General features: G+C 42.2%; 70 protein-coding genes, 1 tRNA gene and 1 pseudogene (1 of these 72 running past the window's edge). 40 read left to right on the top strand and 32 right to left on the bottom strand.

The annotated features are described in order from the left end of the window. On the top strand, positions 1 to 765 hold the full coding sequence (locus FET73_RS13480) for an IS3 family transposase (protein ID WP_425481545.1): 765 nt from the start codon (positions 1 to 3) through the stop codon (positions 763 to 765). A 25-nt stretch (positions 766 to 790) separates the two neighbouring features. On the opposite strand, the gene FET73_RS15310 is transcribed toward FET73_RS13480, so the two are convergent. Beyond that, complete coding sequence (locus FET73_RS15310) at positions 791 to 1,060, bottom strand: DDE-type integrase/transposase/recombinase (protein ID WP_425481543.1); 270 nt, start codon at positions 1,058 to 1,060, stop codon at positions 791 to 793. Positions 1,061 to 1,271: 211 nt separating this feature from the next. Between FET73_RS15310 and FET73_RS13470 the strand changes: the two genes are divergently transcribed. Continuing rightward, entirely contained in the window at positions 1,272 to 1,772 is a 501-nt protein-coding gene (locus FET73_RS13470) for a GNAT family N-acetyltransferase (RefSeq protein WP_154224495.1), read from the top strand. Positions 1,773 to 1,834: 62 nt separating this feature from the next. Here FET73_RS13470 and FET73_RS13465 read toward each other — a convergent pair whose 3' ends face one another. From FET73_RS13465 to FET73_RS13435, 7 genes are all read right to left on the bottom strand, one after another. Beyond that, positions 1,835 to 2,674: a polysaccharide deacetylase family protein gene (locus FET73_RS13465; protein ID WP_154224494.1), complete on the bottom strand. Its 840-nt coding sequence runs from the start codon at positions 2,672 to 2,674 to the stop codon at positions 1,835 to 1,837. 5 nt (positions 2,675 to 2,679) lie between these two features. Beyond that, positions 2,680 to 3,849 carry a glycine C-acetyltransferase gene (gene kbl, locus FET73_RS13460; protein ID WP_154224493.1) on the bottom strand — a complete coding sequence of 390 codons (1,170 nt, stop codon included), beginning with the start codon at positions 3,847 to 3,849 and terminating at the stop codon, positions 2,680 to 2,682. A 24-nt stretch (positions 3,850 to 3,873) separates the two neighbouring features. Next, positions 3,874 to 4,899, bottom strand: coding sequence for an L-threonine 3-dehydrogenase (gene tdh, locus FET73_RS13455; RefSeq protein ID WP_154224492.1), 1,026 nt, complete (start codon positions 4,897 to 4,899; stop codon positions 3,874 to 3,876). Positions 4,900 to 4,906: 7 nt separating this feature from the next. Further along, entirely contained in the window at positions 4,907 to 6,565 is a 1,659-nt protein-coding gene (locus FET73_RS13450) for an AMP-binding protein (RefSeq protein ID WP_154224491.1), read from the bottom strand. A gap of 229 nt (positions 6,566 to 6,794) precedes the next feature. Further along, positions 6,795 to 9,794: an efflux RND transporter permease subunit gene (locus tag FET73_RS13445; RefSeq protein ID WP_154224490.1), complete on the bottom strand. Its 3,000-nt coding sequence runs from the start codon at positions 9,792 to 9,794 to the stop codon at positions 6,795 to 6,797. After that, positions 9,791 to 10,864 carry an efflux RND transporter periplasmic adaptor subunit gene (locus tag FET73_RS13440; RefSeq protein WP_154224489.1) on the bottom strand — a complete coding sequence of 358 codons (1,074 nt, stop codon included), beginning with the start codon at positions 10,862 to 10,864 and terminating at the stop codon, positions 9,791 to 9,793. The genes FET73_RS13445 and FET73_RS13440 overlap by 4 nt, the downstream gene beginning before the upstream one ends. Further along, positions 10,861 to 11,439, bottom strand: coding sequence for a TetR/AcrR family transcriptional regulator (locus FET73_RS13435; RefSeq protein WP_154224488.1), 579 nt, complete (start codon positions 11,437 to 11,439; stop codon positions 10,861 to 10,863). Before FET73_RS13435 ends, FET73_RS13440 begins: the two co-directional genes overlap by 4 nt. A 206-nt stretch (positions 11,440 to 11,645) precedes the next feature. On the opposite strand from FET73_RS13435, the gene FET73_RS13430 reads away from it, so the two are divergent. Together FET73_RS13430 and FET73_RS13425 are read left to right on the top strand one after the other, a co-directional pair. Further along, entirely contained in the window at positions 11,646 to 12,323 is a 678-nt protein-coding gene (locus tag FET73_RS13430; RefSeq protein WP_154224487.1) for a hypothetical protein, read from the top strand. Positions 12,324 to 12,459: 136 nt separating this feature from the next. Continuing rightward, the gene (locus FET73_RS13425; protein WP_154224486.1) at positions 12,460 to 15,723 is read left to right on the top strand and encodes a S41 family peptidase; all 3,264 of its coding nucleotides are present in this window, start codon (positions 12,460 to 12,462) and stop codon (positions 15,721 to 15,723) included. Between the two features lie 67 nt (positions 15,724 to 15,790). Here FET73_RS13425 and FET73_RS13420 read toward each other — a convergent pair whose 3' ends face one another. After that, the gene (locus tag FET73_RS13420) at positions 15,791 to 17,098 is read right to left on the bottom strand and encodes a DUF2254 domain-containing protein (protein ID WP_154224485.1); all 1,308 of its coding nucleotides are present in this window, start codon (positions 17,096 to 17,098) and stop codon (positions 15,791 to 15,793) included. A 144-nt stretch (positions 17,099 to 17,242) separates the two neighbouring features. Here FET73_RS13420 and FET73_RS13415 point away from each other — a divergent pair, with 144 nt between their 5' ends. After that, on the top strand, positions 17,243 to 17,731 hold the full coding sequence (locus FET73_RS13415; protein WP_154224484.1) for a DUF4112 domain-containing protein: 489 nt from the start codon (positions 17,243 to 17,245) through the stop codon (positions 17,729 to 17,731). A 9-nt stretch (positions 17,732 to 17,740) separates the two neighbouring features. On the opposite strand, the gene FET73_RS13410 is transcribed toward FET73_RS13415, so the two are convergent. After that, positions 17,741 to 19,099, bottom strand: coding sequence for a mechanosensitive ion channel family protein (locus FET73_RS13410; RefSeq protein ID WP_154224483.1), 1,359 nt, complete (start codon positions 19,097 to 19,099; stop codon positions 17,741 to 17,743). A 30-nt stretch (positions 19,100 to 19,129) separates the two neighbouring features. Beyond that, complete coding sequence (locus FET73_RS13405) at positions 19,130 to 19,573, bottom strand: hemerythrin domain-containing protein (protein ID WP_154224482.1); 444 nt, start codon at positions 19,571 to 19,573, stop codon at positions 19,130 to 19,132. A gap of 283 nt (positions 19,574 to 19,856) precedes the next feature. Between FET73_RS13405 and FET73_RS13400 the strand changes: the two genes are divergently transcribed. Beyond that, the gene (locus FET73_RS13400; RefSeq protein WP_154224481.1) at positions 19,857 to 21,398 is read left to right on the top strand and encodes a hypothetical protein; all 1,542 of its coding nucleotides are present in this window, start codon (positions 19,857 to 19,859) and stop codon (positions 21,396 to 21,398) included. 112 nt (positions 21,399 to 21,510) lie between these two features. Here FET73_RS13400 and FET73_RS13395 read toward each other — a convergent pair whose 3' ends face one another. From FET73_RS13395 to FET73_RS13360, 8 genes are all read right to left on the bottom strand, one after another. Further along, positions 21,511 to 21,936, bottom strand: a complete 426-nt coding sequence (locus FET73_RS13395) for a hypothetical protein (RefSeq protein WP_154224480.1) — start codon at positions 21,934 to 21,936, stop codon at positions 21,511 to 21,513. A gap of 2 nt (positions 21,937 to 21,938) precedes the next feature. After that, positions 21,939 to 22,394, bottom strand: coding sequence for a YcxB family protein (locus FET73_RS13390; protein ID WP_154224479.1), 456 nt, complete (start codon positions 22,392 to 22,394; stop codon positions 21,939 to 21,941). Between the two features lie 76 nt (positions 22,395 to 22,470). Beyond that, positions 22,471 to 23,775: an amidohydrolase family protein gene (locus FET73_RS13385; RefSeq protein WP_218944346.1), complete on the bottom strand. Its 1,305-nt coding sequence runs from the start codon at positions 23,773 to 23,775 to the stop codon at positions 22,471 to 22,473. A 1-nt stretch (position 23,776) separates the two neighbouring features. Then, on the bottom strand, positions 23,777 to 26,785 hold the full coding sequence (locus tag FET73_RS13380; protein WP_179952291.1) for an amidohydrolase family protein: 3,009 nt from the start codon (positions 26,783 to 26,785) through the stop codon (positions 23,777 to 23,779). 180 nt (positions 26,786 to 26,965) lie between these two features. Then, on the bottom strand, positions 26,966 to 28,366 hold the full coding sequence (gene asnS, locus FET73_RS13375; RefSeq protein WP_154224477.1) for an asparagine--tRNA ligase: 1,401 nt from the start codon (positions 28,364 to 28,366) through the stop codon (positions 26,966 to 26,968). A gap of 89 nt (positions 28,367 to 28,455) precedes the next feature. Then, on the bottom strand, positions 28,456 to 29,955 hold the full coding sequence (locus FET73_RS13370) for an aminotransferase class III-fold pyridoxal phosphate-dependent enzyme (protein WP_154224476.1): 1,500 nt from the start codon (positions 29,953 to 29,955) through the stop codon (positions 28,456 to 28,458). A gap of 139 nt (positions 29,956 to 30,094) precedes the next feature. Beyond that, the gene (gene gorA / locus FET73_RS13365) at positions 30,095 to 31,435 is read right to left on the bottom strand and encodes a glutathione-disulfide reductase (protein WP_154224475.1); all 1,341 of its coding nucleotides are present in this window, start codon (positions 31,433 to 31,435) and stop codon (positions 30,095 to 30,097) included. A 78-nt stretch (positions 31,436 to 31,513) separates the two neighbouring features. Beyond that, the gene (locus tag FET73_RS13360; protein ID WP_154224474.1) at positions 31,514 to 32,938 is read right to left on the bottom strand and encodes a pectate lyase precursor; all 1,425 of its coding nucleotides are present in this window, start codon (positions 32,936 to 32,938) and stop codon (positions 31,514 to 31,516) included. Positions 32,939 to 33,187: 249 nt separating this feature from the next. On the opposite strand from FET73_RS13360, the gene FET73_RS13355 reads away from it, so the two are divergent. From FET73_RS13355 to FET73_RS13345, 3 genes are all read left to right on the top strand, one after another. Further along, entirely contained in the window at positions 33,188 to 33,895 is a 708-nt protein-coding gene (locus FET73_RS13355; RefSeq protein ID WP_154224473.1) for a Crp/Fnr family transcriptional regulator, read from the top strand. 184 nt (positions 33,896 to 34,079) lie between these two features. Then, positions 34,080 to 35,255 carry an efflux RND transporter periplasmic adaptor subunit gene (locus FET73_RS13350; protein ID WP_154224472.1) on the top strand — a complete coding sequence of 392 codons (1,176 nt, stop codon included), beginning with the start codon at positions 34,080 to 34,082 and terminating at the stop codon, positions 35,253 to 35,255. A gap of 73 nt (positions 35,256 to 35,328) precedes the next feature. After that, entirely contained in the window at positions 35,329 to 38,523 is a 3,195-nt protein-coding gene (locus FET73_RS13345; RefSeq protein WP_154224471.1) for an efflux RND transporter permease subunit, read from the top strand. An 81-nt stretch (positions 38,524 to 38,604) separates the two neighbouring features. Here the strand turns inward: FET73_RS13345 and FET73_RS13340 are convergent, their stop codons facing one another. Continuing rightward, complete coding sequence (locus FET73_RS13340) at positions 38,605 to 39,804, bottom strand: DesA family fatty acid desaturase (RefSeq protein ID WP_218944345.1); 1,200 nt, start codon at positions 39,802 to 39,804, stop codon at positions 38,605 to 38,607. A 45-nt stretch (positions 39,805 to 39,849) separates the two neighbouring features. On the opposite strand from FET73_RS13340, the gene FET73_RS13335 reads away from it, so the two are divergent. The 6 genes and pseudogenes from FET73_RS13335 to FET73_RS13310 all read left to right on the top strand — a co-directional run bounded on the left by FET73_RS13335 (position 39,850) and on the right by FET73_RS13310 (position 46,813). Next, positions 39,850 to 40,611 carry an ATP-binding cassette domain-containing protein gene (locus FET73_RS13335; RefSeq protein WP_154224469.1) on the top strand — a complete coding sequence of 254 codons (762 nt, stop codon included), beginning with the start codon at positions 39,850 to 39,852 and terminating at the stop codon, positions 40,609 to 40,611. Next, positions 40,608 to 42,551: a hypothetical protein gene (locus FET73_RS13330; protein WP_154224468.1), complete on the top strand. Its 1,944-nt coding sequence runs from the start codon at positions 40,608 to 40,610 to the stop codon at positions 42,549 to 42,551. Before FET73_RS13335 ends, FET73_RS13330 begins: the two co-directional genes overlap by 4 nt. 4 nt (positions 42,552 to 42,555) lie before the next feature. Then, complete coding sequence (pdxH, locus tag FET73_RS13325; RefSeq protein WP_154224467.1) at positions 42,556 to 43,194, top strand: pyridoxamine 5'-phosphate oxidase; 639 nt, start codon at positions 42,556 to 42,558, stop codon at positions 43,192 to 43,194. Between the two features lie 373 nt (positions 43,195 to 43,567). Continuing rightward, a pseudogene (locus FET73_RS13320) lies at positions 43,568 to 45,442 on the top strand (acetyl/propionyl/methylcrotonyl-CoA carboxylase subunit alpha); the annotation flags it as partial. Positions 45,443 to 45,483: 41 nt separating this feature from the next. Continuing rightward, positions 45,484 to 46,371, top strand: coding sequence for a hydroxymethylglutaryl-CoA lyase (locus tag FET73_RS13315; protein ID WP_484502576.1), 888 nt, complete (start codon positions 45,484 to 45,486; stop codon positions 46,369 to 46,371). 1 nt (position 46,372) lies between these two features. Further along, positions 46,373 to 46,813, top strand: coding sequence for a hypothetical protein (locus tag FET73_RS13310; protein WP_154224464.1), 441 nt, complete (start codon positions 46,373 to 46,375; stop codon positions 46,811 to 46,813). 361 nt (positions 46,814 to 47,174) lie between these two features. On the opposite strand, the gene FET73_RS13305 is transcribed toward FET73_RS13310, so the two are convergent. Then, the gene (locus FET73_RS13305; protein ID WP_154224463.1) at positions 47,175 to 48,110 is read right to left on the bottom strand and encodes a transposase; all 936 of its coding nucleotides are present in this window, start codon (positions 48,108 to 48,110) and stop codon (positions 47,175 to 47,177) included. A gap of 107 nt (positions 48,111 to 48,217) precedes the next feature. On the opposite strand from FET73_RS13305, the gene FET73_RS13300 reads away from it, so the two are divergent. The 3 genes from FET73_RS13300 (at position 48,218) to FET73_RS13290 (ending at position 51,426) form a co-directional block, all read left to right on the top strand. Beyond that, positions 48,218 to 48,520 carry a 2Fe-2S iron-sulfur cluster-binding protein gene (locus FET73_RS13300; RefSeq protein WP_179952289.1) on the top strand — a complete coding sequence of 101 codons (303 nt, stop codon included), beginning with the start codon at positions 48,218 to 48,220 and terminating at the stop codon, positions 48,518 to 48,520. 65 nt (positions 48,521 to 48,585) lie between these two features. Further along, complete coding sequence (locus FET73_RS13295; RefSeq protein WP_154224461.1) at positions 48,586 to 49,686, top strand: fatty acid desaturase family protein; 1,101 nt, start codon at positions 48,586 to 48,588, stop codon at positions 49,684 to 49,686. A 192-nt stretch (positions 49,687 to 49,878) separates the two neighbouring features. Next, a complete protein-coding gene (locus FET73_RS13290) occupies positions 49,879 to 51,426 on the top strand; it encodes an AbgT family transporter (protein WP_154224460.1) in 1,548 nt (515 codons plus the stop codon). 53 nt (positions 51,427 to 51,479) lie between these two features. On the opposite strand, the gene FET73_RS13285 is transcribed toward FET73_RS13290, so the two are convergent. After that, complete coding sequence (locus FET73_RS13285; protein WP_154224459.1) at positions 51,480 to 53,027, bottom strand: serine hydrolase domain-containing protein; 1,548 nt, start codon at positions 53,025 to 53,027, stop codon at positions 51,480 to 51,482. A 202-nt stretch (positions 53,028 to 53,229) separates the two neighbouring features. Here FET73_RS13285 and FET73_RS13280 point away from each other — a divergent pair, with 202 nt between their 5' ends. Both FET73_RS13280 and FET73_RS13275 read left to right on the top strand, forming a co-directional pair. Then, entirely contained in the window at positions 53,230 to 53,682 is a 453-nt protein-coding gene (locus tag FET73_RS13280; RefSeq protein ID WP_246172755.1) for a LemA family protein, read from the top strand. A 77-nt stretch (positions 53,683 to 53,759) separates the two neighbouring features. Continuing rightward, positions 53,760 to 55,991, top strand: coding sequence for an AsmA family protein (locus FET73_RS13275; protein ID WP_154224457.1), 2,232 nt, complete (start codon positions 53,760 to 53,762; stop codon positions 55,989 to 55,991). Between the two features lie 65 nt (positions 55,992 to 56,056). Here FET73_RS13275 and FET73_RS13270 read toward each other — a convergent pair whose 3' ends face one another. Then, entirely contained in the window at positions 56,057 to 59,323 is a 3,267-nt protein-coding gene (locus tag FET73_RS13270; RefSeq protein WP_154224456.1) for a WD40/YVTN/BNR-like repeat-containing protein, read from the bottom strand. A 154-nt stretch (positions 59,324 to 59,477) separates the two neighbouring features. On the opposite strand from FET73_RS13270, the gene FET73_RS13265 reads away from it, so the two are divergent. Together FET73_RS13265 and rimK are read left to right on the top strand one after the other, a co-directional pair. Next, complete coding sequence (locus tag FET73_RS13265) at positions 59,478 to 59,915, top strand: ATP-dependent zinc protease family protein (RefSeq protein WP_154224455.1); 438 nt, start codon at positions 59,478 to 59,480, stop codon at positions 59,913 to 59,915. Next, positions 59,915 to 60,820: a 30S ribosomal protein S6--L-glutamate ligase gene (rimK, locus tag FET73_RS13260; protein WP_154224454.1), complete on the top strand. Its 906-nt coding sequence runs from the start codon at positions 59,915 to 59,917 to the stop codon at positions 60,818 to 60,820. The genes FET73_RS13265 and rimK overlap by 1 nt, the downstream gene beginning before the upstream one ends. A 68-nt stretch (positions 60,821 to 60,888) precedes the next feature. Here the strand turns inward: rimK and FET73_RS13255 are convergent, their stop codons facing one another. From FET73_RS13255 to FET73_RS13235, 5 genes are all read right to left on the bottom strand, one after another. Then, complete coding sequence (locus tag FET73_RS13255) at positions 60,889 to 64,281, bottom strand: S8 family serine peptidase (RefSeq protein WP_179952288.1); 3,393 nt, start codon at positions 64,279 to 64,281, stop codon at positions 60,889 to 60,891. Positions 64,282 to 64,550: 269 nt separating this feature from the next. Next, entirely contained in the window at positions 64,551 to 64,802 is a 252-nt protein-coding gene (locus FET73_RS13250) for a hypothetical protein (protein WP_154224452.1), read from the bottom strand. A 573-nt stretch (positions 64,803 to 65,375) separates the two neighbouring features. Further along, the gene (locus FET73_RS13245; protein WP_154224451.1) at positions 65,376 to 66,170 is read right to left on the bottom strand and encodes a hypothetical protein; all 795 of its coding nucleotides are present in this window, start codon (positions 66,168 to 66,170) and stop codon (positions 65,376 to 65,378) included. Then, positions 66,167 to 66,784 carry a sigma-70 family RNA polymerase sigma factor gene (locus FET73_RS13240; protein ID WP_154224450.1) on the bottom strand — a complete coding sequence of 206 codons (618 nt, stop codon included), beginning with the start codon at positions 66,782 to 66,784 and terminating at the stop codon, positions 66,167 to 66,169. Before FET73_RS13240 ends, FET73_RS13245 begins: the two co-directional genes overlap by 4 nt. 68 nt (positions 66,785 to 66,852) lie before the next feature. Further along, positions 66,853 to 68,700: a vWA domain-containing protein gene (locus tag FET73_RS13235; RefSeq protein ID WP_218944344.1), complete on the bottom strand. Its 1,848-nt coding sequence runs from the start codon at positions 68,698 to 68,700 to the stop codon at positions 66,853 to 66,855. A 151-nt stretch (positions 68,701 to 68,851) separates the two neighbouring features. Here FET73_RS13235 and FET73_RS13230 point away from each other — a divergent pair, with 151 nt between their 5' ends. After that, positions 68,852 to 69,733 carry a DMT family transporter gene (locus FET73_RS13230; protein ID WP_154224449.1) on the top strand — a complete coding sequence of 294 codons (882 nt, stop codon included), beginning with the start codon at positions 68,852 to 68,854 and terminating at the stop codon, positions 69,731 to 69,733. Between the two features lie 63 nt (positions 69,734 to 69,796). On the opposite strand, the gene FET73_RS13225 is transcribed toward FET73_RS13230, so the two are convergent. Continuing rightward, entirely contained in the window at positions 69,797 to 70,426 is a 630-nt protein-coding gene (locus FET73_RS13225; RefSeq protein ID WP_154224448.1) for a class I SAM-dependent DNA methyltransferase, read from the bottom strand. Between the two features lie 39 nt (positions 70,427 to 70,465). On the opposite strand from FET73_RS13225, the gene FET73_RS13220 reads away from it, so the two are divergent. The 4 genes from FET73_RS13220 (at position 70,466) to FET73_RS13205 (ending at position 74,778) form a co-directional block, all read left to right on the top strand. After that, complete coding sequence (locus FET73_RS13220) at positions 70,466 to 73,390, top strand: MSCRAMM family protein (protein ID WP_154224447.1); 2,925 nt, start codon at positions 70,466 to 70,468, stop codon at positions 73,388 to 73,390. Positions 73,391 to 73,417: 27 nt separating this feature from the next. Then, entirely contained in the window at positions 73,418 to 73,639 is a 222-nt protein-coding gene (locus FET73_RS13215; RefSeq protein WP_343032291.1) for a DUF3820 family protein, read from the top strand. Between the two features lie 75 nt (positions 73,640 to 73,714). Then, complete coding sequence (gene fabR, locus FET73_RS13210) at positions 73,715 to 74,347, top strand: HTH-type transcriptional repressor FabR (protein WP_154224445.1); 633 nt, start codon at positions 73,715 to 73,717, stop codon at positions 74,345 to 74,347. Next, positions 74,347 to 74,778: an RDD family protein gene (locus FET73_RS13205; RefSeq protein WP_154224444.1), complete on the top strand. Its 432-nt coding sequence runs from the start codon at positions 74,347 to 74,349 to the stop codon at positions 74,776 to 74,778. Before fabR ends, FET73_RS13205 begins: the two co-directional genes overlap by 1 nt. Positions 74,779 to 74,810: 32 nt before the next feature. Here FET73_RS13205 and FET73_RS13200 read toward each other — a convergent pair whose 3' ends face one another. From FET73_RS13200 to FET73_RS13190, 3 genes are all read right to left on the bottom strand, one after another. Then, a complete protein-coding gene (locus tag FET73_RS13200; RefSeq protein WP_154224443.1) occupies positions 74,811 to 78,017 on the bottom strand; it encodes a CHAT domain-containing protein in 3,207 nt (1,068 codons plus the stop codon). 19 nt (positions 78,018 to 78,036) lie between these two features. After that, the gene (locus FET73_RS13195; protein WP_154224442.1) at positions 78,037 to 78,411 is read right to left on the bottom strand and encodes a hypothetical protein; all 375 of its coding nucleotides are present in this window, start codon (positions 78,409 to 78,411) and stop codon (positions 78,037 to 78,039) included. 100 nt (positions 78,412 to 78,511) lie between these two features. After that, complete coding sequence (locus tag FET73_RS13190) at positions 78,512 to 79,360, bottom strand: PPK2 family polyphosphate kinase (RefSeq protein WP_154224441.1); 849 nt, start codon at positions 79,358 to 79,360, stop codon at positions 78,512 to 78,514. Between the two features lie 203 nt (positions 79,361 to 79,563). Between FET73_RS13190 and FET73_RS13185 the strand changes: the two genes are divergently transcribed. The 13 genes from FET73_RS13185 to nuoG form a co-directional block, all read left to right on the top strand. Next, on the top strand, positions 79,564 to 80,028 hold the full coding sequence (locus FET73_RS13185; protein ID WP_154224440.1) for a low molecular weight protein-tyrosine-phosphatase: 465 nt from the start codon (positions 79,564 to 79,566) through the stop codon (positions 80,026 to 80,028). 32 nt (positions 80,029 to 80,060) lie between these two features. Next, the gene (gene tgt, locus FET73_RS13180) at positions 80,061 to 81,185 is read left to right on the top strand and encodes a tRNA guanosine(34) transglycosylase Tgt (protein WP_154224439.1); all 1,125 of its coding nucleotides are present in this window, start codon (positions 80,061 to 80,063) and stop codon (positions 81,183 to 81,185) included. A gap of 209 nt (positions 81,186 to 81,394) precedes the next feature. Next, positions 81,395 to 84,034 carry a DNA gyrase subunit A gene (gene gyrA / locus FET73_RS13175; protein WP_154224438.1) on the top strand — a complete coding sequence of 880 codons (2,640 nt, stop codon included), beginning with the start codon at positions 81,395 to 81,397 and terminating at the stop codon, positions 84,032 to 84,034. Next, positions 84,027 to 84,797, top strand: a complete 771-nt coding sequence (tpiA, locus tag FET73_RS13170) for a triose-phosphate isomerase (protein WP_154224437.1) — start codon at positions 84,027 to 84,029, stop codon at positions 84,795 to 84,797. The genes gyrA and tpiA overlap by 8 nt, the downstream gene beginning before the upstream one ends. 5 nt (positions 84,798 to 84,802) lie before the next feature. Next, on the top strand, positions 84,803 to 85,321 hold the full coding sequence (secG, locus tag FET73_RS13165; protein ID WP_154224436.1) for a preprotein translocase subunit SecG: 519 nt from the start codon (positions 84,803 to 84,805) through the stop codon (positions 85,319 to 85,321). A 133-nt stretch (positions 85,322 to 85,454) separates the two neighbouring features. Continuing rightward, positions 85,455 to 85,541, top strand: a tRNA-Leu gene (locus FET73_RS13160). A gap of 35 nt (positions 85,542 to 85,576) precedes the next feature. Continuing rightward, the gene (locus tag FET73_RS13155; RefSeq protein ID WP_154224435.1) at positions 85,577 to 85,933 is read left to right on the top strand and encodes an NADH-quinone oxidoreductase subunit A; all 357 of its coding nucleotides are present in this window, start codon (positions 85,577 to 85,579) and stop codon (positions 85,931 to 85,933) included. Next, positions 85,924 to 86,436: a NuoB/complex I 20 kDa subunit family protein gene (locus FET73_RS13150; RefSeq protein ID WP_154224434.1), complete on the top strand. Its 513-nt coding sequence runs from the start codon at positions 85,924 to 85,926 to the stop codon at positions 86,434 to 86,436. The genes FET73_RS13155 and FET73_RS13150 overlap by 10 nt, the downstream gene beginning before the upstream one ends. Then, positions 86,433 to 87,146 (top strand): NADH-quinone oxidoreductase subunit C, encoded by a 714-nt coding sequence (locus FET73_RS13145; protein WP_154224433.1) that lies wholly within the window; start codon positions 86,433 to 86,435, stop codon positions 87,144 to 87,146. The genes FET73_RS13150 and FET73_RS13145 overlap by 4 nt, the downstream gene beginning before the upstream one ends. A gap of 1 nt (position 87,147) precedes the next feature. After that, a complete protein-coding gene (locus FET73_RS13140; RefSeq protein ID WP_154224432.1) occupies positions 87,148 to 88,401 on the top strand; it encodes an NADH-quinone oxidoreductase subunit D in 1,254 nt (417 codons plus the stop codon). After that, positions 88,401 to 88,928: an NADH-quinone oxidoreductase subunit NuoE gene (gene nuoE / locus FET73_RS13135; RefSeq protein ID WP_154224431.1), complete on the top strand. Its 528-nt coding sequence runs from the start codon at positions 88,401 to 88,403 to the stop codon at positions 88,926 to 88,928. Before FET73_RS13140 ends, nuoE begins: the two co-directional genes overlap by 1 nt. Continuing rightward, the gene (nuoF, locus tag FET73_RS13130) at positions 88,925 to 90,205 is read left to right on the top strand and encodes an NADH-quinone oxidoreductase subunit NuoF (RefSeq protein ID WP_154224430.1); all 1,281 of its coding nucleotides are present in this window, start codon (positions 88,925 to 88,927) and stop codon (positions 90,203 to 90,205) included. Before nuoE ends, nuoF begins: the two co-directional genes overlap by 4 nt. Continuing rightward, positions 90,202 to 90,630 carry the start of an NADH-quinone oxidoreductase subunit NuoG gene (gene nuoG / locus FET73_RS13125; protein WP_154224429.1) on the top strand. Its footprint extends 1,902 nt past the window's final position, so only the first 429 of its 2,331 coding nucleotides appear in the window; its start codon is at positions 90,202 to 90,204; the stop codon falls past the right edge of the window. Before nuoF ends, nuoG begins: the two co-directional genes overlap by 4 nt.

Here is a 90,630-nt window from a genome sequence, read left to right as displayed (position 1 = left end):
ATCAAAGAAAAGCCCATTTCAGAAGAAAAACAAAAAATGCTCAAAATAGTCAAGCAAACTGCCATTGAAACCAACCATAGCTATGGTAAGCGCAGGATGAAAAAACAATTAAACAATGAAGGATTTCATGTTGGAAAATACAAAGCAGCCAGTCTCATGAAAGCGGCTAAGGTTGTTGCCATCAGGCCCAAGAAAAAGCACCATTATCCTGACAGCGGTATCAGCAATACAAAAATTGGGAACGTCTTGAATCGACAATTTAATCAGCCACAGGCAAACACCCATTGGGTCACAGACATCACTTACATACGGAACCACCAATGCTGGAGTTACTTGGCTGCAGTACTTGATTTAGGAGCCAAAGAAATTGTTGGCTGGGCACTGTCAAAAACACCAGATGCACAGCTTGCCACCTTGGCATTGAAAAATGCCATCAAGCGNAAGCAACCAATAACAAGCAACCTACTTGTTCATTCAGATCAAGGCACACAATACACGTCAAACATGTTTGATGTGTATTGCAATCAACTCAAGATAACCAGAAGTATGAGTCGCAGAGGTAACTGTTGGGACAATGCCGTTATGGAACGGTTTTTTAGAAACCTGAAAACCGAAAGGCTAAACTCATTGAGCTTCATTAATCATGAAGCGGTGATTGCTGAAGTTGAAAGTTATATCTACTTTTATAACTACAAAAGATTAAACTTAGCAATTGGATACATAACACCAAACAAAAAGTACAACGAATTAAGAAAAGCAGCCTAAAAATGTGTCCGGAAAAACTTGACCATTACAGTAATGCAGCTTTAACAAGTTTCTTATCGTTTTTATTGCTCATTGGCCAACCAATAACCTTACGAGAAAATAAATCCATTACTGTTGCCAAGTAAAGCCAGCCTTTGCGTGTAGGAATGAAAGTTGTATCACATACCCACTTTGTATTACGGTTATCAGCTGAAAAGTCTTGAGACAATAAATTAGGAGCAAACTTGGTTCTTATTTTGCCTGACTGAACCTGTTTGAACCTAACAACCTGAGGTATACCCGATAAAACGGACACTCAACTAAGGGACTATAATGTTCCATGAGGTGTACCATGAGTAATTTTTCAATAAGGTATAAAAAGTTTGCAGGTGATAATTGTTAAGGTTTTTGGCTGGAAAAATTTAGCGCAATTAGGTCATATAGTCTTGTGTTAAATGTGGCGTTCGTCCGCTTCATTATTGTTGGTGTGTTTAAATTAACGCGTTTTTGTGTTAATATAAATTGTTATGACAAAAGAGATAGAGTGCCGAGCTGCGAGCTCAAAAGATGCTAAAGACATGATTACCGTACAATTTAAAGCGGTTCAATCCATATCAAAAAAGAACTATGCCAAACAGGTTTTATCCGCATGGTCTCCTAAACCCAACAGTGAAAGAATTCAGTGGTTAGCTGCATTTATCAAAAATGACAACGTCCGCTGTTATGTCGCCACGAATAAAAAAAGTAAGGTTCTGGGAGTGGCTGTTTACTTGATTGCTGAAAAATGCGTTAAGTCATTGTATGTTGACCCTAAACATTCGGGTAATGGCATAGGCACCAGATTACTCAATCGAATTGAACGTTTTGCTGACCGAAAATCAGCTGACAAACTTCACCTCAAAGCTTCTACCAATTCCATTTCATTTTATAAGAACAAGGGTTACAAGAAAATCAAGGAATCCAGACAGCTGTTAAGTAACGGCAGTTCAATGGACGCTGTGTTTATGGAAAAATCAATCAATCAGTAACGTCATATTGGTTAGGCGATTTTTATCAATTATTGGGCTTATTAACTGTGTTTAAAAAGCTGTTAACTAATTAATTCAAGCAACTGCTTCGGGCTTTTCCAATTGAAGCCGCAGACGTATCTGGGGATGTCGTAGGAATTGCAGGTTTTTGTGACGTGTTGGGCGCCGCAGGTGTAGGCGGCTTGGATGCCGGCTTGTTGGGCTTGGTTGGGCATGAATTCATTGAGCAAGAATTCATTGGTATGTCCCCAAGGGTAGGCGAACTGTGTGCTTTGACTCGGTGTAATTTGATTTTCTATCCAGTGTTTGGCTTGGATAATTTGTTTTTCAGCAGCCGCTTGGTCAGTGATACTTGTAAAATTAGCCTGAGTATCAGGATAAATGTCAGGATGGCGGTGATCCCAACCGTGGTTTTCTATGTCCATCAGGTTACTTTGTGCAGCTTCATGCCACCAGTCGTGGTTCATCAAGTTTTGGCTGTTGAGTGATTTTTCATCCATCACCTTTCGGGCTTCAGGGCAGGCAATGACAAAACTGGTGAGGTTGGCTTGGGGTTGGTTTTCTTGTCCCACATCTTCTACAAAGCTTTTCAGGATATTGTAAAAACTGCGTTGCGGACCGAAATCAAAGTAATTGCCATTTTTAAAGTCAAGGTCTAAACCGTCATCACAACTGAGGCCAATCAGCTTGTCGCCTAATGATTCAGACATGGCTTCTAGGTCACGTTCACCATTCAGCCATTCAGCAATCCAGCGCAATGGAATGATGGTGTAGCCGGCATGATGTAATGTGTAGAGGTCGGATTCAAAGGCAATGTGATCATTGAGCTGATACACATTGCCTGAGATGTTACTGGCGTGGTAGGCCAGAATCGGCACGCGTAAATTATCTTGTGCCGACATGTGCTTTAATCCAAGAATTCAGCTTTGACTTGTTTGAACGCGGCCAGAGCCAAGTCCAAATCATTTTTAGAATGCGCTGCTGAAATTTGTAGGCGGATTCTGGCTTTGCCTTTGGGTACAACTGGGAAGGAGAAGCCAATGCAATATATGCCCAACTCCAATAATCGGTCGGCCATTTGAGAGGCCAAACGTGCATCACCCAACATGATCGGTGTGATGGGGTGGGTTTCTCCAGAAACGGTGTAGCCCATTTTGACAATTTCTTGGCGGAAATATTTTGTGTTTTCTTCCAGCTTGTCACGCAACTCAGTGGAGTCAGAGATTAAGTCAAAGACTTTGATACTGGCAGCAACCAATGGTGGTGGTAAGGTGTTAGAGAACAAGTAGGGGCGTGAACGCTGGCGCAGTAATTCGATGATTTCCTTGCGGCCTGTGGTGAATCCACCAGATCCACCGCCTAAGGCTTTGCCTAAGGTTGAGGTGTAGATGTCCACTTTGTCTAAAACGCCTTCTAACTCTGCCGAGCCGCGACCGGTTTTGCCAATGAAGCCTGTGGCATGGGAATCATCAACCACGACCAAGGCGTTGTATTGTGCCGCCAAATCGGTGATTTCTTTTAACTTGGCAATGGTGCCATCCATGCTGAACACGCCGTCGGTGACGATCAAGCGTTGCTTGCAGTCTTGGGTGTCTTTGAGGATTTGTTCCAATTCAGCCATGTTGCTGTTTTTGTAACGGTGTCTTTGTGCTTTGCACAATCGCACACCGTCGATGATAGAGGCGTGGTTTAACTCGTCACTGATGATGGCATCGTCTTTGTCTAATATGGTTTCAAACAGGCCAGCATTGGCATCAAAACATGAGGTGTATAAAATGGTGTCTTCAGTGCCAAAAAAACTGCTGATGCGGCTTTCTAATTCTTTGTGTAAATCTTGCGTGCCGCAGATGAAGCGCACTGAAGCCATGCCGAAACCGTGTGTGTCCAATGCTTTTTTAGCGGCTTTGATGATTTCAGGGTGGTCGGCCAAGCCGAGGTAGTTATTGGCACAGAAGTTAATCACTTTTTGTCCGCCAGGCAGTTCAATGTGGGCTGACTGTGGGCTGGTGATGATGCGTTCTGCTTTGTAAAGGCCATCGTCTTTGATGCCTTGAATGATGTCTTGGTAATGTTTCATGTTTTTGTTCTACACTTTTGAGTGTTATTTGTCCCAACTACAAACCACTTTACCACATTGGCCAGCGGCCATCAGGTCAAAGCCGTCTTGGAAGTCATCGATGTGAATTTCATGGGTCAGGGCTTTTTCTAATGGGAAACCGGTGCGCAACATTTGCGTCATTTTGTACCAAGTTTCATACATTTTTCTGCCTGTAACCCCTTTGATGGACAAACCTTTGAAGATGATGTTGTCCCAATTGATTTGTGTTTGGTCCGGTAGCATGCCGAGTAGGGTGATCTTACCGCCGTAGTACATGTTATTGAGCATGTCGTTGAATGCCATGGGGTTACCAGACATTTCCATGCCCAAGTCAAAACCAGTGATGTTCATTTCTTTCATCACATCACTGATTTTTTCTTTGGTGACATTGACAGTGCGGGTGGCGCCCATGTTTTTGGCCAATTCCAATCGATAGTCATTGACGTCAGTGACAACAACTTGCCTGGCGCCCACGTGTTTACAGATGCCGGCTGCAATGATGCCAATCGGTCCTGCACCGGTGATCAATACGTCTTCACCGAGCATGTCAAATTCCAAAGCACAATGTGCGGCATTACCGAATGGGTCGAAGAATGCGGCCAATTTTGAAGGAATTTCATCAGGTACGGGCCACAGGTTTTGTACTGGCATGGTGATGTATTCAGCGAATGCGCCGTTTCTATTCACACCTATGCCTTTTGTATTGGGGCATAAATGTTGTGTGCCTGCGCGACAGTTTCTACAGACGCCACAGACTATATGACCTTCTGCACTGACGCGTTGACCGACTTCGTAGCCTTTGACTTCACTGCCCATCTCGATGATGTGGCCGACAAATTCATGACCAATAGTCAATCCGGGCGTGATGGCCTTTTGTGCCCATTCATCCCATTTATAGATATGTAAATCGGTACCGCAGATGGCGGTTTTTTCTACTTTGATGAGGACGTCGTTGTGACCCATGGCGGGCATTTCGACATCGTCCATCCATATGCCTTCTTTGGCATATTTTTTGACCAATGCTTTCATGATTTGATTATTCTCTTAAATCTTTACGAAGTATTTTTCCGACATTGGACTTAGGTAAATCGTCCCTGAATTCAATGATTTTAGGGACTTTGTAGCCTGTTAAGTTATCACGGCAATGCGCTTTAACTGCCGCTTCATCTAAATCACACTCGGTGACTTTGACCACGAACAATTTGACGATTTCGCCAGACTTTTCATCTTTGAGGCCAACAGCTGCACATTCAACTATGTGAGGGTGCAAACAGGCGGCGTCTTCAATTTCATTGGGATATACATTAAAACCTGAGACCAATATCATGTCTTTTTTGCGGTCGACAATTTTAAAGTATCCTTTCTCATCCATACAAGCAACATCGCCAGTTTTTAACCAACCATCGACAATGGTTTTGGAGGTTTCATCTGGGCGTTTCAAATAACCGAGCATGACTTGTGGGCCTTTGATACACAATTCACCGGGTTCGCCGACGCCCAATGGATTACCGTCGTCATCTTGAATTTGACAATCAGTGGAAGGTAAGGGCAGGCCAATGGTGCCATTATATTCTTTCAATGGGATGGGGTTGATACAGGCAGCCGGAGAAGTTTCAGTCAAACCATAAGCCTCTGCCAAGGTGGAACCAGTCACTTCTTTCCAGCGGAGCGCGGTGTCTTTTTGTACCGCCATGCCACCACCTAAAGTGAATTTGAATTTTGAGAAATCTAAATCTTTAAAGCCTTCAGTTATTAACAAACCATTGAATAAGGTGTTCACACCTGTCATGACTGTGAATTGGTGTTTTGATAATTCTTTTACAAAACCTTTCATGTCACGAGGATTGGTAATCAAGATATTGTGTGCGCCGTATGTAGAAAATGTCAGACAGTTCGCTGTCAGTGCGAAAATATGATAAAGCGGTAATGCCGTTATCACCACTTCTTGCGCATCGTTAATCTCAGACTTTATCCAGTGCTCTACTTGTGCCACGTTGGCGACTAAGTTTCTGTTGGTTAACATGGCACCTTTTGAGACGCCTGTTGTGCCACCGGTATATTGTAGAAAGGCGATGTCATCTAAACTGCGCTCTACGTCCGTGTGCTTTAGCATCTTGCCTTGATTTAAGGCTTGTTTGAACGTGATGGTTCCCGCGATTGAAAATGCAGGTACCATTTTTTTAACGTGTTTGATAACAAAATTCATTAAACCGCCTTTGATGCCACCGATCATTTCGCCAATGGTGGCTGTGATGACAGTTTCCACACCAGTTTCTTCAATCACTTCTGCTAAGGTGCATGCGGTGTTTTCTATCACCACAATGGCTTTGGCCTCAGAGTCATTCAATTGATGCTTCAATTCACGTGGTGTATAAAGGGGATTGACATTGGTGACCACCATGCCCGCACGCAATACACCAAGTACTGCAATGGGGTATTGGAGTACGTTTGGCATCATCAAAGCAATGGAGTCGCCAGTTTTGAATTTGGATTGTAAAAAAGCGGCAAATTGAGCGCTTAATTGATCTAATTCACCATAGGTAATCGATTTACCAAAATTTTCAAAGGAAGGTTGGTCTTTGTATTTATCACAAGCGGTGAGCAACATGTCCGCAACAGAGTTGTATTTCAGGGTGCCAACTTCTGCTGGTACACCTGCTGCGTATTGATCAATCCAAGGTTTATTTTGTGACATTGTGGTCCTCTTTTTATGGTTATATGGCGGAGTACCAGATATTGCCCGTGTTTTTGTGGTGTAAATCGAGTCCCCGAATCAAATTAGAGCATGGCAAAAAAGCACCATACTGCGGCACATCCATCTTAATTCGCAGCAGTTGATTTATCAAGCAGCAATTTACACTGAACCCACGTTACTTTGTCTAAAAGTGAACGTTGATTCAATGTGTTGCTGATTTATGTAAAGTTTAAGATTTGATTAACTTTTGATACATGGCAGGTACTACCAACAAAGACAGGCCAGTCGAAACAATCAAACCTGAAATGATGCTCCAAGCCAGTGGTGGCCAGAGTGTAGATTGGGTCATCACCAGCGGTAACAAGCCTGCTATGGTGGTCAAAGTGGTGAGTACAATCGGACGTGTTCTTCTTGCTACAGCCTCACTGATTGCTTCGGACATGGGCATGTTTTGGTTGCGGTTCTTTTGGATCAAATCAAGCAACACAATGGCATTATTCACCACAATCCCTACCAAGGCCAAAACACCTAAGGTGGCAGTAAATCCGAAAGGTGTATTAGTCAACAGCAGACCAAAAGGCACACCAGCAAAAGCCAATGGCACGGTGATTAAAATGATGAGTAATTTACGGAAAGAGTTGAACTCAATCAACAAAAACACCAAAAGCATCATAACGCCAATAGGCAGCGCACGGCCCAATGAAGCATTGGCTTCACCTGATTCTTTGGCCGCACCAGCAACGATGACTTCAGTACCGGGTGGCAGCTTCATCGCATTCAACTTGGGTTCAAATTTTTGTAGCACGTCTGCATAGGTATAACCTGCTTGGGTTTCGCTGTATATCGAAGCGGTCCTTTGTAAGTTCAGGTGTTGAATGGCAGCAGGTAAGTAGCTGAGTTTTTGATCAGTTAAGGCGTCCAGCGACAATGTGTGTTCACCTGTGTTGAAGCGGATGTCTGAAAGCTCATTGACTGGAAATTCAACATTTTGACTGGATTGAATATACACATCGATGGGGTCTTCGTGGGCTCGGAACTGACCTATCAATTGTCCTGATGTTCTCAGGGCCAAGCCACTGGCCAATTCACTGCGTGTGATATCGTTTTGATTCAACAATTCATCTTTTGGAGACAGGGTTAATTTTGCCATGCCCAGGCCCAAAGTGTTTCTTATGGTGCGGGTGCCTTCGGTTTCACTCAATAACAGTTGAATTTCGCGTACAGCAGCGGCCAGATTTTTTCTTTCGTGTGCAATAACCTTGAGCTCTATCGGGGCATCAGCCGGTGGGCCTTGTCCGAGGCGTTTAGCGACAATTTCAGCTTCAGGGTATTCAGGCGAAATAACCTGTGTCATCCAATTGATGAGTTGTTGACTGTTATCGACGTCATCCATCATGGCGACGATTCGCGCGATGTGTGGCGACCGGGGTTTTTCCGCTAAATTATAATAAAAAACCGGCCCAGAATTGCCAGTGAAGGTGACCAGATCTTCGACGTGATTTTGTTGGCTGACTTTTTGTGCAATTTCATTGGTGATGCGGCTGTTTTTTATGATGTGGCTGCTTTCCGGGTATTTCAAATCAATGATGACTTGGTTGCGGTCGGTGTCTGGGAAAAAGTCTTTTTGTACATGACCAAACAGATAAAAAGACAAACCCATAAATACCAAAGCGGCAGCTAAAATAACCGCGGGTTTTTCAGTCGCCAGTTTGCCTAACCGACTGCCCAAGTTTTGTAAGGCTGAGTTTTGGTTTTCTTTGTGTGCTTTTAAAAAAATGTGACTGAATGCCGGTGTCACCATAATGGCATATAAATAACTTACTGTTATGGAGAGGATGATCATGGCGGGAATGGCACGTGTGAAGTCAGCAGAGTTACCTTGAGACAACAGCATCGGCATGAACGCGGCAACGGTTGTTCCTGTTGCTGAACCTAATGAAAGTGCCAGTTGTTTCACTGAGGTTACAGAAGCATCAGATCCGCGCATGCCATGATCAATGTGGTACTGGATGTTTTCTACCATCACAATTGCATTATCAACCAACATACCCAAGCCAATCACCATACCAGCAATCGCCATTTGATGGAGTACACCACCACCTAAATTAAAGACGGCCAATGAGGAAAAAGTCACCAGTGGGATTACGGTTGCGACAACCAATCCGGGCCTCAAACCCAAGAAAAATGCCAAAATAACGGTTACCAGAATCATTCCAGTTAATAATGAACCACCCAGTTCGTCTATGCGGTGCTTAACCCGTTCCGGTTGGAAAAACACTTCTTCGATGGTTAAGTCGGGGTATTGAGATCGAGTTTTATCCATGAAATCACGTAACTCATGGCCAAAATTCACCACATTCAGTTGGTTTACAGGTATGTAAATCGACAAGGCAATCGCACGTTGTTGGTTATGCCAAAACCCAGAACCCGATACATTTTCACCTTTTAAGCGTACATTGGCCAAAACAGACAGAGGCAGCTGTGAGCCGTTGTTTAATAGAATGCTGGTGTTGTTCAACTCTTCTAATGAATGGTACTCGGTGTGTGCATCTACATTGATGCGTTGGCCAGCGACATGCAAGTCATGTATGGGTAAGACTTGGGTTTTTTCACGGATTTGTTTGGCCAATGATTCGTGGCTGATGATGCCATTTTTAATGAATTCATCTTTGACTACAATGCTGATTTGTTGCTCTGGCATGCCATAAATGGACACTTTGCCAATGTCTTTGAGCTTAAATAAGTGGTTTTTGATGTCTTTGGCATCTTGACGCAAATCCATGATGTCTTGCTTGCCAGAAATGCTATACACCGCAACGGCTGTATCTAGCAACCTGTCTTCTAAAACTGGGGGTACCACGCCTTCTGGGAATTTTAATGCGGCTTTATCTATGGCTCGCCGTACTTTGTCCCATACCACATCGGTGTCGGTGACGTATTCATGCATTTGTACAATCACTTGGGTAAAGCCAGTGCGGACCATAGAGCGAAGTTCTTCTATTTCTTCAATTTGAGAGAGTTCTTCCTCAAGAGGTTTGAGCACTTGTTTTTCAATCCGATTGACGTCAGCTCCTGGGTATTGGGTCAATACAAAGCCATGTCTATAAGGGAAAAACGGGTCTTCTTGGCGGTCCATGTTGTACCAAGAGAACAAGCCGAATAGGGCGAGCAGAATAGAAGTAGTTAAAATCAGGCGTTTCTGATTGACCAAAAGTCTCACCACACTCATAAGCTTTGCTCACCTAAATTGTTGTTGATGGTTTGACCTACCGATAAATGTGACTGGCCTTCAGTCACCACGTCAATTTGATCTAAGTTGCCGAAATTGGTGTCTAAATCAAGCAACAACATGTTTCCTTGCAGGCCTAAAATGTGAACATATAACTGGCGTACCTTACTTTTGTCTAAAACCATGACATAAGGTTTGTTGATGCCATCATCTATCACTGCTGAAATGGGCAATGCATAATGGAAACCCATTTGTTCAGGGATGATTATGCTGATTTGTTCTCCAGATTTAATGCCCAAATCAAGTGGCACGCCAATCACCACTTTAAACAGTTGAGATTTGGGGTTGGCGGCATGGCTGATTTCTTTTACAGAAACTTGAAAGGCTTGTCCTTGGTAGTTGGCGTTCAAAATTTGGCCTGTTTTCAAATGATTTTGTAATTGGCTTGTCAGGTAAACAGGTGCTTCTAACGAATCTATACCACCTAGCAGGAGTATCGGTTCTCCACTGGCGATGTTTTCACCGGCTTCTTTGTAAATTTCAGCAACAGTGCCTTTGAATGGTGCGCTGAGTAACAATTCATCAAACATTGATTGTGCTTCAGATTGTTGTGCTTTTAGGCTGTCTTTTTTAGCCAATAAATTGTTGTTCTGATTTATCAAACGATCCAAATCGTTTTGACTCACGGCGTTACTTTTTTTGAGGTCGGTGAGGCGACTCAGTTCAGCTTGGTTTTGGTTGATTGTGGCTTCAAGGGCCTTGATTTCGGCATCGAACTGTTGAATTTTTGGTCCCAGTGAAGGGTTGTCGATGCTGAATAAAGGGTCATTTATTTCAACCACATCTCCTATGTTGATGTGTTTTTTTTCAATTGTACCTGACACTTGAAATGACAAAAAGGCATTGTCTGTCGGCTCAACAAATGCTGTGATTTTGTGCTGTTTAATTTGTTGTTTAGGCTTGAATGTTTCACTGCGAAAATTGGTTTCTTTCATCACAGTATTTTCAGCTTGCCCTGTGTCACAGCCATATAAAAATAAACTGAACGCAATTATTATGATTTTTTTCATGGTTTAACACCTTGTATTGTCAGGTCTATCAATTCATTGATAAATGTATCCGGGTGGTCGTACAGGTTTGCATCCCATTGAGCATAATGGCACGAGGCAATAAAATATTGATTGATGGTTGTTAAAAAGCTCATCACCAATACAGCAGGGTTAAATCCCTTTCTCATCAAGCCATTTTCTTGAGCTGCTTTGATTAATTCCGTACCACGTTCTATCAAAGGTTTGTCCTTCTCACCACATGATTCATCGCCTTCTAAATGCGCATAAGCAAAAAATTTAGCCACTTGAGGGTGTTCTTGTATAAAGTAAAAGTATGACTTCATTGATTTTTTAATTAATTCAATCGGGTCTTTTTCTTCTTCAAATAAAGTTAACTGTGCATCCGCATATTGTGAAAAATAGCTGTCTTTTACTTCATTCCACAGTTCTTCTTTGTTATTAAAGTGGTGGAAAATGAGGCTTTTTGTTACACCTGCTTGTTTTGCAATCATGTTAATGGACACATGGCTGAATCCAAATTCTGAAAACAGTTCCAGCGCTTCATTGAGGATTTTTTGTTTTTTGTCAGTAGTCATGACTCGTAATTTATCACTGACTGACCGGTCGGTCAACCTTGCATGTATAAAATTTAAGTAATAAGTTTTAATTTAAAGTAAGTTTAATAAAAAAGAAGGTAATTTAACTGGTGTCAGAAATAAATAATTTCAAAACATGACTTTGTTCATTTGTTATTCATAAAAAAATAAGTAGCATGTATATTCTTTAATTCACACATATTGAAATGAAAAAATTATTTATATTGTTGTTAATGGTTTTTAATGGTTCGGTGCTAGCTGGCACGCCGGGCATTAAATTTGGATTGCATTTTGATGAAAAGGGCAGAATTATCAGGCCAGATGAAGTTTTTTTGGGGCGTGGGTTAAGTGATGAAAAAGCGGGATTTAAAGATCAGGCAATGAAAAACTTCAAAGAGTCTGCGACATATGGTAATGCCTATGCCAAATATTTTTTAGGCCTGTTGTATTTACAGAAAAAAGATTACCTTAATGGCCATGCATGGCTGAGTTTACTTGATGGGGAGTTCAAAGGGGCGGATAAAGTGAATAGCTTGTTACCCAGAGTCAAGGCTAATTTAGATGAAAAACAGTTACAGTTGGCTGAAGAAAAACTGGCTGAATTAAGAGAGACTTATGGTGAATATGCAGCATTAATGAAGCGAGAAAAGTGGAGAAAAAGTCACAAATACACAGGAACTCACATCAAGGGCCATATTCCGAATAATTTGCGTATTGAAGTCGGTAATGGGGTTTCTGTTACAGGACATAACATCAGAAAGCAGATAGAAACTTTTGTTTATGAATATGAGTACCAATTCCGTATAGGGGAAGTGAAGCTAAAAGAAACAGAGTTTATTGATGACGCCAAAGAGATAGAAAAAGAACTTAATCAAAACCAATAATTCTTCTCTGATATTTCAGTGTCAACCACAGTGTTGACACTGAAATTCATACAATTATTCATCTGGTGACTTTTGGCCTAATTTAACTGCCTCTTGAAAATGGTATCATATTTGCAATTTTAGCAAGGGACACCAAATGAAGAAAAAATCATTGTTCACCAATACCATTAAAAAGAAAAGCCTGCTCGGTCTCGGATTGGCCTGCTTTTTATCATTCAATGCAGTGGCAAAAGATGAAAGTGGCACACGCTTAATGCGGTATGCTGACATCCATAAAGACAAAGTGACATTCATCTATTCAGGTGATGTTTATATCGCCGATATCAAGTCAGGCGACTCCAAGCGTTTGACTTCAAACGAAGGTTTTGAAGCTTTTCCTAAATTTTCAAGAGATGGTAAAAAAATTGCCTTTTCAGCCGAGTACACAGGCTCAAGACAAGTGTATGTCATGAATACGGATGGCAGTGACCTCAAACAATTGACATGGTATAACGATGTCGGTGCCATGCCACCACGTGGCGGTTACGATTACCGCATTCTGGATTGGTCAGCAGATGATAAAAATGTTTTGGTACGTGCCAACAGGCTGCCATGGGGCATTCGCATGGGACAGCCATATTTTGTTCCTGTCGATGGTGGTATGGAAAAACCATTGGCTGTGCCAGAGGCAGGTGGTGGTATGTTGTCACCAGATGGTAAGCACATGGTTTTTACACCTAAAGACCGAGAATTCAGAACTTGGAAACGATACCGTGGTGGACGAGCACAAGATGTTTGGACCTATGATTTAGAGAACAATACCAGTGAACAGTTAACTGATCATGACGCCACTGACCACCAACCTGTTTGGGTTGGAGATGACATCTTTTTTATCAGTGACCGTGATTACCATTTGAACCTGTATAAATATGTTAAAGGTGGTGAACCACAAAAAGTCACCAACCACGATTCATATGACGCCTTATGGGCATCTGCGGGACCTGAAGCCATCGTTTATGAAAACGGCGGTTATTTGTGGCGTTATGATGCGGGCAGTAATGAAACCAAACAACTGAACATTCACATCACTGCCAATCAAGAAAATCAAATGCCAGTGCGCAAAAATGTCAAAGACTACATAGAAACCATGTCTCTGGCACCTGATGGGAAGCGCGTTGTTGTTGCTGCCCGTGGTGAACTGTTTTCTGTGCCAGCTAAAAACGGTGAAATTAAAAACATCAGCCAAACAGCTGCCAGCCGTGAAATGGAAGTGACTTATTCACCTGATGGTAAACACATTGCTTATTTAAGTGATGCCACGGGTGAGTATGAAATTTATTTACGTGATGTCAAAAGCAACAAAGAAACCCAGTTAAGCAATGATGGTACTGTTTGGCGTTTTGGACCGATGTGGTCTCCAGACAGTCAAAAACTGGTTTATTCTGATAAAGACCATAAACTTTGGGTTCTAGATGTTAAGTCAGGCAAACGCACTTTGGCCGACCAATCTGACATGAATGACATCCAAGATTACAGCTGGTCGCCTGACAGCAACTGGCTGGTTTATACCAAAGGTGAGTTGAATGGTTTCTCATCGATGTATGTTTACAATTTGAAGAAAGGTAAGGCAACCTTAATAAGCAGCAAAGAATTCAGCGACTTCTCACCTATATTTGGTGCCAATGGCGACTATTTATTCTTTTTGTCTAACCGGGATTTTAATTTGTCATTCAGCAGTTATGAATTCAATCACGTTTATAACAATGCGACAAAAGTTTATGCTGCACAGTTGAATGATGGCGCGCCAGAACTGTTTCCTTATACAGAAGATGGCCAAAATGTAACAGCGGACGCTGATGACAAAAAAGAGGATGATAAAGACACGGGTGTCAAAGCCGTTGAGATTGATTTTAAAGATTTCAACAACCGTGTGACCGCATTAACGCCACAGTCAGGTAATTACAATAGCCTGCAAGCCAATGGCAAGGCGGTTTTTGTGATTTCTCAATCACAACAAGGCAGTGATTTGAAAATCATTGACCTCAAGTCTGGCGATGTGAAAAATGTGGCTGGCAGTGTGCGCAATTATCAATTGTCTGCCAAAGGTGATCAAATCTTGATTCACACAGGCAATGATTTTGCTATTGTTCAGGCGGCAGCGGATCAAAAAGCCGACAATAAATTAGATCTGACGCATTTGACCATGAAGATTGATCCTAAAGTTGAATGGATGCAAATGTACACTGATGCTTGGCGTATTGCGCGTGATTGGTTTTATGACCCTAATATGCACGGTATGGATTGGGATGCCATCAAGGAAAAATACCAGCCGATGGCAGAAGCGGCCACCCACAGAACCGACTTGGATTATGTGTTGAGTGAAATTGCGGGTGAAATGAACGCCGGACATATATATGTCAATTCTGGTGATCAACCAACGGTCGAAAGACAGGCCAATGGATTACTCGGCGCCACTTTCAAAAAACACAAAAGTGGTTACTTTGAGATCACTGATATTTTAGATGGTGAAAATTGGGATGGTAACAGGCGCTCGCCTTTGACAGAACCCGGTGTCAATGCCCATGTGGGTGATTACATCATCGCGATCAATGGCAACAGCACCAAAGGTGTGGCCAATATTTATCAAATGTTAGAGCATACTGTGGGACGTACTGTTGATTTAACCATCAACAACAAGCCACAAAAGTCAGGTGCTCGCGTGGCCCATGCAAAACCGATTGCATCTGAAGCTCAGTTGCGCTATTTAACTTGGGTTAATGAACGCAGAGCCATGGTCGATAAATTATCTGCTGGTCGCATTGGATATGTGCATTTACCCAATACGGCAGTTGAAGGGAATAGGGAGCTGTTCAAACAAATGTTGCCTCAAATTGGTAAAGATGCCTTGATCATTGATGACCGTTACAACGGTGGTGGGTTTATTCCAGATCGTATGATTGAGTTGTTGTCACGCGAAACATTGAGTTACTGGAAACGCCGCAGTGACAAGGTTTCAAGCATGACCACACCGATGATTGCTCATGACGGACCTAAAGTGATGTTGGCCAATGGCATGTCGAGTTCAGGTGGTGATGCCTTGCCATACTACTTTAAGAAAACAGGATTGGGTAAAGTCATCGGCACCCGCACTTGGGGTGGTTTGATTGGTATCAGCGGCAACCCAGGTTTGGTTGATGGTGGTTCTTTGTTGGTATCTACGTTCCGCTTCATGGATACTGAAGGTGATTGGGCGGTAGAGAACGAGGGTGTGACACCAGATATTGAGGTCATTGACCGACCCGAGTTGGTTGCAGCAGGTCGCGATCCTTCTATTGAACGTGCGGTTGAGGAATTGCTGAAAGAACTGAAAACCAATCCCAGAAAAACCATCAAGGCACCGGATGCGCCCACTGAGTTTTAACAAAAAATATATGGAATAAAATAAAGCCTCGAATGTTCGGGGCTTTTTTTTGGTTGATTGGTTTGCGTTACTGTTTTGGGTCCAGCTGTTGTTCTAACTGAAGAATGAGTTCCAAATCTGATGGGTTGGAGAGCGCTTGTTGTGAGTCATGGATGATCAGTTTGGCTTGTGCCCTTAAGCTGGAATGATAGCTGATGTCTTGACTGGGAACAGAAAGCAAATAGCGTATGGATTTTAATAGTTTTGTGACCAAAATAACATCATGTGAACAATATGCCCGCAGTGGCGCAAAAATCAGATAGACCAAATCGTCAAAAGTGATGTTATTCACCTGAACTTTAATGACGTCATTTTTAGAGAAAAATGAGGCATCGGGCTTTTTCATGCGAATGCTGAGTAGCTGCGTGATGTAATCAATGCATGTAACGGCTGTTCCCGGGTCATTAATGCCTGGTGACATTGCTTTGACCGCAATTTCAGTTATCAATTTAAAGGTCAGAACATAGTTATTATCCAAAGGTTCCGTATCATCAATGATGATTTGATTTAGGATGGCTTTGGCTTGTTCGTCTGATAACTTTTTCTTTGATTTGAATACGGGCAAGTTTGACAATAAAAAGGTATTCTTGTTGGGTGGTATATAAATTTGAGTATCATACTGCTCACACAATTCGCACAACCCATCTTGATCATAAGTTTGTATGAAGCCCGTTTTATCAGCACAGTAGGGCGTCCATTGGTCATCAACCTTTAAATCGCCATAAGCTTTGCAGTTTTGGCTTAAAGCCAATGATTCATCAGTTAATTGTTTAAGCCTTAATTCGGCCCTACAAAACATGGATTTTAGTATGTTAGCTACCTGTATTGATTGTGATATGGAGTGCACAAAGAAAATAAAGGCGGCCAAAGAAGTGGCCATAATGAAAATACTTAACAACACGGAAAAGCCGGGCAGTTGATAATCCAAGTCTTTAGGTTCTATTGAAATTAAAACAATCAAACAATAAAAAATACCCATCAAATAAATACCTAAGATGAATTGATGCTTTTTATTTGAAATCAAACCGGGCAATAACCTGGGTGAAAAGTTGCTGGCCGCTTGATTGAGTAATATCATGACCATAGAAAAACTGAATACCATGATAGAAATCAAGCCCGCCACAAAAGTGGTCAATATGGTTCGAGCGGTTTCTAAATCACTGATAACCAAAGCAGGCACATACTTTTGTAAATAACTTGAAATATCGTGCTGCTCTAAATAAATCATAAACAAGCCAAATAATACGCCCCATGTGGCCATCAAAGCTGGAAAAAATGCCAATTTATTTTTCAACTTTAAGAACAAAAAATATATGGGGTCAATTATTTTTTTCATTAAAAGATGTTCACTGATGTTTTACGTATTGGTTTATAGTTTACCAAGCTTTTAATCAAGCAACAGGTTATTTGTTTTTATAGGTGGTGCTCAGGTTAATGGTGTTTTTATAATCAAAACAAACAAAGGAATTAACTGAAATATATGAAAATGAAAAAGGCCACAGCAACAGAAGCGTTGCGTGGAGAAGCGTTAAAGAAAAAATTGAACCGCATGGCTTGGGTCTCTGACAGTTTATTTACTTTGCCAGGTAACATCAAAGTTGGAGTAGACAGCTTGGTGGGTTTAATTCCTGTGGTAGGAGATGCACTTTCTGCATTGTATTCAATTTACATGATAAAAATTGGCTTCAGTGCCAAAGTGCCTAAGATACTGATGTTGTATATGTTTTTTAATGTTGTTTGTGATGCGGTCTTGGGGTCTATTCCAGTTATTGGTGATGTTTTTGATGTTTTCTTTAAAGCCAATGAACGCAACGCAGCAATACTTAATCGTTACGCTGATGCACCCATAGAAACAAAAAAATCAGCCAATAGGTGGCTCATTCTTTTGCTGTGTATTTTGACTGTGGTTATGGTCATGGCCTTTGTTTTGGTTGGTTATTTGGTCAAACTGGTCATCGGTCTATTTTAGTGAGCATATTCAGCTCAATAAATTTTTACTGTCATCTGGTAACGGATTCTCTTCTAATTGTTGTTTTATTTCTGCGTCATCACTGGAATAATCTTGTTCAGATTGATTGGTTAACGGTTCTTCGACCTGAGATTTGGTGGGTGTTTTATTGCTGCTTTGTGCGGGTTCAGTGATTACATGTATGCCATCTGGGAACACCACTTCTCGAGCTTCATCTGGCATTGAAACACCAGCAGAATCAAAGGCTCTTTTAGTCAACCTGATGACAGAAGATTTAACTTTTGATGGGTTGTACTGTTTGTTATTTACCCAGAAATAAACTTTCAAGTTGACCGTGGCGGCGCCTAAATTTTCAACCAAAACGTAAAATTCTGGATTGTTTAATACGGCCTCATGTGACTCTAGAATATCTAGTATGATGTCTTGTGCTTCAGTGATGTTGTCGTCATAACCAATACCAACGACAAAATCTTTTCTCGAATTAGGGTTGGCGGTTAAATTGGTGATGCTGCTTTTATATATGGTGGAATTGGGAATGTGTACATGGTTTCCTTCCATGGTCATCATGACGGTTCCACGGGTTGTGACAGTTTGAACCATGCCTTTAATGTCGTCTATTACAATCACATCACCTATATTGAACGGCCTTTGTATGCTGATCAAAATACTTGCCAGAAAGTTTTCAGCAATGTCTCTGAAGGCAATACCTATAACCAAACCAACCAAGCCTGTACCACCGATAATGGTCACTGCTAATTGCGTTAACCCAGTCAGCTTTAAAGTAAGATAGGTGCCAATAAGGATAGCGGGAATAGCAAAAGCTTTGGCTGTAAAATTCAGGATAAAAGGACTTTTAATTTTTCTTTTTAACGCGCTACGTGCCAACTTTGAAACTAATTTTGCTGCCAACCAAGTGAAGAACAAAATCACAAGAGCCGAAGCCAAAGCGGGAAGGGCAGAGGCCAAACCATTGAACATTTGTTGTGTTTCTTTAGCGGCAGGTTCTAAATTCCAGGATGAGTCATTAATCACTTCAACTTTATTGATAACTGCAATGACACCATCTGTTTTGTTGGTTAAAGACTCTACCCATTGGCGGTGTGTTTCTTTGTTGGTGGTGCCATTGAGTACTACGATACCATGGTTGACCTCAACTTCAGCATTTTGTATCCATTCACTGGCCGTTATGATGTTCTCAAGGCGTTGTTGAATGGCTTGGTCTTCAACAGGTTGTTTAACTGCAATCACTTGTTGAGTTATGCTGGTGTCGTCTTCGGACTGAGTTAATTCAATGTCTTGGGCAACTGCAACTGTTGATGAGAAACTAAACAACAATAGATAAATAGTAGCGTACTTTATTTGAGTCATGTTATCACCAAGGTAAATTGTTGCGTTTATTTATAGTTTTTCTCTAAACCTTTGAATAGATTGCAAGTACTGTTGCCCCAATTCTTCAGCTTTGTCATCTGAAATATTTTTCTGCGCAATGGGAAAGTAATCTTTCTCTTCTTCTGCCAAATGGTGTTTGATTTTGTCTTGTAAGTTTTTGGCGTACTTTAACCAAGCTGATGAGCTTTGGTCTGTTTCAACAAGTTGAGCAATCATTTCATCAATTTCATGGTGCTCGGCAATGCCATGCCTGGCATCTTCTTGGGTGCTGTCTTTGTAGATTAAAGAGACATAAAAAAAACGTTCTTCAGCATTCGCGTGTGCTTCTAATTCGGTTTTTAATTGTGAAAATATATTGGATCTGAAGTCACTGTCACCACTGGTATCGGTTAATTTATCCAGCAATTCCAATTGGATTTTGTGGTCTTCTTTAATCGCTTCATATATGTTCATTTATATCCTCATGTAAATTAATTGAATAAAAGACATGGAGATGAAACATTGAATTTCAATATAAATATTTTATATCATGGGTTTACGGTTGTGATTAACTGAGGAATAAAATGTAAAAGCGTTTTTTATTTTCTAGAAAAATAGCCACCCATTTCATAAAGGTTTTTTTGTTACCTTTGAACTGCCCCATCCTGTAATTTATTGTCATATTTTATTATTATAGTCATTGAATAATAAATATCATTTAAATTAAAGTACTCATTTTTAAAATGTCAGAATGTGTATGAAAATACTTGTTGGTCTATTGGTGCTGCTTATCTTTTATTCGCACTCAGCTGAGAAGGTTGAATTTTTTTCTGGAGTTAAACTGGAAAAGCCCGATGGTTTTACAGTATCTGAAGATTATGATGGTTTTATTCAAATGGAAACGCAGTCATCAATCATAATCATGTCTTTCCCACTGCCTGAATCGCCGGCAGAACGTCAAAAAGCATTGGATCAAACTAAAAATGAAAATTTGCTTGAAGGGTTGGTAAAACAAGGGATTACGTCCATCCAAAGTGAAACAGTGGCTGTAGCTGGTGACGATCAAGCTTTGTTGGTAACAGGAACACAGACTGTTTTGAAAAAGAAATTAAATCGCATCGTCTTGGTGCTTCATTTTGAAGACAAAACCATTTTAATTCATGCCACTTATCCAAGCGATGATTCAATACTTCACAAAGCCATGATGGACTCAATTAAATCTACCGAACCACTGTCTGACACTGACAATCCAAACTCTTTAACTCATGCATTTACTTTTGATACAGTGGCTGGTTTACAGGTTGTTAAAGGCAGCCTTGATATGCCTAATACAGTCACGATGAGTGTGGACGGTAAGCCCACCGATCCCAAAAATGGCAAGCCTTATGTTTCAATTGTGGCTTCTTTGGGGCCAGTAACAGCAGCTGATAAAGTTGAATATGCGACCATGCTGTTCAAACGGTTGAATTATTTGAATGAGATTGAGCTTCAAGAAATTAAAGAAAAAGCCACAGCTGAACTACCAAGTGTCGAGATTGTTGCTCACGCAACTGATTCAGAGTCTGGTAAGTCATTGTTGGTTTACCAGATGGTAAAATTTCGGAGTAATGGACATTATTTTAGAATAGTTGGGATGGTTGAACGCGATAAAGCCAGCACGTACCTTAATAAAATTAAGCAAATTGCATATGGCGTCAAGGAATCAGATGAATATGCTTCAAATGACAGTGAATTTGAAGCGGCTTTAAGTGATTCAACCCAAACTTATAAGTTTAAACAATTTATCAAAGAGCGTAAAACTGCTGTCAGCATAAAAGAAATCAATGATTTTATGCAAAGTAAATCAAAATCTTCTCGCCATTTACCTGGCGGTCTGGCTAAACATACTTGGGAGTTTGACCACGCTTCTTCTCAACAAAGTATCCAAGCTTGGTTTGATAAAAACAAAATGCTTAAGTCTTACCACATTGGTGATAAAAGTCACTCTATAGAAGGTTGTTATGAAGTTTCAAACTCAAAAAATAAGCTGGCAATTGATATCAAGCAGGATGGAGAGGCCTCCTTTATGAGAGTCAGCACCAAGGATAAGTCTACAAGTCGATCAATAAAAACTGGGCGCTTTACTTCAGTTGATAACGAATTTAAATTGAGTATCATCAAATTTTCGGCAGGCCATAGAGACATCACATTTTCATGGTTAGACACTGATATGTTGTACTTAAAAGGCGCAGTACTTATAAAAGGAGACCCTGAAGTTTGCAGTAAAATGTATGATAAAGTGTATATGTTTGGATCTTAAGTTTTTAATAAAGGCCGCTGATTAGAGTGGTAGATCTTGAGTGTTTTTATAAAGCTTAAGCTTTAAACAAAACCCTGAGTTAAAAAGCTATGTGTATTCTTGAAGGTGAATTTTATGTTCTATTTCTTGAGAAATAACTGGCAAAAAAGCCAAAAGTGGCTCCGTTCATACACAGCAGTAAACCTGCAAATAAAGCCCTGAAATTCAAACTGCCGCTATACAAAGTAAGCCAAATAATCAGCATGATTACAAAGCCAGACAAGCTTGCAATCATTGGATGATTGATTTTGTATTGATTCAATATCAGCAATGTGGGCCAGCCTATAACAAGTATTAGTATGGTGCCAAAGAAAAAAGCCATGCCAGCACTGAGTAAATAGCTAAAAATGACAGTCGGGTCAATAACAAAAACTGATTCTCCCATGATTAATCCCCAAACCATCATCCAAAAGGGAAAGAGTAGAGCGCCTAAAAATGACGCCATGATACATGACATAAAAGCATGTTGATTAAAGCTTTTTTTATGTGCTTTGTTCATTTTTAATTTTTTACGGAGTTGCTCAGGATGTTGCGTTTCAACCCATGTGGAATGTGATTGTTATTTATTAAAGACATTAGTTGAGAAAATTGTGGCTTGTTGAAATATTTTTTAGGTAGCAGCTGATGACTGGGTGATGTTTCATCATCATTGATAAATTCAAGAAGAATTAGTTTTCTAAGCTCGCAGTAGCTGATGATTCTGGACCATGGTAAAAAGTATGATTGTTCATTGTGGCTGCGTTTAACTCCTTTTTCTGTAATATGAAAAGTATATTCTGGTTTAAGCCTAGTTACAGAAGCCTTGATAGTTAACCCTATAATAATTAATGGTGACGCTATTTTAAGAAAAATATATGTAGGATACTCTGTCTTTTTAATATCTTGGACTATGTAATTGAATTTATATCTAACTGCTGATAAATAATCTGAGGGGCTGTATTTGATTTTTATTTCCATGTTACTCCGAGTATAGTATATTCAATAAAAAGCCACTCAAATTTGAGTGGCTTTGTTTTTTCAATCAACAATCAGATTATTCTGCGTATTTTTTCGCAAAACGGTCGTTGAGTTCTTGTTGGCGGGTGTGCAATTCAATCTTTCTGCCATCAATATAAGCCTCAGTCAGGATATTACCACGCATGTCTAAGGCATCACCTTCACTGATGAACAGTGTGGCACTTTTACCGACTTCTAATGAGCCATAATCTTTGTCTATGCCTAAGATTTTAGCTGGGTTTAATGTGATCATTGAAAGTGCTGTTTCTTTGTCATTGCCATAGGCTACTGTTGTACCCGCAGTGAACGCCAGGTTACGTGAACTCATGGAACCAGGATAAGACAAGGCCACATTTATACCAGCTTGCGCCAATTCTGTAGGCAGGGCATAAGCGGCATCAACTGAACGTTCGTTAGACGATGGTAAGCCGTGAACAGATTCAATGATAACGGGTACGTTATTGTCTTTGATAAAGCCTTTTACTGTTGCGGCAGCTTGTCCTGTAACCAATACCAGCTCTACATCCAAACCTTTGAAGTAATTAACAGATTCAATGATGGCTTTGGGGTTGTTACTGTGTACAAAGACTTTTTTGTCACCTGAATAGACAGATTGAACTGACGCTAATTTCAAATTATCGCTGTTGTTTGAATTTTTAGCATCTTCAAACAAAGCTTTAATGGCGCTGATTTTTTTGTCGTAATTTTTGTCTTGTTTCAATTGAACGGTATAAGTTGCCCAATCAAATTGTTTGCGCCAGTTAGCCGGCCAGTTCACATGCAAACCATCATCAACTTTGACCGCTGCATCTTCCCAGTTCCATGCATCTAATTGCACTACTGAAGATGTGCCGCTGACCAAGCCGCCACTGGGTGTGGTTTGTGCCAATAACACGCCATTGAAGCGCAACGGTGGAATGCGTTCTGAATCGGTGTTATAGGCGATTAATGAACGCACATTAGGATTCATTTGGCCCGTTTCATTGAAGTCGCGTGTGGCTTTAAATGAATCAACCTCTGTAAGCCCTAGGTTGCTGTTACTTAATATGAACCCAGGATAAATGTGTTTGCCTTTTAGGTTAACTTCATTTCCGGTGGCTGCCATTTTAAAGTGTCCAACGCGGGTGATTTTTCCCTCATTAAAAGCCAGCTGGGCATTTTCTAACACTTTGCCATTGCCTACATGAATGGTGGCATTGGTGAAGACCACTTCTTGGCTTTGTTCAGCAGCGGGTGTGGGTGTCAATGCTTGAACACTCATGGCACATGTTAAAAGGCTGGTTGCCATTAATCCAGATACCATCATTTTATTTTTGATCAATTTTCTCATGTTGTTATTCATGTTATTCTCCTAAAAACTGATGACGTTCATTGTGTTCCAAGCCTGTGAGCGTGTCACAATGCATCAGTTGTTTTGGCATCGACTTAAAAGGTTTTTTCGGGCCTTTGTCATTTTTGCTTAATTTCACCAAAGCCATTTTTTCTTTGTCTATTTCAGCTTCAATGTCAGCTTGCTTGTCGCGATCATAATAAATGACACCATCTATCATGGTTTTTTCGGCGCGTGCATAAATAGACAATGGGTTGTCAGACCACAGCACCAAGTCAGCATCTTTACCAGTTTTCACTGATCCCATGCGGTCATTTAAATGTAATAACTTAGCAGGGTTCAATGTCACCAATTTCCAAGCGTCTTCTTCGCTCATGCCACCGTATTTCACAGATTTGGCAGCTTCTTGGTTCAGTCGACGTGACATTTCAGCAGAATCAGAGTTGATTGCTGTAACCACACCCGCATTGTGCATGATGTTGGCGTTATAAGGTATAGCGTAGTTCACTTCCCATTTATAAGCCCACCAGTCAGAAAAGGTTGAGCCACCAACACCATGTGCTTTCATTTTGTCAGCGACTTTGTAGCCTTCTAAGATGTGGGTAAAGGTGTTGATGTTGAAATCAAAGTCTTCTGCAACATGCATCAGCATATTGATTTCAGATTGAACATATGAATGACATGAGACAAAACGGTCTTTATTCATGATTTCAACCAAAGTTTCTAAAGCCAAATCTTTGCGCGGTGCAGTGGTTTTTTTCTTCTTGCTGCTGCTTAAACTGTTGTAATCTTTCCAAGCTTGCTCATAGGCTTTGGCTTGGGTAAATTGATCACGGTACACTTGCTCAACACCCATGCGAGTGAGAGGATAGCGGATGGATTCATTGCTGCTTGAGCGTTTCACATTTTCACCGAGGGCGAATTTGATGTAGCCATCGGCACCATCAATCAACATCTCATCAGCATCAACACCCCATTTCAATTTAATCAAGGCAGATTGGCCACCAATTGGATTGGCAGAACCATGTAATAATTGGGCTGCGGTTACACCACCTGCCAAATTACGGTAAATATTGATGTCATGTGAATCAACGGCATCTTCCATGCGAACCATGGCTGAATTCACAGCAATGTCATTCACAGACAACAAAGCAATGTGCGTATGTTCATCTACGATACCTGATGTTAAATGCTTACCTGTACCGTCAATGGTTTTAACACCTTTTCCAGCTTTTAAGCCTTTTCCAAGACTTTGGATTTTACCATTCTTAACCAACACATCGGTATTTTCTAAAATTCCGTCAGCTTCATTGGTCCATACTGTGGCATTGGTGATCAATATATTGTTGTTTTTGTCAACTTGTGCCAAACCATAAGCAGAAAAAGGTCTTGGGATACTTGGAATCGCTTTTGTTTCGGCAGCCTTGCTTTCTTCGGCTTGATCATCAGCGCTTGATGCGGTCAATGACCAGTTGCCTTTCAAAGCATCAATTTGCTTGTTGTTGATGACACCAAAGAGCTTGTGTTCATCGGCGGCTTCTTTACTGTCTTCATCAGCTGGCAAGGTTACATTGATGGTGATGAAGTCATTGTCTTGCGTGACTTTGTATTTGGTTTTGTTGTCTTTGTCTGCTGCGGCTAAACTGATTTTTCCGCCTTTGTTGCTGACTTTAACGTCATGGACTTGCTCATCAATTGTTAATTGATATGCGCCATTATTGATGCGTGGCATACCTGCTACTTGATTGGCGTCACCTGCAACCCATGTTTCAGCGACTTCACTGCCTTTCATGAATAAACCGTCGGTGGTCACCACAAAGTTGGCAAAGCTGCCTTTTTTCAATTGACCCAAGCGACCGTCACCAATTAATTTGGCAGGTGTGCTGGTGATTGAAGCCAAAGCGATTTGTTTGTCCAAGCCGTGTTTCACTGCATTTTTCAGGTCTTTCAAAAAGCTTTTTTCTTTTTTAGGTGCTGGAATGAGTGCAAAGTTAACACCTTCGCGAGCCAAGATGGCTGGATTGAAAGGTGTCAATTGCCATTTTTTAAGGTCTTCATAATCGACATTCCATAAATCCAGTTCGTCGTTCACAGCAGGTGCTTTTTCTTGAACCAAGGGTACAATCAAAGGTTGTCCAGTTTCAGAAACTGCGACCACATCTTGGTATGAGTCACCGGCCGTTTTGACGATAAAGTTGACATCAAATTCTGTGCCAATTTTTTTTGACAAAACTGTTTGTTGCCAGTTGTCTGCGTTGATGATGCGCGGCAGTTTGCTGTTGTCGTTGATGGCTTGTAAATCCAAGTCAATCATTTCATTTTGCTGTTTATACCAGTCGGCATCCATCAGGGTCTGACGAATCAAAGCCACGGCACCCATCAATGAAACGGGGAAGTCTTGTTTGGAAGAACCTTTATCAAAACTCATGTGTTGTGCAACTTCACGGCGGATGATGGCTTGATGGGCGCTGTCTTCATTCAAATGGACTAACGCTGAAGTGCCACGCATGATGCCGTCAGGTTGGTAAGTTAATGCATTGGTAAAGCCATTGCTTCGCAGTGTTTTGTTGCTTTTGGCATCGGCCGTAAATACATCGGCAGCGCTGAATGAGGCTTTGATCGCTTCATTGGCGTTATAGGCACCTTTTTTTGTGCTTTGAATGGTTTCTTTTTTACCCCATCTGAATGGTGGTTTTTTGTCCATTTCGGGCATGCCCACATGGCTGTCTAACAAAATAAACCCAGGGTATAGGTGCATGCCAGTGTAATCTTTGACTTGGGCATTTTGTGGGTATTTGTTGTCATCACTGACAGATAAAATGCGGTCACCTTGTATCACCAATGTGGCATCTTCTAATACTGTGGTGCTGTTGACATGGATGGTGGCATGGGTTAATGCCATCACCGGAGAACGTTCATCGGCTATGCCGTTGATAGTGGCTGTGGGTAGGGCGTTGGCTTGACTCGGCTGCGATGCAAATATGGCGGCGGTCAACAAGGCCAACTGACTGACTTTGTGCATGGAATATCCTCTTATTTTGGACATTACATTGTAAAGCTTGCCAATGGTTAAATGGCATAGGTCAAAGGTCATGTAAAGGCTGTCGAATTTAGTTATATCAATGCCTTATGGATGTTTTTAGAGTAGATTTGTGAAGTAGCCAATCCAAAGAGGGTCTTTGGATTGGCCTGTTTTTTCTATTTAAAATTTGGCAGAGCCCGGTGTTCTTGGGAAGGCAATCACGTCACGGACATTAGACAGTCCAGTCACGTAACTGACCAATCGCTCAAAACCTGCACCAAAACCGGCATGTGGCACGGTGCCATAACGCCTGAGGTCGGTGTACCATTTGTATTCTTCTTGATTCAAGCCATGGTGATCCATGCGTTTCAACAAATAATCCAAACGCTCTTCACGTTGCGCACCCCCCATGATTTCACCAATGCCTGGAACCAATACATCCATGGCGGCTACGGTTTTACCGTCATCGTTCATGCGCATATAGAAAGGCTTGATTTCTTCAGGGTAGTTCATCACAACGATGGGCTTCTTAAAGTGTTTTTCTGTCAAGAAACGTTCGTGTTCAGTTTGTAAATCGAGGCCCCATTTGACTTCGTAGTCGAATTTCTCACCGCAGTTCTTCAGAATCTCCAAAGCATCCGCATAGTCAACGCGTTCGAAAGTGTCATCTTGTAATGTTTCTAAACGCTTGATTGCTTGTTTGTCTACAAAGCTGTTGAAAAAACCCATGTCATCCATGTTGTTTTCCAGTACTTTTTTGGTGATGAATTTCAGGAAGTCTTCACCCAATTGAGCCGCGTCATTTAAGTCAGCAAACGCCACTTCAGGTTCAATCATCCAGAACTCAGCCAAATGTCTTTGGGTGTGTGAGTTTTCTGCACGGAATGTTGGGCCAAAAGTATAAACTTTGCTTAAAGCACAGGCATAGGTCTCAGCATTCAACTGACCTGATACCGTCAAGTACGCTTCTTTGCCGAAAAAGTCTTTGCTGTAATCGATGTTGCCTTTGTCGTCTTTAGGCAAGTTCATCATGTCTAATGTAGAAACGCGGAACAAATCACCAGCACCTTCACAATCACTGGCTGTGATGATCGGCGTGTGCAACCAAAAATAGCCGTTTTCATTGAAGTATTGATGTACCGCTTGAGCCATGGTATTGCGCACGCGCATCATGGCACTGAACGTATTGGTACGAGGGCGCAAATGGGCCTGCTCACGTAAAAATTCCATGGTGTGACGTTTCGGTTGAACAGGGTAGGTGTCTGGATTTTCAACCCAACCAACCACTTCAACATGGCTCGCTTGGATTTCAAAGCTTTGGCCTTTGCCGCCAGATTCTACCAGTGTACCGTTGATGATCACAGAACAGCCGGTAAACAACTTCAATACTTCTTCATCATAGTTAGGCAATTCGTTATTAGCAACCACTTGGATGCCATCGAAACATGAGCCGTCATGAACGACCAAAAATGAAAAGCCGCCTTTAGAGTCGCGGGTTGTTCGGATCCATCCTTTGATGGTCACTTCGCTGTTGACAGCATGATCGCCTGCCAATGCGCTTTTGATTGAAACCTGTGTCATTTGGGTATCTTTTATCTATAGTCTTTTATAAAAAAGGCCACTGTCTTTATGTTAAGTCAGTGGCCAATGGTTTTATTTCAGTGTATTGATTAACTGGCTTTGTCTATTGCATTGGCTTTCGGGCCATTCAATAGGGCGTTTTCAACGCCGGCAACCACCAAGTCAACTTCGGCTTCAGTGATGTCAAAACGTGGTGTAAAACGCAGTGAGTTTTCACCGCCATGGATCACACCGATGCCGTTGTAACGCAAAAATTCTTCTGTGCTGCCGGTGCCATAAGCCTTGAATTGTGGGTCTAACTCACAAGAGAATAACAAGCCAGTACCTTGAACATTGGTAATTTCACCGTTCAGTTTATTTTGCAATTCTTTCAGTTTTTCAACAAACATCACACCTTTGTCGCGGATGTTTTGGCGAGATTCAGCTGACAGCTCAGTCAATACAGTACAAGCCACATCCATCGCTTTTGGGTTGGCGGTCATGGTGTTGCCATAAATACCAACCACGTACATTTCAGCGGCTTTTTTACCCATAGCCAATACTGACAAAGGATAATGACCGGCATTCAATGCTTTAGAATAAGTTTCCATGTCAGGTGCTGGTAAGTTTTCAAAACCAGGGTAGTCACAAATTGACAAACAACCTTGAGCTCGCAAACCTGCTTGAATTGAATCGACCAAGAACAATGTGCCATTGGCTTCTGTTAATTCACGTGCAGCGGCATAGAATTCTGGAGAAATGCCCATGCCTGGGTTACCTTCGCCCATAACGGGCTCCATGAAAAACGACTCAATGAATTCATTATTTGCAGCCGCATCATCATATGCTTTTCGCAAAGCGTCTATGTCATTGATGGGAACTGTGATTAAGTTGTTGCGACCTTGGAATGAAGCCAAGTTCTTTTTGTATGATTTCAATGACGAATCAGAATACTGTGCAGGTCGATCGGTACGACCGTGGAATGCACCTTCTAAGGCCATGATTTTAACTGTTTTACCGTAGTTTTCGCCGCCCATGCCAGTTTGTTGTTTGGCGTTTACGTCTGAGATACGTGAAGCCACAGTCACGGCTTCTGAACCTGAGTTCATGCAGATGAATTTCTCAAAAGGACAGGCATCACGACCGACACCAATCTCTTTCTTCAAAATATCAGCCAATTTCTTTTGGTAAAAGCTAGGCGTCATGATATTAGCCATAACATGTGGACGCGCCATGGTTTCTAATACATGATCGGCGGCATGTCCCGCACCCAACATACCGTAACCGCCATTGTCATGTAAAACAGCGCCTTTTAAAGTCACAATCCAAGACCCTTTACCTGACAGTGCAACGTAAGGATTTACAGCATCAGCAGCATAAAAGTTAACGAAATCTTGGTGCATGAAAGCCATTTGGTCAACTTCATTCATGTCAATCACTTCAGGGTATGCTGTTTTGACTTTTTCAAATTCACTCACTGCATTATCAATGGCAACAGTTAAGTCAGGATCACTTTCAATGAATTTTTGAACAATGGCATCACTCAAGCCTACAGTTAATACATCGCCTGCGGCTTGTTTTAATGTTTGTAACTTTTCAAAAGTTGTCATATATATCTCGTTAAATAATCAGCCGAGCATTTTACCATAACCAAGACAAAAACCGCCACCCGTTCAGCGTTTCTCTGAAAGCTGTTTTTGTTCAATGGTTTAGGCAGGGTATTTGAAGTTGTGCTACCTTAATAAACGACTAAAGCGTTACAAATTCTTCTGCTGAAGTGGGGTGGATGCCGATGGTGCTGTTGAGTTGGGTTTTAGTGAGGCCTTGTTTGAGGGCCACGGCAAAGCCTTGAATCATTTCGCCACCATCTGCGCCCACCACGTGCATGCCCAATACTTGGTCAGTGTCTTCGTTGACTATAATTTTCATGAAGGTTTTTTCTTTCACTTCACTCATGGCATATTTCATTGCCCTGAATGTGCTGGTGTGGGTTGAAATGTTGGGGTGTGATTTGCGGGCTTGGGCTTCAGTTAAGCCACAGCTGCCTATTTCAGGCTGAGAAAATACCGTGGTCGGGATGAAGTCGTATTCTGGAAATTGATTACCGTTTTTGTACAGCCGATCAACCAAATAATGGCCTTCACGTATCGCCACGGGGGTCAAGTTGTCTCTGTTACACACGTCGCCAACTGCAAATACATGGGGCAAGGAGGTGGCTTGGGTTTTGTCAACGGTGATTTGATCATTGTTTTGGGTGTCGATGCCCACTTGGGATAAATTTAATTGGGCTGTATTGGCTGCCCTTCCAGTAGCAAAAAACACCAAGTCTGAAGCAATGGTCTGGTGTTTGCTGTCGTGACTGGTGTGACATATGAAGCCGGTTGACATTTTTTCTACTGCGGTGATTTCTGTTTCTGTAAGTACATTAATACCCGCATCTATAAATGACTGTTGCGCAAAGGCAGCCACTTCCTTATCAAAGCCTCGGAGGATTTGTTTGCCTCGATAAACCAAGTTAACTTTCACGCCTAAAGCATTGAAAATACATGCAAATTCTACTGCAATATATCCACCACCATTTATGGTTATGCTTTCTGGTAAGGCGGGTAAGTCCAAAGCTTCATTGGACGTGATGACATGTTCTTTGCCTGGCATATCAGGTACGGTGGGTGTGCCACCAGTGGCAATCAAAATGTGTTTTGCTGTGTATGATTGGCCAGCTATGTCTACAGTGTGTGCATCTACAAATGAACCGAAGCCATTAATCAATTCAACGCCCGAGTTGGACAACAGTTTCAAATAAATGCCGTTGAGTCGGTTGATTTCCTCGTTTTTGTTTTCCAACAGTGTTGACCAATTGAATTGACTTTGGATATCCCAACCGAAAGTTTTGGCGGCTTTGAACATTTTGCTGTATTGAGAGGCGTAAACAAATAATTTTTTAGGTACACAGCCGCGTATCACACAGGTACCTCCGACTTTGTCAGACTCGCAGATGGCGACTTTTTTACCGTATCCAGCGGCTATCCTTGCTGCCCTGACGCCACCTGATCCTGCGCCGATGACCAATAAATCATAATCGTATGCCATGTTTTTACCTTTGTTTTGTCTGTTGAATTAGAATTTAAAAGACCTGTTTTTCATAAAAGTCTTTCTTAATCTTTCATTCTACTCAAAACCATTGGTAAATATTACATCATTTCCCATGGTTGATGCCAATCCATTGATAAAATCTTCGATCGCCGTGTAGCCAGATGGCATGATGGTGTTGTGGTCGTTGCCATTATTTGGGTTCAGCCCACGGCTGTTTTCCCATGCATTGGGCATGCCATCTCCATCAGAATCCAATGGTGGATTGGTTGGCGTGAGGCCTGACATCAGGTCACTCGGTCGGAAATTGCGCCAAGAACCATTCCTTTGTGTCAATTCCAGTAACGACTGCTTGGCAACCACGTCATGGGGATAGGCGCCGATGGTTGGTGTTAGTTTGGCTTCTAACGCAGTACTTGGTGATGTACCACTTGCTTGATAGTCGTTGTGAACGGTGTAGTCAAAGAGGCCAGACTGGTTAAATTGCGAACTGACAATGCCACAACAAACAAAGGTGTATTCATTCATGAAAGGCGCGTCATTCCATGGGTTTTCGACCACGCCTACATAAGAACCGGGGTCTTGAACATAATTGTCTTGCAGCCAATATTCGGTCGGCACTGGTGGGTTGTTGTTTTCAGGGTCAAACCAAAACGGTGACAATGAAGCGCTTGGGCCGTCAATGTAAGCATTACCAAGGATATTGAACTGACCAGCTGATACATTGTGGTGTACAAAACCTTCACGGCCGTTGTAAGTGAGGTTGTTTTTGACTTCAGCAGGACCTACAGACAAAGCGGGCGTTCTGTTGCGTGAATGTGTGAAAATGTTATTGAGGATTGATATGTAACCGCCGGTTCTGGAGTTACCGTTACAGCTGTTGTCATCGAGACAAGGCCGGTGGTTTATGACGCCTTTGTTGTGTGTCCATCCGTTGTTGGTGTCGTAGATAGGGAAAGATAAATGTGACCATTGTATGGTGACATGTGAAGCACCATTCCAAAGGTCAATGGTTTCATCTGCACCATGTGAAGCATCGATGTGGTCAAAAATAAAATGGTTGGCATCAGAAAATTGAATGGCGTCATGTTGGCTTGAAGGCCATTCATTGTCAGGATCATGAGGGCGGACTCGAATGTGTCGCATGATGATGTTACTGATGCCTTCATCATAACTGGTGTACATATGCCCAGTGATAGTAATACCCGCACCGGGGGCGGTTTGTCCTGCGATGGTGAGGTCGCCATGTGGAATGTGTATGTCACCATCAATAATGCCTGAGACATCGAAAACAACAATCCGCGAGCCAGCAGTATTGATGGCTGCTTGTAAGCTGCCTGGGCCTGAGTCATTGAGGTTGGTGACTTTGATGACTGTGCCGTTTCGGCCGCCTGTGGCAAAAGCACCAAATCCTTCAGCTTCAGGAAATGCTTTGAGTTGCGCCTTACTTGATGTAGTTAATGCCAGTAATATGATGACAATTGTTTTTTTATAGCTAAACATGGCTCGCTCTTATTTGTGGTATTGAATGGTGGGCGACTTTATTGTTATTTACAGGGTAAGGTAATTAAGGTTTTGTTTTCGTTAAATCCAAGCAGTTTGGTGTTGTTGATGCAATAAATAGCGGACTTTTGATGCTAAGAATAAAACTTTGCTTTTAGTCAAGGTGTGAATTAAAAGCCAATACCTTACTTTTTTCAGAGAATGTAATCAGGTTACAATAAGCGGTTAATTCAATCTTTTATGTGAAATATGTTAGACAAAACCCTCAATCGTGACGTTGTTCTTGCCATGCGTGAATGTGTGATGTTTTCAGGTATGGATGATGCACAGTTTGACGCCTTATTGCGATTTTCCAAATTGATAACCAAGCCCGCGGAGTGCATGTTGTTCCAACAAGACATGCCATTGACACATATTTATTTTGTCTATCAAGGTGCAGTTAAGCTCAGTCGAAGTACCATCAAAGGGGATGAGAAAATCATTGAAGTGATTTTACCTGGTAGGACATTTGCTGAGGGCGTTTTGTTTAAAGGTGCCCCCAAATATCCTGTAACTGCCACGACATTAAAAAGCAGTACGGTGATTGCTGTTGATGGGAAGCAATTGTTGAATTTACTCAAAAGTTCAAATGAATTATGTATCAAAATGTTGGCTCATGTATCGTTTAGGTTGCATTGGATGATCAATGAATTAGACAAGCAAACATTGCATAATGCCTCTTTCAGAATTGTGGATTATTTTTTGGCGCAAATCACTTTGACTGATGCTTCGAGGCATGAGATAGAGTTACAGGTACCAAAAAGAGACATTGCTTCACGCTTGTCAATCAAGCCAGAAACATTTTCTAGGGCCTTGAAATCATTAGAAAAAAAGGGGTTGATCACGGTTCAAGAAAAAACCATTGTTATCAATGATATTGAGTTAATTAAAGAAAAAATGGCGTTAGAAGAACTGTAAGAATCAAGAAAGAAACCAATTTTAAATCCCTGACTTTCAGCCCATGTATCATGGGCTTTTTTGTGCTCAAATAATTAAGGAGCGCTGGGGAGCACTGAACAGATGAATGAAATATTTGAAATTTTGTAACCAATTTCACATCAAGTCGTTTATCAAACAAATAATCACAGAATTGGGAAACACCATGAATAAAATCGTCAAAATTATCGCACCTGTTTTGGTCTTGGGTGGCAGTGTCATGATAGTGAACACATTGGCGGCATCTAAACCAGAGCCGGAAAAAACAGAAACCAAAGCACGTCCTGTGTCTTTGTATGTTGATGAAGTGAAAGCCAAGGAAGTACTTTTGAATGTGTCGTCTCAAGGTGAAGTGAAGTCGACTAACCACATAGAATTGGTTGCTGAAGTTTCTGGTCGAATCTTATCAGTATCAAATAAGTTTTCATCAGGTGCTGAATTTCAGGCGGGTGAAACTTTGGTGAAAATTGATGACACCGAATACCAGTTAGCCGTAACACATGCAGAATCCAGGGTTGCTGAAGCCAAAGTGGGTGTGGCGCGAGAATTGGCCAATGCAAAAATCAAGAAAGACCAATGGAAATACAAAAACCCTGGTGTAGAGCCTTCAGAGTTTGCCTTAAATATCCCACAAGTAGCCGATGCAAAGAGTAAATTAAAAGCGGCTGAGGCCGAATTGGCAGAAGCAAAGCGTGATGTGCAGCGTACCAACATCACAGTACCCTTCCGCGGTAGAGTTATGGATGAAAGCATAGGTGTAGGTCAGTACATTTCTACAGGGAAAATTTTAGGTAATGTGTTTGCTGTTGATCAAGTAGAAATTCGAATGGCTTTGACAGACAGTCAATTAGCCGAACTGAACTTACCTATGGGCTATATGGCTGTTAATGATCAAGGTCCAGCAGTGACATTAAAAGCCAATGTAGGTCAAAATGAGCATGAGTGGAAAGGTCGAATTGTCAGAACACAAGCTTCTGTTGATAAAGACACGCGTTTGATTTATGCCACTGCAGTAGTGAATGACCCTTATGGTTCAGGTGCTGATAATGGTACGCCCTTAGCAGTTGGTATGTTTGTTTCCGCAGAAATTGAAAGTGCCAACAGTCAACATGCTTTGGTATTACCCAGAGATGCTTTGCGTAACAAAGACAAAGTGTTTGTTATCAATGACGAAAATCGTTTAGAAATCAGAACAGTATCTGTGTTATCTACCAATCAGCATCATGTGATGTTGCTTGATGGTGTCAAAGCCGGTGAATGGGCCGTTACTTCTTCAGCCCCTGGTGTTGCTGATGGTGTAGAGGTTCAAGCCATCAAGAGACAATTGGTAACTCAATTATAAAAAATACACTGAGGGCTGCTTCGATCTGACAGCAGCCCTTTCAAACAAATCCCTAAAAGGTAGAAGGTGAATTATGAATGGTTTAATTGCATGGTGGGCCAGGAACAGTGTGGCCGCGAATTTGATGATGTTGGGTATATTTATTGCCGGCATGATTGGGTTTGGCAAGATGGAACGAGAAATGGACCCTCAAGTGAGGTTCCCCGGTTTAGAAATCAATGTCTCATGGCCAGGTGCGTCACCTGAAGAGGTAGAGCAGCAAATTGTGGCTCGAATAGAAGAGTCTGTTCGTGATTTGGATTCTATAGAGTGGGTGCGATCTTCATCACGTGAAGGATACGGTGGTGTGTATATTTTGGCTGAACAGGATGTTGACTTCACTCAGTTTATGAATGACGTCAAAATTCGCGTTGATTCTATTTCAACTTTGCCACGTGATATTGAGCCGCCACAGGTTCAACAATGGGTCAATCGAGATGAGTTCATTCGTGTGGCTGTCAGCGGTGATTTGGGTGAACGTGAATTAAAGCGTTTGGCCGAAACCTTAAGGCGTGAAGCAGCACAATTACCTGCGGTTTCTATTGTTCAATTGTTTGGAACACGTAACGAAGAAGTTTCAATTGAAGTCGGTGAAGCTGCATTGAAACGATACAACTTGAGCTTTTCAGATGTGGCAACGGCCATCCGCAATGCCTCATTGAACCAATCAGCCGGTGCGGTGCGAACTGAAGTGGGTACCTATCAATTAAAAGTGCGCTCACAAGCAGACAGTCAAGCCGCATTTGAAGACATCATTGTCAGACAGACCGCAGACGGTGGAACCATCCGTGTAGGAGATGTGGCAACGGTTATTGATGGTTTTGAAGACAATCCTATATTAGCCACATTAAATGGTACACCAGCCGTTTTGATTCAAGTGATGACGACAGAATTCATGGACATTGTCAAAGCATCAGATTCAGTTCGTCAGTGGATTGATAAACGCCAAGACACTTTACCAGCGGGCGCCTCATTAACTTTATGGACTGATCAGGCTGAAGATTTTAAAGGTCGCATGCAAACCATAGGTTCATCCGCCTTTATGGGCTTGGTATTGGTGTTGTTTATTTTGATGCTGACCTTGAGACCCAAAGTTGCGATTTGGGTTGCTGTGGGTATTGCCACAGCCTATGCGGGAGCATTTGTGTTGTTACCCTCTGTCGGGGTGTCACTTAACATGTTATCCACTTTCGCCTTCTTGTTGGTTTTGGGTATTGTTGTGGATGACGCTATTGTCGTAGGAGAGGGCATACACAGTGAGTCAGGCAGGCTACATGATACCAAGAAACAAAGCGGTACAGAAGTTGTGGCCATTGATGACATCCCAGGTGTTCAACCGGCTGACTCGCCAGGCCTTAAAGCCGCAGTATCTGGTGCACAATTGGTAGCTAAGCCTGTTGTGTTCGGTGTGATTACAACCATTATGGCCTTCATGCCTTGGTTGTTCTTGGGTGGTTCTACCAGTGAATTTACCCGTCATATTACATGGGTAGTGATTTTGGCTTTGGCTTTTTCATTGATAGAATCATTGTTAATCTTGCCATCACATTTAGCCAATATGAAGCCAAGGAAAAAAGATGGTCGGTTTGGTCGTTTTCAAAAGAAGATTGCCAATGGCATCAGTTCATTTGCGCAAAATAAATACCGCAAGCTGGGTCAATGGAGTGTGAACAACAGATACCTAACAGCCAGTTTGTTTGTGGGTGTTTTGGTGATTGGTTTTGGTATCTTTGGTGCGGGCTTGGTTAAGAAAAGCTTTATGCCTGATATAGAGTCTGATGAAATCATTGTTAATGTTACTTTGCCTGAAGGTGCGCCATACAGTCGGGCTTTAGAAATATTGGCTCAACTTCAAACAGCTGAACAGGCTTTGGTTGACGAAGTGAAGGAAAAGAACGTGGGTTCTGGAGAGTTGATAGAAAATTGGTACACGCGATCTCGCCGTGATTCAGTACTGGCCATTGTTAAATTGGCACCACCTGAAGTGCGAGATATGTCAGCTAAAGACGCTTCTATCCGATTGCGTGAGCTGATGGGAGATGTGCCTGATGCCAAAGAAGTGTCGGTTCAGTACAAGCAAGGCGGTGGTGATCCAGGTTATGAACTGTCAATCCGTCACCCTGATTTAGATGTGTTGAGGTTGGCTACCAAAGAATTGGAAGACCAGCTGAGAACCTATGAAAATTTATATGATGTCAGAAATAACTTAGAAGGCGCATCAGAAGAAATTCGAATCACTTTAAAACCAGGTGTTGAAAAGTTAGGTTTGAGTTTGGCCGAGGTAAACAGACAAGTCAGACAAGCCTACTTTGGAGAGGAAGTGCAACGCTTACCTCGCAATGGGCAAGATGTTCGAGTTAAAGTTCGTTATCCAGTTGAGTCTAGGCGTTCTATCGAAAGTTTAAAGAACTTTTATGTCAGAACCGCAGATGGCCGTGAAATGCCTCTGATGTCTGTAGCCGAATTAGAGTATGCGCCAGGTATTAAGTCAATTCAACGCTGGAATGGTAACCGTGCGGCACGCATCAGTGCCGATTTGAAAGATGATGTTTCAGGTGATATTTCAGAGGACTTAGAAGAAAACTTTTTCCCTGCTTGGGAAGCAAAGTACCCAGGTATTATGAGAGGTTCGATTGGACAAGCTGAAGGTCAGAAGCGATTTCTTAAGGAGGTGATGGGCTTATATTTCATGGCATTTTTTGGTATGTATGCCTTGTTGGCCGTGGCGTTCAAGAGCTATTCTCAGCCGATTTTGATATTAATAGCCATTCCATTTGCCTTTGTGGGTGCGATTGTTGGACACGCAGCGCTTGACATGACCATGGCGATATTCAGTTACTTTGGAATAGCCGCGGCCGCAGGTGTGGTGGTTAATGACAATCTGGTCTTGATGGATTACTGTAACCGTTTGCGGGCCAAAGGTGTGGCGGCCAAAGATGCGATTGTTGAGGCAGGTGTTGCTCGATTTAGGCCCATCTTGTTAACTTCTGTAACAACCATTGTTGGTTTGATTCCCATGATGATGGAGCGTTCTATTCAGGCGGCTTTCTTGAAACCCATCGTTGTTTCATTGGCCTTTGGTGTCTTTATGGCGTTCTTTGTGACTTTGTTTATGGTACCTGCTTTATATAGCATTGGTTTGGATATTAAGAAAGTCTTTACCCGTAAATCAAAGCGCAAAATAATTGAGAATAAGTCAAATCAACAAGTCGTTGAGCAATCCAGTTAATGGCAACGATTTAAAATTTTAATTTTGGAAGAAAAAACCGAAGTCAAATGGCTTCGGTTTTTTTGTGTGATTGATATTAATTTAGCTAATATAGGGGTTGAGTTTGTATTGCTTCAATGAGGCGGCAAAATCTTGCAGCATTTTGTTACCACTGGTTTCTGCTTTATGACACCATGCTTTAAACGCTTCAATCATTTCTTCCATGCTCATGCTGTTATTGTCCCAAATGGCTTGTAATTCAGCTTTGTAAACCATTAAGGACTGCATGGTGTGGTTGGCTTCAAAATTCGCTTGGAGTTTGTTTTTCCATTTGCTTTTAACGAATTGAGGGTCAAGAGACAATTGTTGTGTGTATTTTTTGATGTCTTTTTTAACGGCTTTGTCAGGTGATTCAAACTCGGAATTTAAGTTGGGGTTGATGACATCTTTGATGTATAACTGCATCACATTGAACTTATGGGTCAAAATGGCCTTGACTGTTTCATTTGAAAATTCCACTTGTGTTTCATCAATGTGTAATTCAGGCACCACTTTTTTGATCTCACACAAACCCAACTTATTCAAGCCTTTGATGACATACCAGCCCAAGTCATATTCTCCTTTTTTGTGGGCGAATTTACTGGATGAGGGGAACGCATGGTGGTTATTGTGTAACTCTTCACCCATGATAAAAAAGGCAAAGCGAGAGATGTTTCTTGAAGAGTCATCAGTTCGGTAATTGCGGTAGCCAAAATAATGACCAACACCATTGATCACGCCGGCTGCAAAAAATGGAATCCAAATAATTTGTATCGCAAATACAGCTGCGCCTATGATGCCGAATAAGGCAATATCAACAGCCGCCAATAAGAAAATGCCTAAGAAATGGAACTTGGTATAAATGTTTCTTTCTATCCAGTCATCAGGTGTGCCTTTGCCATATTTGTCCAAGGTTTCTTGGTTTTTACGTTCTTCTGTATATAAGGTTACACCATGGAACAGGACTTTCTTAATGCCATGAATCTGTGGGCTGTGTGGATCATCTTCGGTTTCGCAATGGGCATGGTGCTTGCGGTGAATGGCGACCCAATCTTTGGTTAACATGCCCGTAGTAAACCACATCCAGAATCGGTAAAAGTGTTGAATGGCGGGGTGTAATTTGATGCCTCGGTGGGTTTGTTCTCTGTGGAGAAACAAGCTGACGCCAGATAAAGTGATTTGAACACTGATAAAAACTGTTAAGACGATTTGCCAAGCTGAAAAATCAAGCAAACCGGTTTCTAAAAAGTTTAAAAATTCCATCATGATTGTGATTAAATACAAAAGAACTCACTATAATGAAAAGTTGTGTCAAAAACCAGAGATAAACACGTGTTAGCTGAAAAGAATCCAATAATATATATCGAAGCAAAAAAGCTGACATTAAAAAAACACAATCAGACCATTCTTGACCAATTAGATATTTCAATTCATGATCAAGCGATTACCGTTTTACTGGGCGCCAATGGGGCAGGAAAATCAACGCTTTTACAAGCGTTATCAGGTGTTTTTGCACCTTACTCTGGTCAGTTGAGTTGGCCAAAGTCTGGAAAGCCTCCTGAAAGTCAAAGGATTGCCTATGTATCAGAACCTGCTGTTTTTTATTCGCATTTAACCACAGAAGAGCAGTTGTTATTTCATGCAGGCAGTCATCATTTGCTTCCAAGGAATGCCGAACAGGCGTTAGCCCAATGGCATTTGTCAGCCGTGGCTAAGAAAAAAACAGGTCAGTTATCTTTAGGGTATAGACAGCGTTTGGCTTTGGCACAAGCTTTCATGTTGCGGCCTCGATTGTTGCTCTTGGATGAGCCGATGAATGGCATGGATCCTGATTTGATGTCTTTATTCAAACAAGAGGTAACCAAAATCAAACCGCATTGCTGTGTGGTGATGGCATCTCACTTGTTGCACTTGATGGATGACTGGGTAGACCATGTGGTGGTCATGGCTCAAGGCAAGGTGCTCAGCCAGCAACATGTTGTGAAAGACAAGAGCTTATATCAAGTGTACCAAGAAACCATGGCGTTACAACACAATGATGTTAATCGGCAGAACGAGGTGGCGTCATGAAGCGTTTGTCATGGTTAAAGAAAGAGCGTTTGATGTTGTGGCGAACGGCATCTATTTGGTTGGTTTTGGCGCTGTTGATGTTCAGTTGCTCTTGGTTATTTTGGTTGATGGTAGATCGTTACACTCAGCTACAATCGGCTTTTATAGCAATGGCACAGCCACCTTCAGTGACTGATCATTTATTGGTGCCTTTTTTCAAAACCATGGCCCAAGTTTCGATGTTGCTGGTTGCTGTCATCAGCGGCATGGCAATTGCTCAAGAGCGCAGTCAGGGCACGTGGATTCAGGTGTTCAAACAACCCAACCGCATGGTGGTTAATAAATGGTTGGCGTCATGGTCCGTGAGTGGTTTTTTGTTGCTGACGTTGTTATTGGCCTGGTTGTGTTTGGATGGAGCCAGTCAATTACATCAACCAGTAATAGGGTTGGCTTTATTGGCATTGATTTTATTGTTGTCTTGGTTGAAAGCCTTGGGTTTGTATTTGTCTAGCTTGTCGTCTCAATCAGGCATGGCCATTTTGTTGTCATTGGTGGTGTTTACCTTGCTTTGGATGTTAGGTCAAAATCAATCCGTGGCGGAATTTGGTGTCAATTGGTTGGTTTTGTTGTCGCCGTTGAAGCATTTTGATTGGCTATCTGGAGGGCAGTTAAGTGTCGCTTCTTTGATTTATTTCTTATTAGGCACCCTGGTATTCCTGCGTTTGGCCGCTTGGCAGGTGGCTGCATTGGGTGGTGAGCGACTGGCTGTTTGGAAGCAGGTGCTTCGCACATTGGTGCTTATCATGTGTTGGTTAGCGGCGGTTTTTGCTGTGGCCAAATGGGTTCCTGTTCAATCGCACCAACTCAGTTACAAAGATTTACTGCCCTCCAATGCCCAAGAAATTTTAAATCAACAGAAACACACAGACATTGATGTGTTTGCAACCGAAAACAGCGATGCTGGAAAGAAAGTGGCTGAATTTTTGAGTCCTGTTATTTCGTTGTTACCTGATGTGAGGGTGAATTACTTAGACCCGGCTTCGCAAGTTGAGGTGATGGCTCAACATGGCATCAGCCGCCAAGGCAGTATGTTGGTTCGCCAAGGCGGGACAGTCGAAGACCCAGAAGGTGGTCATTTATTTGTCATGAAAGAGTTGTCTTATGAGCAATGGTTCAATGGTCTGAAAAAATTGCAAACGCCAAAAGATGATTGGTTGGTATTACTAGAAGGTTTTGAAGGCGGTGATTTGAGGGGAGAAGCGCCTGAAGGTTTTGAGCAATGGTATCAATCGATAAAGAATGCGGGCTATCAAGTGGCCATGATGTCGTGGCAAGAAGGGTTAAACTTGCCCAGTAATGTCAAACTCATCATGTTACTGGCGCCAAAAAAAGAGGTCAGCGGCGAAGTGGTGGAGTGGTTGCAACAACAAATAACCCAAGGCGTCAGCATCTGGTGGCTGACCGAACCTGAGCAAGCACAGCAACAAAACCATTTGTCATTGTTGTTTGATGTCATGCCGCTGGACAGCTTTTATGCAGGCCCATTGGTGCTTAAAGATTTTCCTGACCATGCCATCAATCAATCATTCGACAGGCCGATTGACTTATATCAGGCGATGACTTTTGAAACCGCCAGTGATCAAGTGTGGCAAAATGAACAAGGGCAAACTCTGGCAGCTGCACAAGTCATGGGTGAATCACGATTGTTGGTTACTGGTGACAGTGACTTTGTCAACAATGGGCGTTTGTTATCAGGTGGTAATTTGGAAATGTCATTGCGACAATTGGACTGGTTGTTGGGCATTGATGATCGCATCGACTTACCCACAATCGGCATGGCTCAAAGCCAAATACATTTAACTAAAAACCAAGTCCTGTTGTACAGCGTTTTGATGTTGTTGGTGCTGCCGGGGTTGTTGCTTTTGGTTGCTTTGGGCGTTTGGTACAGAAACAGAAGGTAATATGATGGACATAGGTGAAATTCGCAACGAATACACAAAATTTGGTTTAAACCGAGAAGATTTAAATGCCAACCCTTTGTTGCAGTTTGAACAATGGTTTGCACAAGCCAGAACGGCACAACTGAAAGAGGTCAATGCCATGAGCCTGGCCACAGTCACAGCCGATGGCATGCCGCAAGTACGCACCGTTTTGTTGAAGTCTTTTGATGAACGCGGCTTCGTATTTTTTACCAATTACCAAAGTTCAAAAGCCAAAGAACTGGATGCCAACCCCAAAGCTTCGATTCTCTTTCCTTGGTTAGATTTAGAACGCCAAGTTCGCATCAGTGGCGATGTCGAAAAAATCAGCGCAGCAGAATCATTCAAGTACTTCACCTCGCGTCCGCGTGGCTCACAACTCGGTGCCTGGATATCAGAACAAAGCCAAGTGATCTCTAACCGCTCAGTATTGAAAACCCTGCTGAACCAAGTCAAAGAAAAATTTAAAGAAGGTGAAATCCCATTACCCGATGCCTGGGGTGGTTACAGAATCAAGCCGCAACAATATGAATTCTGGCAGGGCAGGGCCAGTCGCTTACATGACCGCTTTCGTTTTAAGAAAGCAGGTGAGGGTGATTGGCAGGTTGAGCGATTGGCTCCATGAGAACTCGTTACACATAATTCCAGTATCTCTCGCTGTGGCGCTAGAGGTTGTTGAGAATGCTGTTTTTTACCACTCAGTCCGTCACTCCCGCGAAGGGGGGAGACTCATTTGCGAAGCAAACAACACGCAGTGTTCAAGGCCAATAGGCTGGGTCTTTGGCTCAACAGGAAAAGGCAGTATGGGTTGGAGATTCCTGCACTCGCTAAGGCTTGGCTGGAATGACGTTATGGGAGGTTACGCTCGCCTTTATTTGGTTGGAATAGCGGTAGTTTGCCAATACACGCCTTTCTTAAACTTGACAACATCGGGTATAATGTTCGGCTTTGTTTTTCGGTAAACTTTCATGAGCGCTTCAAAGACGAATTCCTCAAAAATGCACACCATTAAAAAAATACTCATCGCCAACCGTGGTGAAATCGCCGTTCGAATAATGCAAACCTGTCGCCGTTTGAACATTGCCACAGTGGCCGTTTATTCTGAAGCAGACCGTCATGCCAAGCATGTGGCAATGGCGGATGAAGCGGTTTGTTTGGGATCGGTTGTTCTGGCAGATTCTTACCTGAATATCGAGAAAATCATACAAGCGGCCAAAGACACCGGCGCCGACGCGATTCATCCGGGTTATGGCTTTTTGTCAGAGCGAGCCACATTCGCCAAAGCAGTGGCTGATGCAGGCTTGACCTTTATTGGTGCGCCAGCTTCTGCGATGGAATTGATGGGTTCTAAATCGGCTGCAAAGATTTCGATGATTGCGGCCAATGTGCCATGTGTACCGGGTTACCAAGATGCAGACCAAAGCGAAGGCGTGTTGTTTGAAGCGGCTAAGGAGATCGGATTTCCTGTGTTGATCAAAGCGACTGCTGGCGGTGGTGGTAAGGGCATGAAGATTGTTGAAACCAAGGCGGACTTTTTGAGCCAATTGTCATCGGCCAAGCGTGAAGCGAAGAATGCTTTTGGTGATGATGAAGTGATTTTAGAGAAGTACATCACCGCGCCCAAGCACATTGAAGTGCAGGTGTTCGCGGACAGTTTTGGTAATGTGGTGCATTTGTTTGAGCGTGATTGTTCGACCCAAAGGCGTTACCAAAAAATCATAGAAGAAGCGCCTGCTGCGGGCTTGAATGATGCAACCCGTACTGATTTACTCAATGCGGCTGTAAAAGCGACGCAAGCCATCGACTATCTGGGTGCGGGCACGATCGAGTTCATCATGGATGACCAAGATAATTTCTACTTCATGGAAATGAACACGCGTTTACAAGTAGAACATCGCGTGACAGAAATGATCACAGGCCAAGATTTGGTTGAGTGGCAGATTAAGGTCGCTCAAGGTGAAGCCTTGCCTTTGAATCAAATGCAAATCAGGGCCAATGGCCATGCCATTCAAGTGCGTGTTTATGCCGAAGACGCCGATAACGATTATTTGCCTTCTACGGGTTTATTAGAGCAAGTGAACCTGGCGGCAAGTGTTAATACTTTGGTTGATTCTGGCGTGCGTTCGGGTGATACCGTGAGCATACATTACGATCCGATGATTGCCAAATTGGTGGTCTGGGCTGATGATCGTGTTGAATGTATCGATAAAACCCTGGATGTGATCAGCCAAAGCAGCATTTTTGGTGTACAAAATAACCTCGGCTTTTTGGCAAAGATACTCGCCAACAAAGATTTCAAGCGCAATGCCATTTGTACCAACACATTGGACAATGACGCTTTGGATTTGTCCTTGCCATTACAAGATGAAGTGGTGGCTGTTTATGCACAACAGGCGCACCAACTGTTACACAGCGAGAGCAACAAAGCTTGGGATGTTAAAGATGGTTGGCGACCCACAGGTGAAGAGTCAATCCGTTTGTCAGTGAATTATTTGGGCGAAGACCATCAATTTACCGTGCGTGAAGAAGCAGGGCAGATAGTGGTCAACGAGCGCAGTTATTACTTGCCCAATGAATCAGATGTCTGTCACATCCACAGAAACTTGGCACATGTGATTCACAACGACCAGCGTTATGTGCTGACTTTGCCAGACCACGAATCATTGGCATCAGCCTCTAACAGCAACGAAATCGTATCTCCAATGCCAGGTAAAATCATTGAAGTGATGGTGAAGCCGGGTGATGAAGTCCAAATCGACGACACCTTGTTGGTAATGGAAGCGATGAAGATGGAGTTGCAATTGAAAGCCGAGAAAAATGCCGTTATAGAGGCAGTTAATTGTCAAGCCGGTGATCAAGTGTTAGCTGATGCCGTACTGGTCAGTTTCAAAGAGGAAGCGTAAACATGAGTCTGATGCCCAAAGCCGTAAAAATCGTTGAAGTCTCTCCACGAGACGGTTTACAAAACGAAAAACAAATCATTTCGGTTGAAACCAAACTGGCATTGATCAATGGCCTGCGTGACGCGGGTGTTAAAAACATCGAAGTCACAGGTTTTGTCAGCCCCAAGTGGGTGCCACAATTGGCCGATTCATCTGAAGTTTGTGCAGGCTTAGTCAGTGATGACAGTGTTACCTACGCAGCACTGACGCCGAACATGAAAGGCTTCGAAAAAGCATTGGCAGCGGGCATCAAAGAAGTGGCTGTATTTACAGCAGCTTCAGAAAGCTTCAACCAAAAAAACATCAACTGCTCAATCGCAGAATCCTTTGAACGCTTTGCCCCCATCATGAGCGCTGCAAAAGAAGCCGGCATCAAAGTCAGAGGCTATGTGTCTTGCGTCTTGGGCTGTCCTTATGAGGGTGACATCGATCCGCAAGTTGTAGCAGATGTGGCCAAAAAGCTGGTAGACATGGGCTGTTTCGAAGTCTCATTGGGTGACACCATTGGTATTGGTACGCCAACCGCAGCCGCTGACATGTTCAGATTGTGCGCCGAACAAGTCGACGTGTCTCAATTGGCCTTGCATTTTCATGATACAAGAGGCCAAGCTTTGGCCAATATATTGGCTTGCTTGCCCTTGGGCGCAGCCATCATTGATTCATCAGTAGCGGGTTTGGGTGGCTGTCCTTATGCCAAAGGCGCCACAGGTAATGTCAGCACCGAAAATGTCGTCTACATGCTGCATGGCATGGGCATAGAAACCGGCATAGACATGGATAAATTGGTTGCTACTGGCCGTGACATATCCAAAGCTTTAGGTCGAGAACCAAACAGCCAGGTTAATAAGGCTTGGGGTTAAGGTGCTTCAGGTTTATAAGTATATATTTTTAGGACTGGCGATGCTAATAAGCGTCGTTTACCCGTTTAAAATTAATTCAGTAGTGGGCTTTTTTTATCTGATCAATGTCGTTTCTATAAGTTTTTACATACTTTTTTTTAATACTGATACATTACCCAGCAGTAAATTAAAAATACTAAAAGCATTAATGTTAACTATGCCCGTCTTGGGTATTTGTTATGCCATTGTGGTTGTAACAACATTACCAGATCAGCTTCCAACAGCTGTTGTATTGGCGCTGGCAATCAATATTTTCGTTGTCATATTGTCTTTTAATTTAATCTACCATTGGAAAAAGTATGGGTTTGAGTATGTAATTAATCAAATTCAGCGATTATTTAATGCAGAAGCAACTAAGAAAAAGAGAAAATACAACAAGAACCTTGATGATTTAGTTGAATGAAATGTTATTAAAGGTTTAGTGCGCTAAATTCAATTTTACTCCAAACTTTCAGTTTTAAAATTTACAGCCACCTTTTCGAAAGTATTTGTCCTTGTAGGAAGGTCAATACAGGACAGGCGTCGAATAGAAGATTAAAAGTTAAGGTCAATACAGGACAGGCGTCGAATAGAAGGTTAAAAGTTATATTTCAGCCTCTATTTTTGATCGGAATTTGACTGGTATTTTGATCATTCGACCAAAATTTAAAGAATGATGCTATGTTGAGTGGTAGAAGTTGGTTTTTTGGTACTTTAGCCTGATTCTGGCCGAGCGGGAGTGATTCACAATAGTGAATAGAGGACTTCAAGTTGTTAGAATATTTCTATTCTAGAGCGGGTTTTAATCTAAAACCCAGCTTCCATTTGGAGTTTGTTTTAGCTGAATATTCCTTGAGCTGCTGGGCAGTTCCAACAGCTGAGAATTCAATAGATTTGAAGCCTTTTAGCTCGTTTAACCATGTGTCTGAACTGATGCCCAGCTGATCAATGGTTCTGGCAGAATCTTTGGCTATAAAGCACCTTTTATCGTCACGTACACACCGCCCAGATTCATCGACCAGGTCGATGTAGCTGGAAAGGTAATAGGGTAGGTCATTATCGTCTTTGCCAAATGATGACAGCCATGTACTTTTCTTTTCAATTCGCTCTTGAATAGAAGTGAACTCAGAATCATTCAGTGCCTTGGCCATGCCAGCTCTGATGGGATTGAGGTCAACGTAAGCCATACATGTGAGTAAAGCACGTTCGTCCAACAATGCTTGACTCTTGAACCTTGACTCCCAGAAGTGTCCTGTACAATTATCTTCTTCATTAGCCATTCGTGCGACATACTCGTTTATAGCTTTCATATACCAAGATAGCGACATCAATCTTGAACGATATTCAGCCACATATTCTTTGACTCTGCGAAGCTCAGCTTCTGTTTCAATTTTGCCTTTAAGAAACCTGTCACATAACACTGGTAACGAATACAAACTTTGCCATGCCATTAACACACGATTGGCCGGCCATTCAGCGGTATCGCCAACCTTTAAAACTATATGGAAATGATTGCTCATAATGGCATAAGAACAGACATCAATGTCGAATACAGAAGTGATGAATTTGATGCGATCAATTAACCACCCCCGGCGGTGTTCGAAGCACTTGCCTGTGACGACATCTTCACCGCATAGGAATGCCCTTCGGACACACCTAGATACGACATGGTAAAACCTTGTTTCTTCAAGGCAAATTTGTTGTTCTCTGGCAACAGTCATGACATTTCTCCAATAAAAACATCATTTTCAGGCTTTGAATTAAAAATTTCCGCTCATAATCTGGACACCGCTTGTAGGATATTGATTACAATGTGTTAATGAGGTGCATGTCCTTGTTTGTTTTCCTTGTTAACCTCAGTCGTCAACAAGACGGTCAAGCCACTTTTACACGTTCGAAATCACAAGTTAATACCGCCGCAACAGAACAAAAAACCTTGTTGGAATTGGCGGAAGAAAGTGACACCAACCCCGTCAGTGGTTGCCGCATGGGGGTTTGCCAGCAGTGTGTGTGCCGCAAACAACAGGGCATGGTTTACAACACATTAACTGAAAGCTATTCGGACACCGGAGCGGAGGACATTCAGCTGTGTATTTCTGTGGCGGTCGGCGATGTGACATTGGAGCTATAAGGATGCCAGAATCAAAGGTGAAAGAAAAAATGGAATCAATAATGAAGTCAGATATGAAGGGCAATATGAAATCAAAAGAAAAAATAAATTTCGACCAGCTTGAAGCTGACTTTGATCAATTGAGAAAAAGTGTCAAAGCTGACCTTGGAAGCACTGATGCGAATTACATTCGCCGCATCATCAAGATTCAAAGGTTGGCCGAGATTGGCGGTCGTGTGACTTTGATGCTGTGCTTCTTTAATCTGTGGTTTTTATTGCCCGGTATGCTGTTGTTGGCATTGGCTAAAATATTGGACAACATGGAAATTGGCCACAATGTCATGCACGGTCAATATGATTGGATGAATGACCCTAGCATCAACTCACGCAGTTATGAATGGGACATCGCCAGCGATTCGGGCTCTTGGAAACGCATTCACAACTACGAGCACCACACCTACACTAACATTGTAGGTAAGGACCGTGACTTCGGTTATGGGCTGTTGCGCATGAGTGACGATTTACCTTGGCGCCCCAAAAACCGCTGGCAGTTCATTACATACATCAATTTAAGCCTGTTATTCGAATGGGGCGTGGCTTACCACGAACTGGCTGCGGAACGCGTGTTCAAAGGCAAAAAGAAAGCCAACCGCACCAGTTCATTATCTGATGGTGAATTAAAGCGCATGTTTTTCAGTAAAGCAGGTCGCCAAATGTTCAAAGACTACCTGTTCTTTCCCTTGTTAGCAGGACCGATGTTTTTCTATATTTTGGCTGCCAATATCGGTGCCAATCTGCTGCGCAATTTATGGACAGCAACGATAATCTTTTGTGGCCATTTCACTGAAAATGTTGAAACTTTCAGTGAAGCTGACTGTGAAGGCGAAACCAAAGGCCAGTGGTATTACCGCCAAATGCTGGGTTCTTCGAACTTAACCGGCGCACGCTGGTTTCATATTTTAACGGGTCACTTAAGCTGTCAAATTGAGCACCATTTATTTCCAGATATTCCAGCACATCGTTATTACGCTATGGCACCGAAGGTTGAAGCAATTGCCGCAAAACATGGCATTCCTTACAATTCTGGCGGCTTTTCAAAGCAATATGGCTCGGTGTTGAAACGAATTTGGACCTATTCTTGGCCTGATAAAACCAACAAGCAGATTAAAATTGATCAACAAGCTTAGGTAAAACTCAATAGACATAATTAGGAGTGTAACTGATAAAGCTTAACCTGCCATAGTTTGACAGGTGAATTAAAGGACAGATCATGCTGCCGGGCATATAAGGCCTTTCCCGGCAGCTCAAATCACAAAAATATTTCACTTGAATCAAACCGCTGAATTGTATATAACCTTTGGTAACAATTTGGAGGATTTATGTCGGAAACAAAAACTGAGGTTAAAGTCACTGCGGTGACGCGATTTTTGAACTTTATTGAGCGGGTGGGGAACAAGCTTCCTGATCCTGCGATTATCTTTTTATTTGCCTTACTGACCATTTGGGTGATGTCGTGGTTGTTATCTGGCGTTGATTTCAGTGCCATCGATCCTCGCACTGGTGAGGCCATCATCATCAACAATTTATTGACTGGCGATGCGATTGCCAACTTTTTAACGACCATGGTCAAAACGTTTACGGGTTTTGCACCGCTTGGTGTGGTTTTGGTGGCGATGCTGGGTGTCGGTGTGGCAGAACATTCTGGGTATATCAACACGGCAATTAAGCTGATGTTGAAGCGCACGCCCAAAGCCTTGTTAACGCCAGTGATTATTTTGGTGGCGATTGTTTCTCATACGGCCACGGATGCCGGTTATGTGTTGGTGATTCCGCTGGCGGGTGTGATTTATTACTCCATGGGCAGGCACCCATTGGCGGGTATTGCGGCAGCTTTTGCCGGTGTCAGTGGTGGATTCTCGGCTAACTTTATTCCGTCAGGGATTGATCCTTTGTTACAAAGTTTCACCCAAAGTGCGGCACAAATCATTCAGCCTGAAATGGTGGTCAATCCGTTGAATAACATTTACTTCACGGGTATTTCGAGTATTTTCATTGTTTTGGTGGGTTGGTTTATCACCGATCGCATCATTGAGCCACGTTTACAAGCCACCAAAGTCGATGGTGACACCGATGACTTGCCATCATTTGATGAAATATCATCGAAAGAAAAGAAATCATTCTATGTGGCAACCACCGTTATGTTGATGGGTATTGCTTTATTGGTCTGGTCAGCGATGCCAGCAGATTCTCCATTGCGCCATGAAGGTAAGTTAACTGAGTTCAAAGCGCCATTGATGCAAATGATTGTGCCTTTGATTTTCTTGCTGTTCTGGATTCCCGGTGCGGTGTACGGTTTTATGGCGGGCACTTTTAAGCAGACTAAAGACATGATTGATGCCATGACCAAAGCGATGAATGGCATGTCTTATTATTTGGTGATGGTGTTTTTCTGTGCTTTGTTTGTTTCGGCTTTTGGTCAATCAAACTTAGGCGCGTTGATGGCCATTGAAGGCGCTGAAGTGCTGAAGTCATTGGCTTTACCCAGTGCAGTGACCATTGTCGGTATCATTTTCTTAACGGCTGTTGTTAATCTGTTTGTCGGTTCGGCATCGGGTAAGTGGGCCTTGTTGGCACCGATTTTTGTGCCGATGTTGATGCAGTTAGGTATTTCGCCTGATTTGACTCAAGCGGCTTACCGTGTGGGTGATTCAAGTTCTAACATCATCACACCTTTGATGCCTTATTTTCCTTTGGTGGTGGTTTACTGTCAGAAGTATGTGAAAGACACGGGTATTGGTACTTTGATTGCTTTGATGTTGCCATTCTCAATCACCTTCCTGTTGGGCTGGACTTTGTTTATGTTGGCTTATTGGTCTTTTGGTATTCCTTTGGGTTTACAAGCCAGTTATGTTTTTCCTGCGGGTTGAATGCATTGAATATAGCTGAAAAGGCGCTCTAGTAAGCGCCTTTTTTGTGCCTGTCATTTTATACGTGAGTGCTTTTGATTTTCTTGGCTTTCCTTATTGTTGGGGTCGCAGGCACCAGCGGCTGTGAGGCGTGTCAAGGGAATTTCACCAGATAGTTCTGCGCCATTGGATTCAAAAGTGAACTTGCCAGAAAAGCAGTCTTTGAATTGAACTGTCCCAGTTCCCCATTTTGAAATGGTGGGCGATTGATTATTGAGGAAAAGTCCACCTTCTGTGCTGATGATGTCAAAAGTGGCGGTATCACCTTGAACTTGGCCTTGCATGGTGAACCACTGTTGTTCCGTTCCTGATTCATTGAAGGTGTACCAAAACCCCCAAAGGTTTTGACCACCATTGATGATTTCTATGTTGATGCCTTGCCCAGCCATTTCAGGATCGTACCAAGAGCCATTTAAGTCATTACTGATATCAACAAAATCATTTGCTGTGATGATTGCAGGCAGTATCTGTTGTCGCAATAAAGTGCCCATACCTGGACCATCTCTGTTGTAGTCGTCAGCTGTTGACACGATGATGGTGTCACTTTCTGGAAAGACAAAAATGTACTGACGGCCATATCCGTTTGCGTAGTAACTGTGGTGTTTTCGCCCGGTTTTGTCGATAAATTCAGTCACCCACCATTGGTAACCGTAGCCGCTTTCTGATGTAGAAAAAGTATCCGGGTCGGTGTTACCGTTGCTGTAAGTGGTGATTGATTGATTAATCCATTCTTGTGTTAAAAGCCTTTGTCCTTCCCATACACCACCCAAGCGGAACAATTCACCAATTTTTGCCATGTCTATAGGCTTCAGCCAAAGACCAAAGCCTAATGGCTCTAGTCCATTTGGAAATATATAAATGCCTTGGCCTTGTTGACTGCCACCATTGAGTAATTCCCAATGTGTGTCTTCTATGCCTAAAGGATTAAATAAAAATTGTTTAGCAAATTCATGTGGTGCTTGACCGCTGATGTTGTTAAGAATAATGCTCATTAAAGAAGATGCACCCGTACTGTAGGTGAATTTTTGATTGGGTGCAGTTTCGAGTGGCCATGTTAAGACCGTTTGATACCAATCATCTGTTGATAGCATATAAGTAATAGGATTTTCATTGGTCCCGTATGGTGTGCTCCATTCATCCCAGTCCAATCCATGACGTTGAGACAATAAGGCATGTACGGTGATGTTTCTTCGGTTCATGGCACCGGGTAGGTTTTGGTATTGTGGCATGTAGTCAAACATTGGCTTGTTGATATTCAAAGTGGCGCCGTTTAGTTGTGCTATTCCTAGTAATGTGGAGCCCACACTTTTAGTGACTGAGTACACAGGGCGCTTTTCACCTTGGTTGCCAAAATATTGTTCGTGCACCAATATACCATTACGAATCACCAACAATGATCTGATGTTGCCATAATCACCTGTTTGGATCAGTTGAGCAGCTTCAGTGATACCCTCTGAGTCAATAGATTGAGATTCTGGAGTATCAGTAGGCCAAGTGAAGGCTTTGGCGTTTACAGTCACAAACACCAGTGTAAGCAAAGTCACATTTATTAAATATTTCATAAATTTACTCGATTAACCTTGATAGATTTTAACACAAGGGATCAACAAGACTTCAGAAGGATGTACAATAGAACTGAACGACCTTATGTGATACCTGATGCGAACAACTGTGATTCTTTTATTTATTGTAATTGGCTTTTTTTCATTGGCCCTGACTTGGTTGATTAATTGTTATAACCAGTTAATCAAATCAAGGAATTATATGGAAGATGCTTGGAGTGGAATTGAAGTGCAACTGAAGCGGCGGTTTGACTTAATCCCGCAATTAGCCAGCGTGGTAAAACAATACAATCAACACGAAGCAGATACTTTAGAACGTATTGTCAGCTTGCGCCAAAAGGGTTCGCCTAAAAGCAAACAAGAACAACAACAAAACGAGCAAGAGTTGAGTCAATATTTGAGGCGATTTTTTGTTCACGTAGAAGCATATCCTGATTTAAAAAGTAATCAAAATTACCTTGAACTACAAAAGCAGTTGGGTCAAATTGAGCACGATATTCAACTGGCCAGAAGGTATTTTAATGGCACCGTTCGGATGTACAACAACTTGATACAATCGTTCCCAAGTATTTTTGTAGCCCGTCAATTCAACTTTGTTGAGGCCGAGTATTTTGAGTTAGAAAACCCTACGGAAGCTGAATCGCCTAAAATTTGAGCTGAAACCTAACAATAATTCACAAGTTATTCATGGTCTGAATGTTATGCTAAGCATTTGTATTTTAAGACTTAGAAATGAAAAAATTAATTAAAGGTTTGTTGGTTTTCACAGCTGTTGTGTTGGTATTACTACTTACTTTAGTCATTGCTTTGCCAATGGTTTTTGACCCCAATGACCACAAACAAGCGATCAGCAAAACCATCAAAGACAGCATTGGAAGGGATGTGCGTTTAGATGGTGAAATCAAATGGTCAGTATTTCCTAGTATTGCTTTGAGTTTTAATGATGTAAAACTCTCGAATGAGGCTGGGTTTAAAGGCGATTATATGGCTGAGATGGCAGCACTTTCTGCTCAAGTTAAATTACTGCCGCTTTTTAAGAAGGACATTCAAATAGGCACAGTGACTTTACAAAGTCCGCAAATAAACCTCAAAGTCAACCGTTCAGGTCAAAGTAATTGGCAAGGCATTATTGATACTTTGGGCTCAGGTGCAACGACAACCAGTACATCAGATTCGGCTGACAGTTCAGGTAGTATGGCGATACGTGGAATCAACATAACGGGTGGTGAAATTAATTATGCTGATGATGCAGCAGGTGTGGTCATACAGCTCAGTGAAGTTAATTTTAACACCAATCAATTGTCGGCTGTAGATGACAGTGACATCGAAATATCTGCTCAAGTTGACATGCCCAATCAAAGCTTGTCTGGCCTTTTTGAAAGTCAAATATTGGCTAAAAACTTACTTAATGATCAAGGTATATCTTTACTTTTCAATGAGCTTCAATTTATTGGGCAATTGTCTTCCGGCTCTAGATTGCCACTGGTTCTTAAAACCGATGAAACAGGGTTGCTGGACTTAGGGAAAGACACCATTGATTTCAACCAAATGGTGGTTGAATTAGGCGCAATAAAACTGAGTACTTCTGTAACAGGCAATCAGATTTCTGAGGACATGAAGTTGTCCGGAAATCTTGTATTGAACAAATTTGATTTGGATGAATTTTTACAGCAGTTAGACGCGCCGTTGGTCAATGATGCTAACAATGAGATGTCAGGTAAAGCCAGTTGGCAATTTGGTCAAAATACATTAAGTATCAATGGCTTGGTTGTTAACCTGGATGACTATGTTTTGAATGGTGATTTTAACATCGACAACATAGACAAAATGCGTGGCACGTTTAACTTATCAATGGATAGTTTTGATGCAGACCCTTACATTCCACAAAGCGATTCAACTACAACAGAAACCGCAGCTGGAGAAAGTGGCGCGCTAGATTTTGGACGTTTGCAAGGTAATGTAACGATTGGAAAATTAACATTCGCTGGCTTGTCATTAGATAACATCACTTTAAAAATGGCGACCAATGGCAACGAATTCACTGTACAACCGTTGCAAGCGGATTTTTACCAAGGTTTGATAAAAACAGAATTACAACTGAAACCGAATAACGAAAACAATAAACTGCAATTGACACACAAGATGTCAGATATTCAAGCAGGTAACATGTTGACTGATTTGATGGGTTCTGAATTCATGACAGGGTTGGGCAAGTTAGATGCCAATCTTTATATTGATGAACCGTTCAGTGAACGACCGTTTAAAACCGCCCACGGCACAATACAATACAGTTTAACTGATGGTGACATTGTAGGTATTGATGTATTTGATATCATCCAAAAGAGTTTGAGCTTAATGGGTAACCAAGAAGCCATGTCTACAAACAGTGACCTAAAAACAGCTTTTGGATTGATGGAACTAGATGCTGAAGTGGATCAAGGTATTTTGAAAACCAATAAATTGAGTCTGACTTCACCTTACTTTGATGTCAAAGGTAACGTGACCATTGATCTTGATGCACAAACCATCAAAGGCAGCATCAAACCCATGTTAACCAATATTCCTGAAGGTGTACTGAGTGATGATTACAAAAAGTTACTGAACCTCAGAATCCCTGTGGCATTGTCAGGAAGCTTATTAGAACCGAACATTAAAATTGACATCAAAGAATTAATTTTAGAAACTCAAAAAGAAAAAATAGAAGAAAAGAAAGAAGAGTTGAAACAAGATCTGTTCGATAAACTACTCGGCAATGACAAAGACAAGAAAACAAAAAATAAGGCCTCTGACGGTTCAACTGACTCGAGTACTTCAGCTGCTGAAAATGAAGGCGCTGAATTAACAGAGAAAGAGAAGAAACGTGCCAGAAAAAAAGCACAGAAGAAAGCCCTGTTAGAAAGTTTGTTTAAATCTAAAGATGATAAAAAAGATGAAGTTGAAGAAGATACTGGTGACGGTACTTAATCGCTGCTGTGTTAATAAAAAAGCCCGCAATAGATGCGGGCTTTTTTATTTTCAATTGACGAAAATCACTCTAATATTCGACCTGGTGTCCAAGGCGCACCCAGCTTCTCCATTTGTTTTTCGTGAGCTGTTAAGTCTGCATTGATTGTTTTCAAAAGTGACAATGCATCTGTGAACTCTTTCTGTGCAATCGCCATTGAGCGTTTGTGATTTGCAGTGGGATCAGACTGTGATTCAATAACATTGAAATATAAAGTGCCCACGCGATTTGCTATTGACCAAGCCGTGGCTTCTTGTCTCGAAGCGACCGTACGGTCACCATAAAACATGCGACTCAAGTCATTGACTTTCAACTCTATGCTTCTCAAAGCTTTGTAGTTCGCCTCAGTGGCATTGGTGGTTAAATTATGTGCTGCTTTGAGGTGCTTGATTCTGTTGTTTATCTCACCCAATTGACCAGATACGCCATTTACGGCACGTTGTAATTCTGACAGTTCTTGTTGGAATGCCAGCAATGCAGCAGGATTTTGAGTCAATTCTGGGCTGTTTTCCAAGCGTTTCAAAGTCAGCGTTTGACTGTCACCTAGGGCAGATAATTTACCACCTTGTCTTTTGTACAAAGTCACTTCATAATCGCCAGGTGTCGCCAAAGCACCCATGGGATTTTTTACCCAGTATGGAACAAAACTTGGTTTGCTCAGTTGTACTTGATCAGGAGCAGGGTAACGCATGTTCCAAGATAAACGATGAAATCCCTTGCTGTTTTTGGCAGGTAATCGCACCACTACGTCGCCACTGCTGTTTTTGATTTCAGCGAACACCACAGGTGCATCTTCTGTGTCTTCAGCGCGTAAAGCATCCCAAGAAGGATAGGGCGTGTCTTGATTATCTTTTTCTTTTTCGATCTCTGCTTTTCTTCGTTGTTTCTGTAGTGATTCAAAGCTTTCATTCATGTAATAAGAAAAGGTTGCGCCATATGTTGGGTTGGGTGCAGTAAAGAAATCACTGCCTGATGAACCTTTTTCCCGGTCATCATACAAGTCGCCTTCGATATATAACCACTGATCTCTGACAGGAAAAATGGTGGCAGATTGTTTTTTCAAATCAGCGGTATTCATGCGCAAAGGCGTGTAGTCATCCAAGATGTAAATACCTCGACCAAATGTACCAATAATCAAATCATTTTCACGTTGTTGAATTTCTAAATCACGCACGGCAATGGTTGGCAAGGCACTGAACTCGTTCCAACTTTTTCCATCATTTTGACTGAAAAATACACCAAATTCTGTGCCAACAAACAACAATCCGGCTTTTCCATGGTCTTCAACAATCGTATGTGCTGATCCACGCGCAGGTAAATCACTACTGATTGATTTCCAGGTTTTGCCTTGGTCTGTGGTTTTCATGACGTAAGGTTTGAAGTCACCTTTTTTGTGGTTGTCAAATGTGGCATAGGCCACTTTGGCATCATGATTTGAAGCGTAAATGTCTGAAACATAGGTCATGTCTGGCACGCCCTTGAATTTGGTTTCAAAGTGCCAATCTTCACCACCGTTTCCAGTGACACTGATTTGGCCATCATCCGAGCCTGTGTATATCACACCCGCTTGTACTGGGCTTTCAGTGATGCTGATGAGGCTACCAAATTTAGAGGTTGACACATTCTTAGCAATCGAATCTACACTCCAAACGCGGTCCATAACTTTTAATTTATTGCGGTCAATTTGGCGCGTCAAATCTGGACTGATTTTAGTCCAACTGTTACCGCGGTCGTCTGATTGAAACAACACATCCCCACCATAATACAATCGGGTTGAATTGTGTGGGCTGAGTAACAAGGGCGTGTTCCAGTTCCATTCGTATTCTTTTTCACCACTTTCAGGGTGCGGTGTAATATACAAACGTTCTTTGGTGCGTCTATCGATACGTGCCAAACCGCCATATTGGTATTGTGCGTAGACAATGTTCGGGTCATTGGGGTCTATTTGTGGCTCATAGCCGTCACCACCAAGGACAATATGCCAATCGGCATTGGTGATGCCGTGAATCACATCGGTGCGAGATGGGCCGCACAAGGAGTTGTTGTCTTGCGTGCCGCCACAGACGTTATAAAAAGGTTCGGCATTATCCGGTGTGACACGATAAAACTGAGCTATTGGTAAGTTACGGACATGTCGCCATGTTTGGCCGCGGTCATAACTTTCATAGATGCCACCATCGCCACCAATATAAAGGTGTTCTGAGTTGTCTGGATCTATCCATAAGGCATGGTCATCTACGTGACGAAATTTGATCGACAGTGGGTTCCATGTTTTACCTCCATCTTCTGAAACATTGGTGAAGGTGTTGACTGAATAGACACGTTCTGGGTTGTTGGGGTCTATGATCAGTTCATTATAATATTGTGGACTGCCAGGTGTATAGCTTGAACGTTTGTGCCAGCTTTGGCCAAAATCTTGAGAGCGGTAAATGCCTTTTTCTTTGGCGTTCGATTCAATCACGGCATAAATGGTTTGACCAGTGGCTGCCAGTCCAATACGACCCATGTGGTCCTTGGGCAAACCACTTTTGGTGATGTTCCATGTTTTTCCACCATCAGTTGAACGGTGAATGGCACTTTCTGGCCCGCCGTTGATTAACGCCCAAACGTGTCGTTTTCTCTGGTAGCTTGAAGCCACAATTTCGTTCGGGTTGTCCTTATTAATAACAAACTCATTGATGCCTGTGTGTTTACTGATTTCAAGGATGTTGTCCCATGTTTTACCACCATCAGTGGTTTTGAATAAACCACGGTCACCGCCTGCGCTCCACAAAGGTCCTTGTGATGCAACCAAAACAGTATTCGAATCATTTGGATCAATCCAGATTTGCGAAATGTGCTCTGATTCTTTTAAGCCCATGTGGTTCCAAGTTTTACCACCATCTGTAGATTTATAAACACCATCACCAAAAGCCACTGAGCGCTGCGCGTTGTTTTCACCTGTGCCCACCCAAATGGTGTTTGAGTCATTTGGATCAATTTCTACAACACCCAATGAATAAGAGCCTTCATTATCAAAAATGGGATCCCACGTTATGGTGTTGTTATTGGTTTTCCATAAATTACCTGAGGCAGTAGCCACCAAAAATTCATGCTTTTTACCTGGCATGAAAGCAAAATCAGAAACCCTGCCTGAAATCATGGCAGGTCCAATATTCCTCAGTGGTATACTGGCTAACGGATTCTTTTTATCAGCTTCAGCATAAGCTGAAGTGGTAATTGAACCTGAAGTGGCGGCACTGATGGCGGCACTTAAAGCTAAAACGGTTGTGTATTTATGATGCCAACGCATGGTTTCCTCTTCTTTTTAAAATTGTTAAATAAGGTATCATAGTGGCAGGGTATTTGCCTATGAAGAAAGTCATGGTGTTTGAAATAAACTGTGGCTTTGTGCTTGTTTTGATTTAAAATCATTGGCTTTATAATTTTATGCTTAAGACAGAATCATGGGTGACATCAATAAATACCTGCAAGTGGGTTGGAAAGAATGGGGCAGTTTGCCCGATTTAGACATTGAGCGAGTACACATCAAAATTGATACTGGTGCTAAAACCAGCTCTTTACATTGTGTTAAGTATGAAAAATTTGAAAGAAAAGGCAAAACTTGGGTCAGGTTTTGGACCGCTGTTGATCAAGACAGTGAAACCTTACAAGTTTGCGAAGCCAGATTGTTAGACAAAAGAAGTGTAACCAGTTCAGGTGGGCATTCTACACACAGACCTGTAATTCAAAGTGAACTGGTTCTGGGAGATAATTCTTGGCCCATTGAAATCACTTTGGCAGATCGGTCTGTGATGAGATTCCGAATGCTGTTAGGAAGAGAAGCCATGGTTCACATGGCAGTTTATCCACATGAAGCACACATACAAGGACAAATAATATAATGAAAATCATAATCTTATCGAGAGGACCCAGACTTTATTCTACTAAAAGGTTGGTTGAAGCTGCTAAGCAAAAAGGCCACGAAATCAGGGTGGTTGATTCCTTGCGTTGCTATATGAACATTTCTTCGAACAAGCCCACATTGCATTATAAGGGTGAAGAAATATCGGATATTGATGCGGTGATTCCTAGAATTGGTGCATCTGTAACCTTTTACGGTACTGCGGTTTTAAGACAGTTAGAAATGATGGGCGTGTTTCCGCTCAACGAATCTGTGGCCATCACGCGCTCAAGAGATAAATTGCGTTCTTTGCAATTGTTGTCACGAAAAGGCATAGGCATGCCGGTCACTGGTTTTGCGAATTCACCGGATGACATTCCTGATTTGATAAAAATGGTAGGTGGTGCACCTTTGGTGATTAAGCTGTTAGAAGGCACACAAGGTATTGGTGTTGTATTGGCGGAAACCAAGAAAGCCGCTGAGAGTGTGATTGAAGCATTCTTGGGTTTGAAAGCCAATATCATGGTGCAAGAATACATCAAAGAAGCTGGTGGTGCTGATATAAGGTGTTTGGTTGTCGGTGGTAAAGTTGTGGCGGCGATGAAACGACAAGCCAAAGAAGGTGAATTTCGTTCTAATTTGCATCGTGGCGGTTCTGCCACATTGGTTAAGTTAACGCCAGAAGAGCGTAAAACTGCAGTTAAAGCGGCTCAAATCATGGGCTTGAATGTGGCGGGTGTTGATTTGTTGCGTGCCGAACGAGGTCCTGTTGTGATGGAAGTGAATTCTTCTCCAGGCTTAGAGGGCATTGAATCAGCTACAGGTAAAGATGTGGCGGGTATGATAATTGACTTTATTGAAAAAACTGCCAAACCTCATAAAACAAAAACCAAAGGCAAAGGTTAATTTAAACGTCATTAAAAAAAGCCGCCAATTCATTGCTGAATGGCGGCTTTTTAATGCTCAAACTTTACTTATTGTTCAAAGCCATGTTTGAAAATCAAATCTAAATCAACAGCGCCACACACATTGGGTGTGTAAACATTGTTGTAGTTGATTTGGTCTATGTAGAAACCTTCAAATTGTGAAGCAGGGTCGGTTGAAAAACTCCATCTGATTTGTACTGTGTCACCTTGGTAGGCTGTTAAATCATGAGAGAATGGATCAAATCCAGTTGAATTGCCGCCATATGCACCTTGTGAAGCTGGGTAGCCACAAACATTAATAGCAGGGCTGCCAGTTTGACTGAAGTCACTTGGATAGCCGCCAACGGGTGGTAAATCGGTCCAAGTGCTACCGCCATCATTTGAAACTTCTACGACCACGCCGTCCCATTGTGCCTCGATTTCATACCAAGCTTGGTAGTCAACAGAAGGTGAGCCTGAGTTAGGAATAGATAATTCAGGTGAGTAGATGCGAGCACAGGTATTAGATGTGTAAGTACTGGCACCTTCAAAAGTGCTTCGGTAACTTAATGTACCATCACTGGCTCTGTCATTGGAAACTGACCAAGTGCCGGTAGCATTCATTAGCAAGCTGTCATCAATATTGTCACTTAATGTACCAATAGTATTGGAAGCGGTTCCAATAGCCGTTGAAGCCAACTCAGGTGAAAGCGATGAAGTATTGCCATTATTCAAGGCTTCAACCCTATAAAAATAAGCTTGACCACCTGTGACGGTTAAATCATCATGCTGTGTCATATTATTAACTGTTGTTAACAATGTGCCGCCATTGGCTGTAAAGTTATGACTGGTTGAGCGGTAAATATTGTAGCTCACACTTGGATCTGCTGGACAGCTACTGGAAGCAGCTGGCCATGATAATCCAATACTACAGCTGTCATTAACGTTACTTGTAATGGCTGTTTCTGTTGCACTGAATTGAGGTGGTAGCAAACAAGCTTGGGCTGAAGTCACATCGACACATGAAGTGTAATTACTTTCATAATCGCTGTTAAAAGCTCGCACTTGATAGGCATAGTCATAACCACCAACGGTGTCGGCATCAGTAAATGATTCACTGCCAGTTTGACCAATAAAGCGCATTGACCCCGACTGAATGTTTTGACATGTACCTGTGGCACGATAAACTTCATAAAAATCTGCGTTTGTTGCAGCTGTCCAATTCAAGTCATTACCTGATAAACCATTGGCAGCCCCCATCAAATTGCTTGGATCTCCTAAATTTTGTGGGCTGACAGAACCTAATGCACCACTAACAACCAAGGCATAACCTTGTTTATCAGAACCAAAAGTGCCATCACCAGGGATGTCTGCACCTGTTACTGTGATTTCATAAGTTCCAGTTTGGGGTGCAGTTAACCTAACTTGTTCAACAGTGTTGATGTTATCAGCTGAGCCACCAGTTTGAGAAACGGCAGAATTTGCTGTATTGAAATTATTGCCTAAATAAGTGCCATCCGGAGCCACAATTGAAAGGTTTAAGTTATTAACCAATGTAACGCCTGAGCCAGTAGGACCGGGTAAGTCATACCAGGTCAACGTGGCGCGAAATTCTTCGCCGGATAAAACATCGACATCAAAAGTTACACTTTCATCATTACCTAAGCCATTCTCATGTGTAACATCCCAGAACTTAATCTTTCTGTTGTCTCCATCAAAATGTAAGGTATTGTTTAGCGAAGGTCTGCCCCAGCCTGTGCGATTATAATTGAAGCCAGCATCGGCATTAGAGCCATTCAAAAGCATCGCTTTCATCAATGGCCCACTCGGTTTAATGCTGTCGGCTGCATTTTTTACGCCTGTTGGGTAAAATCCATCAACAAAGTACTGTCTCAACAATGCCATGGCGCCTGCTGTGATTGGCGTTGCCATTGAAGTACCACTGGTGGAACGTGAAGATGGATTGGTGTCAATGGTACTGCCGTTATTCGAATCACCAGCTGCTGATACAATACTGGTTCCAGTCGTGGCAATGTCGGGCTTTAAACGACCGTCATCAGTTAAACCGTAGTTAGAATATCCAGCAATTGTCGCACTGTTGCCGTGGTTCAAGGCACCTACAGTGATGGCATTTTTGGCATTGCCTGGTGAGCCAGTGCTGTTTGCTACATAGGCATCGTTTCCTGCAGCAACCGCAATAATCATATTCTCTAAATTTCTTAGGGTGCGATCAAGATTTTGATCTGAGCCCCCATATTCACCGCGTGAATCGGATCCATAGCTGTTGCTATGAATGTATGCACCTGCATCATGGGCCTGTTGCCACATGGGGGATGAGCCTACACCAGTCAGCCCAGAATTACTGCCGATATCTTGGAATAAGATTTGTGCATTCGGTGCCATGCCGTCATCTGTGTCATAACCAGATTGAGTGGGTGAGGCAATGCTGCCACTGCCATTAGACAATTTATCACCTGCGACAGAACCAGATACATGTGTACCGTGGTATGTGCCTTCATCATAGGCTGTTGCGCCTGGCATCACCCAATAAGCGATGACTTTATTGTTGTGGTTCATGTTGCCAACAAACGGCGGTGAGGAAGCTTCTGCATCAGTTAATGCAGAAACCACACCGTTACCCTTGTCTAAATGAGCGAACCAATCTTCATTCCTGTCCAAACCTGAGTCTGCAATGCCAACTATTTGACCAGTACCATAAATACCTTGGGCAAATATACTGCGGTCAATTGGGCTTGAACTGTTGTCTTGCACAGCCTGAACAGCGTCATCATTTAAGAAGCGTTCTGGATAATAGCGGTTGATCCATTGAATACCTTCGGCTAATGACAGCCTGTTGATGCTGGAATCAAAGTTTTGTGAAGGGATTGAAATGGCAATGCGGTTATCTGATGCAGGAATGTTTGAAGTAGCTAAAGTGGCTGAAGGCACCATTTTTTTGATCAATGCTTCCATTTTAGATCTTGGATAATCTTTAAATGCATGAATTACCAGAGTATATGATGTCAACGAAGCGCGGTTTTGTTGCCACAAACTTGGAGAAACTTTATAACCACTTTGGAAAGCACCGTGCCACCTGATGTCACTGTTGGCGCTCAATACATTTTGATCTTTGTTTTTCCAGTTAACAACAAAAGCGTTACTGGGTAAAGATTGAATGACTTCAAAACCTTGTTGCTTTAACCATTGTGCATTCGCTTTGCCAATATTAAATTGGACGATGCCATAATTTTTGGAGGCAATACTTTCTAAACCAACAGCCTGAAAATTCAAAGCTTGGTTTTTCGGGTCAAATATACCTGTGGCAAGGATGAGTTGATTGTTATTGATGGCTTGTTTGATGCTTTGTGGGTCAGGTTGCTGTGATGCCAAGGTGGGCAAATTAGCAAGGGTTGCTGAACCGGTAAACAGCATGGTCGCTGCTACTAATGGTTTTAATTTCATTGGGGTGAGACTCCTCATTTATTATATTTAGGCTAAAAAAATAGCAAGTTATTATTGAAGATGAAACCATAAGTTTCAATTAGATTCTTATGCTAAGTTTGAAAAATCACAATAATTGATAATGAAGGGAAGGTTTTTGCTGTTATATATGTGAGTCTAATGAAAATTTTAGCTTTCATTTATCAATGTAAAAAATCATCATCCAGTCACAGAATGAGGGTGAATGCTAATAAATGCCCGTATTTAGGTTTTTTTTATATAAAACCAGGTTATTTGCTGAAGACTTTGCCGCCAATCATTTTAAATGCAGGTGTGCCGCGCACCAATGTGTCACGGGCAAAGGTCTGTTTGCAGCTTGGGCAAGTGCAAGGTGTGGTGGTGTAATCTACGCTGATTCGTTCCTTGAAGCATTTGACCAATGAGCCTTTGCCACCTTTGCGGTATTTGAACAGCTGGGTTTTGCATTGGCTACAGAATATATCGATTGTTTTTGTTGGGCCTTTTTTGTTCGGTTTTGCCATGTGGATTAGGTATTATTTTTTGTAAATTTTTAATGTAGATTTGATTATAGGTTGTAAACCTGATGCGGGGCAAGGGCAGGGGTGAACCCTGCAGCTACGAAAAAATCATCATGCTGACATCACGTTATTTTGAACGGGTTTTTTGTGCGGTGAATTTGTTGTGGGGCAAGGGCAGGGGTAAACCCTGCAGCTACGAAAAAATCATCATGCTGACAGCGCGTTATTTTAACGGTATTTATGAACGGTGAATTTGTTGCGGGGCAAAGACAGGGGTGAACCCTGCAGCTACGAAAAAATTATCATGCTGACATCACGTTATTTTGAACGGGTTTTTTGTGCGGTGATTTTGTTGCGGGGCAAGGGCAGGGGTAAACCCTGCAGCTACGAAAAAATCATCATGCTGACAGCGCGTTATTTTGAACGGTATTTATGAACGGTGAATTTGTTGCGGGGCAAGGGCAGGGGTAAACCCTGCAGCTACGAAATAATTATCATGCTGACAGCGCGTTATTTTGAATGGTTTTTGTGAACGGTGAATTTGTTGCGGGGCAAGGGTAAACTCTATGGCTTCATTTATTCTATGTTTTCAATAGCTTCAATTAGCTCATTAAAATCATAATCTGGCCAATCTACTTGCATGGTGGCGAGTAGGGCTTGGGCTTGGGCTTTTTCGCCTTGAGCTATGTATTGTTGTAGCTGTTGCCATTCCAATGCCATCATCGGGTCGGCGATGCTGTCTTTGCTGATGCGTTGTTTTTTCGCTTTGAATTCTGATTTAAGTAAGGCTTTATTGCGTTGTAAGCTCAATTTGGCAGGTGATTCAGCTTCTACTGATTGCGATTCTTCTGCTAGTACAGGTTCATACTTGGCTTCATCATCAGCCCCATCATTTTCGGCTTTGGGGTTCCTCATGATTCGGCTGCCTGTGACGGTGATTTTTCCTTGTTCTTGGATAATTTGTTCATCCAAATCATATTCATCAGCCAGGACTTCTTCTTTTGCTGCCATTTTTTTATCAGCTTTGGGTGGCGCTTGTGCCGCAGGTTTGGGTTGGGCAACGGATTCCATATCAGCTTGACGAAAATAATCTTCGGCTTGTTGAACCTCAGTGGGTGAAAGGTTCAAGGTGAGCCAATAAAGCAAAGGTGCAACCAATGCCACACTGGCTGCTGCCATCCACATGCTGCGGTTGCCTTTTTTGGTTACAACTGAATGCGCATTTAAGCTGTCTTTGGCTGCTTGTTGAATCAATTGATCCAAAGCCGCAGGTGGTTGTTCATTGCCTTGGCCTTTTATTGAATCTTGATACAAGTCATTGATGGTGTCATTGTTGCTTGAATCGTTATTATTTGAATCGGTGTTACTCATCGCCAATGCTCCAATGTGTGTTTCAGTTTCTTGATGGCATAACGGTATTGGCTTTTTATGCGCTCCAAGGGTTGATCTGTGGCGTTGGCCACTTCACTCAAACTCAGGCCCGATTCATGTTTCATAACAAAAGTCATTCGCTGCTGGTCGGGCAGGGTGGTAATGGCCTCGGTTAACTGTTTGGCCATGCGTTTTCGTTCTAATTCATTTTCAGGTAACTCCAATTGATTCTCGCCAAGTGCTACAGCCAGTTCATCAATTGTTTCATCTGGCGAAACACTATTTTTTAGTTTGCCGTTTTTTCGCAACCAATCTATCAACAGTCGGTTGGCGATGGTGTACGCCCAGGTGGTGAATTTGTATTCAGGGTTGAACTGGCTTTTGTTGTTGATGATGCGCAGCCACAGTTCCTGAAATACTTCATTCGCGTCTTGTTCGTTGTTGCAGGTCTTTTTAACGAAGCGGTACAAAGGACCTTTGTGTCTTTGGTAAAGACGGTCAAAAGCCCTTTGTGCCTTGTCCATACCAATGTCTTTTTCATTGTTGGCAAAAAGTAACATCAGTTGTTCATCTGCTGAGCTGTCAATGTTGTTGGCGATGTGCTTATCGTTCATGTTTTTATTGTAAGCGCATTTAAGTCACCGAACAAATTAATAGTTGAGCAAATCAATGACCTCACTGTTCAATTGGCCAAGCTTTTTGCCAATGACACCATTTGCAAGAATTCACCACGGTATCCATATGGATCTTGGCCTTTACTGGTTCTGGCCAAGTTCAATACGTCGTCGTAGTTAAATTCTGCCAAGTACTGACCTTCGCGCAATAACTGGCCAAAAGCCGCTACTGAGGTGGCGAATTTAAATGATTCACTGGCGCGGTTCATGGGTTGAATCAAGTCACGTTTGATCGGCCATTGTAGCAATTGGCTGGTGTCTGAGTTTGGTTGCTTGTAGCGCATTTTCAGGAAAGCCAGCTCATGGCTGTAGCCAGTTTTGGCATTGTGTTTCTGATAGCGAGATTCGCCTAACCAACCTTTGTTGCCTTGTAACACCACTTCATAAATAGCGGTTACTGTGTGACCTGCACCAATTTCTCCAGCATCAATCTTGTCATTGTCAAAGTCTTCGGTTTTTAATTTGCGGTTTTCATAACCAATCAAACGGTATTCTTTGACGGTATCAGGGTTGAATTCAATTTGAATTTTCACATCTTTGGCGATGGTCATTAAGGTTGAATTGATTTGATTGACCAACACTTTATTGGCTTCCTTGATGGTGTCAATGTAAGCGTGGTTGCCATTACCCACATCGGCCAATTGTTCCATCAGGTGGTCGTTGTAATTGCCAGTACCAAAACCCAATGTGGTCAATGAAATACCTGTTTTACGTTTCTTTTCTACCAATTCTTTCAATGCTTCGAAGTTGGTTGTGCCGACATTAAAATCACCGTCTGTGGCAATCAGGATGCGGTTGATGCCATCTTTGACCATGTTTTGTTCTGCCAGATGGTATGCCAAGTGGATGCCTGCCGCGCCATTGGTCGAACCGCCAGCTTGTAAGTTATCCAAAGCTTGGGCAATTTTCGCATGGTTGTCACCGGCAGTCGGCTCAAGCACTACACCGGCAGCACCTGCATAAACCACAATGGAAACTTTGTCGTTGTGGTTCATTTGTTTGCTGAGTAATTTTAATGATGATTTCAGTAATCCTAATTTATCAGGGCTGTTCATTGAACCAGACACATCCAGTAAAAACACCAAGTTGGCCGCGGGGCGTTCGCTGGCATCTTTTTCAAAACCTTTTATGCCGATGTGCAGCAAATGGGCATTTTCGTTCCAAGGTGAAGGTGCCATTTCTGTGGTGGCGAGAAAGGGTTGATTGTTGTTGTCAGGTGTGGGGTAGTCATAATCAAAGTAGTTGATCAACTCTTCAACACGAACCGCGTCTTGGCGTGGCATTTGGCCTTGGTTTAAAAAGCGACGGACATTGGCATAAGCACCGGTGTCGACATCAATACTGAAGGTGGAAATCGGGTTATTCAATACGGCACGAACGGCTTGGTCTTCAAAATGTTTGTAGTTTTCTCGATCAACAACTGGCGGCGAATAAGGCATGGGTTCAGGAGATGCCATGATGCGACTGCCAGTGACTGTGACATGACTTTGTTGTGCAGTGGCATAGTCAGCGACAGCATGGTTATGGGCTTCTTTTTTGGCTTTGGCAGTTAATTGTTTGTGCTCTCTAGGTATAGGAGTAAGACTTGCTTCACTTTCTTCGGCCAATACAGAAACATTTTCAGTAGTTACGTTATCTTTTTCATCTCTGCTGACTGGTTTGGGTTGGTTAATAACAATCACTTCGTCATTTTTATTGCTTCTTTGCTCAGCAGTTGTTTCGGGATTGGTTTGATTTGAACAAGCTGCCAATGCCAATGTAATGGCGGCAGTTAGAATCATTTTGTTGACATTGATTCTTAAGGTAGTGGTTGATAAGTTCTGTGTTTTTAATAATGCTGTGTTTCTTTTATTCATAGTTTACTCCAGTGGTTAATGATAATTTTAAAGCCGCAATGTTGCGTTCTTGTATATGTATACGTGGGCACTTGGCATTTGGGGTTAAAGTCATTTGGTTTTTTTTACAAACAACCCCATAATGCGACTTTAATCATCATCATTTGCCATCATGAAATCTGTATTAACTATGTTGTTTGCCGCGTTTTTAATCAGTACGTCTAGTGTTTGGGTGCGTTTGGCTGAGCTGGCACCATCTGTGTCGGGTTTTTATCGCATGGCGATTGGTGGTGTGTTGTTGATTGCCATTTGTTTGTTTCAAAAACGCAGGTTGTGGGTGAGTGGCCAATATTTATCTCAATTGTTTTTGGTGGCCGTGTTCTTTGCCGCAGATTTGTGGTTGTGGCACCGCAGTATTTTGTATGTTGGGCCCGGTTTAGCGACTGTACTGGGTAATTTTCAAGTATTCTTTATGACCTTGTTCGGCGTCTTATTCCTCAATGAAAAGATAGGCTGGCGGTTTTTGTTGGGCTTGGCTTTGACGTTCTTTGGTTTGTTTTTATTGGTGGGCATGCATTGGTCTGAATTGGATGCTGATTACCGCATGGGTGTATTTTATGGTATCGCTACGGCATTGGCATATACCGGGTTTATGTTGTCTTTACGCCGTGTACAAGGGCAGAAGGGTGCTTTGACAGCGATGGCCAATTTAGGCCTGATGTCGGTGATGTGCGCGTTGATTCTGTTGCTTGAAGCATTGCTGACGGGTCAAAATTTGATGATTACCACGGTCACGGCATTGGGCTCGATGCTGGCATTGGGTGTTTTGTGCCAAGTGATTGGTTGGGTGATGATCACCCGAACCATGCCATTGTTGCCTGTTTCAATTGTCGGTTTGCTGTTATTACTACAGCCGGCTTTATCGATGGTTTGGGATGTGTTGTTCTTTGACAGACCGATGGGTAGCAATGATTATTGGGGCTTGTTGTTGGTGTTGAGTGGCATATACTTGGCGACTTTGAAGGCTCGCAGACAAAAAGCGACACATAATTGAGCTTGTCTGTCCTTGTTCATTCGGTGTTCATTGGTTGTTCTGGTGCGACTATCGATATGCCAATCACTGTTCGCTCAATTGAGCAATGAGACAACACTCGGTTTTCTGACTTAAAGGTTCTGCTTGTTGCGCTTTGAATAATATTTTGAATCCGAGTTGTTTCAATGTGGTGTTGATCATTTCAAGCGAATGATAGTACATGTCCAGGTGGTGTCTGCCATCACTTGATGTGCTTGTTTCTTGCTTTAAAGTCGGGTGAACAATCCAGCTGAGGAATAACAGTCCCTCTGGGTTCAATCGATCACAACAATGTGTGAGCAATGTTTTTGTATCATCAGGTGAAAGATAGGGCAGCACAAAGGCATTGCATATTACATCAAAATAACATTCCAACTCATTGACATTCAAGCAATTCATTGTTTTAAAATCAGCTTGACTGACATGTTTTTTCGCCAAAGCAATCATGTTATCAGACAGGTCAATGCCGAGCATTTGGCTCTTTGGCTTTTGACTTAAGATAAACTCAGCCAAAAGTCCAGGCCCACAACCCACATCCAATACATCGGCATCATCAGCCATCAAATCCACCAGCTGCTGATACCAGTTGTGGTATTGCGAATCATTTTTAAAACGTTGATAATATTTGTCTGCATTTTCATTGAACGCATTAAATACATTTGTGTCGAAAGTCATGATTCCATTATACTGCTACTTTTTAAAATTATGCCTCATATGAAAATAATTACGCTCATACTGTTATGCCTTTTGGCCTTTCAAACACAAGCCACAAAGAACATTAAAGCAAGCTACACATTCCCAGAGACTTCTGAAAAAATTGAATTAACTGAGGGAACTGGTCAAATTAAAGGCCAAGTTCGTGATGCGGTAACTCAAAACAACATCAATCCAGAGCTGAATTTGACCGCCAACTTGTACTACAAACTCCCAAGGTTTGGGGACTGGGCTTTTGCAAACAGTATGGAAGTTACCAATGGTGAATTTACATTTAATGAGTTGCCCGATGGGGAATATGCGATAACCATAAGGTGGACGCCTGTTGGTTATTTAAATCAAATTGAACGCGGATACTTGCCCACAATTTGGTCAGAAAGTGGCGCCAAAGAATTATTCATTGGAGAATTTAATAATGATAACATCATCAGTTTACAGAATGAAAACAACAGTAGCGCGGTCAACATTGACTTAGAAAGGGCAGCTGTATTTGAGATTGTCCATCCAGGTTATTCTGACTACCTCTCTAATGCTTTTGCGTATTCTAGGACGCTTAATGACGGCAGGTTTAGGCAGCCTCTTTACAAGTTGAATCAAACCACAATAGGAAACCAAGGACAAAGTATCACAAATACACACTTTGTTTTTGCATTGCCAGCAAGTGATTATCAATTTTATATAGAAAAACATCAGTACACCAGTCAAATACTGGGTGGCGGGAATTGTAAGTTTTGCCGCAATCAAATTCATTCAGGTGATGGTGAAACAATACCTTTGATAAAGGGGCTGAATCAATCAAGAAATATCGATTTGGATTTCAACAGGGGAAGGGTTTACGGAAGCATTCCGAATAAAGAGGGCAATACTTATATCAATGCCATTTCTGTAGATACAAATGCCTATTTTTATGGTGCTGAACAAACTACTGACCGCACTAAAAATTTGATAACCGGAGTAAATGAAGGGTATCATTTTTTGCATTTAAAGTCGCCATCTTATCTGGGATTTAATTACAGCTATTTACTGGGAGGGTCGCAATGCTATCACCAATCTTGTCAATATGATGAGGCAAGAATTTTCAAAGTTGATTCAAATACACAGGTCCCTCCAGTTTTGGTAAAACAAGGTGGAGCAGTAACGGGTGAAGTGGTTGATAGGTTGTCAGACAATGGTTTGCTGATATCTGAAAACCCTGATCTTAATTATTATGCTCATTGGCTCAGTTTTTATGATGAATATTTTAATTTGGTATCAGATAAACAAGTTAATGGCCAGTATCGAGTTGTATTGCCTGCCGGTAGGTATTATGTCAGAACGGGTAACCCTGAAGAACGTCAAAGCAATCGAGGGTACATTAACCACGTGTATCCAGGAGTGGCTTGTAATGGTCAAAAATGTGACCTATCACAAGGGCAATTAATTACTGTCATTGAGGGACAAGAAACTACTGGAATTGACTTTGAAATGAACAGAGGGTATGTGATTACTGGTGCTGTCATTGCCTCTGACAGCAACCCTGAATTCCCAGTCGCTCACGCACGTGTAGAAGTTTATGATGAACAGCATAACTTTTTAATGGATGTAGATACCTTGAAAGATGGTACTTTTTCATTGGGTGGTTTACAAAATGGACGCTATTATTTAAAAACCAGTAACGGTAAAAAATACCAACAAGCTATCAAACACCAAACGGCCGCTTGGGGTTGGTTGGATGCCGTTTATCCAGAAGTACCTTGCCCTAAAAATCAGTGTGATTTATCTGATGGAAATTTGGTGGAAATCAATGGTCAAGATGTTACTGGAATCAAGTTTGAATTGAAACGCACTTTGGTTATTACAGGAACCATCAAAGACAAATGGCGTGGACAACCTATTGAAAATGCCACTGTTCATGTCCACAGTATGTCAGGTGAATTGCTTGGATCATACACTAGTGATGAGTCTGGGTGGTTTGCGACCAATGGTTTGTCCTTAGGTCTTGAAACCGAAAATTTTCTGCTGACCGTGGATGGTGGGCTACTTTATTATAACCGTGCAGTTGGTGGAGAAGATTGTATCTATCAAGCTTGTAAACCTGAAATGGCCACACCGATCAATTCCGCTGACTTACACATGACGATAGAATTAAATCATAAACGTGTTGTGGATGAGCGATTCAGTGGTATGTGGTTTAACCCTGATGAATCTGGCCATGGTTTACAATTTGAAGTGTTTCACCGAGGAGAGCAGAAACTAAATGTGGCTTGGTTTGCACATGAAGACGGTAAACCCATGTGGTTGACGGGTACTGGGATGATACTCGGCAACCGGGCGTTTGTTGATTTAAGCATCACTGATGGTACTGATTTTCCAGCAAGCATGAATGCACAGTATTGGGGCACTTTGCGGGTGACTTTTGATGATTTGAATCATGCGCAATTGAAATGGGATACAAACTTTGAAGGCTTTGAGTCAGGTAAGCTGTCCGTCGAAAGGTTGACGGTGATGTCAGAAGCCACTGAGTCTGACGGCCTGTCAAGTGACATAACTTCTTGTGCGAGCGGCTCTTATTACGACCCAGAACAGCCTGGTGAAGGCTTATTTTTAGAAATTATTGGAGAACCAGAATCTAATGCTTTATTGACTTGGTATGGTTATCGAGGTGATAAACAGTTTTGGGTGACAGGAAGCAGCGCTATTCATGGTGATGAATTATATGCGCAGGTTTACTACACGCAGGGCACCGGCTTTACACCTGAATTTGATTCCAATGCAGTGAGTACAGTGGTTTGGGGCCATATCAAAGTCAAAAAGGGCATGTATGGCGATTTAGATGTGACTTTTATTCCAAATTTTCAGCATGCTGTAGAGTTTGAATCCAAAACAATTCGACTTAGCAGGCTGACTGTCATCAGTGGTGATGATGGCATGTGTGGCACAATTTAAAGGGTCTAGGTGGTAAATAAAAATATGATGGATAAAAAGGAATTTGTCAAAGCCTTACAGACGGAAATGCCTTTTGGTAAATATCAGGGCAGGAAGTTGATGGATTTACCGGGTCATTATTTGGCCTGGTTTGCCAGACAGGGATTTCCGCATGGTAAACTGGGGCAGCAATTGGCTTTGATTCATGAGTTGGATCACAATGCCTTGTTGGATGGTATCAGAGACAAAATGCGCAGTCATGTTGAATAAAAAGCGCGCTGAAATCCTTTCAGTCTGTGATATGCTGATGGCTTGAGAAATAACAATGCTTTACGACCGACCGTTATGGCTGAATCAAGATTAAGACAAAAAGAAAAAACACGACGTGCCATTATTGATGCGGCGATTGGACAGTTATCTGAAAGTAAAAGCTTTGCCAGTTTGAGTTTGCGTGAAGTCACGCGCGAAGCGGGCATTGCGCCAACTTCTTTTTATCGCCATTTCAAAGACATGGAAGAGTTGGGGCTGACTTTGGTAGATGAGTCAGGCTTGGCTTTGCGTCAGGTGATGAGGAAAGCGCGCCAAAGGGTTAAAGTGAAGGGTAAAGTGATAGCCACTTCGGTTCGCACGTTCATGGAATTTACGGAATCACAGCCCAATATTTTCAGAATATTATTTCACGAACGTTCAGGAACTACGCGCGGATTGCGTGATGCTGTATCTCGTGAGATTCAATACTTTATCGTTGAGTTATCAGATTATATTCATAACACGGGTATAGAAGAAGGCATTGCTATGGTGCAAGCAGAAGCCATGGTTGCGGTGATTTTCAATGCAGGTGCTGAGTCCATCGCTGCCAAACCCAATCAGAAAAAAGATTTAGAAGAACGTGCCATTAAACAACTGCGTTTTGTTGCTTTGGGCGCGGCTTTGGTGAATAACACAGAAAATAAACGCACTGATTCAAAGAAAGCTTGATGCACCAAATGATTTATCCGAGCCTGTCTAGACGTTATTTTGCTACGGCACTCGACGTGTTTCTTTTGATTGCTTTGTTGATTTCCAGTGTGAAAATGCTGGACCATCTAATGGTGCCAACATCTTCTTTGTATTGGTACCTGATTGTTTTACCAGTGTTTTTATACGAGCCAATATTAACCAGTAAAGGTGTCACTTTGGGGCAGTGGTTGTTTCGATTCAGAATCAGGGATGTCATCAGTGGTGAAAAAATCAGCTTGGTACAAGCTTATGGCCGTTGGATTATCAAATTTGTCCTTGGTGGTATTTCCTTGTTAACCATACCTAATGACGAGCACAAACGCGCCATTCATGACAAGTTGCTGGCTTCGGTAGCTGTTTCGGTTACTGTTTCGGTTACTGTTTCGGCTGCTGTTTCGGTTGAATATTGAACAGTTTAAGTGAATGCGTATTAGTTTTACAATTACTGAGAAACATGTAGCCAACCAGACCAATATTTGGGGTGGCGGGTTTGGTGTTGGTTTTTGATGTGGATTTGGGCATTACGCAATGCAGTTTCTATGCTTTGACCTTCGTTTAAGTTTTGATAGAGCAGGGTCATCATCATGCTGGTGGCGCGGTCATCGACTTGCCACAGGCTGCTGACGATGTTTTTAGTGCCTGCTTGAAGGAAACTTTGAGTCAAGCCTGTTAAGCCATTACCGCTGCTTAAGCCAGTTTCACAGCCACTGAGCACAACCAACTCAAATGGCATCTCCATGTTCCTGATTTCTGATGCGCGCACCATTGAAGCTTGGTGTTTCCCTTTTTTATCATAGGCGCTGAGTACCAATGAAGAAAGGTCAGGGTGTTCTTCATTGAAAAATGCATGGGTGGCCATGTGTAAGATGCTGGTGTTTTGGTCGAGGTTTGTGAAGTTATTTTTACTGGCCTCGAAACCTTGAAATACTTGTCCAGAGATTAAGGCATTAATGGCGTTAACTTCATGCGCTGTTCCTGCCAAGGGGGTGAATTCGGTAATTCCAATTGATTTTTCATCATTTGGGTTGGCTATGTCTGTACGTACAGCTGTGATCAAGCGAGCGTCTTTTGAATGGTGAACTGGATTGGCAAAATAGGCCGCTTGCCATGTTTTGTGTTCTTTTTTTGCTGTGTTTGAATTTTGTACAAAAGAGAGACTGTTGAAACTTTGTATGGTGTAACGGTCAACCATGGGTGCGCTGGTCTTAGGCAATGGCAAAGCGGCGATGGGTAAAACATTTAATGGATCGTCGAGTATCAAATTGACTTTATCAACTTCAGGATAGTCAGCCAAAGGTGTAAACAAATGTTCAGTCAGTTCTATGATGGCTTGATTGAGTTTGGCTTGATCAGCAATGGTTTGTCGTGTGTGTTCTACCCAAGTGGCTAGTTTCTCACGGTTTTCTAAGGGCACACAAATGATTTTATCCTTACTGATCCACCAAGCGATGCTGCCGTATTGGCCAGTCATGAATTGAATGGTTAATTCGTCTTTTTCCATGGCCGCTTGCATGGCAGTAATATCAATTTTTGGCGTTTGAATTTTGTTGATGGTGCTGAGGTAATCCAATTCGTTATTCAAGCTGATGATTTCCCTTTCCATGGTTTCACGGGTTTCGTCAGACAAACGGTTATTTTCTAGTGCAAAACTGATGTGGCCTATTTGATTAAATAATTCAGATGCCCTGTTTTGATTCCGGGTGTTTGGGTCATTTTTTGGTTGAGGGCTAAGCGCTTTGTTTGACTTATGGCTTTGCCAAGCTTGTAATGTGGTATTGATAAATGAAACCGTCTTGACAGGGTCTTGTTCTTTGGCGAATAGCATACTGTACAAGGTCAAAGTTTCATCAACATGTAACTTCAGCTGCTGCTGTGTTTTGCTGTGGCTGACGTGCTGGCTGAGCTCGTTGAGCTTGTCGACTGATTTTTTGACAGTGATTAATGCTTCGGATTTTTTACCTGCCTTCCATTGATTGAAAGCCAAGGCGTTTAGTATTTTACTGGTCAGTATTTTGTCCAGTTTTGATGGTAAAGCATGCAGTGCGCTTTCTAATTCTTTGATGGCTTGCTGGTGTTTTTTTTGGGATTGATAAACGTTTGCTAATTGCAGGCTGATATTATCCACTTGTCTTTGTTTGTGCAAATCTTGCAGTTTGAGTTTGGCCTGAGAAAATAAAGCAATGGCTTTTTCAGGTTGCTGCATATTAAAAGCTTGTTGTGCTTGGAGTTGTAAAATAGTGGCTTTTTGGACTGGCAAGTCAGCACCTCTTGCGAGATTTTCGGCATCATTCAACCATTTTTTTGCTTCTTTTGTGTGATTTTGAATCTCAGATAGGGTAAGTAATACATCTAAATGTTGTCTTTTATAATTTTCTGCGTTTGTATTTTTTAATACTTGTTGGTAGTGATTCAGGGCCAAATCATTTAAACCCAAATCCATATAAATTCGACCAAACTGGATTTGCAATTGGTTAGACCACCAGAGGTTTAGGGTATTGTTTGGGTTGTTTTGTTCTAACTCAAGTGCTTGCTGTAGTTGTGAAAGCGCTTGGTCATGTAAGGATTCGGATTGCAATAAGTTGGCTATGTTAATTAAACCAGAAAACAAACCATTTTGGTCTTTGTTAGATTCAGCTGCTTTGATTTTCGATTTATAAATTTTAAGGGCATTATTAGTTTGACCTAAATTCTGATATGCCAAAGCTAAATTATTAATAAGAGAAATGTGATTAAAACCAATCCCACTGATATCTTGATCACGCAATTGGGCTTCTGTGATACCTGATAGTTTCAGGCTTTCTCGATACGAGCCTATGGCTGCATGAATGTCTCTTTTGGCCCAATGCATTAATCCAATGTTGTTATAGGCTGTTTTGACTAATTTAGAAAGTCCCAACTGCTTTCCATGAATGGCTACTTGCTCAAATCGTTTTTGTGCTTGTTCAATTTTATTTAAACGCCACTCGGCCAAACCCATTCTGCCCTCGGAGTACCAGCGATAAGTGGATGACTTTGCTTGAATAAAATGATTAATGGCTTTTTTGTATGTTGATATACTTTTTGTGTATTGAGCCATGCTTCTATATGTTCCAGCTATTTCATTAGCAGTAATACCTGCCCACAAGTGGTTATTGTCCTGTTCAAATGCTTGTTGTGCAGATTCAAAATATTGCAAAGCCTCGGGTTCTTTGGTTTCTTTTAAATAATGACGCATGATGGCTGAAAAACCTGCCTTTAATTCTTTGTGGCCTTTAAGTGATGCGATAGAAGGTGTTTCAGTAGTGCGCAATTCAACGGTAACTTTATTGGGGTTATCGTTGTGAAGAAAGGTATGAATTGAAATTTCTAGTGGTTCAGAGTGTGGTGGTATCAATGTATCGTAATAAGGAAAGGCGTTATAGGTATCATAAGAGTAGCTGACAGGAGTTTCATGAATTCTTATGTAAGTGATTTGTTGGTGTTCATTGACCCTAAAAAAATAGTATTGATTACTTTTTGGTAAAATTACTTTAGTAAAGTTTTTGAATGCTATTGTTTTAACTTTTTCGGGTAAAAGTAAGCTTGCTTGTGCTGTTAGGTTGCCAAGCAGCACAAGCAATACACATGCTAAAAACAAAAAGTGTGTTTTAAACTGTTTTTTTAAAAACATTGCATGCAGAATGGTTTATTCAGTTACCACCTGTGCCACTGCCATCATCAGGTTTGGTCAGCATGCCTTCTGTTATATCCTCTTTATCACAAGGTAAAGGAGAAAAGGTGTAGCCAATCATTGAATTGTATTCAGATGGTGCTTTGCTGTTGTTGTACTTAAAGTTTGCCTGATCTAATTCTACAATGACATTGGGTGTGAATACCCATAGCATATTTTCATTTGTATCATAGCAAGTCCAGTTGTTCATTTTTATAGGTCCTAATTGATCCTTTCCCACCATTAAGGTAGCAGACCCACTGCCAGATTCATGAGAGTCAATTTCTAAGATAATGTTGATTCCAACTTGACCTTGGTTATTAGACTGGTTTATTTGGTATGTTTTGTTTGACATGTTGTCCCCTTAAGTTAGTAATAAAAAAGCACCACAAGTGTGGCGCATTTATTCTAAATCATTTAATGAAATAATTGTTAAAAATCATTGGCTTAAAATTTTAATCAAACAGAATTGTTTCTACTAAATGTGCATCTTTGTCACTGATTTTTTCAGCTTCTGGAAATTCGGGGTTCATCCCTTTAAGGTGTGATGCTGTAATGGCAGCAACGATTCTTCTCATGTTGGGTTTGTCATCAGCCGGAATGACGTACCAAGGGGAATGGTCGGTGCTGGTGTGTTTTAAGACTTCGTCAAAGGCATTTTGATAGGCGTTCCAATGTTGGCTTTCTTTAAGGTCGCCCACGCTGAATTTCCAGCGCTTTTCTTCAGTTTCGTAACGGCTTTTAAATCGATCATGTTGTTCTTCTTGGCTGACATCGAGCATGAATTTGATGACCTGGGTGTTGTTGTTTTTCAGGTGCAGCTCTGTTTGGTTGATGTAATCAAAACGATGTTGCCAGAATAGATTGTCATTGGCGCGTTTTGTGTCGATACCTTGTCCTGCTAGATACTCAGGGTGAACACGCACCACCAAAGCTTCTTCGTAATAGCTGCGGTTGAACAGGGTGATTTGGCCGTTTTTGGGGAATTGCTGATAACAGCGCCACATGAAATCGTGTGCCAGTTCGTTTTTACTCGGTGCTTTGAAAGCGGCTACTTCTAATCCGCCCGGGTCACATTCATTGAATACATTGCGGATGGTGGAATCCTTGCCTGCTGCATCCATGGCTTGGAAAATCACCAGCAGCGATTGTTTGCCTTCGGCTTGTAATGCTTCTTGGTATTTGGCAATGCGTTTTCCTTGTTTTTTAAGTGAAATGTCATGTGCTTCAATAAAGTCATCGAGTTGTTTTTGTGTTGGGCGTGGTTGGCCTTTGTGGTGTTTGAATGTTTCAAAGTTAGGCATTGGTATCAAGTTTTGATTAGGTTGCTTTTAATTTTACATAAAGTGATGTGACTTTTGTGTTTTGTTTGGTTTGGTTTTTGTGCAGCCGAGCCGCCGGCGTTCCTATAATTATAAGAGGTAAAGTATGAATGATTATCTGATTTTATATGATAGGGTTATTTGATGGTTTTGTTAAAATGTGGTTTTCGATAGGAAGTGGCTTAATGAAAAAAGTGTTGTTTGTTTGTATGGGAAATATTTGTCGTTCGCCTTCGGCTGAGGCAGTGTTTCGTGATTTGGTGAAGCAGTCAGGTTTAGAAAAAGGTTTTGTTATTGACTCGGCAGGAACCCATTCTTATCATGTGGGGCATCAACCTGATGCGCGTTCTATCAAGGCGGCACGGAAACGCGGTATAGAGATGAAAGACTTGAGGGCCAGACAAGTTGTGGCTCAGGATTTTGATCGATTTGACTACTTGATTGCCATGGATGAAGCCAATTTATTGGGTATGACATCTCTGGTGTCTGCTGATAAGCAACACAAGGCGTCATTGATGATGTCTTATGCTGATACTGAATACGATGAAGTGCCGGACCCTTATTATGGCCAAGGTGATGGTTTTGAGTTGGTTTTGGATTTGTTGGAACGGGCTTGTGAGGGTTTGCTGAAAGAAATCCATAGCGTATAATGTGCGGCTTGTATTAATCAGCAGAATTTTCAATGGAATTTGAACTCAAACATGAATATCAAGCGGGCAAAGGTGCTGTTCGACGTGGCACTTTAACTTTTGATCGAGGCACGGTTGAAACACCTTGCTTTATGCCTGTGGGCACTTATGGCACAGTCAAAGCCATGTCGCCTGAAGAAATTAAGGGTATTGGTGCTGAAATTATTTTGGGGAATACTTTTCATTTGATGCTGCGCCCAGGAACTGAGGTAATCAAAGCCCATGGCGATTTACATGATTTTATGGCTTGGGATAAGCCTATATTGACAGATTCTGGTGGGTTTCAAGTATTCTCTTTGGCAGAAAATCGCAAAATCACAGAGGAGGGTGTGACTTTTGCCTCTCCTGTCAATGGTTCAAAAGTGTTTATGGGTCCAGAAGAGTCGATGCAAGTGCAACGTGATTTGGGTTCGGATATTGTGATGATTTTTGATGAATGTACACCATATCCTGCCGATCATGATACGGCAAAGAAGTCGATGGAATTGTCTTTGCGCTGGGCCAAGCGTTCTAAAGCTGCTTTTGCTGATAATCCGAATGCTTTGTTTGGTATCGTTCAAGGTGGTATGCATGATGATTTGCGACAACAGTCGGCTGCCGGGTTAAAAGAGATAGGCTTTCATGGTTATGCCATTGGTGGTTTGTCGGTGGGTGAGCCGAAAGATTTGCGTGAGCAAGTGTTAAAAACCACTACGCCATTACTGCCTAAAGACAAGCCACGTTACCTGATGGGTGTTGGCAAGCCTGAAGATATTTTAGAGGCAGTGCGTTTGGGTATCGATATGTTTGATTGTGTGATGCCAACACGTAACGCACGCAATGCTTATTTGTTCACTTGGGATGGCGTGGTTAAAATTCGCAACGCCAAGCACGAATTTGATAACACGCCATTAGACAAGGATTGTGGTTGTTATACTTGCCAAAACTTTTCTAAATCTTACCTGCGTCATTTAGATAAATGTGGAGAGATGTTAGGGCCTCGTTTGAACACCATTCACAATTTATTTTTCTACCAAGAATTTATGCAAAAAATCCGTGATGCCATTGAAAACGACGCGCTGGATGAGTTTGCTGAAGCTTATTACGCCAGAATTGAAGCGGCGAAACAAGCGGATTAAGCCGTTTGCTCATTAAAATAGAACGATCGTTTAAGTCAGTTTAAAGCTTGCTGCGCTGATTTTATTCTGTTGCTGTGTAAATCTATTGGTTTTCAGTGATTTTTGCCTGTAGGGCTTTAAATTGGCTTTAAGGGCAAAATGTTGCTTAAAATATATTGCTTTTGTGTTACAATTTCCTGCTTTGTTATATGTAAGGAATTGGCTGCTTTATGGCTGAGAATTCAACCGATATTGTTAAGATAAATATCGAAGATGAGATGCAAAAATCATACCTCGATTATTCGATGAGTGTGATTGTTGGTAGGGCGTTACCGGACGTCAGGGATGGTTTAAAACCAGTACATAGGCGTGTGTTGTTCGCCATGAATGAGTTGAATGTGAGTTGGAATAAACCTCACAAGAAATCTGCTCGTGTGGTCGGTGATGTGATTGGTAAATACCATCCGCATGGTGATACTGCCGTGTATGACACCATCGTTCGTATGGCACAACCATTCTCAATGCGATACATGCTGGTTGATGGACAGGGTAACTTTGGTTCTGTTGATGGTGATTCACCTGCTGCAATGAGATACACCGAAGTCAGGATGGCCAAAATTTCTCATGAAATGATGGCTGACTTGGATAAGGATACCGTCGATTTTGTTCCTAACTATGATGAGACTGATACTGAACCTGAGGTGATGCCCACCCGTGTTCCGGCTTTATTGGTAAATGGCTCTTCTGGTATTGCGGTGGGTATGGCAACCAATATCCCGCCTCATAATTTAACTGAGGTCATTAATGCCACCATAGAAATGATCAGGAACCCTGGGGCCACATTAGATGATTTGATGGTGTATTTACCAGGCCCAGATTTCCCAACAGCAGCTTTTATTAATGGTGCAGAAGGTATCCGTGATGCTTATGACACAGGTCGCGGTAAAGTGTACATGCGAGCACGTTCTGAAATTGAAACAGACGACGCTTCTGGAAAACAAACCATTGTTGTAACTGAATTGCCTTACCAGGTTAACAAGGCGCGCTTGATTGAGAAAGTGGCTGAGTTGGTTAAATTAAAGAAAATTGATGGTATTTCTGCTTTGCGTGACGAATCTGACAAAGACGGTATGCGCATCGTGTTTGAGTTGCGTCGTGGTGAAGTGGCGGAAGTGATGTTGAATCAATTGTTTAAATTGACTCAATTACAAACTGTTTTCGGTATCAACATGGTGGCCTTAATTAATGGCCAACCCAAAACATTGGGTTTGATGGAAATATTAAATGAATTCATCAAACACCGCAGAGAAGTTGTTGTTCGTCGTACCATCTTTGAATTGCGCAAGGCGCGTGATCGTGCACACATCTTAGAAGGTCTGGCTGTTGCATTGGCAAACATTGAAGAAGTGATTGAGTTAATCAAAACTTCTAAGAATCCAGCTGAAGCCAAAGAACGCTTGTTGAACAAAAAGTGGGATTCGACCTTAATCAAGTCAATGCTAGATGATGACGCGGATTTGTGTCGTCCTGAAGACCTGGCTGATGAGTTTGGCTTCTTCGAAGCGGGTTATCAATTGTCTCCAGTTCAAGCCAAAGCCATTTTGGATTTACAGCTACATCGCTTAACAGGCTTAGAACAAAGCAAGATCACCGATGAGTTCCAAGAAATCATCGTTAAGATCAAAGAGTTTTTAGAAATTCTGATGAACCCAGACCGCTTGATGGAAGTGGTTCGTGAAGAGTTGGAAGAAATCAAAGAAAAATACGGTGATGAAAGGCGCACTGTTATTATGGACAGGCAGCTGCACTTGACCATGGAAGACCTCATCATTGAAGAAGATGTGGTGGTCACCTTATCGCATGAAGGCTATGCCAAAATGCAGCAGTTAGATGTGTACCGTGCACAAACGCGTGGCGGCAAAGGCAAGTCAGCCACTTCTATGAAGAATGAAGACTTTATTGAGCGCTTGTGGATTGCCAACACACATGACACCTTATTGTGTTTCTCAAACAAAGGTCAGGTTTACTGGCTCAAAGTTTATGAGTTACCTATGGCGTCACGCACAGCGCGCGGTAAACCGTTGGTTAACTTATTGCCGCTTGATAAAGGTGAGATGATCACAGCGATATTGCCGGTTCGTGACTACGATGAAGATAAATATGTATTCTTTGCCACTGCCAAAGGTGTGGTTAAGAAAACACCATTATCAAACTTCTCAAGGCCACGTGCCAATGGCATCATTGGTTTGGGCTTGTTAGAAGATGATCACTTGGTTAATGTTGAATTAACTACAGGAGACCAAGATGTCTTCTTGTTTACATCAGCAGGTAAGTCCATCAGATTCCATGAGTCAGATGTTCGCAGCATGGGCAGGACCGCAAGGGGTGTTCGTGGAATTACCATGAAAGGCGATGCCAAAGTGGTTTCTATGTTCATTGCAGAAGAGGGTAATGTCTTGGTTTGCACCGAGAACGGTTACGGCAAGCAAACCAAACTGGAGGAGTTTTCTAGAATCAAGCGATCTGGTCAAGGCGTGATTGCGATTCAAACTTCAGACAGAAATGGTCCGGTGGTTGGCGCATGCCAAGTGCTTGAAGACGATCAAATTATGTTGATCAGTAATGGTGGTACCTTGGTTAGAACTGCAGTCAACGGTATTTCTATTGTAGGTCGAAACACCCAAGGTGTAACCCTTATTCGATTGGCTGACAAGGAGTCTCTGGTCAGTGTGGCTAAAGTCGTGCTTCTCGAAGGTGAAGAGGGTGAGCTTGGCGATGATGGCTCCGCAGTTAATGCCGATGGAGTTGATGCTACTGCTGTAAGTGAATCTGACAGTGATGGTGCAGACTCAGGTGATGCCGATGCGTAAGCTGTTGGTCGCTGGCAATTGGAAAATGAACGGCTCTGTCGATGAAGCAAAGGCTTTGTCGGCAGGCTTGTTGGCTGAAATTAGTGATGGTGCATCATATGATGTGGCAGTTTTTCCACCATTTGTCCATATTCCTGCTGTGGCGGCACAGCTACAAAATAGCGATTTGATTTGGGGCGGCCAAAACCTTTCGGCTCAAGCCAAAGGTGCATTCACCAGTGAAATCAGTGCAAGCATGCTTGCTGAGCTCGGTTGTCAAATGGTTTTAGTGGGTCATTCTGAATGTCGTGAATACGGTCATGAAAGCAATCAGTTGGTGGCAGAAAAATTCAAACAAGCGTTGTCTGTGGGGTTGACGCCCATTTTGTGTGTTGGAGAAACTATAGCACAACGCGAGGCAGAGCAAACAGAATCAGTAGTTTGGCAACAAATACAAGCTGTTATTGAGTTGGTTGGCATGGAATCTTTGGGTCAAGGTGTGATTGCATATGAGCCCGTGTGGGCAATTGGCACGGGATTAACGGCCACGGCTGAACAAGCTCAGCAAGTTCATCAATTTATACGTTCTCATTTATCCGAGAATGATGATATAATTGCGCGCCGCATGCGCCTGCTCTATGGCGGCAGTTGTAATGGCAGCAATGCGAACGCACTTTTTTCAATGCCAGATGTTGATGGTGGCTTGATTGGTGGTGCATCATTGACGGTAGAAGATTTTATGGCAATTTGTCAGCAAGCTGACGCATTGTCAAACGGAGAATAATTCAAATGACAATTAATTTTTTAAATATCATTCAAGTGTTGGTAGGAATCGCCTTGATTGGTTTTATTTTGATCCAACGTGGTCCGGGTGCTACAGCAGGTTCAGCTTTTGGCGGCGGTGCATCAGGCACAGTTTTTGGTGCCAAGGGATCAGGTTCATTTTTGACCAAAGCGACAGCAATTTTAGCCACTGCCTTTTTTATTGTAACGATGTTGATTGCCATTGATTCAAGAAACATGATGGGTGCTACAGGCGAAGCCACTGAACAAGATTTGGGTGTCATGGGCAGTATTGACAACCAAGACAAACCAGCTGTTGTTATTCCTGGCGACGATGTTGACGGAAATGCTGAGGCTGATCAGGTGATTGACGATGCCATCAAACAAGCTGATGACAACTTGACTCAAGTCAAAGAAGAAGCTGCTAATGCAGTTGATAATGTGGTTGAATCTACAGAGGCTGCAGTTGAAGAAATTAAAGAAGATGCTGAAGATGTCGTTTCAGATGAAGATGGCGATCAGTAAGAATTAAATAAAATAAAAGCGGCTTTAGGTCGCTTTTTTATGAAAAGTATTTTTTTACTTTTCAAAGAGTTGCGGGTGTTTTTTAAACTGAGTTTGTGAGTTTTTCTGGTTTTTAATTTACCTTTAAATATGTGCCGAAGTGGTGAAATTGGTAGACACGCCACCTTGAGGGGGTGGTGGCCTATTGGTCGTGCCGGTTCGAGTCCGGCTTTCGGCACCAACATTTTTTTTGACAATTGAATAGGGGATGGCTGAATGATAGCTGACTATTTTCCAATCTTGTTGTTCTTAGGCGTATCCATCGGTCTCGGTGTGGTGTTGCTTTCTTTGGGCTATTTGTTTGGCTCTAATCGTCCTTCTGACGAAAAAGCATCTGCTTACGAATGTGGTTTTGAAGCCTTTGATGATGCACACATGAAATTTGACGTGCGTTTTTATTTGGTCGCCATTTTATTCATTATCTTTGATTTAGAAATCGCCTTTTTGTTCCCCTGGTCTGTGGTATTAGACGAGTTAGGTGGCTTTGGTTTGATTTCTATGTTTCTGTTTTTATTTTTACTGGTCATAGGCTTTATCTATGAGTGGAAAAAAGGAGCGTTGGAATGGGAGTAGTTGATAACATCATCGAACCAATTGTTGACCATGGTTTGCAAGACAAAGGTTTTGCAACGGCCAAGTTAGATGATTTGTTACATTGGGCCCGAACGGGTTCTTTGTGGCCTATGACGTTTGGTTTGGCTTGTTGTGCTGTTGAAATGATGCACGCAGGTGCAGCTCGTTACGATTTGGATAGGTTTGGTGTCATATTTAGACCCTCTCCAAGGCAATCGGATGTGATGATTGTCGCAGGTACTTTGGTCAACAAAATGGCGCCTGCATTGCGTAAAGTATATGACCAAATGCCTGAACCTAAATATGTAATTTCAATGGGCTCTTGTGCCAATGGCGGTGGTTACTACCATTATTCATATGCTGTTGTTCGCGGCTGTGATCGTGTGGTTCCAGTTGATATTTATGTGCCTGGTTGTCCGCCGACCTCTGAAGCTTTGATTTATGGTATTTTACAGTTGCAGAAAAAAATCAAACGCACCAACACCATTGCAAGAACATCATGAGTAACTACAGATATGAATTAAGCAAGCTTTTGGCTGAAGTATTCAGTGACATTGATATTAAACTCACTGAAAGTCGTTTGGGTGTTGAAATGTTGATTCCAGTGGATTCTTGGGTTGATGTGGCCAAAACGCTGCGTGATGACAAAAACTTATACTTTGAGCAATTGATTGACCTTTGTGGCGTTGACTACTTAACGTATGGTGAAGCTGAATGGCAAACTGACGGCGTATCATCTACCGGCTTTTCTCGTGGTATCAAATCCAAAGGTCCAGGACGTTTTTCATGGGATGAAAGACGTGAAGAGTCGATGCCCAACCGTTTTGCGGTGGTGGCTCAACTTTTATCAATGAAACACAATCACAGATTGACGTTGAAATGTTTTGCACCTGATGAAGGGATGTTGGCTGTTAATTCTTTGATCGATGTTTGGCCTGGTGTGAATTGGTTTGAGCGTGAAGCTTTTGACTTGTTCGGCATTGTTTTTAAAGGGCATCCAGATTTACGTCGAATTTTGACTGATTACGGTTTCATTGGACATCCATTCCGTAAAGACTTCCCATTAGTCGGGAATGTTGAAGTTAAGTATGATGAAGAACAAAAACGTGTGGTATACCAACCTGTATCTATCGAACCTCGTGTGTTGGTGCCTAAAACCATACGCAGAGATTCAAGGTATGTTGACACCATGAATGACCAGGAGGCTTCATAACATGTCAGAAATTAAGAATTACACCATGAATTTTGGGCCGCAGCATCCTGCGGCGCATGGTGTGTTGCGTTTGATTTTGGAATTAGACGGTGAGTTGGTTGAACATGCGGACCCACATGTGGGGTTGTTGCATCGTGCAACAGAAAAGCTAGCAGAATCTAAACCATATAACCAGTCTATTGGTTACATGGACCGTTTAGATTATGTGTCTATGATGTGTAATGAACATGCCTATGTTCGCAGTATTGAACAATTATTAGGTATTGAAGCGCCCATCCGTGCCCAATACATCAGAACATTGTTTGATGAAATCACGCGTTTAAGAAACCATTTGATGTGGATTGGAACCCATGGTTTGGATCTGGGTGCAATGGCTTTGTTCTTGTACGCTTTCCGTGAACGTGAAATGTTGTTGGATATGTATGAAGCCGTATCGGGCGCACGTTTACATGCCACTTATTATCGTCCCGGCGGTGTATACCGTGATTTACCTGATTCAATGCCTAAGCATGCTGAAAGTAAATGGACCAAAGGTAAAGACCTTAAAAAGGCCAATGAATGGCGTGAAGGTTCTATGTTGGATTTCATTGAAGCTTTTGCTGATGATTTTGACAGTAAAATTGATGAATACCGCACCTTGTTGCAAGACAACAGAATTTGGAAACAACGTACTGTAGGTATTGCAGTGGTTTCTCCTGAGCAGGCCAAGGCTTGGGGATTCACGGGCCCCATGTTACGTGGGTCTGGTATCGAATGGGATTTGCGTAAGAAACAAACTTATGCAGCTTATGACAAAGTAGATTTTGATATTCCTGTGGGAATGAATGGTGATTGTTATGATCGTTATTTGGTTCGTATGGAAGAGATGGTTCAATCTAATCGCATCATCAAACAATGTGTTAAATGGTTGAAGGCCAACCCAGGCCCTGTTATGGCGGACGACTACAAGGTCGCACCACCTAACAGAGAGATGATGAAAGAAGACATGGAATCAATGATTCACCATTTTAAACTGTTCACTGAAGGTTATACCGTACCAGCGGGTGAGGTATATAGCGCTGTTGAAGCACCTAAAGGTGAATTTGGTATTTATATGGTGTCAGATGATTCAAACAAACCGTTCCGCATGAAGGTGAGGGCGCCAGGATTTGCGCATTTGTCAGCGATGAACGATATGGTTAAAGGTCACATGTTAGCGGATGTTGTGGCAGTTATTGGAACTATGGATATTGTATTTGGGGAGATCGACAGGTAATGTATCAAGTCAATCCACAAAATCAGGATAAAACGTTGGCCATGACCTTGCTGACTGATGAAACACGCAGTCACATGGATTATTGGTTAGCCAAATACCCGAACGATCAAAGAAGATCAGCTGTTATAGGTTCATTGCACGCTGCGCAGGACCAAAACAAAGGGTGGTTAAGTAAAGAAATCATGCAAGCAGTGGCTCAATACCTTGAGATACCTGCTTCATGGGTTTTTGAAGCCGCCAGTTTTTACTCTATGTTTTTCACGGAGCCAGCAGGCGAGCACAAAGTGGCCATTTGTACCAACATCTCATGTATGTTGCGTGGTGCCAACGAAGTGGTTAATTATGCTGAACAAAAATTAGGTATTAAATTAGGTGAAACAACAGCCGACGGTAAAATCACACTGGTCAAAGAAGAAGAATGTGTAGCCGGCTGTGTTGGCGCGCCTTTGATGATTGTTAACGGCCATTACCATGAAAATTTGACCAATGAAAAGATTGATCAGATATTGGGAGGTTTAGAAGCATGACTCAAATAACACATGTCAGCTTGAACCCTGATAAAGACCCCAGTTTAAAAAATTATTTAGAAAAAGGTGGTTATTCAGCCTGGAAAAAAATTCTGGCTGAAAAAACTGACCAGAATGAAATCATAGACACCGTTAAAGCTTCGGCTCTGCGTGGTCGTGGCGGCGCAGGCTTTCCTACCGGCTTAAAATGGAGCTTCATGCCCAAAGATGCCCCCGGTCAAAAATACGTCTTGTGTAACTCTGATGAATCAGAGCCTGGGACATGTCATGACCGCGACATTCTAAGGTATAACCCGCATGCAGTGATTGAAGGCATGGCCATTGGTGGCTACGCGATGGGCGCAACCATCGGTTATAATTACCTGCGTGGTGAGTTTCATCATGAACCCTTTGAAAACTTTGAAGCGGCTTTGAAAGAAGCCTATGAAGCAGGCTTGTTAGGTAAAAATATCGCTGATTCGGGTGTTGATTTTGACCTTTATGCCGTTCATGGCGCGGGTGCATACATCTGTGGTGAAGAAACAGCTTTGATGGAATCTTTAGAAGGTAAAAAAGGCCAACCTCGTTTCAAACCACCTTTCCCTGCCAACTTCGGTATTTATGGGAAGCCAACTACGATTAACAACACCGAGTCTTTTTCTTCAGTACCTGCCATCATGCGGAATGGTGCAGAATGGTTCCTGGAGTTAGGTAAGCCTAACAACGGTGGCGTTAAAATCTTTTCTGTTTCTGGGCATGTCAACAAGCCCGGCAACTATGAAATTCCTTTGGGTACACCCTTTGCTGATTTATTAGAAATGGCAGGTGGCGTATTAGACGGTAGAAAATTAAAAGCAGTGATTCCAGGTGGCTCATCAATGAAAGTGCTTCCTGCTGAAGTCATGATGGGCTTGACCATGGATTTTGATGCCATTGGCGCTGCAGGTTCTGGTTTAGGTTCTGGTGCTGTGGTTGTGATGGCTGAAGACACTTGTATGGTTGAAGTATGCTGGCGTTTGTCACGCTTTTATTACATGGAATCATGCGGCCAATGTACACCTTGTCGTGAAGGGACAGGCTGGATGTACCGTGTTTTGTCACGCATCTTAGACGGTAAAGCAGAGCAAAAAGACATAGAAATGCTCAGACAAGCTGCAGGTCAAATTGAAGGACACACCATTTGTGCCTTTGGTGAAGCCGCTGCTTGGCCAGTTCAAGGTATCTTGAAATACTACTGGGATGAGTTTGAATACTTTGTTGAAAATAAAAAATCAATGAATAAGAGGCTGACAGCATGAGCGACGGCGTAAAACAAGCTGATAACATGATCAGCATTGAAATCGATGGTCAAGCTTTACAAGCTGAAAGGGGCTCAATGATTATTGAAGCTGCTGACCAAGCTGGTATTAAGATTCCACGATTTTGTTACCACAAAAAATTGTCAGTGGCAGCCAATTGCCGTATGTGTATGGTTGACGTAGAAAAAGCACCCAAGCCCATGCCGGCTTGTGCAACGCCAGTGATGCCAGACATGAAAATATACACACAATCAAAGAGAGCCACAGACGCCCAGCGCAATGTGATGGAATTCTTGTTGATTAATCACCCATTAGATTGTCCAATTTGTGACCAAGGTGGTGAGTGTGAATTACAAGACGTTTCAATGGGTTACGGTAGAGATGTGTCAAGATATGTAGACACAAAACGTGTGGTTAAAGATGAG

Origin of the sequence: Marinicella rhabdoformis (assembly GCF_009671245.1) — a bacterium.
GTDB classification, from domain to species: domain Bacteria; phylum Pseudomonadota; class Gammaproteobacteria; order Xanthomonadales; family Marinicellaceae; genus Marinicella; species Marinicella rhabdoformis.
Note: the sequence above shows the minus strand (reverse complement) of the source record. Positions and strands in the feature narration are given on the sequence as shown.

Coding starts and splice junctions, on each gene's coding strand:
- FET73_RS13470 (WP_154224495.1), top strand. CDS start 1,272: ATGACAAAAGAGATAGAGTGCCGAGCTGCGAGCTCAAAAGATGCTAAA.
- FET73_RS13465 (WP_154224494.1), bottom strand. CDS start 2,674: ATGTCGGCACAAGATAATTTACGCGTGCCGATTCTGGCCTACCACGCC.
- kbl (WP_154224493.1), bottom strand. CDS start 3,849: ATGAAACATTACCAAGACATCATTCAAGGCATCAAAGACGATGGCCTT.
- tdh (WP_154224492.1), bottom strand. CDS start 4,899: ATGAAAGCATTGGTCAAAAAATATGCCAAAGAAGGCATATGGATGGAC.
- FET73_RS13450 (WP_154224491.1), bottom strand. CDS start 6,565: ATGTCACAAAATAAACCTTGGATTGATCAATACGCAGCAGGTGTACCA.
- FET73_RS13445 (WP_154224490.1), bottom strand. CDS start 9,794: ATGAGTGTGGTGAGACTTTTGGTCAATCAGAAACGCCTGATTTTAACT.
- FET73_RS13440 (WP_154224489.1), bottom strand. CDS start 10,864: ATGAAAAAAATCATAATAATTGCGTTCAGTTTATTTTTATATGGCTGT.
- FET73_RS13435 (WP_154224488.1), bottom strand. CDS start 11,439: ATGACTACTGACAAAAAACAAAAAATCCTCAATGAAGCGCTGGAACTG.
- FET73_RS13430 (WP_154224487.1), top strand. CDS start 11,646: ATGAAAAAATTATTTATATTGTTGTTAATGGTTTTTAATGGTTCGGTG.
- FET73_RS13425 (WP_154224486.1), top strand. CDS start 12,460: ATGAAGAAAAAATCATTGTTCACCAATACCATTAAAAAGAAAAGCCTG.
- FET73_RS13420 (WP_154224485.1), bottom strand. CDS start 17,098: ATGAAAAAAATAATTGACCCCATATATTTTTTGTTCTTAAAGTTGAAA.
- FET73_RS13415 (WP_154224484.1), top strand. CDS start 17,243: ATGAAAATGAAAAAGGCCACAGCAACAGAAGCGTTGCGTGGAGAAGCG.
- FET73_RS13410 (WP_154224483.1), bottom strand. CDS start 19,099: ATGACTCAAATAAAGTACGCTACTATTTATCTATTGTTGTTTAGTTTC.
- FET73_RS13405 (WP_154224482.1), bottom strand. CDS start 19,573: ATGAACATATATGAAGCGATTAAAGAAGACCACAAAATCCAATTGGAA.
- FET73_RS13400 (WP_154224481.1), top strand. CDS start 19,857: ATGAAAATACTTGTTGGTCTATTGGTGCTGCTTATCTTTTATTCGCAC.
- FET73_RS13395 (WP_154224480.1), bottom strand. CDS start 21,936: ATGAACAAAGCACATAAAAAAAGCTTTAATCAACATGCTTTTATGTCA.
- FET73_RS13390 (WP_154224479.1), bottom strand. CDS start 22,394: ATGGAAATAAAAATCAAATACAGCCCCTCAGATTATTTATCAGCAGTT.
- FET73_RS13385 (WP_218944346.1), bottom strand. CDS start 23,775: ATGAATAACAACATGAGAAAATTGATCAAAAATAAAATGATGGTATCT.
- FET73_RS13380 (WP_179952291.1), bottom strand. CDS start 26,785: ATGCACAAAGTCAGTCAGTTGGCCTTGTTGACCGCCGCCATATTTGCA.
- asnS (WP_154224477.1), bottom strand. CDS start 28,366: ATGACACAGGTTTCAATCAAAAGCGCATTGGCAGGCGATCATGCTGTC.
- FET73_RS13370 (WP_154224476.1), bottom strand. CDS start 29,955: ATGACAACTTTTGAAAAGTTACAAACATTAAAACAAGCCGCAGGCGAT.
- gorA (WP_154224475.1), bottom strand. CDS start 31,435: ATGGCATACGATTATGATTTATTGGTCATCGGCGCAGGATCAGGTGGC.
- FET73_RS13360 (WP_154224474.1), bottom strand. CDS start 32,938: ATGTTTAGCTATAAAAAAACAATTGTCATCATATTACTGGCATTAACT.
- FET73_RS13355 (WP_154224473.1), top strand. CDS start 33,188: ATGTTAGACAAAACCCTCAATCGTGACGTTGTTCTTGCCATGCGTGAA.
- FET73_RS13350 (WP_154224472.1), top strand. CDS start 34,080: ATGAATAAAATCGTCAAAATTATCGCACCTGTTTTGGTCTTGGGTGGC.
- FET73_RS13345 (WP_154224471.1), top strand. CDS start 35,329: ATGAATGGTTTAATTGCATGGTGGGCCAGGAACAGTGTGGCCGCGAAT.
- FET73_RS13340 (WP_218944345.1), bottom strand. CDS start 39,804: ATGGAATTTTTAAACTTTTTAGAAACCGGTTTGCTTGATTTTTCAGCT.
- FET73_RS13330 (WP_154224468.1), top strand. CDS start 40,608: ATGAAGCGTTTGTCATGGTTAAAGAAAGAGCGTTTGATGTTGTGGCGA.
- pdxH (WP_154224467.1), top strand. CDS start 42,556: ATGGACATAGGTGAAATTCGCAACGAATACACAAAATTTGGTTTAAAC.
- FET73_RS13315 (WP_484502576.1), top strand. CDS start 45,484: ATGCCCAAAGCCGTAAAAATCGTTGAAGTCTCTCCACGAGACGGTTTA.
- FET73_RS13305 (WP_154224463.1), bottom strand. CDS start 48,110: ATGACTGTTGCCAGAGAACAACAAATTTGCCTTGAAGAAACAAGGTTT.
- FET73_RS13300 (WP_179952289.1), top strand. CDS start 48,218: ATGTCCTTGTTTGTTTTCCTTGTTAACCTCAGTCGTCAACAAGACGGT.
- FET73_RS13295 (WP_154224461.1), top strand. CDS start 48,586: ATGAAATCAAAAGAAAAAATAAATTTCGACCAGCTTGAAGCTGACTTT.
- FET73_RS13290 (WP_154224460.1), top strand. CDS start 49,879: ATGTCGGAAACAAAAACTGAGGTTAAAGTCACTGCGGTGACGCGATTT.
- FET73_RS13285 (WP_154224459.1), bottom strand. CDS start 53,027: ATGAAATATTTAATAAATGTGACTTTGCTTACACTGGTGTTTGTGACT.
- FET73_RS13280 (WP_246172755.1), top strand. CDS start 53,230: ATGGAAGATGCTTGGAGTGGAATTGAAGTGCAACTGAAGCGGCGGTTT.
- FET73_RS13275 (WP_154224457.1), top strand. CDS start 53,760: ATGAAAAAATTAATTAAAGGTTTGTTGGTTTTCACAGCTGTTGTGTTG.
- FET73_RS13270 (WP_154224456.1), bottom strand. CDS start 59,323: ATGCGTTGGCATCATAAATACACAACCGTTTTAGCTTTAAGTGCCGCC.
- FET73_RS13265 (WP_154224455.1), top strand. CDS start 59,478: ATGGGTGACATCAATAAATACCTGCAAGTGGGTTGGAAAGAATGGGGC.
- rimK (WP_154224454.1), top strand. CDS start 59,915: ATGAAAATCATAATCTTATCGAGAGGACCCAGACTTTATTCTACTAAA.
- FET73_RS13255 (WP_179952288.1), bottom strand. CDS start 64,281: ATGAAATTAAAACCATTAGTAGCAGCGACCATGCTGTTTACCGGTTCA.
- FET73_RS13250 (WP_154224452.1), bottom strand. CDS start 64,802: ATGGCAAAACCGAACAAAAAAGGCCCAACAAAAACAATCGATATATTC.
- FET73_RS13245 (WP_154224451.1), bottom strand. CDS start 66,170: ATGAGTAACACCGATTCAAATAATAACGATTCAAGCAACAATGACACC.
- FET73_RS13240 (WP_154224450.1), bottom strand. CDS start 66,784: ATGAACGATAAGCACATCGCCAACAACATTGACAGCTCAGCAGATGAA.
- FET73_RS13235 (WP_218944344.1), bottom strand. CDS start 68,700: ATGAATAAAAGAAACACAGCATTATTAAAAACACAGAACTTATCAACC.
- FET73_RS13230 (WP_154224449.1), top strand. CDS start 68,852: ATGAAATCTGTATTAACTATGTTGTTTGCCGCGTTTTTAATCAGTACG.
- FET73_RS13225 (WP_154224448.1), bottom strand. CDS start 70,426: ATGACTTTCGACACAAATGTATTTAATGCGTTCAATGAAAATGCAGAC.
- FET73_RS13220 (WP_154224447.1), top strand. CDS start 70,466: ATGAAAATAATTACGCTCATACTGTTATGCCTTTTGGCCTTTCAAACA.
- FET73_RS13215 (WP_343032291.1), top strand. CDS start 73,418: ATGGATAAAAAGGAATTTGTCAAAGCCTTACAGACGGAAATGCCTTTT.
- fabR (WP_154224445.1), top strand. CDS start 73,715: ATGGCTGAATCAAGATTAAGACAAAAAGAAAAAACACGACGTGCCATT.
- FET73_RS13205 (WP_154224444.1), top strand. CDS start 74,347: ATGCACCAAATGATTTATCCGAGCCTGTCTAGACGTTATTTTGCTACG.
- FET73_RS13200 (WP_154224443.1), bottom strand. CDS start 78,017: ATGTTTTTAAAAAAACAGTTTAAAACACACTTTTTGTTTTTAGCATGT.
- FET73_RS13195 (WP_154224442.1), bottom strand. CDS start 78,411: ATGTCAAACAAAACATACCAAATAAACCAGTCTAATAACCAAGGTCAA.
- FET73_RS13190 (WP_154224441.1), bottom strand. CDS start 79,360: ATGCCTAACTTTGAAACATTCAAACACCACAAAGGCCAACCACGCCCA.
- FET73_RS13185 (WP_154224440.1), top strand. CDS start 79,564: ATGAAAAAAGTGTTGTTTGTTTGTATGGGAAATATTTGTCGTTCGCCT.
- tgt (WP_154224439.1), top strand. CDS start 80,061: ATGGAATTTGAACTCAAACATGAATATCAAGCGGGCAAAGGTGCTGTT.
- gyrA (WP_154224438.1), top strand. CDS start 81,395: ATGGCTGAGAATTCAACCGATATTGTTAAGATAAATATCGAAGATGAG.
- tpiA (WP_154224437.1), top strand. CDS start 84,027: ATGCGTAAGCTGTTGGTCGCTGGCAATTGGAAAATGAACGGCTCTGTC.
- secG (WP_154224436.1), top strand. CDS start 84,803: ATGACAATTAATTTTTTAAATATCATTCAAGTGTTGGTAGGAATCGCC.
- FET73_RS13155 (WP_154224435.1), top strand. CDS start 85,577: ATGATAGCTGACTATTTTCCAATCTTGTTGTTCTTAGGCGTATCCATC.
- FET73_RS13150 (WP_154224434.1), top strand. CDS start 85,924: ATGGGAGTAGTTGATAACATCATCGAACCAATTGTTGACCATGGTTTG.
- FET73_RS13145 (WP_154224433.1), top strand. CDS start 86,433: ATGAGTAACTACAGATATGAATTAAGCAAGCTTTTGGCTGAAGTATTC.
- FET73_RS13140 (WP_154224432.1), top strand. CDS start 87,148: ATGTCAGAAATTAAGAATTACACCATGAATTTTGGGCCGCAGCATCCT.
- nuoE (WP_154224431.1), top strand. CDS start 88,401: ATGTATCAAGTCAATCCACAAAATCAGGATAAAACGTTGGCCATGACC.
- nuoF (WP_154224430.1), top strand. CDS start 88,925: ATGACTCAAATAACACATGTCAGCTTGAACCCTGATAAAGACCCCAGT.